The organism is Turicibacter sp. TJ11, assembly GCF_021497505.1.
Classification (GTDB): Bacteria; Bacillota_I; Bacilli_A; order MOL361; family Turicibacteraceae; genus Turicibacter.
Genome location: NZ_CP069349.1, coordinates 1,455,001 through 1,570,343, shown reverse-complemented (window position 1 = coordinate 1,570,343; position 115,343 = coordinate 1,455,001). Strand labels below are relative to the sequence as shown.

Genomic DNA, 115,343 nt, shown 5'->3' with positions numbered 1-115,343 from the left:
AAAAGCCCTTTTTTAGGGTTAGGAGTAGGTGCAACTGAGACATTAGTTAGTAATGACCTCCTTATAAAACAAATATACAAAGTTGGTAATATACATAACTTTTTCATTGAGTTTTTAGCTGATTTTGGATTTATAAATTTTTTACTATTAATTTATATATTTTATAAAATCTTTATCAGTAAATCTATATTTAAATATATTTGTAAGATTGGAATAGTAATATTCTTAATTTGTTCGATTGTTCTAACAACTTTTTTAAATATGCTTTATATATGGTTATTTTTAGGTGTTATTTTAGTCTTATCTATTAACTTTAAAAAAATAGAGCATAGTTAGTTCATTAAGGAGTGAGTGAATTGATAGATAAATTCTTAGTAATAGAGGAAAAATATAATTTTTGGGACAGAAATATAGAGGGATTTCATTATTGGGCGTATATTAGAAGAACAATATATGAGAGTTTATACTTAAAAAGAAGTTCGGCTCATGATCTTAAAAAGCTTAGCCTTAATGATAAATTATTAATCTTAAAAGATGCTGTTATAAACCTACTTAATATTAAATTTTTAAATGAAAATAAGGATATAGTAGTTAGAAATCATCCACGAAAAATTAAAGCTTTTGATACCAGTGATGAAGTTTGTATTTATACTGAATTATTAATACAAAGTCTATCGAAAGATAATTTAATAATCATGGAGAAAAGTTATCAAGGGAAACATGTTCCAAGAATAGATGAGTGTGATGTAATGTATATGGATTTTATTGATATTATTACGTATATTACTTCACCTATTCTTAAATTGATGCATAATAGATCTTTATTGAATTTAGAAATTGAAATGATAGATGTAATAAACATTTTAGAAAATGAATTAAATTTAAAAATTAATCCCAAAAAAATATTACTCGATGTTAAAAATTTATATATTCATTATAAAATTAAATATTTCTTACTAAATAAAATTTTAAACAAAATAAATCCGCGCCTTATTATTGAAGTAGTTCATTATAATTTTGAAAATATGATTATAAACGAAATAGCTAAGAAAAAAAATATTAGAACTATCGAATTACAGCACGGAATTTTAGGTAAAAAACATATAAATTATAATTATAGTAAAAAAAGAATCCATAGTTTTTTTCCTGATGAAATATTCCTATTTTCAGAATATTGGAAGTATAATACCAGACTTCCAATCGATGACTCAAGACAACATATAGTAGGTTTTCCTTATATTGAAAAGTACGTTAAAAACAATAATTTATATAAAAAAAGAGAATGTATATTGTTTATTTCACAAGCTACAATAGGATATGAACTTAGTAAGTTGGCTGTTCAGTTAGGAGAAGAGTTGAGGGAGAGAAATTTAAATTATAAGATTATTTATAAACTTCATCCTGCAGAATATTTATGTTGGAAAGTAAATTATCCGTGGTTGTATGAAAACAGTGATTTTATAGAGGTTATCGATTACAATATAAATATTTATAATTTGTTTGAAAAATCATTTATTCAGATAGGTGTGTATTCTACTGCTCTATACGAAGGATTAGCTTTTGATTTAGAAACTTATATTTTAAATATGTCAGAAGCAGATTTTGTGAGTGATTTATATACTAGTGGATACGCTGTTTTAATAAATAACATTAGTGATATCATCTACTTATTAAAGCAATTAAATGTTAATAAAACTAGTAAAAAGAATCATTTTTGGAGTCAGGATGCTTTAGAAAAAATGATACAATTATGTAAATAAATTAAGATAGAGATGTGAGATAATGAAATTTATTATTAAGTTAATGTTCAAAACTTATAGAAAAATAAAGATATATATTTATACAAGTAAAGTTAAAATGATGTGTAAAAGTTACGGTAAGTATATAAAAGTGAATAATAATTCTATTGTTACTAGTCATACAACTTTAGCAAATAATATTCATTTTAATGGTATAAAGATTACAGGGAAAGGTGAGGTTTTCATTGGAGATAATTTCCACTCTGGAGAAGATTGTCTAATTATAACTAATTATCATAACTATGATAATGGCTGTGCTATTCCTTATGATAATACGTATATTCAAAAAGATGTAGTAATTCAAGATAATGTTTGGTTAGGGTCAAGAGTAATAATTTTAGGTGGAGTTAAGATCGGCGAAGGAGCAATAATTCAAGCAGGAAGCACAGTAGTCAATGATATTCCACCGTATGCAATAGCTGGAGGTCATCCAGCCAGAGTCTTTAAGTATAGAAACATAGATCACTATAAAAATTTAAAAAGTCAAAAAAAAGTTCTATTAAAGATCTATGTTTAAATAAATATCTATAAATAAATTCATTTGTACAATCAATTTTTAATGATGATGTAGATTATCTAGTTCTTTAATTAAATATTGAAAATCAGTGAAATTAGAAAAGAATAAAAAGGGAGGAGATTTAAATGAAAATTACGGTAGCTGGAACAGGATATGTAGGGTTATCAAACGCGATTTTACTTGCTCAATATAATGAGGTAATTGCTTTAGATATTGTTGAAGAAAAGGTTAACATGATTAACGAGAGAAGATCTCCAATTGTGGATGCTGAGATTGAAGAATATTTAGCGACAAAAGAGTTAAACTTGGTGGCAACAACCGATACTCTTACCGCTTATAAAGATGCGGATTATGTCATTATCTCAACACCCACGAATTATGATCCCGAATTGAACTATTTCAATACAAGATCAGTCGAAGCTGTGATTGCTAATGTCTTATCGATTAATCCAGAGGCGACGATGGTGATTAAATCAACCGTACCTGTTGGATACACAGAAAAAGTACGTAAAATGTTTGAGACAGATAATATTATTTTTTCACCAGAGTTTTTGCGTGAAGGCCGTGCCTTATATGATAATTTATATCCATCACGTATCATTGTAGGAGAACAATCGGAACGTGCACGTTGTTTTGCGGATCTTTTAGTCGAAGGTGCGATCAAAGAAGATATTCCTGTTTTATTCACTAATTCAACAGAGGCTGAGGCTGTTAAACTATTTTCAAACACTTATCTAGCGTTACGTGTTGCTTACTTTAATGAACTAGACACGTACGCTGAAATCCGAGGTTTAGATACTGAGCAAATTATTGAGGGAGTTGGGCTTGATCCACGTATTGGAACGCATTACAATAATCCTTCATTTGGATATGGAGGATACTGTTTACCCAAAGATACCAAACAACTTCGTGCGAATTATGCAGATGTTCCTAATAACATTATTGAAGCCATTGTAGATGCCAATCGCACACGTAAAGATCATATCGCTGATATGATTATGAAGCGAAATCCTAAAACCGTAGGGATTTATCGCTTAACAATGAAGACGGATTCGGATAATTTCCGCGCCTCATCGATTCAAGGAATTATGAAGCGTCTAAAAGGGAAAGGAATAGATGTTGTTGTTTATGAACCAGTCTTAACAGAAGAGACATTTTATAATTCAAAAGTAATTAAAGATTTAGATAAATTCAAAGCAATGAGTGATGTAATTGTTTCAAATCGCTTATGCCAAGAATTGATAGAAGTTATTGATAAAGTATATACAAGAGATATATATACAAGAGATTAACCGAAGATCGCTTAGATATATATTGATAAAGATAGAAAGTTGAGAGAAAATGAAAAATCACTTTTTAAAATCTAGTATTATTTATTTTATAGGAAATATTTTATTAAAAGGAATATCGTTTTTTACGTTACCTATTTTTACTCGTCTAATGTTACCTGAAGATTATGGATCGTATTCTATATATACAGCTAGTGTAGGCATAGTTAGTATATTGATGGGATTACAGATAAATGGAACTGTCAGTATTTCATACGGAAACAAAAATATTGAAGAGTTTGAAAGGTACGTTTCAAATATATCTTTATTTCCACTAGTAGGTTTTTTTATTAGCCTTAGTCTTTTAGTAACTTTTCCTTTTTTGATTGATGTTATTCAAGTTCCATCACTAATGTTTGGTATAATGTTATTGTTCCAATCGTTTTTGGGTATAATTGTAAATATTTATATGTCAGAATTAGTAATTAAAAAGCTTCCTCAAAAACATTTAATTTTTTCAGTTGTTACAACGTTTTTAAATGTATTTTTATCTTTAAATTTTGTTTTATTATTTAAAAATAATACTTATTTAGCTCGAGTAATAGCAGGTATTATTTCAACAGGGTTTATAGGTATATATATTTTATTAAAGTATATTTCACGTATTAATCTATTTTTTGTAAAAAAAGATTGGATTGATGGATTGAAACTGTCATTGCCTCTTATTTTTCATAGTTTAAGTAGTCAAGTTTTAAACGTTGCTGACCGTTATATGATTTCATATTGTAAAGATCATGCTGCAACAGCAATTTATAGCTTTTCATATAGTCTAGGTTCAATCATAAGTATGATTTGGCAATCAATAAACAATGCTTGGATACCATGGTATTTTGAACAGCTTAAAGTCAAAAACCACTGTTTAATCAAAGAATATAGTAAACAATATATTATTTTCTTTATTTGGTTAGTTAGTTGTTTCTTGTTAGTTTCACCTGAATTAGTCTATCTAATGGGGGGAAAAGAGTATGTTCAAGGGATTTATATTGTACCACTTATTGCTTTAGGCTATTTCTTTGTTTTTTACTATAGTTTTTACGTTAATTATCAATTTTATAAACAAAAAACAACACTAATTCCAATTGCAACAATGGGAGCGGCTATTATTAATATCATATTAAATATTTGGATAATTCCAAAATTAGGAGTAATAGGAGCAGCTTTAACAACAGCTATTTCTTATTTTTTAATGTTAGTTTTTCATTATATTATAACCTCGTATTTACTAAAGCATAGAGATATTCCTGATAGCTATTTAATTAGATCAAGTATATTTATGACGATATTTACCGTAATTATTTATGTTGTTTTAAATCAGATAATAATCAGATATACAGCTTTAATTATTTTTATTATTATTTATGGGGGATATATATTTTATAAGTTCAAACTATTAAAAAGATAGGTAAATAAGACAGGAGAGATAAGAGATGAATAGAATCTTAGCGATTATTCCTGCCCGAGCAGGGAGTAAAGGGATTAAGGATAAAAATATTATTGATTTAAATGGTAAGCCATTGATTGCTTATTCAATTGAAGCTGCCAAAAAGTCTAAGTGTATTGATCGTATTGTCGTTTCAACGGATGGTGAGGAAATTGCTAAAGTGGCCAGGGAGTGGGGGGCGGATGTTCCTTTCTTAAGACCAGACTATTTAGCATCAGATACTGCCAAAACAATTGATGCAATGGTGCATTGTATTGAGACGTTAAAAGAGATGGGGGAGGAGTATGATTATGTTGTTTTACTCCAACCAACTCAACCTTTACGAAAAGCACAACATATTGACGAGGCTATTGAACAACTAATTAGTTCTGGAGAAGAAAGTTTGGTGAGTATCTCTAAAGTTAAAGATCATCCAATTCTCATTAGAACACTGGATGATACTGGACATGTGATTAACTTATTGAATACATCAAGTACTCAACGACGCCAGGATTTTCCTGATTACTATAAGGTTAATGGAGCCATTTATATTAATAAATTAAATGAGAATTTTAATCTAGAAACTAGTTTGAATGATAACCGATTAGCTTATGTCATGAACGAAAAGTATGATGTTGATATCGATGAATTACTCGATTTGAAAATTGCAGAATTATTATTAACAAAAAATTTAAGTTTTAAAGAATCAGAGAGGAAGGTGAGTAAAGGATGAATGGATTAACAAGTATTGATCTTATCATTGTTATTGTTTATTTATTAGCTGTACTAATGGCAGGGCTATATTTTTCAAAAAGTCCGATGGAAGGAAAGTCTTATTTTAAAGGAGACGGGTCCATTCCTTGGTGGGTAACTTCAGTCTCAATTTTTGCCACGTTATTGAGTCCAATTTCTTTTTTATCGATTGCTGGAAACTCATATAGTGGGACATGGTTGCTATGGTTTGCACAATTAGGAATTTTTATTGCGGTTCCGCTAACAATTAGGTTATTTTTACCGGTTTATAGTAAACTTAATATTGATACTGCGTATCATTATTTGGAACTACGATATGAGAGTAAAGGATTACGAGTTTTAGGAGCGATCTTATTTATTATTTACCAGATTGGGCGTATGTCAATTATTATGTACTTACCGTCAATTGTACTATCTCAGCTAGTTGGAATTGATACTAATTTATTAATTATTATTATGGGGATTATAGCAATCGTTTATTCTTACGGCGGAGGATTAAAGTCTGTTTTATGGACAGATTTTATTCAGGGTGTTGTATTGATAGCAGGTATTTTACTCACATTAGTTTATTTAATTTTCTCTATTGATGGAGGAATCATTGAGATCGTTAATACGCTATCTATGGATAAGTTTTTAGCCGTAGATGAAGTAATCTTTGATCCGAATATTCTGAAATCAAGTGTCTTTATTATTTTAGTTGGTGCAGGAATTAACACATTCTCTTCTTATATTTCAAGTCAAGATATTGTTCAACGTTTTACTACAACGACTGATATTAAAGAATTACGTAAAATGACCTTTGGAAATGGATTCTTATCGATTGGAACAACAACGGTTATTTATCTAATTGGGACAGCCTTATTTGTCTTTTATCATCAAAATCCAGGGTTGTTACAAACAGCACATCAAGATCAAATTTTTGCATCATTTATTGTTTATCAATTACCAGTTGGAATCTCAGGTATTTTATTGGCTGCTATTTATGCCGCTTCTCAATCAACCATTTCGACAGGATTAAATTCTGTTGCAACAAGTTGGGTTTTAGATATTCAAGGTTGCTTTTCAAAACAAATTTCTACTGAAAAACAAACACAAATCGCAAAATGGGTATCGTTAGGTGTTGGAGTTGTCTCTATTATTGTTGCCATGATTTTAGCGAATGGAGAAATCAAATCAGCCTATGAATGGTTTAATAGCTTCATGGGATTAGTACTGGGTGTTTTAGCAGGTATTTTTGTATTAGGAGTCATTAATAAAAAAGCGACAAAGTTAGGGGCTTATGTAGGATTTATCATATCTGCAATTGTAGTGATTAATTTGAAGTACAATCATCCAGAAGTTACATCATGGAGCTATTCTATTGTGACAATTGCTACTTCATGTGTCGTAGGCTTTGTGGTAAGTTATATTGAAGAAAAGGTAAAGGTCGCAAGGTACAGTAAATTAAGTATGATTGAATTTGAATAGACTAGAGGGTGATTAAGAATGAAAAACTATATGCAAATTGGAAATAGAAAAATTGGTGAAGATTATGCACCACTAGTGATTGTTGAGATTGGAATTAATCATGAAGGATCATTAAAAACAGCGTTTGAGATGGTCGATGCAGCTTATGAAGCTGGGGCTGAAGTCATTAAGCATCAGACACATGTGGTTGAGGATGAAATGTCAAAAGCCGCAAAAGAAGTGATTCCAGGAAATACAGATGTTTCAATTTATGACGTCATGGCGCGTTGTGCTTTAAATGAGGAAGATGAGATTAAATTAAAAGAATATGTTGAATCTAAAGGGATGATTTTCATCAGTACGCCATTTTCACGTGCAGCAGCGGAGCGATTAGAGCGTATGGGAGTTCAAGCTTATAAAATTGGTTCAGGAGAGTGTAATAACTATCCATTAATCGATTTAATTGCTTCTTACGGAAAACCAATTATTTTATCAACCGGAATGAATGACATTGAAAGTATCCGTAAATCAGTTGAAATCATGGAGAAGCACGGGGTTAAATATTCATTATTACATTGTACCAATCTTTATCCAACACCTGCTCATTTAGTTCGTTTAGGTGGAATGATTGAATTACAAAATGAATTCCCTAATGCCATCATTGGGTTATCTGATCACACGATAAACAACAACGCTTGTTTAGCAGCAGCAGCCTTAGGGGCATCGGTGTTAGAACGTCACTTCACAGATTCAAAAGACCGTCCAGGGCCAGATATCGTTTGTTCAATGGATCCAAAAGAATTAAAAGAGTTAATTGAAGGCAGTGCTGAGATTCAACAAATGCGTGGTGGAAAAAAAGAAGCAGCAAAAGAAGAACAAGTTACCATTGATTTTGCATTCGCCACAGTTGTTACAACAAAAGAGTTAAAAAAAGGTGATGTATTAACACATGATAACATTTGGGTCAAACGTCCAGGTACAGGGGAAATTAAAGCTGAACATTATGAAACATTGATGGGACGTGTCATCAATAAAGATATCGAATGTGATGAGCATCTTTCATGGGGAGATCTGGAGGATTAATAATGAAAAAAATACTTTTTTTAACAGGAACACGTGCTGATTATGGAAAATTAAAATCATTAATGAAAAAAGTAGAAGATAATTCGAATTTCGAATTACATGTCTTTGTCACTGGAATGCACATGTTAAGTAAATACGGATCGACTTATCATGAAGTAGAAAAAGATGGATTTAAAAATATTTATAAATACATTAATCAAAAATCAAGTTCACATGATCAGATGGATATTTCGCTTAGTAACACGATTACGGGTCTAAGTAATTATTGTGATGAAGTTAAACCTGATTTAATCGTTGTTCATGGAGATCGTTTAGAAGCGTTAGCAGGAGCTATTGTAGGGGCTTTCAATAATATTAAAGTGATGCATATTGAAGGTGGAGAAGTATCAGGAACCATTGATGAATCGATTCGCCATGCCATCACAAAAATGGCTCACTTTCACTTGGTAGCAAATGAGGAAGCGAAAAAACGTATTTTACAATTAGGAGAAAAAGAAGAATCAGTCTTTGTTTTTGGATCACCTGATTTAGATATTATGTATTCAGATACGTTACCAAATATGGATGAAGTAAAAGGTAAGTACGATATTCCATTTGAAACATTTAGTATTTTAATGTATCATCCTGTCACAACAGAAGTGGAACGATTACCATCTAATATTAAAAATGTCGTCGATGCGGTCATTGAATCAGGTAGACAATATGTTGTGATTTATCCAAATAATGATCATGGAAGCGACGTCATTTTAAAAGAATACAGACGGTTTGAAAATAATCCAAACTTCTTAGTTTATCCATCCATGCGTTTTGAATATTTCTTAACGTTACTAAAAAACTGTGACTTCATTATTGGAAATTCAAGCTCTGGAATTCGTGAAGCCTGTGTTTATGGAAAGATGGCCATTGATCTAGGATGCCGTCAAAGTGGACGCTATAGTGACGAGAATGTCAATATTCTTCATTGTAACGAAGATACTTCTCAAATTTTAGCTTCTATTCAAGCCGCTCTTCAAACTCATCCGCAATCAGCCTCATATTTTGGAGATGGAAAAAGTGATGAAAAGTTTATCAACATTCTTAAACATTCAATGATTTGGGAAGCAGAAATTCAAAAACGATTCAATGATATTGATTTTTAAATATCTTTAAAAGTATTCCTTATTATGTTAAAAGTTATTTTGATTAATATTATCTCTTCTTTTATACAATTTAAACAGATCTAAAAAATTTTAAGTTATTTGTTTGAATTGTATGTGTATAGACTATTTAATTGTATAGATAAGATGAAATTAATAAAGGAATTTATTTACAAAAAATACATAAATATACATTTTATACCTTTTATCTCTAAGGGAGTTGTGGTATAATTTGGATTGTCTATTCTGAGGATAGAATAATAGTTTAAATGAGGTGAAAGAGATGAAAAAATTAACGATTTCAGCATTAGCTGCTATGTTGGTAGCTGGATCATTTGGTGCGGTAGCTGAAGCAAGCACAACAGATGTAGCGAAATTACGTGATCAATTAGTTTCTTTAGGAGTGCCTTCAAATAGTGCGAACCAATTAATCACGTATTTACAATCAGTTGAATTATCAACAGCTGATGAAGCTGAACTTGAATCATTAGTAAAACAAGCATACGCTGTAATTGATGGACGTACGGATTTAACAGCGTTATCAGCTACTGAAAAAAGTAACTTAATGGATTTAGCAAAAAAAGCTTCATCAAAAGTTGGATTAGTGTTAAGCTATGACATCGTAAACGGTGTAGATACAATTAAATTAGTATCTGCAAACGGACAATCAATTTTATCATTAACAGCTAATGACATTGCTGATGTTTTAACAAACTTTGATGGAGGTATGATTTCTGTGATTGAAAACATCATGGAAACAACCGTTGAAGTGGTAATCGGAAGCAATACAGCTGGAAATGGTTCAGTAAAACCAATGCCAGATACAAATTTAGAATCAACAGGTGCAGAGTTACCAACAATGGTAATGTCAGGTGCAGGATTAGTTGTATTAGCAGCTGGTTTAATGATTAACTCAAAACGCGAGATGCAAGCATAGAAAGTTGAGGAAGTAGGCGTGAAAACAGTTAAAGAAAAACGCCGATACTTTTTAAAAAGGTTAGGGATTACACTCGTAATCCCTCTTTTTTTAATGGTGATCGGTTCAATTATGATGTTAGTTCCTTTTTGGGGGCTCGTGAGTCAAGCGATGACGTTTAGTTCGGTTATTTTTTATGACCCTAATTTAGAAATTACTCATACATCGTTTCAAATTAATGATCACACGATGTATCTACCTAAAATCGGCGATGAATTTGCGACGTTAAATATTCCTAGTGCCGACTTAGAGGTATCTATTTATCAAGGAGAAGGAAATGAACAACTTCGAAAAGGAGTCGGGCATTATGTAGGAAGTTTATTACCAGGTGAAGGTGGAAACGTCGTTTTATCAGGACATCGTGAAACGGCTTTTTATGCATTAAAAGACTTAGTGGTTGGAGATAAAGTCTACGTTGAAACAGATTATGGAACGTATGAATATGAAGTTTCAGATATTTATATCACAACGCCAGATGATGTATCGGCGACAATGCCAACCGATAAAGAGAAACTGACGATGTATACGTGTTATCCATTTATTAAGTATGGTCCAACGCCTGAGCGTTACATTGTTGTTTCGGATTTTATTCAATTGAAGTAAATGAGGTAAAAAAAGATGACTGTAATTAAAAAAATCATATCAGTGCTTCTTAGTTTTAGTTTAATGCTTTTAACCATCGCCATCTGTCTACTGAGTATACTCCCAACATTCATCACACCATCCACGTATCTTCAGGCAATGGAACAAGCCAAAGTCTATCAGTCCATTCAAGAAAACATTCAAAATGGCTTGGATGATATTATGCTTTTTAATAATATTGATCGTCAGACCTTACGTGAATTTATCAGTGTTGAAGAAGTGAAGGAAGTGGTCATTGGGGATGTGTATGCGTTGCTTGCTTGGTTAGAGGGAAGTAATCAAAAAATAGAAGCCCTTGACTTATCCTCGTATGAGACGCGCTTTGATGAACGAATGGCTGCCTTTTTTAGTGAGAATCAGTACTATTTAGATGAGGCTGCAAAAGCAGACGTTGAGTTAATGAAACAAGATGCCATGCAAATCATGAAAGGAAATTTAAGATTACTTGATTTTGATCAAATCACAAGTATGAGTGAGTTACAACAAGTAATGAAATCACTTGAAGCGTTAAATTTTAAATCATTAGCAGCTGGCTTAGTGGGACTTGTGATGCTGATTGTTGGTTTACAAGTGCTCCTATCACCACGAAGTCGACGACAACAAAAACGTAAAAAATATGAAATCGGATTACTTTATAGTGGATATGGAATCGTTGCGGGTGGATTATTTATCTTTATTGTGTTCTTTAGTGGGATTCAATCTGGTTTTTATCATCATATCGCTATTCAAGTGAGTTATTTACGTGAAAGTATTAGCTACTTAATTTCACATACGTTTAAGACTTTAAGTATCCTTGGACTACTCAGTGCTGGAATTGGTTTCATGTTAATGATTCCTTACTGGCAACGACTTTATAAAAAATGTATGAAACGTTAAGATGGGTGTCAGGATGAAGAAAGGGTTATTGGGATGTTTTGTTTTAGTGATGATCGGATTCATTCTTTATCAGGGGACACGCTCGATCAGTACGTCTTTACAGAGCAGTGACTATCTGGTTTACAAACTGATGAATCTATTTGAAAAAGTGAGAGCTTATCATGAAGAAGAACTTTATCGACTCCTTCATGTATTGGTGCGTAAAGGAGCTCATTTATTTGAATACGCCATGCTTGGAACCCTCCTTTACTTACTCTTTAAATGTTTCAAACAACGTGAGCACAATTGTTGGATCTATGCCTTATTTTTAGTACTACTTTGTGCCACGATGGATGAATTTTTCCAGTCTTTTGTTGGGCGAACGTCATCGGTACGTGATGTACTCATTGATTTTAGTGGAGCGATCATAGGAATGAGTGTGATTAGTCTACTAACTCTTAGTTTTGGAAAGGTAAGATTAAGACGTTAAATCTTTAAAATTCACTTAGATATTAAGTTATTTAAGTGAATTTTTTAATAGATATCAATAATAAAAGAGTTTACTGGTAATGGTTGAAAGACAGTATTTTCAAGATTATAAATTGCTTTATTTTTTAGAAAGTTTGTTCGCTTCATAACCTCATCTACAAGAGGTGTGTTATAATAATTTTTATATAGTAAATATCAAGTTTATAGGAGTTTTGAAATGGGTTATTTAATTAATGATTTACGAGCTACTCTAAAAAATAAATATGATAAAAATCAGTCTACTTCTGTTTCTATAGAAGCATTGCATGAAATACAAAATGTATTTGCTCATACAGGCATAATGTTAAGTCAAGGTAAGCTAGAACGCACTGTAAATTATGCTCATTTTCAGGATCTTTGGATACAAAATGAATATAAGAAGTTAAATAATAATTATTATAACTATAGCCGTGGGGATATTATTTCCTCAGTAGATTTAGGGACTTGTAATATTGGAACCGAAATACGTTATCCTCATCCTTGTGTTGTTTTATATGATAATCATGAAGATTGGGTTATTGTAGCTCCTATTACGGCTGCAACAAAAGATAAGTCAACAGGAGAGACTATTATCCATGAATTCGAAGTGTTTGCTCAAAAATCGAGAGCTACTACTAATCGGAAAAATCTTTATCTATTTAAGAAAGATTCCGTCATACAGGTGGACCAAATTACTCGGGTAAGTAAATATAGAATACTTAATAAAAAACGATTTAAACTGCGAGAAGAACTGTTAAATGAGATTGATAACATTATTTTGAAAAAGTATATTCCTAAAAAGGATGAATTACTTGAAAAATTAAAAGTAGTGATTTCTGATCAGAAATCTATTATAGAGCAAAAAGAGAAAGAAATTGAAGATTTAAAAAATACTATCATTAATCAAAAACAACGAATTGAACAGCTAAATGTAGAAATCGAAAATATAAAAGGAGAAATAAAAAAATAGTGATTGGTGATTGACACTACTTTACGAAAATAATATAATTTAATCAAGATCGATTTCGTATTAGTTTAATACAAATCAGTAATGAAGATAGGTTATGGTTAGACATACACCAGTAAAGTAAGAGCACATACTCACAAGGTATGTGTTTTTTTGTTCTAATTTCAAACTGATTCGAATAAGATAAAATTAATAGGAGAACATAAAAAGGAACCACACTAATATTTGTAATTTGTATATAATACTAATAAGATTGGTCTAGCACCAGTAGGTTCGAAACTACATACTCACAAGGTATGTAGTTTTTTTACTTTGTGCAACGATAGATGAATTTTTCCAATCGTTTGTTGGGCGAACATCATCGGAGTGAGTGTGATTAGTTTAATTTGTCTCTGCTTTTAACTATGTTTTAGACATGATTAGTGATTGATTAATAAATATGAGGAAAAGCGTTTAAAATCTTTTGTGATATAAATGTCAATAAAAAAGTAGTTCTTCTATGAATGCTAATATAAATGTGGTTCATATCTAATAAAATATAGAGTAAAGATATTCAAAAATTAATTTTAATTAATATTTAATCTTTGATTTTGAAGATTTTTCTCAAAAATTGAGTTTAAAATGATGATTAATAGGGTATAATAGACGAAGATAAGTGAAGGAGAGGTGCTAGAATTTATGTTAATTCAATTTAAGTGTGCGAATTATCGCTCGATAAAAGAAGAGATTGTTTTTTCAATGCTAGCAACAAAAGATGAAACATATTCAAATTATTTATTAGGTGAAACTTCAAAATTAAGGATAAATCCAGTCTGTGCGATATATGGAGCAAATGGGGCCGGTAAAACTAATTTAATTAATGCTATTGATTATTTAAGTCATATTGTTAGTACGAGTGTGAATTTACAATATCAAGATGTTTTACCTTATTATCCGCATAAAATGAGTCAAGAGGGATTACCTTCTTCATTTGAAATTCAATTTTTAGAAGATGGAGTACGCTATGTTTATGGTGTAAGTTTAACTAATAAAGAGATTATGGACGAGTATCTATACTATTTTCCAAATGGGCGCCAGGCAAAGATCTTTGATCGTAAACATCAGACATATACATACGGATTAAATTTTAAAAAAGTTCTGTCTGAAATTGCAGAAAGTAAGATGAAGGAGAATCGTCTCTTTTTATCATCAGCTGCTTCATGGTGTAATATTGAAGATGTGTTAAAAGTATTTCATTATATTCGTCAAAAGCTAGTTGTCTATCAAGGCTTTCGTAATGATAATTGGTTTGAATATACGTTACAAAATATCGAAAAAGATGTAGAATTCAAAGAAGAATTTCTTAAATTTCTTCAAACATTAGGGGTTAATATTCATGATATTGAAATTAATAATCACTTGATGATGCTATTGAATGAAGATTTACCAGCTAACCTGCCAGAGGAATTAAAAAGCTTTTTAAATGGAAAAGAATTTAAAAAATCAGATGTAGTGTTTAAATATCCTCATATGGATATTAGTTTGTCAGAAGAGTCATTAGGAATTAATAAATTATTTGAATTAGGAGGACCTCTCTTAGAGATTTTGAGGAATGGTGAAGTTTTAGTTTTTGATGAACTAGAAACGAGCCTTCATCCGAATTTAGTTGTTCACTTAATTCAATTATTTTTAAATCCAGTTATTAATAAAAAGGGGGCACAATTGATTTTTACAACCCACGATACGAATTTATTAAACTTAGATTTATTTAGGCGCGATCAGATATGGTTTGTGGAAAAGACTAATAATCAGTTTAGTGATTTTTATTCGTTAGCACAATTAAAAAATGTTAGAAAAGATGAGAATATAGAAAAAGGTTATATTGCAGGTAAGTATGGAAGTATTCCATTTCTTCATAATAATACATTCTTTTTAAAATAGGGAGAGAATAGATGCGTGATTTATCTTTACATCAAACACAGCCAAATCGTGATAAAAAGTAAGTTGTCATTAGAAATGAGCAAGAAAAACACATTCTTAAACAATTTAATAATAGTATTGAAGTTGTTAGACAAAAAGATGAAATTATTCAATTTCTATCAGCACATGGTCAGTCTACACTAGAGATTCGACAGAGCCAAATTATATTATTAATGAGTGCATTAGATTTATATATTCATGATATTGTAAAGTATTGTATCATACAAAAATTTAATGGGAATCAAACTAAGACAAAACAGTATAAAGAGTTACTAATTCCTATGCAATCAGTTGAGTTAGCCATTCAAAATCCAGAGTCATCAGATTGGTTAGATGAAGTGATTACGAATATAAATCAGTATAAAAGTTTTACAAGTTATGGGCAGATTAAAAATCAGTTAGAAGCAGTAGGGCTTAAGTCAAAAAAAATTAATGAATTAGTGTTAAAGATAGAATCTGATTTTGGAGTATCTAACCTTATCGAGAAACTTCGTTTGCTTCGGAATCGATTAGCCCATCAAGATCAACAATCTATTACCTCTTTGGAATCAGAACTAACAGAGGAAAAAATTAATCAGTATATTGATTTCATTTATCAATTAGTTCAAGATATTCATCAAACTATTATAGAATTAGAATGATAGGATATAGGTCATCGATTTTTCAGATACCTTCTTCACATAAGGATTTTGATTTAAACATTGTCTCTCTTTTTCAGTAAACTTCTTTTGACTCATTCTCTTCACCATTTTTCTCTAAAGTTATCTTTCTTTTATTATAAATTAAAAAGAACCATAAGCTCACACTTTTTTAAGTGTCTAGCTTATAGGTTCTAGTTTACACTTGTGATCTCTCTTTTTTAATGGTGATCGTTTCAATCATGTTATTGGCAGGTGGATTAGTAGGCGTTGCGACGCTTATAGTTGGATTACAAGTCTTGTTATCTCCGCGAAGTCGTAGACAACAAAAACGTAAAAAATATGACATAGGATTACTTTATAGTGGATATGGAATCGTTGCGGTTGGATTATTCATTTTTATTGTGTTCTTTAGTGGCATTCAATCTGGTTTTTATCATCATATCGCCATTCAAGTGAGTTATTTACGCGAAAGTATTAGCTACTTAATTGCATATACGTTTAAGACGTTAAGTATCCTTGGGCTACTCAGTGCAGGAATTGGTTTCATGTTCATGATTCCTTACTGGCACCGACTTTATAAAAGATGTCTAGCTCGTTAGGATGGGAAAGAGGATGAGAAAATTTTTATTAGGGTGTTTAGTTTTGATCATGACGGGCTTCATTTTATATCAGGGGACACGACCGATTCATATTTCACTTCAAAGCAGTGACTATGTGGTTTACAAATTGATGCGTCTGCTTGAAAAAGTGACACCATACCATTATGGCGAATTTTATAAATTAGCAAATGTCATCATGCGTAAAGGGGCGCATTTATTTGAATACGCCATGCTTGGAAGCCTCCTTTACTTACTCTTTAAATGTTTCAAACAACGTGAGCACAATTGTTGGATCTATGCCTTATTTTTAGTACTACTTTGTGCCACGATGGATGAATTTTTTCAATCATTTGTCGGGCGAACGTCATCGGTGCGTGATGTGTTAATTGACTTTATTGGGGGAATTCTTGGAATCAGTGTGATCAGTTTCGTTACGCTTTGTTTTGAAAAGATTAGCATAAAATATTGACGATTATTTATAAAGATGGAATCACTTAAATGGCTCATGATTTAAGTGATTCCATTTTTATATTTAAAAGTTTTGCATAGCTAAAAGCCTTTTACTAGTTAGCCAATTCGCAACTTAGCTTAGAGAATCCGCTATGGTTAATCTATTTACCACAAAACTATAAGCCTATTTCATAATGTGAAATCTATTTCTCTCTTGATATATAAGTGGCGATAAATTTTTAACGCCATTGTAGTCAGTCTTTCTATCATCTGAATTCAACCACTCAGTCTGGTTCATTAGATTTAGAATTTTTTTGCTTTTTAAATAGTAAGTCAGATGATAAGAAAAAATATTTTTTTACTATTGATTTTGGTATATATTGGTGGTATTTTTAGAAGAAGTGGTGTGTTAATTTGTGTAAAATTATGTATTAATGAGTTTTTGGATGCATGGTTTTAAATCCGTAGCTTCATAAAAGTATGGAAGCATTCAGATGAGAAGGAGTGATGAATTTTAAAAGAATGACTATCTTTAACTTAATGAATGGTGCCAAAATCAAAACCAGTCAAGTTAAAGAGCAAGTAAAAACTTAAGGCTCATGAAGAATTTTTCAGTATAAGGAGAACGTATCCATAATCTGTGTCAGATGCTAAGTACGAGATCTTGCTATCCTTATTATATATAAGTCTAGATAAGTTTTTCATATCGGAAAACTTTTAAGTCCTACTAACGGTAGATACATTTTCCTAGAAAATGGTAGGTGACGCATTCCCTACCAAAGGAGGAGACATGCTACGCATGGCAGGTGACCCGTGCCCTACCAAAGGAGGAGACATGCTGCGCATGGTAGGTGACCCCTGGACGATAGTCTGTCTTCTTATCAAAAAGACTAACGTACTGAGATGAATTAGAAAATGTGAAATACATTTCTATTTATATAATAGATAGGTATAAGAAATTTTTATTTTTAATAAGATTTTTATTAGGAGTCAACGATGAAGCTTAAATGAGAGATGGGGCAATATAGGAGGGAGACGATGCGATTAATAGGTAAATTAATGATTGGATTTATCATCAGTATTGGATTAATCCAACCGATAACGTTTAAAGTACAAGCGCAAGATGATAAAGTGAAAATCGGTCTTTATGAGACGAGTCCATATTATGATATTGATGAGTCAGGAAATATAAAGGGTTATTATCATGATTTACTACTATTGATTCAAGAGGTCCTACCTTTTAGTTATGAGTATGTTATCACAGATTTTTCAGATGGATTGCAGCAGCTAAAAGAGGGACAAATCGATTTGATGTTTGGTATTTCTTTAGTTTCTGATCGATTGAACGAAATGAATTATAGTCAACGATCGATTGGAGAGGAAGTATTTGGTTTATACACGAATCCTTTATCCGGCATGACGTCTATCGAGCATTTAAATGGGAAAACGATTGGGTTAATTGAAGGTAGCCATAGTACACAGACCATTTTAAATCTTTTTTCAGTCATGGGAATCAGTGTTGAACCTTATTTGGTTCAAAGTTGGAAAGAACTTGAACAATCATTTGAATCAGGTAAAGTAGATGTTATTCCACATTATAGCGAATTAGATAGACCCGGATATGATAAAATTTATGAAATGACAGGTGATCAAGTCTTTATTGTGACAAGTAATGAACAAAAATCATTAATCTATCAACTCGATGATGCCCTCGCGACACTTTATACGAGGGAAGATCATCCAATCGAACACCTGTATGCTAGTTATTTTAGTGAAACCGAAGAGGTTAACGCTCAGGTGTTGCGATGTTTAGCAGCATGGTTGTTAGTTTTATTACTTTTAGTTAGTCCGTTTTTAATTGTTATATGGAAAAGATTTAAGATTAAACAAAAAATTCGATTGAATATGAAAAAAGAACGTTATCTTTTACAATACCAACCGATTGTTCATCTAAACAGTGAGAAAATTCGGGGATTTGAGGGCTTATTAAGGTTGTATAATGATCAAAAGCAACTGATTCCTCCTTTTCAGTTTATTCCAGAAATCGAAGAAAACGGGATGCTTTTAGAGATATCCCTTTGGATTTTAAAAAAAGCTATTCAAGATTATGATGAAATTCAAGCGTATGATTGTGTAAAAAATCATGAGTTTTATATTTCCATTAATGTTTCCTTAAGTGAAATTGAAAATCGTCGTTTTATTCGTCAAGCTCAAAAAATATTACAGCAATCGAATTTAGGACCAAATAAAATTTGTTTAGAGATCATTGAACGGATCAAAGTGAATCAAATGCCTAGAGTCGCTAAGCATTTGGCACTATTAAAGCAGGCAGGATTTAAAATTGCGATGGATGATTTCGGTGCTGAATATTCAAATCTTGATTTATTATTAAGCTTAGATACTAATATCATCAAAGTAGATAAATTTTTAATCGAGGGAATTGAAGAAGACCCTGTTAAGAATGAGATGATTGAATTTATCTTTAGGGTTTCACAAATAAAAAATAAAATGGTTGTGCTAGAAGGGGTAGAGACTAAAACACAGATTCAAGCGATTCAACAATATCATTATGACTTTATTCATGTTCAGGGATATTATTATTACAAGCCCTTATTTAAACAGGAAATTAAATTAATTGATATCTAAGTAGGGGATAGTTTTTCATCGTTGGAAATCTTTTAGCGCGATTTTGGTTAGTCTTTTTGATAACAGGACTCATCAACTCAGCTTGCCTCTTAGGATGTGAAAACTATTTCGCTCTCTCTATGTCATTGTTGTTTATGATTGAAGGTGCTATCGCTAGTAGGAGGGATTAGTTATTAAAAAGAAAATCATAGGATGTTTAATGGGTAGTTTTTTTATTTTTTTACATTCTGTTAAAGCACAAGAAGTTGATCTTGTTAAAATAGGCGTTTATGAGTATGAGCCATACTGTATGGTGAACGAGGAAGGAGAGATGGAAGGATATTACTATGATTTAATGAAGTTATTTGAAGACGAGTTATCATTCGATTATGAATTCATTGTCTTACCGTTATCGGAAGGCATGAATCAATTAGTTTCTGGCGATCTTGATTTAATGCTAGGGATTTCAATGAATAACCAATTCAAAGACCAATTTATTTTTAATCATAATTGGACGAATAAGGAAATTTTTGGATTATTTAGTCTTGAGGAAGTAAGTCTTAACCAACTAAAAGAACGAAAAGATTTGAAACTTGGATTAGTGAGAGGGGATTCTAATGCAAACAAGGTGTTAGAGATTTTAAAAGCTAATCAAATTGAAGTCACTGTCTATTATGAAAAAGATTACCACACATTAGTTAAGAAATTAGAAGAAAAAGAAATCGATTTATATGTCGATAACCTGATAAAAGCTTCTGATTATCATTTGGTTTATGAATTTAATGGACAAGATGTATATATTGCAGGAAATGAAAATAGTGAGTTGATTATCGAGGAGATTGATCGGGTTATTGAGGAATTTATGAAACAAGGAGAATATCCGATTACATTATTATTAGAAGAATATTTTGGTGATTCAATAGAAGGGGATGATTATTGGAATGAAATCATCGTAGGTTTCGCTTTATTTACACCTTTATTAGTGATTTCCCCGTCGTTAAAACGAAAGTTTATGAGAAATCAAATAAAAAAAGATTTAATGGCACGTCGATATTTTCTTGAGTATCAACCCATTTATCATCCAAAAACTAATCAAATCATAGGATTTGAAAGTTTATTGAGGTTACGCGGTAAAAATCAACAGATGATTTCACCTATGAAAATGATGTCTAACATAGAGAAATACGGAATGTCATCTTATGTTTCTTTTTGGATTATTGATCAGGTAATTAAAGATTATCATATGTTAAAAACCTGCCGTTGTGTAAGAGAGCAACCATTTTATATTTCAGTTAATTGCTTATTTGATGATATTGAAAATCAACAATTTGTAAAAGGCGTTATTAAAAAGTTAAATCAATCTAACTTAGGAATGAATAAAATATGTTTAGAATTAGTCGAACGATTGAAATTGGATGATTTAGAAACGATTATGAATCATATTCAGCTATTAAAGCATGCTGGTTTTATCATATCAATGGATGAATTTGGAAAAGAATATGCTAACTTAGATCTTTTACATCAATTAGACGTGGATATCATTAAGATAGATAAACTTTTTATTGAAGGAATTGGGATTGATTCACTTAAAGAGGAAGTGGTCTTATTGATTTCTAAACTCGCATTGATTAAAAATCAATCGGTCATCCTAGACGGTGTAGAACACTCGGTTCAGCATCAAATCATTTCTCAGATTAAAAATGAAAAGCTTTATGTTCAGGGGAATTATTATAATAAACCATTATCAATTGAGCAAATCTTTGATTTATAAGTCATCTCTAAATAACGTTTTCCTAATCACTAGAAGGTAATCTTTAAAATAACATGAGTGATGAAAGGAAATTTTTATTTCTAATTTAGCAATGGTAAACTATAATTGTAGAAGGTGATTTAAGTAGACGACAGCTTTTACATGATTGAATTTACATTTAAAGATAGTTTAATATAGCTTATTTTATTAATCTAACAAGTAAAAAAAGAATATGATCTATAGAAACGGAAATGTTTTTCATTTATTCGAACTTATCCCAATACGTTTGTCTTCTCGATAAGAAGAACAACGCTAGTGGGTTCCCTACGCTAAGTCGCGAAGCTCTTAGCCTTCTATCCCTGGTAGGGGAAGAGTTAGAAGTTTTTCGACCATGAAAAATTTATCCGGACTGATATATTTAAATCTAGCGGAGGCTTGAAAAATGAAAAAAATAAAGGATATTTTTCGAAGATATATGTTAATTGTGTTATCCGTTAGTGGAGGATTTCTAATTTTAATTTATAGTATGTTTGAATTTTATGTGATGATGAACCAACAACGAGGCCTGTTAGACCATTTGATTTTACAAACGACATCCGTATTAGATGAAAGACACAACGAATTAGAAGAATTTGAAGAACTAATAAAACAAGATTATTTAATTAGAGCGCGGGCCTTTGAAGAAATGGTATTTGAAAATCCGGATATCATTGAAAATCAAGAAAAATTAGTTTCTATTGCTAATACGCTTTCGGTAGATGCGCTTGAAGTCGTTAGTGAAGAGGGGATTATTATAGGCTCTTCCGTCGAGAATCGGTTAGGGTTTGATTTCCATACCTCTTCACAGGCACGTGAATTTCTCTTTTTAATTGATTCAACTGATGAAACTGCAAGTTACGTTCAAGAGATGGAAAAAAATACAGTTGATCAAGAAGAGAGCAGTTATATTGGGGTTAAATGTCGAGCTCATTGTGGTTTTATTCAAATTGCAATTGGTCCAGAGGGGTTAAAAAGCTATTGGAATCAGGCATCCATTAGGACTGTTTTAAGTAGATTACCTATGATAGAAGGTCATTTATTGTTTGCATTAAATAGTCATACGGGTGATTTAATTGGTCATTCAGCTGCTTATGAGGGTAATTCAGTTAGTTTTAAAGATCAACTAGAGTCATTGAAATCTTCCTCTGATGGAAAATGGTTAAAAATTGGGAATGATACTTATTATTTAGTCACTCAAGAATATGATGATTTACTTCTTATTGCCGCTAGTAGTAGTCAAATCATTTATAGTAAGATCGCTTGGTTAATAGGATTTATGACTTTAATTACTTTGTTATTGGTCATTTTAGTTATCAAACTGATCAATTATCTAATTAATAAAAAATTGATTCAAGATATTCAACAAATTTTACAAATTTTAAACGAATTCAAAAAGGGTGAGTTTGATATTGAAATAGGAGAGATGAGTAGTTATGAATTATCACAGATAGCGAATTCTATTAATCAAAGCGTTAAGATGATTAAGACATTTAACTATAAATTAATTCATATTATTGATGTCACTAAATTACCAATCGTTTTATTTGAATACATTGAAAACTTAAACCAAATTTTTATTACAGAAAACACGTGTGATATCTTAAACTTGGATCAGGAATCCTTTAATGAAATCAAAGGTGATTGTCAGAAATTTAGAACATTTTTATCGACTTTAAAACAAAATCCTTTAGAATCGCACCAAGATATTTATGAATTACCCAATTCTAAATACGTTAAAATAACAATGTTTGATGAGGCAAATGAATGGTATGGTGTCATTCAGGATGTAACACCAACGATTTTAGAACGCCAGAATATGATGTGTGAATTAGATGAATCTAGACGATTGGCACGAACCGATTATTTAACGGGATTGTTTAATAAACTAGCAGTTTATGAACTGGTCAGCACTTATTTAGCAACTAATCAAGTAGGGATTTTATTATTATTTGATTTAGATAATTTTAAAGTGATTAACGACACCAAAGGTCATATGGAAGGTGATTATGTCCTGCAATTATTTGCTAAAACGATTAAATCGGAATTTAGGGAAAAAGATATCGTTGGGCGATTAGGAGGGGATGAATTTGTTGTATTTTTACCAAGTAATATGACAAAACAACACCTTGAAACGAAATTAACACAATTAATTGAATGTATTCGAAAAACATTTAAACTGTATTATGAAAGCTGTGGTCTTTCAATTAGTATAGGAAGTGCCAAAGTGACTAGTGAAATTAATACGTTTAATCAATTATATGTAGCTGCCGATCAACGACTTTATATTGCTAAAAAGAACGGAAAAGATAAGTTTTATATTGATTAAGATAGTTGAACAAAAATTTTAATTTTTGTCAGCTTAGATGCTAAGCACTTATTGATTTGAGTCCATTTTATTTTTAGATGATTAAAATAAAAAACTGATCATTTTTTCAATATCATAACAAATGGTGTCATCAAAAGATGTAATCTACAAGAGGTTACATCTTTTTTTGTCTTTCTAAAAGGAGGTTTGTAAAGCGTTGGCGATTGCAGCGAACTTGGCTAAAAGAAGACAGAAGTAGTCCATTTTTTTGGTGCTGATATGGCAAATTTCTAAGTTGGTCTCGTGATATTCTCGTATTATCGAGGGTGGTGGTTTAGTGAGACGATATCTATTACTTTTTTGTTGTTTGCTATTAGCTGGATGTGGAAATAAAATAGCGAATCAGATGATTAAAGAAGCAAAAGATGCATTTGAAGACAAGTCTTATGAACGGGCAGTTGGTTTATTAAAGCTTGCAAGTGATGAAAGTTCAAATAAAAGTTATGAGATTTGGTATGAGCAGGGAGAGGCCTTTTTAAACATGTTAGAATATGATGACTTAACGTTATTTGATGACTTATTACTAGCGTGGACCGATTTAAACTTAATTGACAGTGAGCCAAGCTTTGTAAAAGAAGAGGCCGTTGCCTATATTAAAACTCAACTGGAATCGATTAAAGAATTAGCGAACGAGGCACTTGAAACAAAAGATGATCAAGAAGTCATAGAGCTTATCCAAACCATTGAAAAGCGAATGGGGACTTTAAAATTATTTAAAGCAGAAATAAAAGAATTAACAAAATTAAAACAGAAATTGGAGGGATAAAATGAAACCATTTAGGTATCTTTTCATGCTAGGATTTGCAGTCATGTTAAGTCTTAGTGGTTGTTCAAATGAAACGGATGTAAGTGAGGGGTTATCTAGTCAAGTTTCATCTGTGCTTGAGCAAACGTTGAGTGACACATCCATTGAAGATGAACTCTCTTACATTGAAACACTCGTAGGGGTTGAGGAGTTTTCTGCTGCGAAATTAGCACTAGAGACACTAGAGTCAAACTTGAGTCAGCCAATTGATAATGAAGAATTATCTGCACGACTAATGACTTTAAAACAATCACTGAGTGAAGTGGAGGTAAGTGAGAAAGAGTGTCACGACCATGCCTTTACAGGTGCTGATGCCGTTGCCATTGCGGTTGAACGTTATGGAGCAGACGATGATATTGTTTATATGTATGATGAAAATCATGAACACTATGCTGATAATCAAATTGGTTATTACGTCGCTCTTAAATCAAAAAGTCTTCAAGAACAAGAAGGCGGAGACGGCATCATTTTAATGCTATTTGTTGGAGAAGATGGGAGTATAACCGAATTATAAGTGGGGAGCTCCCCCGCTTTTTTCTTTGGATGAAAGAAGGGGATGATATGTGAAAATTTTTCAAAGTTGATAAGCCAATTAGTCAATCTGTTCCTTACTTCAAAAAGATCAACGAATGAAGATGAAAAAAATTTCTGACCCTATCTAGAATTAAATCTCCGATATCCCTATATAGCATAAGTTTATTTTAAGCGGTCAATAATAGAAAAGATGATAAAATTTATAAAAATTAAAAAAGTTTAGAAACATCATTGACATTAATTAGATTTAAAATTATAATATCAATATCAGTAATTATTACTAAATTTAAAATTTAGAGGAGGAATGTATTATGTCATTAATTGGAACTCAGGTTGCAGATTACAAATTACAGGGATATCAAGGTGGAGATTTTAAAGAATTTACAGCAGAAGGTGCAAAAGGGAAATGGGCGGTTTATGTCTTCTATCCGGCAGATTTTACGTTTGTTTGTCCAACAGAATTAGGAGATTTAGCGGATAAATACGAAGAGTTCAAATCAATTGGATGTGAAATTTATTCGGTTTCAACAGATACACATTTCGTTCATAAAGCATGGGCAGACGCATCAGAAACAATCGCAAAAATCAAGTATCCAATGTTAGCTGATCCAACAGGAAAATTAACACGTGCTTTTGGTGTTATGATTGAAGAAGAAGGAATGGCTTTACGTGGAAGCTTCGTTGTTAACCCAGAAGGAATCATCAAAGCTTATGAAATCCATGATAATGGAATTGGACGTGATGCCGATGAGTTATTACGTAAAGTACAAGCGGCACAATTCGTTGCTGAGCATGGTGACCAAGTCTGTCCAGCAAAATGGAAACCAGGGCAAGAAACGTTAACACCAAGCTTAGACTTAGTTGGAAAATTATAATAAATATTTAATTTAATGATAAGTTTTAAAAATGGTTTGAAAATAAATTAAAATAAAAAGATCAAAGAATCTTTCAGGAGGAATGTATTATGTCATTAATCGGAACTCAGGTTGCAGATTACAAATTACAGGGATATCAAGGTGGAGATTTCAAAGAATTTACAGCAGAAGGTGCAAAAGGGAAATGGGCGGTTTATGTCTTCTATCCGGCAGATTTCACATTTGTTTGTCCAACAGAATTAGGAGATTTAGCGGATAAATACGAAGAGTTCAAATCAATTGGATGTGAAATTTATTCGGTTTCAACAGATACACATTTCGTTCATAAAGCATGGGCAGATGCATCAGAAACCATCGCAAAAATTCAGTATCCAATGTTAGCAGATCCAACAGGAAAATTAACACGTGCCTTTGATGTGATGATTGAAGAGGATGGAATGGCGTTACGTGGAAGCTTCGTTGTTAACCCAGAAGGTATCATTAAAGCTTATGAAATTCATGATAATGGAATTGGTCGTGATGCGGATGAATTATTACGTAAAGTGCAAGCAGCACAATTCGTTGCTGAGCATGGTGATCAAGTGTGCCCTGCAAAATGGAAACCAGGACAAGAAACATTAACACCAAGCTTAGACTTAGTTGGAAAACTTTAAGATTAAATCATCGTTACATGTTTAATCACAATTAAAGACAGTCCTACTAATTGTAAGATTGATTAAGATAATTTCATGTAGGAATGGAGGGCTTCTCCATTCCTATATCAATAAAATGCGTTGTAAATGCGTAATGAAAGGAACTAAGTCTTAGTCCCTTTGATTGCTATTTATAACAGATATTTATGAGAACAGATTAGAGAAGAAGTCATGACTATTCTTCATGACCTAAAGAGCTTTGAACTATAAGGAGGAGATAATATGAGTGAAATGATTTATGATGTGATCGTCATTGGTGGAGGAGCCGCAGGAATGTCTGCTGGAATTTATTCAGGACGCGCTAAAATGAAAACATTAGTTTTAGAGCAAGCGTCAGTTGGTGGACAAGCGAAAACAACAAATGAAATTGTGAACTATCCAGGAATTCGCCATACTACCGGTCCAAAACTAATGGAAGAAATGCATCTTCAAGCGGAAGACTTCGGCGTAAAATTTGCTCAAGCTGAGGTATTAGAAGCTAAGCTTGAAGGGGAAGTAAAAGTTTTAAAAACAACAAATGGAGACTTTAAAACTCGCTCAGTGATCATTGCAACAGGAGCAACACCTCGTACGTTAGGATTCCCTGGTGAAGCAGAGTATCGTGGACGGGGAGTGGCCTACTGTGCAACATGTGATGGAGAATTTTATACAGGATTAGAAGTGTTTGTCATCGGAGCGGGATTTGCAGCAGCAGAAGAGGCGATTTTCTTAACTCGCTTTGCTCGTAAAGTAACTGTGATTGCGCGTGAACCAGAGTTCACATGTGCAAAAACGATCGCAGACAAAGTATTAGCTCATCCAAAAATTGAAGTGAAGTTTAATACTGAAGTGGTTGAGGCAACTGGAGATGAATTATTACGCCGCGTGAAATTCATCAACAATCAAACACAAGAAACTTGGGAACATGTGGCATCAGCTGATGAAACATTCGGAATCTTTATCTTTGCTGGATATGTCCCTCAAACGAAAGTTTTTGATGGATTAGTGGAAATGGATAAGTGGGGATATATTATCACAGATGAAAATATGCATACCAATGTAGCTGGGGTTTATGCAGCGGGAGACTTACGTCCTAAAGTATTACGCCAAGTCGTGACAGCAGTAGCAGATGGAGCGATCGCTTCATTAGAAGCAGAAAAATATGTGGCTCAAGAAAAAGAGCGTTTAGGAATTGTGGATGAAGAAATTGAAGAAACACCACAACCAAAATCAGCTGCTGAATCAGCACCACAAGCTAAACAAGTGACACAAGGTGGACGCTCAGCGTTATTAAATGATGCATTACGAGGACAAATCGCAACAGTACTTGGACGTATGGAAAATAACGTGACATTAGTGACTATTGTGGATCCATCGAATGAAAAATCAATTGAATTACGTGACTTAGTCATCGATATTGCTGATTTAGGTGATAAGTTAGAAGCAATTGTTAAAACAAAAGGTGACGATCAAGCATTAGAAGAAAAAGTGAATGCTGATAAATTCCCAGTCGTTGCATTACTAAATAAAGACGGAAACTACTCAGGAGTTAAATTCCACGGAGTACCTGGTGGACATGAGTTAAACTCATTCTTATTATCTATTTATAACTTAGCTGGACCAGGACAAGCGTTAGATGCATCTGTATTAGAAGCTATTAAAGCCGTTGATAAAAAAGTAAACATTAAAGTCGCTGTATCATTATCTTGTCACTTATGCCCAGACGTTGTGGTTGGAGCACAACGTATTGCGATTGAAAACCCAAATGTCGAAGCGGAAATGCTAGATATCGCAAACTTCCCAGAATTAAAAACAAAACATAAAGTGATGTCAGTTCCGTGTTTAATCGTCAATGATGAAAAAGTAACCTTCGGATCAAAATCAATCCAAGACATGTTAAACTTTATCGGTTAATTTAATATATCAAAAAGAAATCAAGCACCGCTTGATTTCTTTTTTTATGTTTTTTCTATTCTATTTAACATTAGAGTTAGAGTCTATTCTTATAAACTATTAATTTATTTTTAGGTAAAGGAAGGAAGGGGCTAAAATATAAATTTTTATATGGAAAGGAAATAAAAATTGGAAAATGATGAAGTGCATAACGTTTATAAGAATACAAATAATAGAATAAATGACAAAAAAGTGAGTGAGTGACTATGGATTTTTTTAAAGTTTTTAAAGGAATAAAGAATACAAAGGCCCCGATTACTAAACCAAAAGAAGAGCGCCTTTATCCTGACCTAAGCGCTAATCTTATAAGAATTAAAGAAACTTTAGGAAATGCGAATGATTTGTTAGTTCGTCAACTTTCTTTACAGGATGAAGATTATATAGGGGTAGCTATACTAGGAATTGATGGATTAATCGATACGAATCAGGCTGAGCAATTTATTGTACAAGTGTTATCCATTGATTTATCACTTGTTAAGAACAAAGAAAATCGTTCATATGGTATTTTTCAATCTATTTTTGAATCACGAATTGCGATGCTTGATGCAAAGTGTGGTCAAACTTTTCAGGACTTATATACAAATTTATTAAACGGTCATGTCATTGTGCTAGTTGATGGCGTGGACCAGTTAATGATGTTTGATTGTAAGGGATGGCAGATGCGTTCCATTAGTGAACCTCAAACAGAGCCTTCTTTATATGGACCTAAAGATTGTTTTACTGAGACGATTCGAACGAATACAGCGACTATTCGTCGACGAATTAAAGATCCTAATCTTCGATTTGATGCTCATGTGATAGGAACGGTGACACAAAGTGATGTGTTTGTGACGTATATCGAAGGAATTGCTAATCCTGAAGTGATTAAAGATGTGAATAAGCGAATTGCAAGCATTGATATCGATGGATTTGTTGATTCGAGTGAGTTAATGCAATTAATTGAAGATCATCACATCACTATTTTCCCACGGTTAACCCAGACTGAGCGACCTGATAGAGTAACAGCGGCGTTGATGCAAGGGAGTGTGGCTATTTTAGTTGACGGTTCGCCATTTGTGACACTTGGGCCTGCATATTTTTCAACGATGTTTCAAAGTACGGATGATTATTATGCAAGACCTCTTATTGCAACATTAACACGTATTCTTCGCTATGCTGCTTTTTTTATGGTCATTTTAACGCCAGGACTTTATGTGGCCATTTCAACGTATCATCAGGAAATGATACCGACTATTTTATTAGTGAACATTATTGATCAACGGAGTTCAAGTCCATTTCCAACTTATATTGAGACCATCATTATTTTAGTTTTATTTGAAATTATTCGAGAAGCTTCTATTCGAAAACCGAATGTGGTTGGGAACTCAATGACGATTGTGGGATCATTAATTATTGGACAGACGATTGTGCAAGCCGGATTGGTGTCGTACATGGTTATTATTATTGTTTCATTAACTTCAATTGCTGGTTTTATCTTATCAAGTAGTCGCTTAAATAACGCAACACGTATTTTAACGGTTCTCTTCTTATTACTAGGAACGGCATTTGGTCTATATGGGATTACAATAGGATTTATTCTTCTTATCCTACATCTATGCTCGTTAACGACACTGGATCAACCTTATCTAGCATCGATAGCTCCATTTAATCTTCATGATCAGGAAGATCAATTTTTACGATTACCTTTATCATGGATGAAGTATCGTCCACGAATTTTTAAGACAGGTAATAATATTCGTCATAATCTTGATGATACGATGAGGGAGGAGGAATAAATATGAAACGTTTGTTTTTATTATTAAGTTGTTTGCTTTGTTTAGGAGGATGCTCTAATAAAATTGAAATTAGTGCTTTTGGGATTGTTAGCGGACTCGGAATCGATCAAACGGAAACAGGTTATCGTTTGAGTGCTCAAGTTATTAATCCAAGTTCAGTGACTGGAAATCACCAAGGAACATTGCCAGTCTATGTTCTTGAAGCAGAAGGAGTCTCTATTTATGATGCGTATCGTCAGTTAAATACGATGACAGCTAAAACGTTATATTTACCACATTTAAGTGTCATTATTATAGACGAAGCGGTAGCGAAAACTGGAATTCAAGAAATATTAGATTTCACACTAAGAAATGTTAAAATTCGTCCCAATATTTCATTACTTGTTGCCAATGGTTCATCAGCTAGTGACGTACTAAAAGTTCTTGTTCCAAGTGAGACGATTCCAATTAATCAGATTGATGCGGTATCAAGTATTTGCCAAACGTGTATGTCTCGATTAGTCCATTACAACCTATACGATGTTGGTGGAAAGATCAATACGATAGGTGATAATGTGGTGTTAAATAGTGTCGTTATTAAGGGTGCTAGTAGTGAGACAGGAGAAGAAATGGATAATCTATTAAAATCTTTTTCTCCAACTCAGTTGCAAATTAACGGCTTAGCTGCGTTTAATGCTGATCAAATGGTAGGTTATTTAGATAATCAAGAAGCTGAAATCTATAATTTACTTTTGAATAAAAAAGATAAAGTTGTGATTAATAAAGAACAAGATGGGTATCTCATTACATTTGAGGGACGTGGGAAAAAAGTTGAAATTAAGCCAAATATAGATGCTAAAAAAGTGGCAATTAATTGTGAGGTTGAAGGGGAATTAATGGAGATTAGTTATCCCATTGATTTATCAAATCCAGAAAACTTGATTGATCTTGAAAATTATTTAGAAGAAGAGGTAAAAGCTCAAATTGAAGCGTTGTTTGAAAAAACTAAGGATGAACTCCAATCAGATATTTTTGGTATAGGAAATAAAGTTTATCAAAAAGAACCAAAGTACTGGCGTGAAATTGAAGGATATTGGAATGAAATTTATCCAGAATTAACATTCGAAGTACAGGTAAAAGTTAAAATTATATCTGTTGGAGATATTCAAAATTTAGTCGAACAATAGAAAGGGGTGCTTAAGGTGAAAACGTCACGATTAAGTTTAAATCAAATGTTTACGCTAATGATTTTGTTTTTAATTGCGAGTCCAACCTTAACGATGGTTGGCCGAGTGTCAGGACAGGATGTTTGGATTGTGATACTGATTGCGTCAGTCATTGGAACGTTGTTATTTTTAATCTTTCACCGCATTAGTTATTTACATTCATATGTTTCATTATCAAGTATCATTCAAGATAGTTTTGGAAAGTGGTTAGGTGGTTTGATTGTTTTAAGTTATGCCATATACTTTTTATACATGGCAACAGGTTTATTAAAAAGTACTGGAGATATGATTCAATTTACCCTCTTACCAGGGTCTAGTATATATTTAGTGAATGGATTGTTAATGATTACTCTTATTTATGGAATGATTTTAGGAATAAATGCAATCGGTCGATCTTCTGAATTATTATTTTACGTGGTCATCTTATTGCTTATTCCCTTAATTTTTTGTGTGTTAACTACTGATATCGTTAAGTTTAATCAGTTTTTGCCGATACTTGAAAAAGGATTTTATGGTATTCGAAGAGATATTTATACCGTAACTCTTCTTCCCTTTGGTGAACTCATTTGTTTTTTAGCTGTTTTTCCGCTGATTCCTGGAAATAATCAATCAAGTATTTTAAAAACGAGTTTAATTAGTATTATAATAGGAACACTAATTATCGTGATGCTAGATGTGATAAATGTTGGGATTTTAGGACCAAGTTTAGCTAAAGGTTTTATCTATCCATTTTATAATGCGATGAAGATGGTGGGGGTAGGAGTCGTTTTTGAACGTCTAGATCCCATTGCAATTTTAATTTTAATGATGACATGTTTTTTTAAGCTGACCGTTTACTTTTATTCAGGTGTTGTTTGTTTAGATGGGCTAATCTCTCGTTTTAATTATCGTCAATTATCGATTCCTGTTGGAATTATTGTGGTAATTTTAAGTGGCTTTATTAGTAATAATCGTGTTCAAAATTTATATCGAGCCATTTACTTTAATACTCGCTATGTTCATCCAGCTTTTCAAATCGCTATCCCGCTTCTTTTGTGGGGGATTAGTGAAATGAAATATCGTAAGCATCGCAGACAAATAAAAACTGAGACTAACAACTAGTCCCAATTTTTGTTATTTACGATCATAGCTTGTTTCTGAGAGGCGATCGATTTCAGACCAAGCAAGTGTTAAGTAATTTTGTGCTAGACGTTCAATTTCTGCATTTGTATCTAGTAATGTTTGACGATCTTCTAGTGTTGCTGCTTTAAAAATTTCATATTCAGCTGCTTTATACTGAATATTATAGTCGTATGCTTTAACGACATATTCTTGTAAAGTTGAGACATCTTCATTTGGACGTGATAGTTCTTCAATTGTCTTCATTTCATTTGTCGTTTGATTTAATAAATTTTCACGGATCGATAGTTGTGCTGTTTCTGCCTCTGTTCCGACAACAGAGAACACTTGTGTTAAATTTGAATCAAGTAATGAAAGGGTATCTTCTAGTGCGCTCACTTTTTCATACATATAATCGACAAATTCTTGTTGAGTAGAGAATGTCTTTTTACTCGTTTGTAACTCACCTGACTCGCTTGATTCAAGTGTGCTTGATGAATCTACTTTAGTTGACGAATCTGTCGTTTCATCAGATTGAGTGGTTGTTGTCGCAATCGATAAACTTTGTAGTGATTGAGGTGTGGAGATCGTTGTTGATTCTTGATTACCGGAACAACCAGACAAAGTAAAAAGAGCAAATCCTAACAGTAAAGGGACACGTTTCATATTTTTTCACCTCAGTTATCAGTATGTTTCATTATATTCATGAACTAGGTGATTCATACAAAAAATTGAGACTATGACTTGATGTTTTGTTCGTCATCAACGGAGAATGTTGTCCATTTAGAAAGATATTTGAATCTTTGAATAAAGGTTAGTCGAGGTTGGTAATCCACGCCTCCTAAATAATCACGTTTTAAAATATAGTTAACTTGTAAACCGAGTGTGATGGTATAACCGAGTAGATAGAGCCAAAATAAAAGAATAATAATAACGGAAAGACTGCCGTAGAATTTGCTGTAATTTGCAATATAATTGACATAAAAACTAAAGGTGATTGATGTGATACTCCAACCAACTGAGGTAATTAAAGCACCAGGAATGATTTCATGAACTTTAATTTTAATAGTAGGTGCTAAATAAAAGAGAAGTAAGAAAAATGAGAAATAGGCTAAAAAACTAATGAGTGAACGAAAAATGTTAAATAAAATAATCATATATGGATCAAGAGTAATATGAAAGAGATTTAATAATAAAGAGATAAACACTTGTCCAAAAAAGGCAAAAATAATAGCTACGACTAAAAGTAACATCATAAAGCAAAGCATTAAAAATGAGAAAATTCGTTCTAGATAGGCAAATTTCATAAGCGGAACTTGGTACGTTGTATTAGCGGCATTAGCAATTCCATAAAATCCTTTAGAAATAAGCCAAAAAAATGAAAGAGCGGTAAAGATAACAAAGAGTGTTCCTGATTGGATCGTAGATGACGTATTAAATAAGTAAAGAAGGAGTTGTTGAACCTCTTGTGGTGCATAAGCTGTAATTAAGTATTTAACAATATCAGTATTAAGTGATAAGTAAGTTCCAAGTTGAACAATGACGACAAGTAGAGGAACAATGGCCATGATTAAGTTAAAGGCGATTTGTTCAGGTAAAGCTTTTATTTCTCGATGCTTCATTTGTTCTTGTACTTTTTTTATGAAGGCAAAACTAAAAAGATGTTTCATATCATTTCCTCCTAATGTAAATGACCAATTAATGATAAGGTATGAGGATTAGGGATGAATTATTTCAGCTAATTTTGAATACATGGTTTTTTGTCATTAATGTATATTTTACGCAAAATTCGACAGATTATTAGTGTAATCTTTTATATATAATGAGAGGTGATAGCATGAATCGATCGTTTAACTTGGTATTAACTATTTTATCGTTCCTCTTATGTTTTACATCAGTTCATCACGCCGATGCAAAAGATATTGGCTGGGGTATTCCAAAAGGTGAGAATCATGAGCAACCATGGCCAGGACAAGAATTTGATGATATTATTCGTCAGAATGATGCTTACTATATCGGTTCTAAAGATGAAATGATGATTTATTTAACATTTGATTGCGGATATGAGAATGGAAATACACCATTAATATTAGATGTCTTAAAAAAACATGATGTTCCTGCACTCTTCTTTGTGACTGGTCATTTTATGGAAGAACATCCAGAGCTAGTGAAGCGAATGGTAGATGAAGGACATATTATAGGAAATCATACGTGGCATCATCCGGATTTAGCAAAGGTAACGAAAGAAAAATTTAATGAAGAACTAACGTTAATTGAAGATAAATATAAAGAGTTAACAGGAAAAGATATGGTTCGTTATTTAAGACCACCTGAAGGCCATTTTAATCAACAAATGTTAGATTGGGCAAAAGAACGTGGATACTATACCATCTTATGGTCACTTGCTTATATGGATTGGAATGTGGATCAACAAAAAGGGGCAGACTATGCCTATCAACAAATTTTAGATCGCATGCATCCAGGTGCCATTATTTTAATGCATAGTATTTCAAGTGATAATGCAGAGTGCTTAGATAAATTAATTCCTGAGCTTCGTCGCCAAGGATACGAATTTAAATCATTACAATATTTAATGACTCGTGAAAATCCAGTCGTGATCGAATAGATGATAAATTTTTATTTGAATTTGTTGGTTTTTGCCATATAAATATCTTCAGAACACATAAAAAACACGTTTCAAACATTTTTTGTACATAATTTTGTGCCATAATAACTATGGATGAAAATGATAATAAATTTTCTCCCCCTTTGATTTTCTTATTCATTATGTTTTCTCACTCCCTAAACGGATCGTGTTCCCCCACGACCGTTTAACGTGTCCTTGAGAGTTCCCCCTCTCAAGGATTTTTTTTATTCTCACATGAAATATTTAACAGTTGATAAAAAAAGTTGAAATTGTTGTTTAAGATTTAAATAGCGTGCCTATAATGATGTTGTATAGAGATAACCTCCCAAGTTAATAGTCTTTCATGGTGGGACTATGCTTTAGACTTTTACTAAAGTTCTCTATTTATCAATAAGTCTAGTGATAGAGTGGTTCGTTTTAGGGTGAAAATTAATCATTCTATCAGAGACTTTCTTCTCCAATTCTTTCAACCTCTCTTTAATATATAAAAAGGAGCTAACACGCAGTTTCCCCCCTGCTGTTAGTTCCTTTTATTCATTTATCTGATTTTTTCCACCTTTGATTTTTGTGCTTTTGCATAAAAAATTGTTGTAATGATACTGATGAACATTACTAGATAAGCTATCCATAAGCTTTCGGTTAAACCAAATGAAATATATCCAAGTGATGCAATAACAGCCGATAAAAGGGCATAAGGTAATTGTGAGTTAAAGTGTGCAGCTAGATCACACCCTGATCCGGTTGCAGATAGTAAAGTGGTGTCTGAAATAGGAGAGGCATGATCTCCGAAGATGGCACCTGATAAAACGGCAGCCATGACAGGAATCATTAAATTCATCTCAATGGCAGCGGCGACTGATCCAGCAATCGGAAGTAAAATTCCAAATGATCCCCAGGATGTCCCTGTGGCAAATGCCATCAAACTTGCCATGATAAACATGACAACTGGAATAAAGTTAGGATTAATATGAGCTGATGTGATGATCGATGCTAAATAACCACCCGCATCAAGAGCCCCAACTAAATCACAGATAGCCCACGCTAATAATAAAATAACGATAGCACCAGTCATTGATTTAATACCTAAGAAGAAAGAATGAAGATATTGTTTTTTTGTTACTTCACCCTTTGAAACATGTCGATAGGTAAGTCCCATAGAAACAATAAGTCCCGCTGCTCCACCCACGCGAAGTGAGGTTGATAACTTGATATTATCGAGAATGGCAAAGAATAAATTAAATTCTGATTCACCACGTACAGCACCCACATAGCCTGTATAAGCCATGGTTAAGACTGTGACGATAATTAAAGTCAAAATAGGAAGGATTAATTCCCACATCGTTCCTTTTGATGACTCAACCTCACATCCGTGAGTACTGATCACTTCAGCACGACTTAAAGACGAATCGTTACCATTTAAAGCATCTTGTTCATACTTTTTCATAACCCCAAGATTTAAGTTATACTTAATGACAACAAAGACCATGAGGACACAAGTGATCACATAAAAATGGTAAGGAATTGTTTGTAAAAAGGCAAAGAACGTATTATAGGTTGCGCCTGTACTTGTAAAAATAACAGCCATCGAACCCATAATTCCGGTTGCCCAACTTGAAATAGGAGAGATGACACAAATAGGTGCTGAAGTTGAATCGACAATGTAGGCTAAACGAGCACGTGAGATCTTTTGTTGTTTAGCTAACGGCTTAGAAACATTGCCAACGACAAGCGCATTAAAGTAATCATCAACAAAAATTAAAATTCCAAGAAGAGCTGAGGTGTACTGAACCCCTTCACGTGAATTCACATGTTTCACAATCGCCTTAGAAAAGGCAGATGCACCACCTGATAACACAATATAAGCGGTAATAACACCTAAAGCTAATAAGAAAAAGAGAATGGATAAATTCCAATCATTTAAAAAACCGAGTAATCCATTTTCTTCGAAAATAAGATTTAAAAAAGTGCCAACTAATGTTTGTATTGTTTGAACGATGCTGAAGTTGGCTAAAATAAAAGCAGCAGAGATGGCACCCATACTAAGTGATAATACAACGCGACGCGTCAAAACAACGAGTGCAATCGTTAAGAGTGCTGGAATTAAGGAATAAATTGTTCCAACCATAATCATTCTCTCCTCAGTTGTTAGTGCAATTGAATAGGGCATTGTTCTTTTGATAAAGAAAAAAGAGCCACGTTGAGTTAAACTCATACATGGCTCTAACAGGTCTAATTTTTAGACAATAGGTGCAAGTATATCATTTAACTCTCCGATCATTAGTCCTCCACTACAATTGTAGTGACAGTTTTACATTTCTTCAATGTAACCCCAGTACTCGTTTGGTTGACACAAACAAGACTTCGGCGTGGACACCTTTTGGAATTTGTCATCGACGTCACTCTCAAAACTCCTACTCATTGGACACGCACCTCTAACTCATCAAAGAGAACAAGAGACATATTCAATTAACCATTATTCTAGCATCTTTTAGTAAATAGTCAAGCCGTATTTATAAAAATCGTTTAAATTGTAAATAAAATCTGTCGTGAAATGTAGGGATTTCGATGTAAAATAACAGGGAATGTGGTAAGATAAATGATAGCTCAAAAAAGCATTGGAGGTTTTAATACATGAATATGTCGCCTTTAAAGGTTGGTCAAGAATTTTTAGTGACGATTAAACGTATCGGTATCAATGGAGAAGGTATCGGTTATTATAAAAAACAAGCAGTCTTTATTCCAGGGACTTTAGTTGGTGAAGAAGTGGTTGCGACTTGTACACGTGTGGCAGGTGGTTACGCAGAAGCGGAACTCGTACGTGTGAAACGTAAATCTAAACATCGTGTGCAACCTGCTTGTGAAGTGTATGGTCAATGTGGTGGATGTCAATTACAACACATGTCTTATCAGGAGCAACTTCGTATTAAACGTGACGCTGTTTCACAAGCGATTGAACGCTATACGAATTTAGATCCAGATGAGTGTGATATTCGTCCAACGATCGGCATGAAAGATCCATATAATTACCGCAATCGCGCTCAAATGCCAGTCGGTTATGATCAAGATGGAATCATGGTTGGATTTTATAGCATGAATTCACGAGAGTTAGTGAATGTGACAGATTGTGACGTTCAATATGAAGAAATTAATACGGTTATTAATCATGCGGTTGATTTATTAGATGATTATAAAGTGTTTGCTTATGCACCAAAAACACGCAAAGGAACAGCACGTTACATTGTGGTTCGTCGTGGATTTAAAACAGGTGAAGTACAAGTGACGTTTGTTTTTGCTAATAATGATTTCAAGAAAATGGATGCGTTAGCGAAAGATTTAATGAAGTATTGTAAAGACGTGAAGTCTGTTTATTTAAACATTAATAATGAAGATACACATGAAATCTTCGGAAAAGAAATGAAACATATTGCGGGAGAAAAATTCATTTCAGATGAGTTAGGACGCTTTAAGTTTAATTTATCACCACGTGCGTTTTATCAGTTAAATCCAGAACAAACGATTAAATTATATAACCAAGTGAAGTATGCAGCGGCTTTAACAGGAAATGAAAAAGTAGTGGATGCTTACTGTGGTGTTGGAACGATCGGTCAATGGGTGGCAGATAAAGCGAGTGAAGTGCGCGGAGTAGATATTACTCGTCAAGCGATTGCAGATGCAAAAGAAAATGCGAAGTTAAACGGATTAACGAATACGTATTATGCAGTAGGAAAAGCGGAACAAATTGTACCAAAGTGGGTGAATGAAGGATTTAAACCAGATGTCGTGATTGTAGACCCACCTCGTACAGGAATGGGTGATGAATTAATTAACATGTTAAAACGTGTTCAACCAAAAACTATTGTTTATGTGTCATGTAACCCATCAACACTTGCGAAAAACTTAAAAGAATTGACGAAAAAATATCGTGTCGATTATATTCAACCGGTGGATATGTTCCCACAAACGTCACACGTTGAAGCAGTCGTACGCTTAGTTCGTCAAGATCGTAAAAAACAACGCTAATCATATTAGACAGTATCTTTGGATACTGTCTTTTTTTATTTAAGGGCTTGAATATCTGCTGAAGTAACTTTTTAGAAAAAACTAACTTTTTCTCTTGCTATGGAGTTCACTTCATCCGATATAATAGCGGTGTAATGAAAGCTAAAGGGGAAAGCGAAGAGTTAATGTTACGATAATGAGTGAAACAGAAAGGTTTTATGTGGGAAGTCAGTTTGAAAAGACAGCATTGAACCTATATATGATAGGTTAGAAATTGACAAATTAATTCGTTGTATTGGAATTAAGAGGATAAGAAACATTAGGTTTTAAATTGAGCGTAGAAGAGGTTAGGGTATGACAATTAAAGAAGTAAGTAAAAAGTATGATATTTCAGTTGACACATTACGTTATTATGAGAAAATTGGACTTCTTCCACCAATTAAAAGAAATTCAAAAGGATATCGTGAATATACGGAAATGGATTGTAATTGGGTGTTTTATATTAAGAGCATGCGTCAAGCTGGTGTTTCAATTGAAGCATTAATTGAGTATGTTTCATTATATCGAAAAGGACCTTCGACCTTGCATTTACGTAAAGCAATTTTGCTAGAACAGCGTGATCAAATTAGAAAAAAAGCGAGTGAAATTCAACAAACACTATCTTATTTAGAGTATAAAATCGAAGGTTATGAAGACAAAATTTTAAAGTTTGAAGAGGAAAAATTAAAATAAGAAATTATTTTTAAAAGAAAGAAGGAATGAAAATGAAAGAAGTTATGTTAAATAATGGAATCAAGATGCCGATAGCAGGGTTTGGAGTTTTTCAAATTCCAGATTTAGAGGAATGTGAACGTGCAGTTTTAGATGCTATTGAAGTCGGGTATCGATTAATTGATACTGCTCAAGCCTATGGCAATGAAGAAGCGGTTGGTCGAGCAATTCAAAAAACATTTGTTCCTCGTGAGGAGTTATTTATTACGACAAAGGTTTGGATTTCAAATGCAGGCTATGAAAAAGCAAAGGGATCAATTGAAGAGTCGTTAAAGAAAATGCAATTAGATTACCTCGATTTAGTTTTAATTCATCAACCAGTTGGAGATTATTACGGAACTTATCGTGCTATGGAAGAGCTTTATAAAGAAGGTAAAATTAAGGCCATTGGAGTCAGCAATTTCTATCCTGATCGATTAGTGGATATTTGTTTATTTAATGAGGTTATTCCAGCAGTTAATCAAGTGGAAGTAAATGTTTTTCATCAACAAAAAGAAGCAGAAAAAGTGATGACAAAATATCAAGTTCAAATGCAAGCCTGGGCACCGTTTGCTGAAGGGAGAAATGATATGTTTAATCAACCATTATTAAAAGAAATTGGAAATCGTTACAATAAGACGGTGGCCCAAGTGATTTTAAGATGGTTAATACAACGTGGCATTGTTGTCTTAGCTAAATCGACACGTAAATCACGTATGGAAGAAAATATTAATATTTTTGATTTTGAATTAAGTGAACAAGAAATGCAGATAATTGCTAAGTTAGATAGAAAAGAAAGTTCATTTTTCTCACATTATGATCCTAATATAATCGAGTATTTGGCTAGCTTATCACGTTAATACATAAACATTTTGATGACAACATTAAGAAGATAAATATTTTAACTAACGTTTGGATAAAAGATTATAATGATTGATGGTTAACTTAAAAGATAGACTGCTCCTGTGATGAATGGAGCAGTTTTTTATTTAGGAGAGTATTTATAAATGTGGAAGTTCTATTTTCTGTAATTTAGTACATATAATGTATGGAGATTTTTTCAGGAAAAAGGGGAGATTCGAATGGAATTTGTAGAGGCATATCGATCATTTTGGAAAAATTATTTTAATTTTAAGGGGCGTGCAACGCGCAGTGAATTTTGGTTTGTCGTCGTTTGGAATATGATCATTGGGATTGTTTTAGGTTTAGGGTTATCACTTTCTTTTGTAGGAACTGCTTTTTCACTTGTTGCGCTTGGAAATGGATTTTCAGCAAATGTTATTTTTACGATTTTATTTGGTGGATTATTAGTGATTTATGGTTTAGCGTCATTTATTCCTTGTTTAAGCTTGGCGGTTCGCCGATGCCGAGATACAGGGTTATCAGGATGGTGGTATATAGGACTTTATATCACGAATTTACTGATTGTTGCACTAAGTGGTGGAGGAATTTGGCTAGTGATTAGTTTCTTGGTCAATCTTGCAATTTTTATTATTAGTGTTTTACCGACGGATCAATTTAGTAAAACGCCTAAAGCTTAATAAGAAAAGTTGAAATCATGTGATTTCAACTTTTTTTATTAAAGGATTGAGTTGTTACTTATGTTTTTTAAATAATTAAATCCTGTGATAAAATAATTAAAAATAGTGAATAACTTGTGTAACGATTATTCTTTTCGTATAATCCAATTATCAGTTAGCTTTTGCTAACTAAGTCATTTTATCAATAGTTAAGGAGCGAAATCATGAAAAAGATAATTTTAGCAATGACAAGTATTTTCGTTTTAATCGCAGGGCTCGTTGGGTGCTCGAATGAAAATAAAACAACTGAATCAACACCTTCAAATGTCGAAGAACGTGTCATCACCGATGTAAAAGGTGAAGTTAGTATTCCTGTTGAACCACAACGTATGGTTGATATTAGTGGAGCAAGTGATATTTTATCACTATTAGGTTATGATGTGATCGGAACAGCAAATAGTGATGGATATGACTACACGAAGCTTCCGACTTATTTAGAAGATGTTTTAAAAAATGCAAAGATTTTAGGTTACAGTATGTTAGCCGAGATGGATGTTGAAGCCATCATTGCTTTAGAACCAGATGTCATTGTGATTTCAACGGTTCAAGAAAAAATGTATGATCAATTATCAAAAATTGCACCTGTGGTCATGATTGAAATGAAACAAGTTGATTGGAAAGAAGACTTTATGCATGTGGCAAACGTGTTTGGAAAAGAAGAAGAGGCAACAACTTGGATTAATCATTACTTAGATAAAGCTGCAGCAGTTGGTGATCAAATTAAAGCAACTTACGGAGAAAATAGCACTTATTTATCATTTTTAGCGAGTGCCGGAAGCTTATTTATTTTTGATCAAGCAGGTTTAGGTTCAGTATTGTATGACGATATGGGGTTAGCAAAACCAGCGGGAATGCCAGAACAAGAAGATATTAGTTTACCTGTTGTTTCACTAGAAGGATTAGCTGAAATTAATTCAGATTATATTTTCGCGATTGGAACAGATGAAGATTTACAAACATTAACATCAAGTAGCATTTGGAATGGAACAGAAGCTGTTAAAGCAGGAAATGTTGTGACATTACCAGCGAGTCCATACTTTAATCAAGGTTATAGCCCAATTGGACGTTTAGCGTTTGTTGAAGAAATACAACAATTATTAGCGAGTATGCATGAATAAAAAAGTCATTTCTTTAGTTAGTTTTTGTAGTTTATTCGCAATAATCGGGCTAGTTGTTGCGATTTGTGCAGGAGCAAAAAGTATTCCTTTACAAACCGTATGGGAAAGTTTCTTTCACTATGAAGACGTGTTAGAAATGCAATTAGTAAGAGATGTTCGAATACCAAGAGCCATTTGTACCGCCTTTGTAGGCGGTCTTCTTGGTATTACCGGGGCAATGGTGCAAGGAGTGACAAGAAATCCGGTTGCCGAACCTTCTTTAATGGGAATTACACAAGGTGCGATGTTTGCAGTTGCTATGGTAGGAACGAGCTCTACGTTATATGGATTATTTGGAAATATGATCGCTGCTTTAATAGGAGCTTTAGTGAGTGGAGTACTTGTTCTTTTGTTTAGTATGAAAAGTGCAAGAAATATGAATTTATCGCGTTTGTTACTGGCAGGAACGGCGTTAAGTACGTTTTTTATTTCATTAGCAACGATCATCGCACTGTTAACCAATCAATCACAAAATTTAGCGTTTTGGATTTCAGGTGGTTTTCGTGCCACAACATGGGAAAGTGTCAAATTAGTTAGCATAATCGGTGGAATCGGTACCGTTGTTTCATTACTTTTATCTCGTAAAATTAATACGCTTAGTTTAGGTGAAGAAGTGTGTATTGGACTTGGGCAAAATCCAGTAAAAATTCGTCTTTATACGTTGTTATTAATTATTCCGATGTGTGCCGTGAGCGTGGCGGTTGCAGGAAATATTGCATTTATTGGGCTTATCGTTCCGTATATCGTTCGAAAAGTTGTAGGAAGTGATTATCGCTTGATTATGCCTATTTCTTTTTTAGGTGGAGCAACGCTTGTGATTTGGGCAGATGTGTTGGCACGCTTAGTGAATCAACCGTATGAAACACCGATTGGATTGTTTACTTCATTAGTTGGAGTTCCGTTATTTATTTGGATGGTTAGAAAGGAGGGCTAATGTTGAAGAAAAGTGTTATCATCATGATTCTCATGAGTCTTCTTTTAATGGTTGTTTTTTTAATCACATTGAGTTGGGGAACGTATACCATGTCATTTAGTGAAGTCGTCATGACGCTATTGGGTCAAGGATCAAAGCTTCAAAGTACAACAATTTTTGATATTCGTTTGCCACGTCTTTGTGTGGCGATGTTAGTTGCTATTTGTTTATCAACCGCTGGTTGTATTTTACAAAGTGTGACACGAAATGAGCTGGCTGAACCAGGTATGATTGGAATTAACGCAGGGGCAGCGTTAGCGGTGGTTCTGCTTATTTCATCTGGGCAAAAGACCTATTATAGTGAGATTGGTGATGCCTCATTGTTTGTGATGCCATTGATCGCCATGATTGGGAGTTTCATTAGTGGAAGTTTAATTTATCGTTTAAGTTATAAAAAAGGTGTTTCACCGACGCGTCTTATTTTGACGGGAATTGGTGTCAACGTTGGGATTAACGCATTTATTTCACTGTATCAACTAAATATGGCTCAAGGAGACTATAATCAAGTATTGACTTGGATTAACGGAAGTCTTTGGGGCAGTAGCTGGAAGTTTTTCTATTTAATTTTACCATTGACGCTTGTTTTTTTAGGATTGACACTATGGAAATCAAAGATTTTAGATGTCATCGATTTAGGTGATGAACTAGCGACAGGGCTAGGTGTTCATGTAGAAAAAGAAAGAAAAATGTTGTTCTTTTATGCCACTGCTTTAGCTGCTTTGGCAACATCGGTAGCGGGAAATCTAGCGTTTTTAGGATTGCTCGGTCCTCACTTAGCGAAGCGTTTAGTAGGACCCGTTCATCGACGTTTAATTCCAATGGCTAGTCTTTTGAGTATTATGATCATTTTACTTGCTGACTCGATTTCAAGAAATGTGTTCTCACCGATTGAAATTCCAGTAGGAACAACGATTGCGATTGTTGGGGTACCGTACTTTATTTATTTAATGTTAAAAGAATAAGCAGAGTGGAGGATGTCTATGAATGCAATTTCTGTTCAAAATTTAGATGTTGCGTATGAAGATAAATACATCATTAAAAATATGAATTTAGAAATTCCAAAAGGAAAAATCACGATGATTATCGGATCGAATGGATGTGGAAAATCAACGCTTTTAAAAAGTATTGCTCGTATCATTACACCTAAAAAAGGAGAAATTAAATTAGATGGTATGAGTTTAAAATCACAAGCGCCTAAAGAGATTGCAAAAAAGATGGCAGTGTTACCTCAAAGTCCAATTGTTCCGTCGGGGCTTTTAGTTAAAGAGCTGGTATCTTATGGTCGATTTCCACATCAAAAAGCAATGAGTGGACTTAAAGAAAAAGATCTTGAAATGATTAATTGGGCGATGAAAGTCACGGGGATTTTTGAATTAGCGAATCGAACAGTTGATTCATTATCAGGAGGTCAACGTCAACGTGCGTGGATTGCGATGGCTTTGGCACAGGAAACAGAAATTTTGGTTTTAGATGAACCGACGACTTATCTTGATTTAGCTCATCAACTTGAAATTTTAATGTTGTTAAAAAAATTAAATGAAGAAGAAAACCGCACGATTGTGATGGTTTTACATGAATTAAATAATGCAACGAAATTTGCTGATTATTTAGTGGGAGTCAAAGAAGGGGAAGTCATCTTCTTTGGAAAACCTCTAGATGTTATTACAGAGGAAAATTTATTTGCACTATATGGAATTCAAGCCACGTTACAATTAGATGAAACAAAACAATATCCTATTTGTGTTGATTTTCATCTAAAAGAAGAAAGTGCTAGTTAGGAGTCGTTATGTCAACTCGGTTATCTCATAAAAACTTTACATTATTAGTTATAGGACAAATTATTTCGCTGTTTGGAAGTTCGATTCAACGATTTGCTTTGTCGTTATATTTGTTAGATTTAACAGGATCGGCGAGTGTGTTTGCTAGTATTTTAGCTATCTCGATGATTCCTGTCGTATTAGTTTCTCCCGTAGCGGGGATTTTAGCGGATCGAGGAAATAAGAAGCATTTAATGATTGGATTAGATGTGATTAGTGCGATTTTATTAGCTATTTATGCCACTGTTTTATTTCATGGAAATGATCAAGTATGGATCGTCGCTTTGGTGATGATTGTATTATCAACGATTTCAACTATTTATCAACCAGTCGTTAATACGTGTATTCCAGTTATAATAAAAAAGGAGAATCTCGTTCGAGCGAATGCCATTATTCAACAAGTTTCATCTCTTAGTAATTTTTTAGGTCCTATTTTAGCAGGATTATTATATGGATTCTTTGGGATTTCAGGTGTCGTGGTATTTAATTTAGTGAGCTTTATATTTTCAGCTATTTTAGAGTTATTTTTAGAAATTCCTCATGAAAAATCAACGAAAAAAGAAAACTTTATGTCCGTCTTCTTATTAGATATGAAAGAAAGTTATACGTACTTAAAAGATAAAAACCCGATTGTCTTTCGAATGTTATTATTTTCGGGATTTTATAATTTGTTTTTAGTGCCTGTCTTTAGTGTTGCTGCCCCTTATTTAATTAAAGTAACGTTTAATTTGTCATCAGAAGTTTATGGAGTTGCTGAGGGATTAATTGCACTAGGAATGATTATTGGCGGGTTCATTATTACCTTAAAACCAGCGATGTTTCATATTAAACGAATTCATCAAACTTTATATTTAACATCGATTTCAATGGCTTTAATGGGAATGTCTGTTTTTTTATTTCAAAAAGGATACAGTTCGTCGTTTGTTAGTGTGGCGTTATTTACTCTTTTTGGGATGATCATCATGGGTGTTTTAGGAATTGCGAATGTGCTAAGTTCAACTTACTTATATGAAGAAACCGAAAGCTCAGTATTAGGAAAAGTGTTAGCGTTTGGATCGGCATTTGCGGTGTTATGTATTCCGCTTGGGCAAATTTTATTTGGTGGATTAATTGAAGTATTTGTTGATCAAATTTATTGGCTCATTTATTTAGCGGCTAGTTTAGTTTTTGGAGTCACGCTACTGGTTCGTTGGAATGTGTTACAAATTAAAGATTAAAAAAACAGCTTTTTATAAGCTGTTTTTTGGGTTTTTATGATAGTTACGGTATTGTAGCGGAGTGCAATCATACGTTTGTTTAAACATTTTAATAAAGTTACTCGGATAAAGATAGCCTACTTTTTTTGAAATATCTGAAATCCTCATCTCAGTCGTACATAATAAGTTAGCGGCTAATGTCATTTTTAATGAGGTGATAAAGTCTCCGATTGATTGATGATAGTAATATGAAAATCCCGCTTGTAATTTTTGTGGATTGAGTAAAACCATCTCACTCAGTTTATCGATGGTCGGTGGAGCTTCGACATGTTTCGTTAAAATATCATGAGCTTGTTGAATACGCCCGATATCTTGGGCACTTAAATGCAAATAGCGATCAGTTCCAATTTTTATTTTTCCATAATAAAGTTGATGAGTAAATGCATTATTAGGTGACTCTTCAATCGTTTGAATAATAATTGAGATGCATTGTAGTAAAGCCGATTCAAGCTGTAGAGGATCAAGTGCGTTTTTGTTAGAGAGAGCTTGCATCGACTGAATAATGGACATCACTTCAAGTGGAAGATAATTATAGGTATAGTTTTTGATAAAAAAATCAAAATCAACTTCTTTTTTTAATAAGGGTTGAATGACTTCATTAAAGTAAGCTTCATAAATCGTAATTTCTGCGCCATGAAAATGTTGCCCTTGATGCCAAGTTTGCTTTCCTTTAAGATCTTGCTCGACGACAAAAAAAGAAGAAGGTTTGAATGAGGAAACAGGAGCGTTATCTAATTGAAATTCAGTCGTTCCTTTATACACGGTTCCTAAACGGACGAGTCGTTGTGGATTATCAAAGTGGATTGTAAACGAGTGATCGATGGTATAATCAGCGATTCCAAACTCATAATAGTTAGGACGTTCATATAATAAGAAAAATCCGTTTTGTGGATTTTTTTTGTTTTGGTATAAAGTACAGTATTTTTCTTTCGTACCGGTAAAATTTAATTCAGATAAAACTGTTTCACGAAATTCTTTAACGGTTTTAACAGGAGTTTTCATAGTTAGTGCCTCTACTTTTTTAAAATACTAAAATAATGTTAAATCATCTTCATTCAGATCATTTTTAATGGTTAGAATAAATTTATAAACATAAGATATATAAAGAAGTATATCATAATTTAGTATGATTTATTTGATAAAAAGTAATGACAGCGATATAATAGTCTATACTTATTAATTTGAAAAATAAGATCATTCAACATTTTTTTGCTAAAGATAAAGGAGGAGAATTTAAAATGGCATTAGGCATTTTATCTATCTTTATGATGAGTTTATTTGTTTTATCATTCATTTTTGTTTGGTTTATGTGGACGACTAAACGTCAAAAACTTCAACAAACAATGATTTATGCATCTTTTTTATTAAGTTTATCTATCGTTTGGATTTTTGTTGGATCGCTTCCGTCTAACTTTATGATGTTAAAGTTAGTAGGTTGGCTGACAGGTGGATTAAGTATCATTGGAATTTTTGGATATTATCGAAATAAACTAATGTTAGCTAAGGTCCTATTAACTGTTTCCATCCTTTTAGGATTACTTGAGATAGTTTTCTTATAATATTTAGGTTTAAAACTCCACAAAGATGGAGTTTTTTTGATCGTTCATCAAAGACGTTCTATTGAAACAACCTTTAACTTAAAGGTCTTTTGATAAGATGAATCATAAAAAAAGCTAGATCAATGTGATCTAGCTAAAAGATATTAGGAGAGGATTAAGCTATTCTTGAAGTTCAAATGATTGACAATCTGTACATTCTACTTGAATCGGATTTTTTTCATGTGTTCCGATTTTGATTGTCTCTAATTTACAGTAGTGTTTATTTTTATTATTAAACTTACAACTGCTGACGTTACATTTGATACTTGGATTTTTTTCTAACATATCAAAATCCTCCAGACTTAGAAGTTTGTTGTTTGACACAACAAGTATAGTTTGGATTTGAATGTGGTGAATATAAGTGTAAAATGTTTACAATTTTAAAAATTTGATATCCAAACTATTATTTGTTATAATAAGTAAAAATTTATTTGAACTTAAAATGAGTGGGGTGTGGCAATGAAAAAAAAGAAAGTCGTCATTGGATCTGGAATTGTAGCGACAGCAACTGCTGCGGTGGTTGGTGCGGCCACTTGGATTGTAGGTGGTATGGTTTATGATGGAACAGTTGGTAAAAAAGCATCTGTTAAAGCGGATGAGATGGAAGCTTTTTATGCTAATCGAGAGGATAAAGTACTTGATACTCTTGAGAAATATGAACATGAGACGGTTTTTATAAACAGTGAAGTCAATGGATATGAGATTGAAACGCTTTGTATCACATCAAATCAAGAAACGTCAGATGCTATGATTGTTGTTCATGGAATTGGAAGTAATTATCATGAAGTTTTAAATGTAGCTTTTAATTACTTAGAGAACGGTTATAATGTGGTGGTTTATCATCAGAGAAATACAGGATTAACAGGCGGAGATAATTTCACGTTTGGGTTGTATGAACGTTTTGACTTAGAGGCTGTGGCCGATTATACACGAAATCTTTATCCTGAGGGAGTTGTCGGAGTTCATGGATTTTCAATGGGAGCAGCGACTTCAACGATGCATACAGAATTAAATGAAGAAAGTAAGAATGTTAATTTTTATGTATTAGATGCTCCGTATCATACAATGGAGAGTGCCGTAGAACTTGGAATTATTGCGAAAAAAATTCCATTGTTACCGGTTCGATTTGCAAAGTGGGCAGGAAATGTCTTCTTAAAAGTTAAGGAAGATTTAACGTATGATGATATTCAGCCCGTTGATGCGGTGAAAAATATCACCGTACCTGTTCTTTTAATTCATGGAAAAGAAGACAGGGTCACACCACCCGAAAGTAGTCAACATATTTTTGATGCCATTCCACATGAAAGTAAAGAGTTATGGTATATTGATGGATTAGGTCATTGTGAAGCGGATATTAAAATAGAAGATGAATATTTTGATAGAATTTATCAATTTATAAACAAATATGTAAAGTCAGGAGAGTAATCCTGACTTTTTTCTAGATAATTGAATAAATAACCAAATAATAGAAATACTAAAGATAGTAATAAATGATGGAAGATAGAAAAAATTCATCAAATAAAAAGGAGATAACTTAATGAAGCAGTTATTAGAAGTCATTGAAGTGAGTATTTTAGTCATTCTAGCCGGTTATAATGAATACAGCTTTGAGTTAGAGATATAAAAAGAAATCATGAAAGACGTCAGATGAGCGTATTTATCATAAAGTGTATGGTGTTATTGGAGAAATTTACATAAGAGTGTTTAAGATGTTCGCTAATAAAAAATATATACTTAAAGCAATATTCGTTCTTTAAGCTTTTTTATGACTAAGATTAATAACGATGAATTTATTAAGCATAATCGAATCACCCGTTTTAGGATGATTTTTTGCTTGAAATTAAAAAACGATTCGATTGAATCGTTTTTAAGAGAGTGAAATAGCTTGCCTCGTAATCTGATTGATATTTGTAAAAATTAAAAAACAGAGATAGGTTAAAAATTCTGAGACTAGTAAAGCAGACCAAATACCGTATAGTCCGAATAAATTTGTTAACATAAATAAAACAATGGGTAAGAAAATGATTGATCGACAAGCGCAAATTATATTTGAATATTTAGGGGTTTCAATCGCTTGATAGTAAATCGTTGTATTTAGGTTTAAACCGATTATAATGAAAGCAGCATTAACAATGTTTAGCCCAACATAGGCCATCTCAATGATCGTTGGATCTTGAGTAAAGATACTAATGATTGGTCGACCAAAAAAGTAACAAATAGCCATAAAGATAAAATTAATCAAGTAATTCGTCTGATTCGTCATATGATAGTATTTCATCATCGGTTTTTGTTCTTTAGCACCGAAATGATAGCTAATTAGTGGTTGTGCTCCAAAGGCTAACCCTAATAAAAATAAATAAATAGGCGTCGTTAAATAATTGATGATGCTATAAGTGGTCATTCCCATTTCACCAACCGTTTTGACTAAAGCGATATTGGTTAGATAAATAATAATAGAGAAGGCTGCTTCAGCAAAGAACGAAGGAAAGCCAATACTTGAAAACTCTTTAATGATTTGAAAGTCAAGTTTGACATTCCCAAAGCGTAATTGACCTTGTCGACGAATGAAATGAATCAGAATAATGCAGACCGTCACGACTTGCCCAAGACCCGTTGCCATCGCTGCACCAAATAATCCAAGTTGAAGCGGGAAGATGAATAAATAGTCAAGCACAATATTGGTGATTGCTCCTGAAAATGTCGCAATCATGGCTAGCTTAGGATTTCCATCGTTTCGAATAAAGCTGTTTAAGGCAATTCCTATAATATTAGGAATACAAAATAAAGAATAAAATCTTAGATATGTTTTAGCTGGTTCATATAAATCAGGTGTTGCACCAAGTCCTTTAACAATCGGTCCGGCAAAGATCACAAAGGTAATACTAATGAGAACACTAATGATAAGTAAAAATTTAAACACTTGATGAAACATCAAATTTGCATTTTCAATATCTTTGCTTCCGAAGTTTTTTGAAATTAAGGCTCCACCTCCTACAGCAAACATCGTTGCCATTCCAAAGAGCATAATCGTCAGCGGAATAACAACATTTACAGCTGCTAACGCTAAGTCACCAACTCCTTGTCCAACGAAAATTCCATCAATCACTGTATATAAAGATGAAATAAACATCGCTAACGCGGATGGAAGGGCATAACTTAGAAATTTTTTTGTCATTTCTTTCTCACCTTTCTTTTTGGTATACGAATATAATAAACTATCTATTGACCTTATAGTCAATATTTTTAGTGAAAATACGCTAAAAAAGGACGTCAAGCTTTTTAACTATATAAGTCCAGATAAGTTTTTCATATCGGAAAACTTTTAGCTGGACTATAGTCTGCCTCAGTATTAAAGTAATTGCTTAACTAAGACTGATATACAATGATGAAATACATTTCTGTTTCTATATAGACGTCCTTTTTATGTTTGGTTTTGGCCAATCTGTTCTTTTAACCGATCAATTTCTGCTTGTAGTTGATCAATACTGTCGTATAACGTATCAAAGTCATTTTGTTCTGCCTCGTTACGCTGACGGTTAACAATTTCATTTCTACGAGCTGATCGAAAGAGTTCTTGTTCAACCATATTACCAAGTGTGACGCCAATATCAACGAGTGTTCCACCAACAATCTGTCGTTCAAAGACATTGAGTTCAACTCCAATGATAATTGCAACCACCGTAATTACTAAAATATATTCAACTGGATCGAGATTTCCGATGAAGGCAAAGAATTCAGAGTTAGTAAAACCATAACTGTAATTTTGTGAAGAGGCAGAGGCATAATTATACGATGTTCGATGAACAATGGCTGCTCCACTTTGTCCGCTATTTGAAGCACCAGCATTTTGAATAGGAAGGCTACCATTCAGTCGATCGCCTGTTGTTTGAGTGTCGCCAATATTTGCTCCGTCTAACGATTGAAATCTTAAATCTTCTAAACTTATATCATCTGAGAGAATCGTTTGTAGATAAGCGACTAAATCCGCTTCAGAGGGAGGAACTGACTTAGAACTGTCCTCTTTTTTCATTTCACTAGAAGAAGGAGTTAAATCAAGATCGTTAATCATCGATTGCATAACATCTACTTTTTCGTTTAAAAGTTCAATGACATTATGCATATTTTTTTCGAAGTGATGGGAGTGAGTTTTTTTTTGTTTAGGTGATTTAGTGTCTCTGTTTGTTGAAAGTTGTTTTTTTTTCATAGCCCCCTCCTTAACTAGATGATTGCCTTTTTATTGTATTATATGTTCCAAATTTAAATAGAGTCTTGAGAAAATGATGAATAGCATAAAATCCTATTTTAGTCATCAAAAACGAAGACCTAAGTTTCAAAGCAAAGGCAAGATAATGCTGAGAACTTATATCTATATAAAAACAGAAATGTATTTCATCATTGTATGTCAGTCTTAGTTGAACAATTACTTTAATACTGGGGCAGACTATCGTCCAGGGGTCACCTGCCATGCGCAGCATGTCTCCTCCTTTAGTAGGGCACAGGTCACCTACCATTTTCTAAGAAAATGTATCTACCGTTAGTAGGGCATAAAAGTTTTCCGATATGAAAAACTTATCTGGGCTTATATATATAAGGTATTGAATGTTATAGTTAAAACACATATAATAAGAATAACTATAGTAAAATAAGGGAATCCTATATAAGTATATAATTACTTAAATGAGGTAATCATTATATTATTGAATATACTTTGGAAAGTGGGGTATCTGTTTTAAAACAGGGTTAAAAATATGAGAGTGGTAGAAATAGGTAGGTTACAGTTTAGTTCTCAATTAGAAGTGGAAATTGGATCAAAAGATTGGTATTTACAGTTGCTTGATTTAGCGTATGGATTTTTTGAATATCATGTGAGTGAACGGATATGGTATGTCAATTCAGTGATTGAGCAATTATTAGAACTTGATTCAACGACGCAAAAGTCAAATAGTTTATTTAATAATGAGTCCATCAATGAGATTGTTGAAACGTTTTTATTAAGTCCAGATCGTGAATTAACACGAGACGTGTTAATTCGTCATAAGCATCAGCCTTGGGAGACATTAGTTTTAAAATGTGAAAAATTAATTAATGATGTAGGGGAAGTACGTGTTCGAGGTTTACTTTTGGACTTATCGTTTAAAAAGAACCATGATTTAATTGATAGCCAATTACAAAAATTACAAGCTTTAGGTCAATTAACAAGTGGTGTAAGTCATGACTTTAATAATCAATTGAATGGAATTTTAGGTTACGTTGCGCTAATGAAATCAATGACAAATGATGAGACGTTGTTACGTTATATGGATGGAATTGAACGTTCCGTTCGTCATTCGACAGAATTAACTCGTCAGTTATTAGCGTTTTCCCATAAACCTGAAAACAAACGTATGAATATTGACTTAGTTCAAATTGTTAAAGATACAGTTAACATGTTAAAACATACCGTTGATCGTCGAATTAAAATTGAACTAAATATTGAGCCAGATGAATACTTTGTATTAGGTGATGAGTCTCAATTAAATAATGCTATTTTAAATTTATGCATTAATGCTCGTGATGCCATTAAAGGTCAAGGGTGCATAGAATTAACATTAACTCACCATCAATTAGATGAGATACCTGGTAATTTACTAAATACTAATATTACACCGAATAGCTATGCTGTCTTAAAAGTCAAAGACACAGGTTGCGGGATTGATAAAAAATTAATGCCCAAAATCTTTAAACCGTTTTTTACAACGAAAGATGTTGGAAAAGGGACGGGAATGGGATTAGCTAGTGTCGTTGAAACGTTAAGAACGCATAATGGAGCATTAGAGGTAGATTCGGTTGTCGGAAAAGGAACAACCTTTACAATTTATTTACCTATTAATCATGGAATTGAAGAATTTGTTAATGAAGAATCTGTTCCACGCGGAGTAGGGAATATTTTATTAATCGACGATGAATTATCTAATTTAGAAATTACGGAAGCGTTACTTGAAAGCTTTGGATATAGTGTTAGTGCATTTTCTGATCCGAAGCAAGCGATTAAACATTATGCTAAAACATTTAGTCAGTACGATTGTATTTTATTAGATGTTATTATGCCAGGCATGAGCGGAGTAGATGTCTTTAAGGCCATTAAATTGATTAATGCAGAAGCTAAAGTTATTTTATTAACTGGGGTTAGTGAGCGTTTGGAACTAGATTTCGTATTGCGTCATGGAGCTGATGCCTATGTTCCAAAACCAGTTGATCATTACACATTATCAAATGGGGTTTATAGTGTGTTAAATTCTAAGCCTGTAGAGGTTAAACCGATGAAGGCTGAACAACTCATCGAGATGAGCTCGATGCTTAACATTTCTTATGCATTAGAACGTATTGCTGGGAATGTGCGTCTATATTTGAGAATTGCTCATAACTTTAGAAAACATTTTTATATGATTAATGAGCAGTTGCCACAACTTATTGAATCAAATATTTCAGAAGCGATTCGAGTAGTTCATACGATTAAAGGATTAGCTGCTCAACTTGGAGCAGACGAGCTTTATGAATATAGTCGTGAACTTGAAAAAGCTTTAAATGATGAAAATCCATGTGAAGATATTTTAAGTATTTTTATGGAGGAGTTTATGGAAGTTGTTGATGAATTGGCTCGTATTGAAGGAAGATAGATTGAGACTGTACTTTAAAAAGAAGATACCGTGTAAATAGTGAGAGAAACTGATGAGATTTTTGTGGGAGACTTCATTTGGTTGCCTAGATATGGTATAATAGCTTAAAAATTTAACCGTGAGGTGTCACTATGATTTACTTATTAGTCATCATGTTTTGTTTCATAATTGCCGTATTAGTTACGCCTTATGTCATGAAACTTGCTTATTTTACAAAGGCAGTTGATCAACCGAATCAGCGAAAAGTCCATCATCGGATTATGCCGAGAATGGGAGGATTGGCGATTTATGTTTCCTTTCTACTAGGATATATGATATTTAGAGTAAAAGGGTATGCTCTTAATAATGCTGAGATTGCCTTCATTGATGCCTATTTCATTGCTTCCTTTTTAATTGTTGTCACAGGAATGCTTGATGATATGTTTGAATTACCTGCTAAGCCTAAAGCTCTTGTTCAATTAGTAGCCGCTTTGATCATGGTTTTATATGGTGATTTCATGATTGATAAAATTTATTTGCCGTTTTTACCCGTTATCGATTTAGGATGGTTAGGTATATTTGTCACTATTGCTTGGATCGTTGGAATTACTAATTCAATTAATTTAATCGATGGACTAGATGGGTTATCGTCTGGAATATCGGCAATTTCTTTTGGAACGATGGCAATTTTAGCTGCTTATCAAGGAGAGTTATTTGTAGCCATCATGTCTTGTTTATTGCTAGGATCGACACTTGGATTTTTAGTTCATAATTTTCATCCTGCTAAGATTTTTATGGGGGATACGGGTTCATTATTTTTAGGATTTTCGGTTTCTGTCTTATCGTTACTAGGATATAAAAATGCAGCTTTTGTATCATTTATCGTACCGATTGTGATGTTATCTGTCCCAATTTTTGACACAGTTTGGGCGATTATTCGCCGAATTTTAAATGGGCAGTCTCCGTTTGAGCCTGATCGTGGTCATGTCCATCATCAGTTACTTGATCGAAATTTAGGACATGTTAAAAGTGTACTTGTTTTATATGCAATTGCAGGTTTATTTTCATTAACAGCTATTTTATATACGATGACATCTAAGTTTTATGGTTTAGTGATGTTAGTTGTTGCGATGGTAGTGGTGGAACTTGTCTTTAATACAACGGGATTATTTCGATCAAAGCTGAAAACAAAGGATGAGGGGCAAGAACAAAATGAACAGGAAAAATCATCATAAGAGGGAGTATTAAAAAATAAGATGAAATAATGAGGTGTGGGGAATGAGAAAACCGATTATTATAGGGAATTGGAAGATGAATAAAACGCGTAATGAGGCTTTAAAATTTATTTATGCTATAAAAGATCAGGTGGTTTCAAATGATCAAGTCGAATCAGTTATTTGTGCGCCATTTCCATATTTACGTTGTTTAGTTAAACGTCAAGGATCTTCCTTACGTATTGGAGCACAAAACATGCACTTTGAAAAATCAGGAGCTTATACAGGAGAAGTATCAGCGGATATGTTAAGCTTAATTGGTGTTTCTTACGTGATTTTAGGTCATAGTGAGCGTCGTGAGATGTTTAATGAAACTGATGAATCAGTCAATAAAAAAGTTCATGAAGCTTTGACTCATCAATTAACGCCAATTGTTTGTGTTGGAGAATCATTAGAACAACGTGAAAATCATACGACAAATCAAGTCATTGAACAGCAAACAGTAGCTGCTTTATCAGGATTGACTGTCGATCAAGTGAAAAAAGTCGTTATCGCTTATGAGCCGATTTGGGCTATTGGAACAGGACGTACAGCAACAGCAGAGCAGGCGAATGAAACGATTGGCTATATTCGTGAAGTCGTTGAGCGAATTTACGGAAAAGAAGCTGCGAATGCTATTCGTATTCAATATGGAGGATCAGTTAATCCAGCTAATATTAAAGAGCTTATGTCACAAGAGCACATTGACGGTGCTTTAGTTGGAGGAGCCTCTTTAGATCCAAACTCATTCTTATCATTAGTGAATTATGCAGATTAGTTAAAAGAAGTGATTCTAAGCAATTAGAATCACTTCTTTTTTAATCTTTTAAATAAGAAAAGGCTGTATCCAAACGATACAGATTTTTTCTACTTATTTCCACCGATACGAATGACATTGACATCACATTTAGCGTGTTTAACAATATCTAAAGAAACACTTCCTAGTAAAAAGCGGTCAAATCCTGATTTATTACTTGCTCCACAAACAATTAAATCAACTTCATAACCAGGTGCAATAACTTCAGCGATAGCAAGCCCAGGAGAAGAACTATAGGTTTGAACAATTTCAATCTCTTTAATATTAGCTCTTAGGGCATCTTCTTTATATTTTTCTAACGCTTCATCCATATATTGTGCAAAATCTTGTTTAAAAATATGGGTCGTAGATAGCATTCCTGTTGGGTCAATTGGTGTATAGATAATGGTGTTTTTTTTGATATGACAAATGGTTAGTTTTGATCCGAATGCAACTGCAGTTTCAACCGCAGACTGAAAAGCTAATCGAGACTTCGCACTGTCATCAACGGCAACTAAAATGTTTTTATACATAGCAGGATCCTCCTTTGATAGGTCACAACGTTTATCTAAGTCTTGAAAAGAATTTGCAAACTTAGAATGGTACTCATGATTTGAGTTTTTATGACTCACATAGATTATAGTGGATTCCCTAAGCTAAGTGATAAAGCATTTTGACTTTAACCACTAGTTGGGTGATGAGTTAAACATGGAAAAACTTATCGCCACTTAACAATCTAATTTTATTATACATGTAATTTGAATAAAACGCTAACATCATCTACCTTTATTTGGTATATAATTAGTATATGATAAAAAGGAAGCATTATGCTTCCTTTTTATCATTTGTATTCATTTCAAGAACAGCAGTAAATATTAGAATTAAAATTGAAAAGGTTATTTCACCAACGTTTGAAAGTATGATGCCAGGATACCATTCATCAATATAGTGGGTAATAAACAACGTTAAGAAAAAGTCTAAGATGTATCTAAAAATTAAACTTATTCTTGAATTCCAAGAACAAAGATAGGTGAATCCTTCAACAACCATTTTTCCCACACATTCCGCTATTAAATCAATGGCAGCAATGATGAAAATAAATAAAATGACTTGCCAACGGCTGTGGTATTGAATTCCACTTAAATAGAGCATAGCAATGAGGGGAAGAGTGATCATGAGTAACAATAAAGAGCTTACGAGACTAAAAAGAGCAACTTTTAAAAGACGTTGTGACATATAATTTCTCCTATATGAAAGCAGTATTTATTTGAAAGAGATGGATTTAAATAAGTCGCAAGATTATAAGATCAGAGATTGAACAGATATAAACCTTATGTATTCACCACAGGTAACAGTTTTACAGATGAGTAAATGATGCGACAATAAAAAAAGGTAACATGGTGAGATGTTACCTTTCATTATATCATAATTTAATAATTTTAACTTCCCCTGGTTGAAGATGAAGGTGTAAATTTTGATGATAGTCAAATTCGTGAATATCACGTGGCCACTCATGTGTTGAGAATAATAGTTTTCCTGTACACCAGTTATTTTTTGATTGCTCACGTAAATTCTCAAGATGAACCGTGACATCAATTGGTGAGTACATTTCTGTACTTGCAACAATAATGAAGACATTATCGTTATGATGACCGCGTTTTCCTTCTTCAATATAGCCAAATCCAATCGCAGGATCACTTAATTGATCAAATCCTAATCCAACAAAGTTTTCAATGTTTGTAAATGTTTTGATGTGATCTTGACGAATTTTTGAGACAACCTCTAAGATGTCAGGTAATTCCCAACGCATATGGTTCAAATAATGAAGAGCAAATTTATCAAATAGTGCTAACTTTCCAAAATAACGATCATGTTGTGGTAACATATATTGCTCATAGTCGCGGCAATCTAGACCTGTATTCATTGGTTGAGTTTCATAGACTTCTTGTCCTGAGTTGATGAATGGAACACCATTAGGCATGAACATATTCATAATCGTTAACATTTTTGATAACGTGCGTCCACCATCCCTTGCAGCTAAACGAGGCGTATCGTGTGTTTCTCCTCCAGCAAAAACTGGACATGGTAAATGACGAGATTCATACATAAAGTTGTGTGTACGATGTTCGTAAACACGAGGTTCTTGATAGAATCCATAACCGATAATCATATTATAGCCATTATCTCTTGAAACTTTTGCATTTTCTTCTTGTAGTTCTTCAGCAATGAAACAGAAGTCTTTATCATTGATACGTGCATTAGCAATGATACGATTGACAAGTTCTGATGGAAGGGCATGCCCCATATCAATACGAGCCCCATCAATACCGTACTGTTGTTGATAATGAGGAATGATGTTTGATAAAGTGGCCCATAACCCTTCATTAATGACATGACCTTTATATAAATTTGATTTGATGGTATCAAATAAAATATATGGAGGTAACTCTTGTCCCCCTAAATATTTTTGGCTTTCAACCGGATGATCGAGATACATTCTGAAGAATGTTATATCTGTCCATGGAGGTTGAACATCATTAATGTGATCTGAGAAAGCAGGCGCAACCGTTAATCCAAATTCACGACTCACTAAATCTAAAATAGAAGCACCTTCTGTTTCATGATATTCTTTAACGACACGTTCCCATTTTTCAGGGTCAATGATGTTTGGTGCATATGAAAACTTATGAATATGATTCCAAACAGATTCAGAGGCATAAACATAAGGTAAGTATTCTGATTTTGGTGTTAAAGTACTTCCAAGTCCAGGAACATGTGGTGGATAATATTCGTGGAAAGTATCGGTGTAAACCCAGTAGAACCAATCCGGATGTTCTAAAATGAGGTCACTTTCAACTGAATTTGTTCGAGGAATGATATCAATCATGACTTTCATATCTAAGATATGACAAGCTTCTACAAACGCTTGAAATTCTTCTTCCACCGTCATTTCTGACCCTGTCATATTATCTTTTAGACTTGGATCAATTTCGAAGAAATTACTCACACCATAAGGTGATCCGAGTTCTCCTTTTTTATCTTTTAATGAAAATTTTGAAATCGGTAGCATATAGACGGTATCCACGCCCATTTTTTTAAGAAGTGGTAATAAAACTAATGATTTAACAAATGTCCCTGTTTCGTTTAAATCATATAAGTTATGATTTTCTAAATCGCCACTTCGGTCATGGTCCCAAGCCGTTGATGTTCGGACCATCATGGAATAAACAACCGAATCTTTAATCCAGTCTCCCCCTAAATAACCTGGCTTATCTTCATAAGATTGGTTGATGATACTTAATGATTGATTATAATTCACGTCATCTTTTGCTTTTGGTAAGATGTATGATTCAATCACTTCGCTATAGAAATGATATGGATTAACGATGAGTTCCCCCCAACTCGTACGCACCATTTCTTCTCCTTGATAACCCCAGGCATTCCATAAGTCAGGAATGACGTAGTTATAAGTTTCGTTTTTATGATCATGTCTTTTTAAGATATCTAATAGTTTTTTTAATCTGCTGCCCCTCATTACTTATTTTTCCTCCTTTTCCGTATCTATGCCAACATTATAGCATCTAAAATGATGAAAAAGTAGAAATGTCATAGTTTTGAAAATAGGTTGTAATCGGTTACCTGATAGGACGAAGGGTTCTATCGTTCAGGTATTAGTAGAAAAATGCTGATACATGAAGAATCGGTAGATCATAGGTAATATTCGATAAAATTTTTAGATAGGTGAGTGTAAGAAGTCAGATTACGTCTAAATAAACGTATTGTTTTTTCTATTGGAGGAAATAAAAAAACTACCATAAGGTAGTTTTTAATGTAATTTTTCAATGGCGACGATAAAAGGTGCTGTTTTGCGATTGATGAATTGATAGGTTAAAACTTGAGTGGTTTTAGGATCGAGTGTTTCAAAGCATTGCTCTAAGTAGTGACGCTCAAGCTTTCCTTCGTCATGACCATGATAAATGACTAAAATAATAATGCCATTCTTTTTTAATAAGCCTAACATATCAGTGACAGCTTTCCATGTTGTTTCACCATGAGTTGTAATGCTTTGATCACTACCAGGAAGATAACCTAGGTTAAAAATAGCGGCACTAATGGGTTGTTTAACATAGTTTAAGACGTGTTGATGACCATCATGAATTAGGGTGACATGATTAATGTGTTCTTCATTAAGTTTGGCTTTTGTACTAGTCATCGCTTCTTCTTGAACATCGAAGCTATAGACATGACCGGTTTGACCCACTAGTTCAGCTAAAAATAAGGTGTCATAGCCATTACCAGCAGTTGCATCAATGACAACATCACCAGAGTTTACGGCTTTTTCAAGTAATTGTTTTGAAAACGGAAGAACGCGTTCTAATGTTTGTGCCATTTTAGTTCTCCTCCTGTTTTTGATAAAGTCGACCTTGATAAGTGTTTCGCTCTTTTAAACGATCGTCAATGACATTTAAAACTTCCCATTTTTTTAAACTCCACATTGGGCCAACCAGTTCTTCACGAACTGCATCTCCTGTTAAACGGTGGATGACCATTTCAGGTGGTAGAACTTCTAATTGATCAACGATGAGGTCAACATATTCATCTTTTTCCATGAGACGAAGCATTCCTTTTTCATACATTTTGTGCATCGGTGTTCCTTCAATGACGTGAAGTAGATGAATTTTAATTCCTTGAACATCGAGGTTGGCAACCGCTTTAGCTGTTTCAAGCATCATCTCGTGTGTTTCATTTGGAAGACCATTAATAATATGAATGATGACATCAATGTTTTTATCACGTAATTTTTTGACACCATCGACTAATGTTTGATAATCATGACCACGATTAATCAGTTTTCCGGTTTGATCATGCATGGACTGAAGCCCAAGCTCCACCCATAAATCGACTTTTTCATTTAACTCACCTAAATAATCGACGACATCATTAGGTAAGCAGTCAGGACGAGTTCCGATCGAAAGGGCAACAATATTAGGATCACATTCTAAAACCGCTTCATATTTACGCTTTAACACATCAAGCGGTGCATGCGTATTTGAAAAAGCCTGAAAATAAGCGATATAACCTGCTTCTGGCCATTTTTGATGCATCATGTCTTTCACTTGATTGAATTGCGTTTTTAAATTATCTTCTGGATTTCCAGCAAAATCACCACTACCTTTTGTACTACAAAACGTACATCCACCGTATTTCACCGTTCCATCGATATTAGGGCAAGTAAAACCAGCATTAATCATGACTTTAAATATTTTTTGATGATATTTTTCACGTAAGTGATAGTTTAATGTGTGGTATCGCTTATCAGCATAACTATATGGAAAGGGATGATTCATTTCATTTTCCTCCTAAGACTTAAAAGCACATCATTTTTAAAGTTGATGATGTTCTATTTGATTTCTTCATTTTTTGTGAATGTTAGGGATGAAGCACTGCTATGTAAAGAGTTAATTATCTCTATGAAAACGATCTGAGTCAATGAAGATGAAGCAGTGCTTTTTTCTTATTTATTTTATCATAGTTATCTAAGGGTGGCACGAGATATTATTTTATGTCATTTTTTCACCCTCTTTTATTAAAAAATCTTGTATTTTAGCAAAGGTTTGATATAATTTTTTTAGAATAAACTTATATGAACCGTGAAGAGGACTAGTAATAAGGTTAGACTTGTTGTAGAGAGCGAATGGTCGGTGAAAATTCGTATGAGGCACTTATGAACTCACCTCGGAGTTGCAATTGTGAACTAAAGTAATGATTGCCGTATTCTTGCGTTAAAAGATGAAAGAGGTAAGAGACTACTTTTTAGACTCTTGCAACTAAGGTGGTACCGCGTCTATAACGTCCTTAGAATAGTCATATTCTAAGGACTTTTTTTGTTAGTTGAACTATACACACAGTGAAGCAACGCGTTCTCCTTAAATTTTTGAGTGAGGTGGAGCCAAACTAAATGGTGTTATATTGCCACCTTGTTATCTTTATAAGGAAGAATTGCTTATAAGTTTATAGGAGTTAATCCATTATTTTGAATTTATGAATAATTATAGCTAATTAGTCACAAATTAAGAAAAATATGGGTTTGAGTATGTCTTTTAGGCAAGGCATTTTGTTTAGCTTAAAAAATAGATTAATGGAGGTAATAGTTATGGCATTTGATCACAAACAGATTGAAAAGAAGTGGCAAAATTATTGGCTAGAAAATAAGACATTTAAAACGTCTGACGATCAGTCAAAACCTAAATATTATGCACTAGATATGTTCCCTTATCCATCAGGAGCGGGACTTCATGTTGGTCATCCAGAAGGATACACAGCAACAGATATTGTGTCTCGTATGAAGCGCATGCAAGGATACCGTGTGTTACATCCAATGGGATGGGATGCATTCGGATTACCAGCTGAGCAATATGCATTAAACACAGGAAATGATCCTCGTGAATTTACAGATGTTAATATTAATACGTTCCGTAACCAAATTCAATCATTAGGATTCTCTTATGATTGGGATAAAGAATTAAATACAACGGATCCAAAATATTATAAATGGACACAATGGATTTTCACACAATTATACAACATGGGATTAGCTGAGATTAAGGATATTGAAGTAAATTGGTGTGAAGGATTAGGAACGGTTTTAGCGAATGAAGAAGTTTTAAATGTCAATGGAAAAATGGTTTCTGAGCGTGGAGAACATCCGGTTATCAAGAAGCCTATGAAACAATGGGTACTTAAAATTACACATTACGCAGAACGTTTACTTGAAGATTTAGAAGGATTAGACTGGACTGAAAGTATCAAAGATATGCAACGTAACTGGATCGGTAAGAGTGAAGGGGCGTTAATTAACTTTAAAGTAGATGGAACAGATGCATCATTTGATGTCTTTACAACTCGTCCAGATACTGTGTTTGGTGTGACATATGTTGTTTTAGCACCAGAACATCCATTAGTAAATGAGATTACAACGCCTGAATGTCAAGAAGCAGTTGTTGCTTATCAAGAAGCTTCAAAAGCAAAATCTGATTTAGAGCGTACAGAATTAAATAAAGAAAAAACAGGAGTTGCAACAGGAGCCTATGCAATTCATCCAATCACGGGTGAAAAAGTGCCAGTTTGGATTGGAGATTATGTCTTAGCAAGCTATGGAACGGGAGCTGTTATGGCGGTTCCAGCTCATGATGAGCGCGACTTTGAATTTGCTAAAAAATATGACTTACCAATCAAGCAAGTCATTGAGGGAGATATTACTGAAGCTGCCTTTACCGGAGACGGTGCGCACATTGAGTCAGACTTCATTAACGGAATGAATAATGTAGATGCTAAAGCAGCTGTTATTGAATGGTTAGAAGCAAATGGTGCTGGATCTCGTAAAGTTAATTATAAATTACGTGATTGGTTATTCTCTCGTCAACGTTATTGGGGAGAACCATTCCCAGTCATTATGTGGGAAGATGGAACAATGTCAGTGCTTGAAGCAGATCAATTACCACTTGAATTACCAGTGATGGATAACATCAAACCATCTGGAACGGGTGAATCTCCACTTGCTAATGCGAAAGATTGGTTAGAGGTTGTACGCGAAGATGGAGTCAAAGGTCGTCGTGAAACAAATACGATGCCACAATGGGCAGGAAGCTGCTGGTACTACATTGGTTACATCCTAAAACAAGGTGAAGACTATGTTGGGTTAAACACGGAAGAAGCTAAACAATTATTAAAAGAATGGTTACCAGTTGACTTATACATCGGTGGAGCAGAACATGCGGTATTACACTTATTATACGCGCGCTTCTGGCACAAAGTCTTATTCGATTTAGGAGTCGTTGAAACAAAAGAACCATTCCAACGTTTATTCAACCAAGGAATGATCTTAGGTGAAAACAATGAGAAAATGTCAAAATCTAAAGGAAACGTTGTAAATCCAGATGATATTGTTGAATCTCATGGGGCAGATACATTACGTTTATACGAAATGTTCATGGGACCTCTTGATGCAGCGATCGCTTGGTCAACTGAAGGATTAGACGGAAGCCGTCGTTTCTTAGATCGTGTTTGGCGTTTATTTGTGACTCCAGAGCACACATTAGCTGAAAAAGTAGTGACTGAAAATGATGGAAAATTAGATAAAGTTTATCATGAGACAGTGAAAAAAGTGACTGAAGATTATGAAAAATTAAGCTTCAATACGGCCATTGCTCAAATGATGATCTTTATTAACGAATCATATAAAGCAACAAGTATTCCACGTGAATACGTTGAAGGATTTGTTAAATTATTAAATCCAATTGCTCCACATATGACAGAAGAAATTTGGTCAGTTTTAGGTCATGAAGGAACTGTTTCATATGAAGCATGGCCAACATACGATGAGTCAAAATTAGTTTCTGATACGATTACAATCATTGCTCAAGTTAATGGTAAATTACGTGCTCGTATTGATGTGCCTGCTAACATTTCAAAAGATGATATGTTAGAAGTAGCAATGGCTCATGAGAACGTTCAAAACTTCGTTGCAGGAAAAGAAATTGTAAAAACAATTGCCGTTCCAGGAAAATTAGTAAATATCGTTGTTAAATAATAAAATTAAAAAATCTCACTTTTTAAGTGAGATTTTTTTAAGTTAAAAATTAGATTATATATATATGGCGAAAAACTTTTAACATGATTTGAAAAGGACTCTTATCATAGAGAGTGTTTTGATATAAGTTCTTTCCAGAATCTTTTTTACTATAGCTAGTATATAGAAAAAAACATGAATTATATTTCGCCTTATATATATATAAACAGATAAGTATTCTACATCTAAGGTAGGCTATCAAAACCAAGGACTACTTGCCGTATCAAGACATTTTATAGTCCAGGGGTCATCTGCCACAATGTCAACAACTTAGTGAGCATAAACAAGTTTAAATTTGGAATGATTTCAAATCAAGCGACTATCATTCGCTCGAATAGTTGACATTTAACCTATCATTTTGCTAGAAGAATATGTTTTGATTTTCTTAAGTTGTTGACATTGCACCTGCCATTTTCGAAGAAAATGTATCTACCATTAGTAGGGCTCTAAAAATTTTCTCTGAAGAAAATTTATCTGGACTTATATATAAACAGTCACCGCTAGTAGGTAACTATTTTGTTATTTTTTAGGAGTTAAAATATATTCGTGAATGTAGTGAGCGACACCACTTTCTTTGTTCGATTTTGTGGTTGTGTTAGCCACTGCTTTTAGTTTGTCGATGGCATTATCCATTGCAATTCCTGTTCCAGCGTAGGTTAACATTTCAATATCGTTATCTCCGTCTCCAAAAGCTATGATATCTTTTTGTTCAATGTTAAAATATTTAGCTAATTTTTCGATAGCTGTTGCTTTATTTGTATCGGATTTAAAGACTTCAATAATATTTTTATTGTCTCCATCCCAGTTACGACACGTGATAATATCTCCATAATTTTCACGTAAGAAATCCATTACTTTTTGAGCATATCCATCCTTTGCTTCTAGTAAAAAGCCATTTGGATGTTCATCTAATGTTTCTTTAAATGGTCCGTATTTAACGGATGTACATGTTTCAATATGGAACCAATCACGGATGGTATCTCCTTGATGTAAGACATATAAGTGATCCTTATATTCGCAAAAAGCATTGACGATATAATCTTTTAACTCTGAATCAAATAACGTCACAATGACTTCTGTTGGAATTTGAGCGACGATATCTTCGAAATTTTCATCAGATGGATGATGTATATAAGCTCCATTAAAGTTAATAATAGGTGTATCTAATCCTAACTCCTTATAAAAGTGTAACGATGCACGTGCCGGACGTCCTGTTGCGATAACGACGATGTGTCCCGCTTCTTTAGCAGCAATTAACGCTTCTTTTGTTTTAGGATCAAGCATTTCCCAATTTTGTAATGCTGTTCCGTCTAAATCTGTGACAATCAATTTCTTTGTTTTCATTGAAACACCTCCGTTTTACTATGATAGCATAGATAGATAACATGTCAAATGAACTTGTAAGCTTGTCGCAATTTGGTGATTTTGATTAAAAAGTGTTAATTTCAAAATGAGAAACGTTCACATTGCAAAATTATTAGCACTCTTATTGACTGAGTGCTAAAAAGGTGATATGATAATATCATCATCCTAGATGATATAGAAATGGAGTGAGTTTAATGAATATTAATAAAATGACTGAAAAGTTACAACAGGGCTTAGTTAATGCACAGTCTCTTGCAACTTCATTACAACATCAAGAGATTGATACCCCGCATTTATTAAGTGTACTACTACAAGATAATGACGGATTAGCTGCACGTGTTTTTTCAAGAGCAGGTTATCCGATTCAGGATATATTACAAGAATTAAAACAAATTTTAGATAAAAAACCATCTGTAACGGGTGCAACAGGTGATCCTTATGTATCGGCCGATTTAAATCGTGCGTTATTAAAAGCCGATGATTATGCTCGTGCATGGAAAGATGATTATTTATCGATTGAACACGTGTTACTAGCGATGCTTGAGTCAAAAGACTATCAAATGAAGCAACTCATTAAAAAATATGAAATTAATGAAGAACATTTAAAAGAAATTATTTCACAGATAAGGGGGAATTCACGCGTGATGACTCAAAACCCAGAAGCAACATATGAAGTATTAGAAAAATACGGACGTGATTTAGTAGAAGATGTTAAATCAGGTAAAATTGATCCGGTGATTGGGCGTGATGAAGAGATTCGTCGAGCAATTCGTATTTTATCTCGTAAAACAAAAAATAATCCCGTTTTAATTGGCGAACCTGGGGTTGGTAAAACAGCGATTGTTGAAGGATTAGCTTGGCGTATCGTTCGTCAAGATGTTCCAGAAAGTTTAAAAGATAAAGTGATTTTTGAATTAGACTTAGCAGCATTAGTTGCAGGGGCTAAATATCGTGGTGAATTTGAAGAACGTTTAAAAGCCGTTTTAAATGAAGTGAAAAATAGTGAAGGACGTATTATTTTATTCATTGACGAAATTCATACGATTGTTGGAGCAGGCCGTACTGATGGTGCGATGGATGCAGGTAACTTATTAAAACCATTACTTGCTCGTGGAGAATTACACTGTATTGGAGCGACAACATTAAAAGAATATCGTGAATACATTGAAAAAGACCCAGCATTAGAAAGACGTTTTCAAAAAGTTCAAGTCAATGAACCAACAGTTGAAGATACGGTTTCAATCTTACGTGGGTTAAAAGATCGTTTTGAGGTACATCACCGTGTCAGTATTTCTGACCGTGCGATTGTCGCTGCAGCTACTTTATCTGATCGATACATTACGGATCGTTTCTTGCCGGATAAAGCGATTGACTTAATTGATGAAGCATGTGCTACGATTCGTACAGAAATTGACTCTTTACCAGAAGAAGTCGATCGTATTAGTCGTCGTGTGACACAGCTTGAAATTGAAGAGGCAGCATTAAAGAAAGAAAAGGATGAAAACAGTAAGCAACGTTTAGAGGCGTTACAAAAAGAGTTAGCAAATTTAAAAGATGAATTAAATGTTTTAAAATTACAATGGGAAAAAGAAAAACAAGCGATTCATGGTGTGGCTGACCTTAAAAAAGAATTAGAAGGTGCTCGTCGTTCATTGGAGGAGGCGCAAGCGCGCGGTGAATATGAAAAAGCAGCAGAATTACAATATGGAAAAATTCCAAGTTTAGAAAAACAAATTGCTGAAGTTGAAGAAATGCAGCGTGATGAATCAGGAAAAGAAACTCGCTTACTTCGTGAAAATGTAACAGAAGAAGAAATTGCTGAAATTATTTCAAGATGGACAGGGATTCCCATTGCAAAACTTGTTCAAGGTGAGCGTGAAAAATTATTAAACTTAAAAGAAGAATTAAAACGTCGTGTCATGGGACAAGATGATGCGATTGATTTAGTTGGTGATGCCATTATTCGTGCTCGTGCTGGAATTAAAGATCCACATCGACCTATTGGTTCATTCTTATTCTTAGGACCAACGGGTGTTGGTAAAACAGAAATTGCAAAAGCTTTAGCAGAATTTTTATTCGATAGCGAAGAACATATCGTTCGTATCGATATGAGTGAATACATGGAGAAACATGCGGTCTCTCGTTTAGTTGGAGCACCTCCAGGTTATGTTGGATACGAAGAAGGTGGACAATTAACAGAAGCTATTCGTCGTAAACCTTATTCAATTGTTCTATTAGATGAAATTGAAAAAGCTCATCCAGATGTGTTTAATATCTTATTGCAAATTCTTGATGATGGACGTATCACTGATTCACAAGGACGTACGGTTGACTTTAAAAATACAATTATCATTATGACATCAAATATTGGATCAAACATTTTACTTGAAAACTCTGATTTTGAAGAGGCTCAAGAACAAGTATTAGAAGTTTTACGTGATTACTTCAAACCAGAGTTATTAAACCGTATTGATGAAATCATTACATTTAATCCATTATCAGAATCGATTATTTATCAAATTGTTGATAAATTTATTGCTCAATTAAATGCCCGTTTAGCTGAACAACGTATTACCGTTCAACTAACAGATGCTGCTCATGCTTATATGGCTGAAGCGGGATTTGATTCAATTTACGGTGCACGTCCATTAAAACGATTCATCCAACGTACACTGGAAACAAAAATTGCACGTGCCTTAATTGCAGGTGAAATTGAAATGGATACAACCGTTATCGTTGATGCAGTAGATGGTGAAATTGTTTTATCTTATGAAAAATAGTCATAAAAAAGTTCATTGGGCTTTTCGCTCAATGAACTTTTTTTATTTGAATGATTTAAGATAATTTTAAGGTATGGGTGATAGACTACACTTAACACCATTAAAATGAAAGAGATGGGGGTTAGGGTGAAATTTATTCATGAATTAATTAGGAGGATATTATGAAAAAAAGTAATCAGCAAAAAGTTTCAAAACTGGCATTAGGATTGTATATTTTATCATTTTTTATGTTAGTGATGACAGGGTATTCTGTCTATAACTGCTACATCTATGTTGCGTCAATTGTTGAGCAAGGATTTGTTATTTCTGAAAATTTAAATGATACGATTAGTTATTATCTTTCAAGTGTTACTCCATATGCTTTTTATACGATTTGTTTAGGAGCTATGGCTTATATTGTTCAACAAATGAAGAAAATTGTCACGCTTCAATCAAAAGAGGTTGTAGAGATTGAGCCAGTTTTACAAGAAGCTGAAGAAACTGATTTGAATTATGAAGCATTAGTTAATGATTTATCTGTAGAATCCTAAGATAAATGAAAATTTGCTAACTGAAAACTTTATTTTTATACTGAATAGATTGTTTATTATTAAACACTTAGATCAATAAATTAGAAATTAATTTATCGATCTAAGTGTTTTTTCTAATTTAACAAGAAACCGGTTACTGAATTGATTTGATAAAAAAGGACGGGTTTCAACACATTGAAAGCGCTATAAAAATAATGAAGGCTAAATAAGGGGGGATTAGATGCAATATTTTAAAAGATGTAAGAAATATATTGCTAGTTTATTGGCAATAGCAATGCTTATGTCAACGTTCACACCATCTTTGCAAACTATTTTTGCACAAGATCATGATCAAGAGGTAGGAATTAGTGAAGTTGTAAAAGAACAAACATTAGAGAAAAATCAAGAACGAGTAAATGAAGTAACTAGCAAAATAGATGAGACAGGGGAAGTTTACACGTTAACCATTCACTATCATCGTAACAATCAAGACTATGAGGGATGGAATATTCATACGTGGTCAACAGGTGTTAGTGATGGAGACTATGAATTTACTTCAGAAGACGATTTTGGTAAAATTGCAACTTTTGACGTAAAAGAAGGATCAACGGTTGGTTACATTATTAAAAAGGGTGACTGGGAAGATAAAAATCATAGTGAAGATCAGGTCATTCAGGTAAATGAAGATATGGAGATATGGGTAACAGAAGGGCAAAATGGTTATACCGAGTATGAACCTAACTTAGATGCACTAGACGAGACTCCTATCAATCTTGTTGTTCATTATGAGCGAGAGAATCAAGACTATGATAATTTTAGGTTGTACACTTGGGGAACAAGTGATGACACACATCAAGACTTTGATTACGATGATTCGTACGGGAAGACAAAATTATTTTCATTTGAAAGTTTACAAGATGTAAAAAAATTCGGATTTATTATTTATAAGGAAGTTGAAAATCAAGAATGGCATGAAAATAAGGATGGAGGAGATAAAAAGAATATCAATCTCGATCAATTAAAATTAATCACTAATGTTGATCGATATGTAGCCCACATTTATGTTAAAGAAGGTTCTGATCAGATTAATTATGAGAATCCAAATGAAGAAATAGGTGCTTACTCAACTGTTACTCTTCATTTTAATCGTCAAGATGATGATTATACAAACTGGGATGTCTGGACATGGAGTACAGGGGCTGAAGATGGAGCACATGGATTTGAACATGAAGATGATTTTGGACGTGTTGTTGAAATTAAAGTGAAAACAGGAAATACATTAGGATATATTGTAAGGAAATCAGATTGGTCAGAGAAAAACTATAGCGATGATCAAACCCTTAAAGTTTTAGGAAATACTGAGATTTGGGTTAATGAAGGACAAAATGGATTTGATGTTGTTGGACCAAATGGAAATCGACAAGAATTACCTCAAGCTCCAGTGGTCGATGTTGTTCCTGATGAAGAAGCGGAGTTACAAATCTTTGTTCATTACTATCGTTACTTAGAAGATTATAAAAATTGGAATGTTTGGGCTTGGGGAGACGGACAAGAAGGATATGGTTATCCTTTTGTCAATTCCGATGAGTTTGGCCAAGTTGCGAAAATTAATTTAAAAGATTTAAATCAGATTGAAAAAATCGGATTTATCATTCGTAAAGGCGAGTGGTCTGAAAAAGATATTGATAAAGATCGCTTTATTGACTTAACAAAAGCAGTAGAAGTTAATGGAAAGAAACAGCTTCATGTTTATTTATTACAAGGAGAAGAAATGGTTTATTATACCCCAGATATTGATAAAACGACACCGTTAAGTGGAGCTACCTTCACAGATTTAAATGCATTAAAAGTAACGGCTCCTATTCCGTTTGAGAATACAGAAGGAGTAACATTGACGGATAAAGAAGGAAATTCATTAGAAATCGAAGATGTTAAATTAAATAAGGATAAAAAGTGGCTTAATATCACGTTAAAACAAGAGATTGAAGTAGGAGAGGCCTATTATATTAAAAAAGAAGGTTTTAAATCAGCAATTCCTGTTCAATATTATGGAGTATATGATAGTGATGCATTTAATGAGTTATTTTACTATGAAGGAGATGACTTAGGTGCAAACTATAGTGCTTCTTCAACGACGTTTAAAGTTTGGGCACCAACAGCTCAAGAAGTGAGTTTGCAACTTTATCGTACGGGTCATAAGGACGACTTGTATCAAGAATCGGTCATGACAAAAGGAGATAAAGGTGTTTGGGAATTAAAAGTTGATGGAGATTTGAATGGTGTTTATTATACTTATCAAGTAACAGTTGGAGACAATACCGAAGTAGCAGTTGATCCATACGCTCGTACAGTTGGTGTTAACGGATTAAGAGGAATGGTAGTTGATTTAGATACGACTGATCCGACGAATTGGTTAAGTGATGTGAGTCCTGAATTTAGTGGAGAAATAACAGATGCTATTATTTATGAGCTACATATTCGTGATTTATCGAGTGCAGCTAATTCAGGAATTAAAAACGTGGGAAAATATTTAGGATTAACAGAGACAGGAACTAAAAATGAGGAAGGATTAGCAACTGGACTCGATCATCTTAAAGAAATGGGAATTACTCATCTTCATTTATTACCTTCATTTGATCATCGTTCGATTGATGAAACAAAATTAGATGAAGCACAATTTAACTGGGGATATGACCCACAAAACTATAATTCACCTGAAGGTTCTTATTCAACAGATCCTTATAATGGAGAAGTTCGAGTGAATGAATTTAAACAAATGGTTCAATCATTACATGAAAATGATATTCGTGTGGTTATGGATGTCGTCTATAATCATACAGGTGCAACGGCAGATTCAGACTTTAATAAAATTGTGCCAGGTTATTACTATCGTCAAAATGAAAATGGATCTTTTTCGGATGGTTCAGGATGTGGAAATGAAACAGCTTCTGAACGTCTAATGATGCGTAAATTTATGATTGACTCAGTCACTTACTGGGTAAATGAATACCATGTTGACGGATTCCGCTTTGATTTGATGGCATTACATGATGTAGAGACAATGAATGCGTTAGAAGAAGCATTACATGATATCGATCCAAATATTATTATTTACGGAGAAGGATGGACCGGTGGTGGATCACCCTTACCAGATGAAGAGGCAGCTTATAAAGGCAATGCTAAAGAGACACCTAATATTGCTTATTTTAATGATGATATGAGGGATGCGATTAAAGGGAATGTCGGAAATGATTGGGAAGCTGGGTATATTAATGGAAATACGACTGATTATTTTTATGAACGTTTGAAATTTGGAATTGTTGGTTCTATTTATCATAATCAGGTAGGTGGAGAGTGGATAGGCCGTGATTGGGCAGCTAATCCAAGTCAATCGATTTCGTATGTGTCTGCACATGATAATAATACGTTATACGATAAATTGCTCGGTGTTCAAAAGGCAGCGAATGGCGATACATCTGTGGATTATATTAAAGGGCTTCAAAAACAAGCAAATGCCATTGTTTTAACGGGACAAGGAATTCCATTTTTACATGCTGGAGTAGAAATGATGCGCTCAAAAGCTGGAAATCATAACTCTTACAATAGCCCTGATGAGGTTAATCAAATCGATTGGTCATTAAAGTCAGAAAATCAAGATGTAGTAGATTATTATAAAGGATTAATTGAATTACGTAAATCTAATAAGGCTTTCCGTCTAATGACACAAGAAGAAGTTCAAGAAAATTTAACGTTTAATGAAAAAGTAGATGAAGAGGTTGTAGCGTTTATTTTAAATAGTTATGAAAAATCAGCAGATAAAATTGCGGTCATTCATAATGTATCCGATGAAGTTAAAACAGTTTCTTTAGGAGAAGCTGGGAAATGGTCGATTGTTGTAAATGGTGAGGAAGCGGGAGTTAAAGAATTAGAGCTAGTTGAAGGAGATCAAGTGGAAGTAGCACCACATGCTTCATATGTATTAATGTTAAATTATACAGAGCTAACTCAACCAGAAACACCAGGGACAGAAAAACCGGAAACACCAGAGACAGAAAAACCAGAAAGTCCAGACACGAATCATCCAGATTCAAATCATTCAGATGGTGATCAATCAGAGTCAGATCCAGTTAATCCTAATCAACCACAAACAGGACTTCATCAACTAACCATTATTGGGTTAGGAAGTATGCTATTAATGAGTGGAGCGCTTATTTATTATGTTGGACGCAGAAAGAAAGTGAAATAGACAAAAAAACACTGAGACAAGTGATGTTTCAGTGTTTTTCTTTTGAGAGTATACTTCTTTAATAAATCTTATTTTTAAAGAGATATTAAAATTAGTTTGTATAATATCTTCCAAAATACGTAAAAAATGGTATAATGAGTAATTGATAAGTATTTTGAAGGGGGGAGAATGTGATGAAAGGAATTAGTCATCCAAATCAATTAAACTTTAATGAGGTGGGCATTTTTTAAATGAAAGAATTCGCATCACTAGAGCTATAAGAAAGTGAAAACTTGTCAAGATCATCAATAAGTAGTTCTAGTTGATAGACTATGAGGGGAAAGTCAGGTGAATTTAATGAATGAGTTAAAAAGTATTTATAATTGGCTAGAAGGGCAACGGTTGAAAATTTTAGGAGCCTTAACGGCAACTGCTTGTGGGATTGTTTTTTCAACTTTAATTCCATTAGTTAATCAAACAGCCATTGATATGATTATTAAACAGAAAGTCGAAGGAAATCAAACCATTATTTCATCAATTGTGTTGTCCGTATCAACCTTTCAAGGACGATTGTTGATGTGTGGTTTTTTAATTATGATGTTTGCGATTATTAATGCGTTATTTAGTTTTTTAAAAGCAAGATGGTCAGCAGAAGCATCTGAAGATTTAGCTAAAAGCTTAAAGGATAGAATGTATAATCACATTCAACAGTTACCATTTATGTATCATAAACGTGTCGAAACTGGAGATCTCATTCAACGATGTACATCAGATATCGACACAATTCGTCACTTTTTATCGTCACAGTTAGTTGAAATGGGATATTCTATCTTAATTTTCGTGATTATTTTTAGCTTTATGTTAACGTTAAATGTGAAGTTTGCTTTAATCAGCGTGTGTTTGACGCCTCTTCTTTTTCTTTTTTGTTTTATTTTCTTTAAGAAAGTTAGAAAATCGTTTAAAGAGGCAGATGAATCAGAAGCACGAATGTCAACGATGATCCAAGAAAACTTAACGGGAGTTCGTGTCGTACGTGCTTATTGTAATCAAGAGTATGAAATTGAGCAGTTTGAAAAATGTAACACGGATTATCGTAAAAAAAGTTACGTCATGACTAAGTTAAATGCGTTGTTTTGGTCAACGTCAGATTTTTTAAGTCTTTTTCAAATTGCTATTACAGTGATCTATGGGGCATATATTACGATTAATCAAGAAATTTCACTTGGAACATTGCAAGCATTCATTGCTTATGAATCCATGATTATTTGGCCGGTTCGTCAGTTAGGACGAATTTTAACTGATTTAGGAAAAACGACGATTTCAGCTAAACGAATTAATGAAGTATTAGGTGAGGCAATTGAATTTGAAGAAAATTTACAAACACCTGAGATTAAAGGAACCATTGAGTTTAATCATGTTGGATTTGAATATGAAGATCATGATCGTATTTTAAAAGATATTACTTTTACAGTTGAACGTGGTCAAACCATCGCTATTATTGGTCGAACAGGATCAGGAAAAACGACGTTAATGAATTTATTGATGCGTTTATACGATTATACGGAAGGATCGATTAAAATTGATGGAGTTGAGTTAAATCAAATCGATAAAAAATGGATTCGCAGTCATATAGGTGCGGTTTTACAGGAGTTATTTTTATACTCGAAAACAATCAAACAAAATATTGCGATTGCGAAAAAAGATGCCATGGATGATGAAATTCATTCAGTCGCACAGTTGGCTTCTGTTCATCAAGTCATTGAAGAATTTAAAGAAGGTTATGACACCATTGTTGGGGAACGTGGAGTGACGTTATCTGGTGGACAAAAACAACGTGTGGGAATTGCACGAGCACTCATTAATGAATGTCCGATTTTAATTTTTGATGATTCATTAAGTGCAGTGGATACACAAACTGATATTGTCATTCGTAAAGCATTAAAGGAACGATCAAAAGATGTGACAACTTTTATTGTTGCTCATCGTGTAAGTACTGTAAAAGATGCCGATCAAATTATTGTTTTAGATCATGGACGTATTGTTCAAAAAGGGACGCATAACGAGTTAATTCATCAAGAAGGGTTATATCAAACATTTTGGAAAATTCAAAATGAAAAAGAAGAAGAAGTCTTGAGTCTTGTTGAGCACAGAAATGAGGTGTAAGTATGTCAAAGGAATTTGAAGAAACCGAGTACACAAAGGCTGATTTTACGATTTGGAAACAAGTGTTATCGTATATGAAACATGATGAACGGGATGTCATTTTGCTCTGTTTATCGGCAATCACATTAGCTATTTTAGATACTGTTTATCCAAGATTAAATGGAATCGTTATCGATGAGTACGTGACTGTAAAAAACGTAAGTGGATTACCTCAGTTTGCCTGTCTTTATCTTGTCGTCATTCTCTTATTTGGTTTTATTGTGTGGTCATTTATTTTATTATCTGATCGCTTACAGTTAAGTATCAGTTATAAAATTAGAAAAGCTGCTTTTAAAAAACTACAAGAATTATCATTTTCTTTTTACGATACTTCTTCTGTAGGATGGCTATTGTCAAGATTAACCTCAGATACAAACCGAATAGGTGGTATTTTATCATGGGGATTAACAGATGCGATTTGGGGCACTTTAGTCATGATTTTCGTTACGATTTCAATGTTTTTTATGAATTGGAAACTGGCTTTGATTACGATTGCTGTCTTACCTATTCTTGCCGTTGTGAGTTATTTCTTTCAAACGCGTATTTTAAAACAGTATCGTCGAGTTAGAAAGATGAATTCAAAAATTACAGGAGCTTTTAATGAAGGTATTACCGGGGCAATTACGACTAAAACGTTAGTAACCGAGGAAGATAATTTACAAGAGTTTTCTCATTTAACGAAAGAGATGCGTGATGGTTCAGTTCGTGCTTCTATCATCAATGCGATTTATTATCCAATCATTGTCGCACTTGGAAGTATTGGAGTAGCTTTAATTATTAATGTCGGAGGAATGGATGTTTTTAACGAAAAGTTATCTTATGGAGACTTAGTGGTGTTCATTTCTTACGCGACTTTATTTTATGACCCAATTCGTACCATTGCACACTTATTAACTCGTTTTCAAGATGCACAAGCCTCAGCAGAGCGTGTCATTTCATTAATTAATACGGAATCAGATATTGTGGATCGTGAAGATGTCATTGAAAAGTATGGACAAATTGGAAACTTGAAAAAAGAAAATTGGGAATCAATTAAAGGTGAGATTGAATTGATTGATGTTGGCTTTCACTATAAAACAGGTGAGAAGGTCATGGAGCATCTTAATCTCAAAATTAAAGCAGGAAGTAGTATTGCTATTGTGGGTCCAACCGGTTCTGGAAAAAGTACGATTGTCAATCTAATCTGTCGATTTTATGAACCAACGAGTGGACAAATTTTAATTGATGGTGTCGATTACCGAGAACGTACCCAAGAATGGTTACATTCACATTTAGGATATGTACTTCAAACCCCACAATTGTTTAGCGGAACGATTAAGGACAATATTCGATATGGGAAGTTAGATGCGACTGATGCAGAGATCATTGAAGCAGCGAAGCTAGTAAATGCGCATGAGTTTATCACTCATTATCCTGATGGATACGATACATTTATTGGAGAAGGTGGATCTGGATTATCAACAGGACAAAAACAACTTATTTCATTTGCACGTGCCTTAATTGCAAATCCGGCTATTTTAATTTTAGATGAAGCGACAGCATCGATTGATATCGAGACAGAAAAATTAATTCAAGATGCCATTGAAGTGTTACTAAAAGATCGAACAAGTTTCATTATTGCCCATCGCTTATCAACCATTGTTAGTGCGGATCAAATTTTACTACTTAAAAATGGTGAAATTGCTGAACAAGGGACTCATCCTGAGTTGATTGCAAAAAAAGGAGATTACTATGAACTTTATATGGGGCAATTTGAGAAAATAAAATAGTAATCAGAAAACACGAATGAGAAATGACGAGTTTATTCGGATTCAAAAGATATCGAAGTCATTTTTCAATCAAACCGAATTTTTAAAAATAAGAGAAAGTTAAAAACGGATTATATATTGATTGAAATGAAATATCTTTTAGGGGTCTATCACGCTTAGAGAAAAGTAGATTTTTTTGTTCATCGAGTGATGAGATAAAAGTTTTTGAGTGTGAAGTGTTAACTAAATAGACGTAAAAAAAGTTCTGACCGTAGTGGTTCAGAACTTTTTACATATATAAGAAGGTAAGTATAAATGAAATGAGAAGCATCATCAGACTAGAACAAAGTAATTGATCAAGATCCTCCCACTTCTGAGATTGCTTGTATTCATAAAATTCTTGAAAATCATGATAAATTTTTTCTCCCGTTTCTTCATCGTAATCATTTTTCATGTCTGTTGCTTGTTTAAGTGACCAATATTTTGGTAAGAAAAAGAGAACGTAACGCTTCGTTTTTTGCCAAGAATATTGAAACGTGTAGAAAGTTCCTTGATCAATGAGCCACTTAAAACAGTAAACACAAAAGAAAAAGAGTGAGACAAGAAATAAAGTATTAATCGTGGTTAATAGATTGATCCCTTGCCAGATAACAAAGAGAGCTGATAAGCCACTAATCCATAAGATTGACTTAAAAAAAATCTGATATTTTTGTAACATATTCCCACCACCTAAGATTTTTTACTAATTATATCAGATTTATATTTGGAATTAAATGTTGAAAACGAAACATAAAATAAAAAGTAAAAAATGAATATATTATGGAGATTATTCTCTTATTTTATACTTTAAAAGTGTATAAACCAAAAATATAGCGCTTACAAATAAAAGTTTTCATTTACAAATATGAAATACGGATATAAAATATTAACAAGTATTTGAAAAATAATACAAAATATACCAAAAAAGGTAAAATATTAAGGGGGCAAACATATGAATAAGAAATTAGTAAGCATTTTTGCTGCAGCTTTTTGTGCCTTTGGACTTGTTGCTTGTTCGAGTGGGAATGATGCAGGGCATCAGTCAGGTACAGAAAATCAAGACACACCGAGCACGAGTGAGACGGGCTCAAATAAAGTTTTAAAATTATTACAAACTTCAAACATTAAAAGTCTAGTGCCATGGAAGGCAACAGATTCAGTTTCATTCTTAATGATCGGAAATATTTTAGAAGGTTTAGTTGTCTTTGGGGAAAATGGAGACATTAAACCAGGAGTTGCAGAGTCATGGGATGTTTCGGAAGATGGATTAACATATACATTCCACTTAAATAAAGATGCTAAGTGGGTCAAATCAGATGGAACAGAGTATGCACCAGTGACAGCAAACGATTTTGTTTATTCTTGGACGAAATTAATCGATCCACAAAGTGGTGCAGAATATAATTTCATGCTTGAAACAGCAGGAATTGAAGGAGCGGGTGATGCGTTAGGATTAGCATCTAACTTAGTTTCTTATAATACAAACTCAAAAGAGTTAGCTTCTTTAAAAGTTGAAAACTATGAAGATGGTGAAACAGGAACAGCTCAAGAGCAGTATGAGGAAGCTAAAGCTGCTTTAGAAGCAAGCATTAAATCAGCTGAAGAAGCTATTTTAGCATTAGGATTTGCATCAGTAGAAGACGCAAATACAAATATGCAACAATTAATTGAAGGATTAGGATTTAGCGCAATTGATGAGTATACATTAGAAGTTAAGTTACAAACACCAACTCCATATTTCTTATCATTAATGGCGTTTCCTGCTTTTTATCCAGTAAATGAAGCTTTTGTTAATGAAGTAACAGAAGATAAATTTGGAACAAGTGTCGATAAATACTTATACAATGGACCATTCTTATTTACAGAGTGGGAAATCTCAAGTAGTTTTTATTTAACTAAAAATCAATCATATTGGGATGCTGACACCGTTGCTTTAGATGCCATCGATTTCACAGTCATTGAAAATGTTGATAACAATACAGCAATTAGCTTATATACAGATGGTTCAATTATGACGGTTGGATTAAACGGTAATAACGTTTCAACATACGGTTCACGTGCAGATGCAGTAGCTGAAGGTGATGCAGGAGTCTTCTACTTAGAGGTGAATCAAGGTAATGGTGCTATGACGCCAGAGATTAAGTTATTATCAAATGTTAAAGCTCGTAAAGCGATTAACATGGCAATTGATAAATCATTTATCACAGATGATGTATTAGCAAATGGATCAACCGTAGCGGATTATTTAGTACCTAAAGACTTTGCTTACGGACCTGAAGGAACAAAGTTTGAAGGACAAGATTTCCGTTCGACTTATTCAGCATTCAATACTTATAATGTAGAAGAAGCTAAAAAGTTATGGCAAGAAGCCGTTGCTGAAACGGGAGTAACTGGAGCAATTGACTTAGAATTATTAATTCAAACAGGAGATACAGCGATCAAAATGGCATCAGCGATTCAAAATGATTTAAATGCTGCATTTGGAGAGTTTGGATTAAGTATTACAGTACAACCTGTTCCATTCCCAGAAAAATTAGCACGTGTTGAAGAAGGAAACTATGAATTAGCGTTCTCAGGATGGAGTCCAGATTATGCGGATCCAATGACGTTCTTAGATATGTTTGTAACTGGTGGAGGACATAATAATTTAGGATATTCAAATAGTGAGTATGATCAATTAGTTAATGATTCAAAATCAGGATCTTTAGCGACTGATTATGAAGCACGTTGGGAAGCTTTAGTTGAATCAGAAAATATTTTATTAGGGCAAGATCAAGCATTAATTCCTTTATATCAAAAAGGAACAGTAAGTCTACGTAGTTTAAAGTTAGTTAATTATTGGCCACAAGCAGTCGGACCAGACTACTTCTTCAAATGGGTTGATATTAAAGAATAATTGAAAAATACGTGGTATTACAAGCATAAGGCTAACTTTAGTCTTATGCTTGTTTACCCTAATACATAAAATCATGAGTAAAAACGTGATGTTTTTTTTATAATTATCTAATGATCAAGAGAAAAGCATAAGTAGTCAATGGGGATCTTACCCTCTATTTAACATTATCGTAAATAAAGAGGTAGGAAAAAGATGACGAAACAATATAAAAAATAGATTTAAACAATCCCAATAACTTTATTAATTTTTTAAATCTATCTTTTATTAAGGTGAGAAAACAACAGTAAGAAAAAAAGATAATCCGGAAGGGGAGGTTAATCATGTTTAAGTATATTTTAAAGCGTCTAGGTTATTTGATTATTACGTTATTTCTAGTTTTAACAGTTAACTTTTTATTACTTCAATTAATGCCAGGAAGTCCATTTGACGGTGAGAAAATGACCGAGGCACAAAAAACAATCTTAGAGGAAAAGTATGGATTAAACGATCCCGTTCCAACTCAGTACATTCGCTATATGCAAGGTGTATTAAAAGGAGATTTCGGCATTTCATTCAAATTACAGAATCAAGAGGTTACTGACTTAGTTTTAACTCGAATTCCTTATACGATTAAACCAGGAATGTTAGCTTTATTAATTGGAATCCTTGTCGGAACAACTTCTGGTGCGATTGCAGCAATGAAACGTAATTCATGGGCTGATCATACAATTACAGTTATTTCAGTACTAGGTGTTTCAATTCCATCCTTTGTATTAGCCGCTTTTTTACAATATTTTATTTGTAATAAGTTAGGATGGTTACCTGTTCTTTATCAACCAGCTAATGAACTTCGTGGAATTACAGTATGGGATGAGATGAAGTCTTTATTATTACCATCTATTTCATTAGCTGTTCCGGTGATTGCTTCATTAATGCGCTATATGCGTTCTGAATTAATCGAGGTATTAAATACGGACTATATTTTATTAGCTCGTGCCAAAGGATTAACAAAATCACAGGTTATTATTCAGCATGCTTTAAGAAATGCATTAATTCCAGTTATTACAGTTGTAGGGCCAATGGTTGTTTCAATTATGACAGGAAGTTTAGTTATTGAACAATTTTTTGGAGTACCAGGTCTTAGCCAATTATTATTAAATTCAGTCACAATGACTGATCAGTTTTTAACGTTAGGAATTGCATTCTTCTATGCATTCTTATATGTAGTTGTTATTTTAATCATTGACTTACTATATGGTGTCATCGATCCTCGTATTCGTTTAGCTGGAGGTGGAAAATAATGAGTCACAAAAAATATGATCCAAGATTATTTGAATTAGCCCAAAACTATCAAGGTCAAGGCGATAGTATTCAAACAGAAAGTTTAAATTTCTGGCAAGATGCATGGCGTCGCTTAAGACAAAATAAAGCGGCATTAATTTCAATGTATGCCATCGCACTATTAGTGATTTGTTCATTTTTAGCACCGTTAGTTGGTCCAAAACATGCAAACGGTGAAAATGTAAAATACAATCAAACACCAGTTTTAATCGATCCTGAGACAGGAGCGCAAATTGAAAAAACACGTTTAAGTTATTTACCACCACGTGTACCAGGTCTTGAAAATTTAGGGATTTTTGACGGAACAAGCATGAAGCATATGACATCTTTTGATTTATTCGTAGGGAATTCGTTACCACAAGACGTTAGTGCACTCAACACACCTTTAACAAAAAAAGAGTTTGTTGAAGCTTTAGGAATCAAATATCATCCAAATGATTACGACATTATTGATTGGTCTGGTAAAGGTGAAGAGATGGTCATTACGATTCAATTGCGTGGATCATCATCAACTGAAACTGTATCGGTCACTGAATTAATGAGTGATTATTCACCTTATCATAACTTAGAATCATTTATTTTAAGTTCAACAGAATTTGATACACAAGGTATTCAAATGATTAAAGTAAAAGTAAATGCTTATGCATTAAAAAATGTGGAGCACTTATACTTCTACTTTGGAACAGATGAGTTAGGATTTGACGTGTGGACGCGTTTATGGACAGGTGTTCAAGTTTCATTATTAATCGGAATTTTATCATTACTTATTGATTTCACAATTGGTATTTTATATGGTTCAATTGCTGGATTTTATGGAGGAACGGCGATTGATAATATCATGATGCGTATTACTGAAATTTTAGGTTCAGTTCCAACAACCGTTATTTTAATTATCTTTATTGCTGCGAAGGAAACATTCTTAACCGGAATTCAAAATTTATTCCATGTTAAATTATCAGGGGTTACAGGATCATTTATTATCTTAATTACAGCGATGAGTTTAACAGGATGGATTTCAGTTGCTCGTGTCGTTCGTGCACAATATTTAAAATTAAAGGATCAAGAGTTCGTTATGGCTTCAACAACACTTGGAGCAAGTAGCACACGTATTATTTTTAAACACTTATTCCCAAATATTATTGGTCAATTAGTTGTCATGGCGACATTCTCAATTCCTGCAGCTATTGCAACAGAAGCGATGTTATCATTTATTGGATTAGGTTTACCAATTCCAATGTCTTCACTAGGAGTTTTATTAAGTGATGGAACAAGTAAAATGACATTTTATGCGTACTTATTATTTGTACCAGCCTTCTTTATGATTTATTTAATGTTAGCAATTAACTTATTTGCAAATGGACTTCGTGATGCGTTAGATCCACGTTTACGCGGAAAATAAGAAAGAGACGGTGATGAGACATGAAGAAAATCTTAGATGTAAATAATTTAAATATCACATTCGATACATTTGCAGGTCCTGTCTCTGCGGTTCGTGGTGTGAGCTTTACTTTAAATGAAGGGGAGACTCTAGCAATTGTTGGAGAATCAGGATCAGGAAAATCTGTAGCTTCTAAAGCGATTATGGGGATATTAGCTGAAAACGGAAAAGTTACAGATGGAAGTATTTTATATACAAAAGAAAATGGTGAAGAAATCGATTTAGCAAAATTATCTGAACATGATTATCATCAAATTCGTGGAAAAGAAATTGCGATGGTCTTTCAAGATCCAATGACATCATTAAATCCAACGATGACGGTTGGTCGTCAAATTATGGAACCTATTATGAAACATCAAGGTTGCACGAAAGCAGAAGCTAAGGTAAAAGCTGAGGAATTAATTCGCCTAGTTGGAATTACAGATCCAGCTAAACGTATGAAACAGTATCCACATCAATTTTCTGGTGGGATGCGCCAACGTATCGTTATCGCTATTGCTCTAGCTTGTAATCCACGTGTGTTAATTTGTGATGAACCGACAACAGCACTTGATGTAACTATTCAAGCTCAAATTTTAGAATTAATTAAAGATTTACAACAAAAAACAAACGTAGCTGTCATTTTTATTACCCATGACTTAGGAGTCGTTGCCAATGTTGCGGATCGTGTAGCGGTGATGTATGCTGGACGAGTTTGTGAAATTGGAACAAGTAATGAAATTTTTTATAATCCATGTCATCCATATACATGGGGATTACTTGCCTCAATGCCTGATTTAGATACAAATGATGAATTACTTTACGCTATTCCAGGAACTCCACCTAACTTACTGACACCACCTAAAGGAGATGCTTTTGCATTCCGTAGCGAATATGCGTTAAATATTGATTTTGAGGAACAGCCTCCGATGTTTAAAGTAAGTGAGACACATTATGCTGCAACTTGGCTGTTACATGAACAAGCACCAAAAGTTACGCCACCAGATGCGGTTTTACGTCTTCGTCAAAAAGGAGGGTATGCGCATGAGTAATCAAGAACGTGAAGTTTTATTAGAAGTTAAAAATTTAAAACAATATTTTAAAATTAATCATCAGACAACCGTTAAAGCTATTGACGATATTTCATTTCAAATTTATAAAGGTGAAACATTTGGATTAGTTGGAGAGTCTGGATCAGGAAAATCAACAACTGGTCGTAGTATTATTCGTCTATATCAACCAACGGCTGGTGAAGTCATTTTTAAAGGTAAAAATATTGCTAAGAAGTTATCTAAAAAAGAAAAAGCAGATGTGTGCCAAAAGATTCAAATGATTTTTCAAGACCCAATGGCTTGTTTAAATCCACGTATGCGTGTCATTGACATCATTGCAGAAGGTATTGATATTCATAAACTAGCAAAAAATAAAAAAGATCGCGAAGAGAAAGTTTATAAAATTTTAGAAGCAGTTGGGCTAAGTAAAGATCATGCCGGACGTTATCCGCATGAATTTTCTGGGGGACAACGCCAGCGTATTGGAATTGCCCGCGCTTTAATTACAAATCCAGAATTCATTATTGCCGATGAGCCAATTTCTGCGCTTGACGTTTCGATTCAGGCACAAGTCGTTAACTTAATGAATACGTTAAAAAAAGAGTTTGGACTCACATACTTATTTATTGCCCATGACTTATCAATGGTAAAATATATTTCTGATCGAATTGGTGTGATGCATTTAGGGCGTTTAGTTGAGCTTGGAACAGCTGAGGATATTTATGAACGTGCCATTCACCCATATACTCGATCACTATTATCAGCTATTCCGCTTCCTGATCCAGATTACGAACGTAATCGTAAACGTATTGTTTATGATAAGTCAAAAGTTGACTATTATAAAGGAAGTTGGACAGAAGTTGCTCCAGGTCACTTTGTTTTAGGAACAGATGAAGAAATTAAGCAATGGAAAAGCGAATGTTAATTATCGACTACTAAGGGTAAAACCTTAGTAGTTTTTTTAGATATCTACTAAGAAGATAAGGTTATATTTAGATAAAATCAAAATATAATAATATAAGACATTTTCTTTTTTTAGATTAATTTTGATGCAAATGAGTTGAAATTAAACTGAAAGTAAGTATTAAGAGGTTGTATCTCATGGGAGTGTAGTGTAAAATATAAAAGATAGAATATCGCTATCGTCATGGAGGGATATGATGGTTGAAATTTATACATCACCTAGTTGTTCATCTTGCCGTAAAGCAAAAAAATGGTTAGATGAATACGGGATTAAATATATTGAAAAAAATTTATTTGTTACAAAAATTACACGCGAAGACATTAAACATATTTTAGAAAAAACAGAGAATGGATTTGAAGATATTATTTCAACGCGTTCAAAAGCATTTAAAGAAAATAATTTAGATGCCGATGAAATGACAATTAATGAATTACTTGATTTTATTGTTGCAAATCCAAGTGTCTTACGCCGTCCGATTATTGTAGATAAGCATCGTTTACAAGTTGGGTATAATGATGAAGAAATTCGTTGTTTCTTACCACGCGAATTACGTAACGTGATCTATTGCAATAACTGTGATAATTGTAACTGTTCGTATGTTAATGCACTAGAGCGCGCTTTAAGTGATAATTTTATTGAACGTACAAATAAAAGAGGTTAATTAAAATATTAACTGTTTATAGGAAAAGAAGTAACGAAGTCAGCAAGTTACTTCTTTTTTTATGAAAAAAGTAGAAATTTTGATTTTTAAGAATCATATTTATAACAATAGGTGAATACATTTGAATAGTGATCTTTAACATAAAAAAGCAACTAAACAGAAACAGTGATGGATAGTTGTTTTTTATTATGTTTTCAAAACGATGTGGCATCAGGAAGGGGGGAGAGCAGTGATTAATGTGAATGAAGTTTTACATCGTATGATTGCTGAATTTCAAAGAATTGAGCAAGTAACTGCTATCGCCATGGTAGGTTCAAAGTTTTGTAATTATCAAAATGACCTATCAGATATTAGTATAAATGTTTATTATACAGCGCCTATTTCAAAAGAGATGAGAAGTGAAATTCTTACTAAATTTTCAAATGATATTGAATTAAGTGGTACGGATATCGTGGAAACTGATCGTTTTCAACTCAGAGATTTTTGTATTGAGATGACGATTTGTTATTTTTGTTTTGAAGACATTGAAAATAAACTGATTCAATTGATGAAAGATGCGGTCATTAATCAAAAGGATTCGACTAAAGTTGCTTATTTCATTCATTATTCGAACATTATTTTTGATCGACATGAAAAATTAAATCAACTCAAACAAAACTACACAGCCTCTTATCCTGATGAATTACGTCGAAATATTATTCAGCTCAATTATCCTAAATTAAAAAAGGAATCAAAATGTTATTATCATCAATTTGAGCGCGCCTTAAGTCGAAGGAATTTTCCTCATTTAATTTCGTTACTCAATAATTATTTAATTAGCTATATCGATAGTATTTTCGCTCTTAATAAACAGTTTAATCCGGTTGAGAAAAGAGTGTTGCAGGTGATGGATGAAACCTGTCGGATTGTTCCTAAAATGTTGAAAGAAAATATTGAGCTTTTGTTTGTGTATGCCAGTCGTTGTGATAAACAGTTACTACAAGTTCTTAGCATTATGATGAATCAATTAGATCATTTGTTGAAAAAAGAAGAACTAGTCTAAAGGAAAATACCCATTGTTTACGTAAAATCTATTGGGTGATAATATGTTAATCGCAAAACAAAACAATCAATTGATTGATTTAAGAAAAATAAAAAATATTGATTTTTCTCAATTAAAATCAGCTTCTAACTATACATGTCCTTACTGTGGCGCAGCTGTTATTTTTAAACACGGAAGAAAACGAAGAGCCCATTTTTCTCATCGGACATCATGCAATTCTAACCATCATCATCATGAAAGTGAGGCTCATTACACAAGTAAATTCCTATTAAAAAAATGGCTTGATGATCAAGGCGTGACACTGATTAAAATCGAGCATCGATTGCCTTCTATCGATCGGATTGCAGATATTTACTTTGAGTACAAAGGTAAGAAATTTGTATTAGAAATTCAAAAAAGTATGATTGATCAAGTACTATTTGAAGAACGAACAAGAGATTATCAAAAGTTAGGAATTGAAGTTATTTGGATTTTCATAGGAGAAATTCAGGCGCGTGAAAAAACTTACTTATTAAATAAAGTGATGAAACTTCAAAAAGGTAGTCGTATTATTCACTTTAATCCGTTTACTCAAACCTTGACGCTATTTAATCATCTCGTCTGGTTGAGCCAAAAAGAGGTTCAAGGAATGGTTGAAAAAATCCTACTAAATGATTTTTCACTGAACTCCCTCCTTTCAACAGATACTTATCACGTATCAAAAAATTTAGATGATTGGTTAACCATTAAACAGCAGTTTAGATGCAAAAAGTCATTAAGTTATCAGAGAAATGAACGTGGATTATTAAGATTATGTGCTCCGTTTTTAATTAATTTTTCACTTCTTCCATCTGTTGTTGGGTGGCCAATTGAGGGAGAGGCTTATTATAAACCGTTATTTATTTGGCAGGGATATGTGGTATTGTGTATTATGTCAGATTATGAAGAACATGATGTTTTTACGTTGTCAGAATTACGTCATAAATTAAGAGTTAGATATCATTTGAAAGAATCAATCGATACTTTAAAAGCATTAAAAGAATATTTGTTACTTTTAGAGTGGTTTGGTATGATTCGTCAACAAGTCGGTTATTATGAATACATTAAGCGTCCCCGCTTATATTCGCAACTTGAACCCTATATAATAGAAGATCAACAGTTAGGTGAACTTTGGATACAAAAAAACTAGCTTCATTTACTGAAGCTAGTTGATTTATTTTAGAATAGCCATTGTGGCACGTTTAATTTTATTTTCAGCTGGACGTTTTGGAATGTGATGTTGATTTAATAACTCGTTAAAGATTTTTAAACCTTCGTTATAATCTTTTACTTCATATTCTAATTCAAAATCAATCACTTCACCATAAAAACTCTTATCAAGAACTAAAAGTCCGTCTTCATATGAAACTTCTGCACGCTTCGTTGTTAAATCCGTGATAACACGTAGTTTATTAACATCAATTCCTAACTCTAAAAGTTTGTCATAAACTAATCCTTTGACAAGTAAATGATCATGCTTTAAGTTAGCGTAATCAGATTTTGTAATTAGTTGATTCGTTTCAATTACTCCAACATCAGCTTTTGTTTTTAACGTTAGTTCATAGGTGTTATTTTTAATACGTACACGAAGGGCTGCTTGATTCTTGTTTAAATCGAAAGTTTTTGTATCAAAATAAACATTTTTTTGTGTCCAAATTTGATTTTCTTCAATAGCAAAGTGTTCAATTAGCTTTTTGTATTCACTTTCATCTAACATGTTTTTAAATTCGATTTCTAGATTTGTTGACATAAACAATCTCACCTCTATTTAATTATGACGTAAAGACATGATATAATCAATGTGTGAAAACAATTTATTAAAATTATTTGAGTGAGACATAACGAATTAAAACTAAAGAGAAGGAGTTAGAGGTGAAGCTAAAATGGATTGGTTAAGTTTTTTTGAGCCGTATGAATTAGCCTTACAAGAATTAAAAATAAATTTACGGGGAATTAGACAACAATACAAAACAAAGGGGCTTCATTCCCCGATTGAATTTGTAGACGGTCGTATTAAAACGATCTCAAGTATCGTCGATAAGTTGGATCGTATGGGGTTATCTATTAATGAAATTGACCGCGTTTATGATATCGCAGGAATTCGTATTAATTGCCAATTTGTAGAAGATATTTATATGGTGGTTGAATTATTAAAAAAACGTCAAGATTTAGAGATTGTTGAAACACGCGATTATATTTTACATCAGCGAGCAAGCGGTTATCGATCATATCATATTCATGCTTACTATCATTTAGAAACGATAGATGGAATGAAACGTGTGATGGTTGAGTTTCAAATTCGTACGCTTGCCATGAATTTTTGGGCGAGTATTGAGCATTCTTTAAATTATAAATATGAAGGTCAAATTCCAGTCGTCATTAAAGATCGACTTAAACAAGCAGCGGAAGCAGCCGCCTGGCTTGATGGACAGATGTCAGAAATCCGCGATGAAATTGCAGAAGCACAAAAAACATTTGAGAAACGTCAAACTGATGAATTTAGAGTAGTTGAACCCCCAGCGAGTTTAGTGACTTTAAATGAAGATTATTTAATTAAGAAACACAAAGGAGAATAGTATGAAAGTAGCGATTTACGCCAATGAGCGTGAACACTCTCAACAAGTGAAGGAACAATTGGAGTTAAAATTAAAAGAAGCCCATATCGAACTAGATCATGAAAATCCAGAAATTGTACTGACCATTGGTGGTGATGGAACAGTCCTTCATGCGGTTCATCATTATTTAGATCAAATTGAAAAAGTTAAATTTATAGGGATTCATACCGGTCACTTAGGGTACTATACGGATTGGTTACCTGATGAGTTAGATGAATTAGTTCAATTTCTAAAACAAAAGCAATCACGTATTAGTCAGTATCCGCTACTTTCAATTATGCTTTGTGAAGATAAAACGTGTCATCAATTGTATGCCTTTAATGAAATGACGCTATTAAATGCTTTTCGAACACAACATTTAAATGTCACGATTGATGACTTATTTTTTGAATCTTTTCGTGGAACAGGGGTTTGTATTTCTACGCCTACTGGAAGTACAGCCTATAATAAATCATTAGGTGGAGCAATTATTTATCCAAGTTTAAAGGCATTTCAAATGACTGAAATTGCATCGATTAATAATAATGTTTTTAGAACCATTGGGTCGCCGCTCATTATCCCACATGAGCAGGTTGTGACACTTAAATCTGAGAATTTTTCTGATGTAACGATTACTCGAGATCATTTATATGAAACATATCAAAATATTGAAAAAATTAAAGTGACGTTATCTAATCGACACGTCACCTTTGTTAAGCGTCGAGATGTTTCATTCTGGGGACGTGTCAAAGATCATTTCTTATAGGAGTTGCAGCATGAGTTTACAGTTAACCTATCAAATTAGTTCGGATGAACAAGGTATGTCTCTTTTAAATTTTTTGAAAAAACAAGAAATTTCAAAAAAAGCAATTGTTGCGACTAAGCATCGAGGTGGAGATTTAACAGTTAATGGTCAACATCAAACGGTTCGATATATCTTACAAGAAGGGGATGTCTTAACGGTCACTTTTCCACCAGAGAAGCGTAGCGTGGGACTTTCTCCCTATGAATATGAATTAGATATTATCTTTGAAGATGAGTATTTATTAGTGATTAATAAACCCGCTGGCATTCCAACGATTCCATCTATTCGTCACCCGCACGAAACGTTGGCTAATGCACTGATTCACTACTACAATGAACAAGGTATTCATTCGACGATTCATTTTGTCAATCGTTTGGATCGAGATACTTCTGGTTTGTTAGTCGTTGCTAAATATCGTCATATCCATCATTTGATGACAAAAGATGTGAAGCAAATTAAAAGAAAGTATTTCACGCTAGTGAAAGGACATCCTAAGTCTTCATTTGGAACGATAAAAGCCCCGATTGCCAGATTACAAGAGGGGAATGTTAAACGTGGAGTGTGTGAAAGCGGAGACGAAGCGATTACGCATTATCGTGTGATGACTTTTGAAGGTGAAAATACATTGGTAGAATGTGAGCTTGAAACGGGACGTACGCATCAAATTCGCGTTCATCTCGCTTATTTAGGACATCCGTTAGTTGGAGATACATTATACGATGAAACATCCATAACGTTAGATGAAGGGCATTTGTTACATAGTTATTATGTGAGTTTTATTCATCCCATTACAAAAAGAGAATACTGTTTTCAAACCGATCTTCCTAATCGATTTAAATTATAAAAAAGTGAGCCAATCCATGGCTCACTTTTTGATTTAGTAGCGATATCTCATGCTAGAGTAACCACCAACGATGCTGATCACTTGATATCCAGATGGTTCTAGCATCATACATGCTCGATAACTTTCACCACCATGAGCACAAATCAAGTAATAAGTATCTTGACGATTCAAGTAACGTTCGGGATACATGACAAGTGTTTGATAAGGAATGTTAACAGCAGTTGGAAGATGAGATTGAGCAAATTGATAAGGATCGCGAATATCAATAATAATTGGATTTGAATTCATCATCTGACTTAATTGAGTCATCGAAATACTTCTTGGCATAATAGACCTCCTTTTGTTCATCGCGTAAATCGTTTTTTATCTTTCACACGGGCGAAACAGTTATTTTGCCGGAATCTAAAAAATGATATACTTAATATATCTTATGAGGGGGGGAGCGAGGATGTTATATGCTTTTACAAATAAAAGAGCTTTATAAAGATCAATGTGTGATTGATGAAATGCCGGATTATCCAAATGATTATTATTGGTTTAAAGATGAAGGGAATCATTTAGTCGGAATAAAAAAAAACATCTCAACATCAGAGAAAAAACTATTAGCATTAATTTTTAATGAAATTATCTCTATCGATTTCGATCAACAAACGAGATTATTTTGGTTAGAGCTACTTTTATATGGAAAAACGAAGTTGTTAGACAGGATGAAAGCCTCTGATAAACATCTGCGATTTATCTTTTTTCATCATAATTTTGACTCTGAATTAAAAATTCAATTTGAACAGTTAATTAAAAGTTTTAATGAAACGTTTATTGTTTTATTTATCGATCGTGAATATGGTGTGATTTTAGATTTTACTAAGCGGGGCGAATATGACATCCAAGAATTTGAGGAAATTGCTAAAGCGATTAATGAAGATTTTTATTATAATACGAATCTATATAAAACCATCGAATATCAAATTAATGAAACTATTTCTTCATCCTTTTTAAAAGAGTTTGATCTTTATAAAACGTATCGAAATCGACACAAGTTAATTATGGAACAGCAAGAGCTTCTATTACAGTATATGATTCTAACAGTAGATGATTACGACGGATTTACTGAAGTGTCACAAAAAATTGAAGGATTAGCCTATGATCTCATAGAGGTTGTGAAATGTTATTTAGAAAATAATTTTAATTTATCAGTGGGAGCTAAATGTTTATATATGCATCGAAATACATTCATGAATAAGTTAGAGAAATTTATTCAGGTGACGGGATTGAATGTCAAAGAGTTTAAAGATGCAATCGTTGCCTATTTAATCATTAAAAATATCGAATTAAGACGTAATGTGTAATGGTAATATGCAAGATGCACAATGTATTAATTGGAAATTTGTGCATCTTGTTCATTGAAAATAAATCGTTTACATTTTATAATTTAACTATACCAAGAGGGAGGAATTAAAAATGGCTGAGTTAAAATTGAAAAACATTTATAAAATTTATGAAAACAATCCAAATCCATCTGTAACAGATTTCAATCTAGATATTGCAGATAAAGAGTTCATCGTATTCGTTGGACCTTCAGGGTGTGGGAAGTCAACGACATTACGTATGATTGCAGGATTAGAAGAAATTTCTAAAGGGGAATTTTATATTGATGGTGTCTTAATGAATGATGTGGCACCAAAAGACCGTGACATTGCGATGGTATTCCAATCATATGCGTTATACCCACATATGAATGTTTATGATAATATGGCGTTTGGATTAAAACTACGTAAAATTCCAAAAGATGAAATTGATCGTCGTGTAAAAGATGCCGCACGTATTTTAGGATTAGAGCAATATTTAGATCGTAAACCAAAGGCGTTATCAGGGGGGCAACGTCAACGTGTCGCATTAGGACGTGCCATTGTTCGTGATGCAAAAGTATTCTTAATGGATGAACCTTTATCAAACTTAGATGCTAAATTACGTGTGGCCATGCGCTCAGAAATTATTAAATTACATGATCGTTTAGCAACAACGACGATTTACGTTACTCATGACCAAACAGAAGCGATGACAATGGCTTCTCGTATTGTTGTTATGAAAGACGGAGTAATTCAACAAATCGGATCACCAAAAGAAATTTATGATAATCCACGTACTGTTTTCGTTGGTGGATTTATCGGTTCACCTGCGATGAACTTTATCACTGGTAAAGTATCAAATGGATATTTTATTGCTGATAACTTAAAATTCCGTATTCCAGAAGGAAAATTTAATACGTTAAAAGAAAAAGGATATAATGAAAAAGAAGTAATCTTCGGTATTCGCCCAGAAGATATTCATGATGAATTAATTGTAGCGGATACGTATGTAGAAGCAAAATATACAGCTGAAATTGAAGTCGCTGAGTTGTTAGGACATGAGTCTATTTTATATACAACATTAGCGGGACAACAATTAGTCGCTAAAGTTGATGCTCGTTCTGATATTCGCATGGGAGATAAATTAGAATTAGCCTTAGACATGAATAAATGCCACTTCTTCAATGTTGAAACAGAAGAAGTGATTCGATAAATTTTATTAAACACACATCATACTTTTATAACGATAAAAAGCTATCTCAAAAGAGATAGCTTTTTTCATTCACTCAAATAAATTGAGATAAAAATAGGGGCGTTTGCTCTTACTACTTAGTTAAAACTTTTCATAAATCAAATTTTATTAAGATTAGTATATAAAGTAAAAAGACTGATTACTTTTTAGAGTCATCAGCCTTTTAAATTGATTGTAATACTAGAATGGATATAAAGCCCTACTAGCGGAGGAAAGCTACGAGTTCGTTTCACTCTCTCCGTAGCGTAGGGGACCCAGCCCTGGTAAAGGAGGAGAGATGATCTGTGATCATCACCAGGGGACCCATCCACTTTCAGCAATCATCTCCCCTATAAGGTTTAAAAAAGGCTAACGACTCAACAGAGTCACCAGCCTTTGGATTAATCACAATACTAGAACGGATATAATGCCCTACTAGCGGAGGAAAGCTACGAGTTCGTTTCACTCTCTACGTAGCACAGGGGACTCAGCCCTACCAGTGGAGGAGAGCTACGAGTTCGTTTCACTCTCTACGTAGCACAGGGGACTCAGCCCTACTAGCGGAGGAAAGCTACGAGTTCGTTTCACTCTCTCCGTAGCGTAGGGGACCCAGCCCTGGTAAAGGAGGAGAGATGATCTGTGATCATCACCAGGGGACCCATCCACTTTCAGCAATCATCTCCCCTATAAGGTTTAAAAAAGGCTAACGACTCAACAGAGTCACCAGCCTTTGGATTAATCACAATACTAGAATGGATATAAAGCCCTACTAGCGGAGGATAGCTAAGACCATCATCAGAGATGATGCTACTTAGCGCAGGGACCCAATCTACTTTCAGCAATCATCTCTCCTATAAGGTTTAAAAAAGGCTAACGACTCGAAAGAGTCATCAGCCTTTTTTGTTAACCTTTACGGTTAGATAACCGCTTGCTTCAAGCTTTTATTTCGTAGATTCTCGTTCGATGAGTCGAACGGGTAGTGAGATGTGCATTTGTTCGATGGGTTCGTTGTTGATGAGTTTGAATAAGGTTTCGGCTGCGATTTCTCCCATTGAAACGATAGGTTGAGCAATGGTTGAAAGGGTAGGATCCATAAACTCACAAATACTCGTGTTATCATAACCGATAATTTTAATATTTTGAGGAACGTCGCGTCCTAATTTTTTCAAACAACGAATACAGTTTGCAGCGATAATATCACTTGCAGCGAAAATTCCATCGATTTCAGGATGTGCTTGTAAGAAATTATGAATATCAGTGATACTCTCAGGTGTAAATTCTAACTCAACAGTATGAACGTTTAAGTTAGAATGTTGGTGTAAGGTGTGTAAAAAACCATTTGAACGTTCATTAGCAGGAGATAAAGTTTTTGGTCCCCTAAATTGAACAATATTGACACAATTTGCAACCATTAATCGGTTTGCTGCTAAAATTCCCCCCATATAATTATCGGATGTAATAGATGGAATATCTTTACTAATAATTCGATCTAATGCAACGATTGGAATGTCAAGATTAGTATAGGATGCGATATCTGGAGAATTTGAACAAAGAATTAAACCATCAATTTTATGAGTTGAAAAAATTTGTAAATATTCCTTTTCGCGTTCAAGACTTTCTCTTGATGTACAAAGCATCGTTTTATAACCATGTTGCAAGATCACTTCTTCAACTCCAGAAATCATATCGTTAAAAAATTCATTTTTTAAATCAGGAATAATAATTCCGATAATTTTAGATGACTTACGATAAAGTGATCGTGCGATCTCGTTTGGAACATAGTTTAATTCTTTAATTGCTTGCATGACTAACTCTTTTGTATGTTCGTTGACATATCCTTTATTATTGATGACGCGTGATACAGTTGCTACTGATACGTTAGCAAGTTTTGCGACGTCTTTAATATTCGCCAAAATTGTTCACCTCTATGCTCATTAACTGTACCCTAATTATAAAGGACAATCTTTGACAGTGTCAATTAATATCAGACAAGCTAGGTAATGAAAGACTTATCAATCCATTTTCTACCTTTAAAACGAAGCGTGAAAATAAGTCCTCTAAAGCATTCATCCACGGCAAACGCAATCCAAATGCCAACTAGTCCGAATTGAAAAGGAATAGCTAATAAATAGGCAATAGGAATACAGATGAGCCACATCCCGATGATCCCAAAAATGAAGGGATAGTTAACGTCTCCTGTAGCTTTTAAGGCATTAGTCAAGACGAGATTGGAAGCTCGACCAATTTCAAGGAGGATATTGACTAATAATAAAGATTTTCCAAGTGATAAAATACTTTCATCTTGAGTGAAAATTCCAAATAATGAATGACTCATAAGATAAGCTATAATCGAAAGAGTGATTGAAACACTAACGGCCAATGCCTGGGTTTTAAATGTTTGATGATAAACGTCTTCAATTTTTTGTTCACCGATTAAGTACCCAACTAAAACTTGATTAGCTTGGGCAATTGCTAAACTAAACAAATAAATAAACATAGACAAATTTGAGGTATATACTCTCGTTGTAATAGCTAATGTTCCAAGTAAAGAAACAAACGATAAAATAATAACCTGTGAACTAGAATAGGCTACCTGTTCAAGTGCTGAAGGAACTCCGATTTTTAAGATGTTTTGTATTTCTTGAATGGGTAGTCGCTTAAAAAAATCTTTTGAAAAGTTAAAATGAATCTTTTTAAAAATAACAAGAGCAATGAGCACAATAGTGACGAGGCGACTGAAAACGGTAGAGATGGCAACTCCAATTGGACCAATTTTTGCAACCCCGAATAACCCGTAAATAAAAATCGCATTTCCAAATACATTTAGTGCATTAGCGATTAATGTAATAATCATAGACTGCTTCGTATAGCCATAACTTCTTAAAATTCCACTTAACACGGGTTGAATAGCCATTAAAAATAAGAAGCTTCCAATAATTTTAGTGTAAGTGACAGTAACCCCCATAATCTCAGTAGGTGTATTCATAAATCGAAGGATATACTTTGAACAGATCACCATCGTTAAACTTAAAATAAGTCCAATGATTAAGTTGGCTCCGATTGAAACAACTGCGATTTCACAAGCCTTTTCTTGATGATTAGCACCTAGATTTTGTGTCATTAAAATAATGGTTCCCGCTGCTACAAAATTAAACATGACTGCAATTAGATTAATCACCTGATTTGACATTCCAACCGCTGCCACAGCTGAGTCGGAGTAGGCACTTAACATAAAGGTATCGACCGTTCCCATTAGCATAAATAATGTTAGTTCAATGAAAATAGGCCAAGCCAATTGCTTTAGTGATTGACGTTTAATTGTCTCGCTCATCTAATCTCCCCCTTTTTATGTCAGACTTTTTTTAAAATCCAAGCAGTATAAGCAGGAATTAGAACGTTTGTGCCAATGGTTAGATTGGTTTCACTTAGAAGTTCAGTGTAGTGAGCACTCGGTAAACTAGACGTATCTAGCTCTCTAGTTTGATTACTATTATTTAAAAGGATATAGATGACTTCATCATCCATTTGTTTTTTATAAATGAGGTAAGATTCAGTATCATTTGTGCTTAACCATTCAAGATGCGCTGATCTTAAAGCAGGATATGTTTTACGTAGATGAATCAATTGTTTCAAGTAGTTAAACATGTCATGATCTTGAATTTTTTCATCCCAAATCATACATTTTCGACAAAGAGGGTCGGCTCCACCATCTAATCCAATTTCCCCACCATAGTAAATACAAGGCGCTCCGGTTTGAGTCATTAATAACGTATAAGCTAAGAGGGCTTTTTTCTTATTGCCATGACAAGCTGTTAAAAGGCGTTGCGTATCGTGGCTATCTAGTAAATTAAAAGCCACCTCATTGACGTTTTGAGCGTAGTTAGTAAAAAGTTTATTTAATGCAACTGAAAACTGAGAAGTATTCATTTCCTCAAGAGCGATATATTTTAAGATGGCATCTTGAAGTGGATAGTTCATCACGGCATCAAACTGATCGCCTGCTAACCAAGGAATCGCATCGTGCCAAACTTCTCCTAAAATATAAATATCCTCTTTAATTTCACGAACTGCATTTTTAAATTGACGCCAAAAAACGTGATCGATCTCGTTTGAAACATCTAGACGCCAACCATCAATATCAAACTCTTTGATCCAATAACGTCCAACTTCTAACAGATACTCCATAACCTCTTTGTTTTCTGTGTTTAATTTAGGCATCCGTTTAGAAAAGGCGAATGTATCATAATTTAAACCATTAGGTTGTGAGAGCGGGTCAAATGTTTCTTCAATAAGTGGGAATTTACGAATATGGAACCAATCTTTATATCGAGAGTTTTCTTCATTTTTTAAAACATCTTGCCATTGAGGAAACTCCCATCCACAGTGATTAAAAACAGCATCCAACATAATTTTTATCCCGCGTTTATGTGCTGCTTCAACCAGTTTTTTGAATGTCTTTTTATCGCCAAAATGAGGATCTATCTCAAAATAATCTGTTGTATCGTATTTATGATTAGAAGGTGATTTGAAGATGGGGCATAAATAGATACCATTGATTCCAAGTTCTTGTAAGTAATCAAGATGATCTATAATTCCCACTAAATCCCCACCATAGAACGTATCGTGTTTTGGATCCATGCTTCCCCATTTAACTGTTTGTTTTTTGTTAAGTTTAGCATCACCATTTGCAAAACGTTCAGGAAAGATTTGATACCAAATAGTTGATTTGACCCATTCAGGAGCGTCAAAGACATCTGCAGGATTTAGGAACGGAAAGCAAAAAAAGTTTCCAATTTCATTTAAAGGAATGGAGTCTAATTTTTCATCATCTGTTAATGCGACGATTTTTTTCTCCCCAAACAAAATTTTTTCATGTTCATCTTCGATAATGAAAGCATATCGCATTCGTCTAAATTCAGGATTCAGACTGATAAACCAAAAATCGAATAAATCGGTAGATGCCTCTTTTTTCATTACGACTTCATGATTAATCCAACCTTGAGCCCCTTCGGCTGTTAAATTTCCGCCCCCTCCGCCAGTCATCCAATGATAAGGATCACCAAAACGGACGGTCACTTGTTTGGCATTATCTTTGGCGGTACGTAATCGTACATGGATGGTTTGTGAATCGTATGCGTAGGCATAATTTTGATTAGGTCGATGGTAAATGGCATGTAAGTTCATTATTTTTCACTCCTTTTAATTAAAAATGGTCAAGCTTTCTTTTTGTAAGAATATACATTTAGTACTGATTAATCTAATCCCCCGTAGTAGCCCTCCTCTATAATTGACGTTATGAACTTAATGTGTTTTGTCCATGCTTTTATAATATGTATCTCATATTAAAACAGAACTTATTGTGTTTAAGGCGAAAACAGGGGGAATCTCTTAGGAAATAATGCTTGAATTATGGAGAAGAAATTCTCTTAAATCATCGCCAGGGAGTGTCTCACCCTAGTAAAGGAGGAAAGATGATTTTAAATCATCGCCAGGGAACCCCCTAGCAGAGGAGGAAAGATGATCCGTGATCATTATCAGGGAACCCTTACATTATGACATCAGGTATTGGTAATCACAATGGAGTTTTAGTTTGTAACCGGTTTCGTATTCAGGGGAGTTTGTAGAAGGAGATGTAGTAGAAGATGAAAAGAAGAAATAGAAGACGAATGAAACGAAAAAAGACAGGAACTGCTTCTTTTAAAAGATGGAAACGACGGCTCATCGGTTTGTCTATTCTATGTGGGCTTATTTATTTTGCAAATTTCATGTATAGCAATCTTTATGCGATGGTGATAAACTATGCGTCAAAACAAACAATTAATATTGCAACTCTCATTATAAAAGAAGCAATTGGACAAAGTGAGCTCGTCTCTTTTAATGTTGAAGACGTGATTCACTTTGAAGAAAATGATGAAGGATATGTTAGCAGTGTTTATATTAATACGCCGGAGCTCAATCGATTACTGGTTTCAGCGACACATCAAGTCGAAGAAAAGTTGTTACTGGTTGAGAGTGGCGATTTAAGTGAACTTGGATTAGATGCGATTTATGGAGGACCGTATGAAGATGGGATATTATTATCAGTACCCTTGATGGCTGCTCTTAATCTTTCACTATTTCATGAATATGGACCCCGTCTTCCCGTATCATCAAAAGTGATTGGAAATGCAGTAACGGATATCGTAACAGATGTGAAGCCATATGGGATCAATAATGCACTACTTGAAATTTCACTAAAGGTCACGGTTCGAATGAAGGTGAGTTTACCTTTTAAGTCGGATGAAACGATGATTTCTGTTAAAAGTCCTATCGTCATTAAAATGATTACAGGTCAAACGCCACAATACTACTATATGGGTAGTAGTTCTTCCATTTCTCCACTAAGTCCATTTACCAATGAGTCAGGCAAAACTAATGATAGTCCGATTAAAGAACCGAATCCAACGCCTGATCTAGGAATTGGAAATGGAGTAGAAGATAGTTTGTTACCATAATGAGTTTTTGGTGTTACATTAAAAAAGAAAATATTATATGACTCAAATAAAAGCTTATACTGTGAGTTCGTGAAAATATAGTTTATTAAATTTACGGTTTTAAAGGAGATGTGCTACAATAAAACTAGTTTATAAATAGTTAAGAGGTGATGCTAGTGAGTCGTTATCGATATCAAATTGTAAAAACACATCTCGTCGAATTTGATGAAGAATTATTTTATCAGAAAATAACGGAGATTTTAGAAAAATATGATGTTATTGTGGGGGATTTTTCAGGTGGACAACTTCGATTAAAAGGATTTTATTATAATGAACGTAAAAACGTCCCTCTTGATTCAAAATGTCTAACTATTCCAGAGTATATTTCAGAATACTGTGCTTATGGTTGTCCTTATTATGTAGTAGAAAAAATCGTTCCAAATCAGCCTTCAGAAGAGTGGACAACATCAAAGAAATAGAAAGAGGAGACTTATGTATAAAGGATATTTAATTGATTTAGATGGAACTGCCTATCATGGAACAAAGGTTGTTGAAGAAACGTTACAGTTCGTTCAAGCGCTTCATGAAAAAAACATTCCATATTTATTTTTAACGAACAATAGTACAAAGACACCACAGATGGTAGCTGATACGTTATCAGACCTTGGATATCCAGTAACCAAAGAGCAAGTTTATACGCCATCTATGGCAACGGCACAATATATTTATGATCAAAATCCTCAGGCAAAAGTTTATATGATTGGTGAGGTGGGTCTTGAGACTGCTTTAGTTGAAAAAGGATTAACGATTACAAGTGAAGCACCTGATTATGTGGTGATTGGTCTTGATCGTGAGATTACTTATGAAAAGTTATCATTAGCTTGTTTAGCGATTCGTAATGGTGCTAAATTTATCTCAACTAATGGAGATGTTGCGATTCCAACAGAACGAGGATTATTACCAGGAAACGGAGCATTAACGTCTGTTATTACTGTTTCAACGGGTGTTGAGCCAACGTTCATTGGAAAACCAGAACGCATTATTATGGAAGAGGCTTTAAAACTGATTCAATTACCTGCTCAAGACGTTGCAATGATTGGGGATAACTATTTTACAGATATTTTAGCGGGAATTCATGCGAATATGCCAACCATTTATATTGAAGGAGGCGTGTCTAAACGAGAAGACGTCATGAACTACGATACCCCTCCCACTCATGTTTTGAAAGATTTAACTGAATTTAGTATTTAATGACGCTTAAATTTTGTTTTTTCATTAGGCTGTGTTTTAAATAAATGTTGATGGCTAAAACCATTGATAGGATCAACTTTAATTGATGAATCGTTCAACGTCATCAACATGAAATTCGTGTGTTTAGTTAAATATAAACACTCTTCTAAAACAGAGCCTTTCATTAAAAAGAGTGGAAATTTGATTAAAGAATATAGGGTAATAGAAAAAGAGGACTCAATTAGTCCTCTTTTTCATTTTGAAAGAAATAAGTTCCGCAACATACTTTTGTACAATGCCCACTCACTAAAAGATGCGCCTCTTCATTCCAAATAAGTGTTAAGTCACCACCTGGTGTGTATACGGTGAGTGGAGTGTATGGCTTCAATAGGCCTCTAGTAACGGCACTAGCAACAGCAGCGGCTGCATTGGTTCCACAAGATCCGGTTAGACCAACGCCGCGTTCATACGTCGTAAGTTTTAGCTGAGTCGAGTTAATGATGGTCACGATTCCAACGTTCACATCATGTTGTTTAGAAATTCGTTTGGATTCGTTGATGAATGTATCGTGATCGTCTTCAGTATAAATAATAAAATGTGAATTTCCCATTGAAATCATATCAACATGCCAATTTCCAGATGAGGTTTCAATTTCACTACAGTAATCTTTTGGGTGACTAGTTAATGAGAGCGTTTGATAAGGATCGATGAGAGAATGAGCAAATCCTAAATCAACGGTTATTGTATGATCTTGACGTGTTAACGTACAAACGTTAACGTCGGTTTCAATGGTGAGTGTTGGATTTAAAAATCGGTCAATTTCTAATAGATAATGACCAATCAAGCGTAAGCCATTTCCACACGTTTTAGCACGCGATCCATCACGATTGTAAATCGTCATTTTCATATCAGCTAATTCAGAGGGAAGTAATAGAATGACTCCATCTGAGGCCATTCCCTTAACTGGATCACTCATATCTTTTGCTAAAGTCGCATAATCTAATGAAGGTATAGATTGCTCTAGAGCATTTATAATTATGAGGTTATTTTCGGACGTAGACAATTTAGTAAAGAAAATAGGTAACAAAAGTATTCCTCCTTATGTATATCTGTTTACTTTTTCAAGGCTGCGTTTTATAATTTAACTAGTATGTCATGAGGTGATCGAAGTGAACGAAACAGAAAAACAGATCGTTGAAATTTTAGAAAAATTAAGACCCTATTTACAACGCGATGGTGGAGACGTGGAATACGTTAAGTTTGAAGATGGAATTGTCTATGTTCAAATGTTAGGTGCATGTGTTGGATGTGCATCAATGGACTCTACGTTAAAAGATGGAATCGAACAGATTTTATTAGAAGAGGTTCCAGGTGTTATCGGCGTTGAAAATGTTGATGAATTTTCATTATAATTATTAAAAAAAGAGGTCCTCTACTAGTTATATTCGAGTAGAGCCTCTTTTTTTACTGTTTTATTTAATTTTTAGAAAATGCTTCTTTTTTGACCCATTCAGGAACACGAAGTTCGATAGATTTACTATGATAGACTTCATACGGTAATTGATAAAGAAGTTTGGCGTAATCAAGTGCCTGTTCGTACATACGCGCAATATTAACCGTTTCATTTTCTTGCCTTAAGCCAAATAAGGCATCATAAAATTGAGTAGGAAAGAATAGTCTAGCGTACAGTAAGGACCACTCTTCTTTACTTAATGGATTAACTTGATTAATAATTTTCACAAAGGATTGAACTTGCACTAAATCATGATTCATTAAGTAAAGATGGCGGATATACTCGCAATAGCAGCGGGATTTATTATCTAAAGTTAATAGTTTAGGACAGAAACATTCAAATTTATAAGTGGTCGGTGTTAGACGCATATGACAAAGAGAAACTGGGTATTTTACATCGATTAGTTCATTAATAAACGTATAGGCTTGTTCGTTTAGATGAATATAATAAGTAGCTAAATCAAAAAATAAAAGACGGTCATGGTTAGATGATAGATGATTAATTAAAACGTTTAATTGTTCTTCGTGTAATCGATTTTTAGCAATCCATCTTTCTTTTAATTCAGTAGCTAGTGCATAAGGTTCAGGATAAATCGTTGGAATTTGAAGGGTACGAATATCAACAAACTCATGCAAAATAACAGTTGATTGTAAGACATAATAATGTTGCTCTTCAAATAACACAGTCGTTGTATTTTCTTTAGATAATAAGATTTGCTGTTCTGTTGAGTACTGTAAATATTGTAGAAGGTGGAAAAAAATTGTATTTTTCTCTTTTCCAACCGATATAATATAAATATAGCGGTCACTCAATTTCGTATAGTAGACATCGTTCAACTGTTCTAAATGGTCAATTTGGAGTTCATAATACCAGTTAATTAGCTCCTTCATTCAGATCATCCTCAAATTTTGAAGTAAGTGTCTAATCTATATCTATGCGCGTGTGACAGATAAATATGATAATTGAAGGGATGAAATTAAAATGGAAAAAATATTGTTAGAAGAATTAGTCATAAAAAAAATTAATGATAGAGGAGTAACGCTCGAACAAATTGCAGAATTAACTTATTTTTTACAATCAAATTACTATGATGGCTTAACATTAGAGATTTGTCTTCATAATGTGGAGGCGGTACTTAAAAAAAGAGAGGTCCAAAATGCTGTTTTAACCGGTATTCGATTAGATGAATTAGCAGAAATGAATTTGTTAGAAGGCCCATTACAGGAAATGGTTAATAATGACTATTCATTGTATGGAATAGATGAAATTCTCGCCTTTTCGATTTTAAACGTTTATGGTTCCATTGGGTTTACAAATTACGGTTATATTGATAAGCTTAAACCAGGAATTTTAGGTGAAATTGATCAAAGAGGGAAAGCTGAAGGATGTTGTCAAACGTTTATGGATGATTTAGTAGGTGCGATTGCTGCAGCGGCTGCTAGTCGAATTGCACATCGAAAAGAAGCGTAGTCTCTTAAATAAAGGGGAGAGTAGTTATGTGGTTTAATTATGTACTAGAATCTGCAATTTTAGCTAATGTATTAGCTCAACTGATAAAAGTTCCAATTTGTTTAATAACTAAAAGAAAGTGGAATCCAGCACTAGTTTTCTCTACCGGAGGAATGCCGAGTTCACATTCTGCTTTTGTTGCTGCATTAACAACTGCTATTGCGTTAGTGGATGGTATTGGTTCAACGACATTCGCCATTTCTTTTTGTTTAGCTTCAGTTGTTATTTATGATGCAATGGGTGTGCGACGTCATGCAGGTCAACATGCTAAAATGTTGAATCAGTTATTAGATGACTTAGTTAAAACAGGTAATTTTTCAATCTTTCAAGATGAATCTTATCAAAAAAGATTCAAGGAGTTGTTAGGTCATGAACCACTAGAAACCTTTTGTGGAACATTATTTGGAATTTTTATCGCTATCACTTATGGAATCTTAGTAGGTATTGTCTAAATTTCTCATGTGTAAAAGTTGTCTTCACCTCTATTTTTAGATATACTATATAAAAATAGAAGTAACGGTTACGTAAAAAAGTCAAGGGTAAAAAAATACCATTAGGACAAAGAGATAGTAAAAAGAGATAGTAATCGGATCAAAGAGGTGAGAAGGATGACAAAAACCATTTATGACTTAACGATTATAGGAGCCGGTCCGGTTGGGATTTATGGAGCCTTTTATGCGGGAATGCACGGAATGACAACAAAGATTATCGAGGCTTTACCAGAGCTTGGGGGACAGTTAGCAGCTTTATATCCTGAAAAATATATTTATGACTTACCAGGACATCCCAAAATTAAAGCAGGTGAAATGGTAGAGCAATTAAAAATACAATTAGAGCAGTTTAATGATCGAATTGATGTGGTTACAAATACAAAGGTTGAAACCGTTGAAAAACTAGAGGATGGAACATTTAAAATTTGTACTAATCAAGAGTGTCATTACTCTCGTTCAATTATTATTACTGCTGGTAATGGAGCCTTTACTCCTAGAAAATTAGACGTTGAGAGTGCAGAGCAGTTTAAAAATATTCATTATTTTGTTCCAACAATGGATCAGTTTAAAGGAAAAGATGTTGTCATTTTTGGCGGAGGAGATTCAGCGGTTGATTGGTCTTTAATGCTTGATGGTGTTGCTAAAAATGTAACGGTGGTTCATCGACGCGATGAGTTTAGAGCTCATGCAGCGAGTGTTGAAAAATTAAAGGCGTCTAATGTCAATATTTTAACACCATACGTAGCAGCGGGGTTAACAGGTGATCATGACCTTGTGACCGCTGTTGAATTAAAGAACGTGACAACGAATGAAACGATGACAGTTCATGCAGATGAAGTGATTGTTTTATACGGATTTATCTCTTCATTAGGACCTATTAAAGAGTGGGATTTAGCATTAGATAAAAATTCACTTTGTGTTGATCATCGTCAACAAACAAGTATTAATGGAATTTTTGCGGCAGGAGATGCTTGTACATTTGATGGAAAAATCAAAATGATCACGACTGGATTTGGTGAAGTGGTTGTAGCCATTAATGCGGCTATTGCTTACGCATATCCTGAAAGAGTTCATCATCATAAACATAGTTCGGCTATGATGAAATAAAATATTGTTGTTTAAATAAACTGATTAAACCTTAGAGAGGCTCAACCCTTTCTAAGGTTTTTTTAATAGTTAAAGCATCTAAGCGTCTTTTAAATGATTATTTTCATATAATAATTTAAAGTGATTAAATGAAGGAGCTTAGAAAATGAAAATTAATTATATTTTAGAAGCGGTTATTTTTTCGCTCATAGTTGAACAAATTATAAATGCAGTCATTCATTATAGAGAGATCAAACACATTAAGCTATCTTTGTTCTTTTCTAGAAGTGAGTGGATTAATTTAAAATTAAATCTAGTTTCTTCATTAGTAACAGCTGTCTGGCTCAAAGCAGGAATAGAAAGTATTGATTTTGCGATTAGTTTTGCTTTAGCTTCAGTTGTCATTGTCGATTGTCTAATCCTTCATCGTGAGCTAGCAAGACAGGCATTATGTTTAAATGAACTTCAAAATCGGTTAAATATTAAAGAGAAAAAAATGTTTAAATCTATTGGAAATGAATCGGCTGAAGTGTTTAAGGAAGTGTTTTTAGGATTTTTTTGTTCACTGATCTATTATCTTATCGTTTCTTTCTTGTAAAATGATGGCTGAAAGTAAAAAAAATTCACAATAGCGATTATATGGAAATAACTTTATGATATAATGAAAGGGTATTTATGAACTGAGGTGTAAACGATGAAAATCAAAGAAGGGAGTATCGTACGAGGGAAAGTTACTGGTATCCAATCTTATGGTGCGTTCGTCCAATTGAGTGAAGATTGTAATGGATTAATTCATATCTCAGAATTGTCGGACGGATATGTAAAAGATATCCGTGATTTTGTAAATATCGGTCAATATATTGAAGTCAAAGTTCTTAATTTTAACTCTGAACGTCGTCAGGCGAGATTAAGTTTAAAAGGCATCGGAAATAATAGTTACCGATATCATCGTATGAAAGCGTCTGACTTTGAGACTTCAAGTGGTTTTGCACCACTCGCACAATATTTACCCATTTGGATTCGAGACTCACTCGAGAAAATAGTAAGGGTTAACAAGGAGGATTAATACAATGGGAAAATTCCTATCATTTAATTACGAAAATGCAGCATCTTTTGTTGCAGCTCATGAATTAGAGTACGCTAATGAATTAGTTCAAGTACTTCATAACCGTATTCATGAACAAACAGGAGCAGGAAACGATTTCTTAGGATGGGTTGATTTACCTCAAAACTACGATAAAGATGAGTTCGCTCGTATTCAAAAAGCAGCAGCAAAAATCCAATCAGACTCTGATGTATTATTAGTTATCGGAATTGGTGGATCTTATCTTGGAGCTCGTGCAGCAATCGAAGCATTAAATAATCACTTCTATAACTTACAAGATAAGTCAACACGCAAAACACCACAAATTATCTTCGTAGGTCACCACATTTCATCAACTTACGTTCAAGAGTTAGTTGAATACTTACAAGATAAAACATTCTCAATCAATGTTATTTCAAAATCGGGAACAACAACAGAACCAGCTATCGCGTTCCGTGTATTCAAAAAATTATTAATTGAAAAAGTTGGACGTGAAGAAGCAAACAAACGCATTTATGCAACAACAGATGCTTCAAAAGGAGCTTTAAAAACATTAGCAACTAGCGAAGGATATGAATCATTTATTGTTCCAGATAACGTAGGTGGACGTTTCTCAGTTTTAACAGCAGTAGGATTATTACCGATTGCAGTTAGCGGAATTAACATTGAAGAAATGATGCGTGGAGCAAATGATGCTCGCGTTGAATATGCTAATCCTAACTTAGCAGAAAACGAAGCTTATCAATATGCAGTGATTCGTAATGCATTATACTCAAAAGGTAAAACAATTGAGATGTTAATCAACTACGAACCAGCGTTATTATACTTCAACGAGTGGTGGAAACAATTATTTGGAGAGTCTGAAGGTAAAGATCAAAAAGGAATCTTCCCAGCATCTGCATCATTCTCAACAGATTTACACTCTATGGGACAATACATCCAAGAAGGTCGTCGTGACATTTTTGAAACAGTTGTTAACGTTGTTAAACCAACTCGTGAAGTTGTTTTAGAAGCTGAAGAAACTGATTTAGATGGATTAAATTATTTAGCTGGACAAACAATCGACTTTGTTAATAAAAAAGCGTTCCAAGGAACATTATTAGCACACGTTGATGGTGGGGTTCCAAACTTAATCATCGACTTACCAGAATTATCAGCGTACAGTTTTGGATACTTAGTATACTTCTTCGAAAAAGCATGTGCTATGAGTGGATATATCTTAGGAGTTAACCCATTCGATCAACCAGGTGTAGAAGCATATAAAAAGAATATGTTTGCTTTACTTGGAAAACCAGGTAACGAAGAGTTAAAAGCTCAATTAGAAGCACGTTTAAAATAACATCTATTAATCTTCATAGGACTTTCTCATTTTTTGAGAAAGTCTTTTTTATTGTCAGGCAAACTTAGGAATTTCCTTTTAAACAATGAAAAAAGAGAACAAATAAAATTTGTTCTCTTTTTTCAAAAATTGGGGTTCTATAATATTTGGTGTTGCTGATGAAGCAACGCCTCTTTTTATGGCATAAAAAAAGAGACATCCCGTCTCCGTCCTGTTACAATGTTATCGGCTAAAAAACAATAGAAAGGATCGATTGGATGTCTCACTCCTATTTTACTAGAAAACTCTTAAATATTAAAGACAAACAGATCACATTTGAGGAAGATTATTTGGAAGAAGTTAAAATTGAGGGTGTCACTAGTTTTGTCTTTAAAGGCATTTTATCTTATCAACCGACTCATTGTGAGCGGTGCGGAACTCTCTTTGATTCTAAATTTAAAAAGCATGGGTTCAAAACGTCTCGAATTGTCATTCCTAAAGTTTCACTCCATGATACTTATTTAGATTTAAAGAAACAACGTTACTACTGTGGGCATTGTCAGTCAACGTTCACTCTAAAAACATCGATTGTTGAAAAGAACTGCTTCATCTCTTACAACACCAAACACGCCATTGCTTTAGAGGCTCAAAATAAGATTTCAGAGTCTGATATCGCTCGTCGTCATCAAGTGTCCCATTCCACTGTCAATCGTATCATTCATAGCTTCTATGAATCTCAATCATTAAATTTTAATTCCCTTCCTGAAAATCTTTGTTTTGATGAATTTAAATCGGTTAAATCTGCCCAGGGGCATATGTCCTTCATTTTTTGTGACGCTGATACGAAACAAATCATCGATATCATTGAAGATCGTCGGCTAAGCTCCCTTCAAACGTATTTTAAACGCTATACCCAAGAAGCACGTTCTCGCGTTAAACATATTGTCATTGATATGTATGCCCCTTATATCAGTTTAATTAAGGAGCTGTTTCCTCAGGCCAAAATTGTGATTGATAAATTCCATCTTGTTCAACATCTCTCTCGTGCACTGAATAAAACTCGAATTCGATTCATGAAAAAGTTTAAAAAACACAGTCGTAAATTCAAACGTTACTGGCGCTTATTCTTAAAGTCCCACACGTTAATTAAAACCACCACTTATCGCTCCGTTTACTGTTTCAAACAACCGATGCGAGAAATTGATATCCTAAACTTTTTACTTGATTTATCTCCTGAGTTAAAAGCCACCTACGATCTCTATCAAGACTTACTTTTCGCTCTTCAAACCAAAAACTTAGAGCGATTCCATCACTTACTTCAAGCCAAACACCCTCTGATTTCTCCTGAATTCCAAACTGCTTTTCAAACGTTTAAAACGTATCAATCTTATATTGGAAACACACTAACCACTTCATACACCAATGGTCCCATTGAAGGAATTAACAATAAAATTAAAGTCATTAAACGAATCGCTTTTGGCTATCGAAGCTTTTACCATTTTAAATCAAGAATTCTTATTACTCAAAATCTAACCAAACCTAAAGTAAAAATCCTAGCAGCATAGCCACTAGGATTTCAATTCAAGTCACTCATTGTAATAGGTTAAAAATTAATCAGCAACACTATTTGACAAAGAGCCAAAATTGGTTAAGCTATACGCATGGTAGAATCATCAATTTGTTGTTTAATCCATTCATAAGCTAATCTAAAATCTGAGTTAGATTTAGTTTCTATTTTAAGTTCGTTTAGTACCCCAGCAATCCAAGTTTGATTCCTGAACTCGAGGGTTGCTACCTGAGTACCACAGTCATATATTTTATATCCAGTAATTCGCTCACTTGTTTTTTCATATGCCTCTAGAACCATCCCTCTTCCCCTTTCTATTAGCTTAAATAAATTGTACTATATTTATATCATAATTTTAAGAGAAATTTCGGGATATTTGTCATAATTATGTATTTTTTTGATTTAAATTGTTTCAAAAAAGCATTATTTTAAGAAGAATGTCTTATAAGATAAAAATAAGCGTAAATTTAAGAGAAAGTAAGCAAGATTTATCATGAGTTTTGTCATAAAATTTCAATCGTTTATTTACAATATCATTTAGATCAGTTATAACAGAAAATCATGATAAGAGTGAATAGGAATTTAGCATTTTTGCATAAAGTCTGGCATAACAATTAAAAGATGACGAGTCATTAAGTATGAACATCAATAGGTAAGGACGATTGAATTTTAAATTAAACATTGTTATAATTTCGAATATGAAACAGTCTTTATATGGTAAAACACTCATTGTTTTAAAATCAAAGGAGAGATAATCATGAATGCTTTTAATGACTTATCAAAAGATGAATTAATTAAAAATCTTTGGTTAACAGATGAAATCATTAATGAAATTGAAATTACCAAACGCGAAATTGATAAAAAGAAGACAACACTCGAAGAGACGATTAGCTCAACGAAACAAGAGTACATCGAGATGGTGAAGAAAAATTACTATGAGAGTGAAGCATATAAAGCCCATCAATCTTATCAGTCTTTAATTGAAAAATTAGATGCCTTTAGAGGTGTAGCCATTTTATTAGATTTAATTGTTTGTGTTTTATTAGGATATGGATTGATTATTTTTAACGTGTCATTTTTAAAGGTGATCTTATTTTGGATTATTACGCCAATTATTGTTTATTTATTATATCAACAAGGAATTAAATATTATTTAGTTAAACAAAAGCCAGCACATATGCCTTCATTAGAAACAGTGATTGAAGAAGCAAAGAAGAGTTTAGAGTATGAAAACATTTCTAATTCACTAATTGCAAATCATATCCGTGATGAAGTGATGAAACTTAGCCAACAACAATCACAATTAGAAGTTCTCTTAGCCGAAAAAACTGTTCTACCTGAACTGTATCGAATGCGAGCACGTGAAGTCGTTTGGTATTTAGAAAACTTAATGGCTGATAATTTAAAAGAGGCATTGAAAGCATTAGTTGAATCCGATCATCGTGAGCAGATTAAAGAAATGATGAATGAACAAAATCAAGAAATAGATCGATTAAAAAAAGCGACCGAAACATTGATGGATCAAAATCAAAAACTGATTCGTCAAGTTGAACAACAACGTCAGCAAATCGAAGAATTAGAAAGCAAAAAGAAATAAGTCACCTGATATTAGGTGACTTATTTCTTTTTATTTTTAGCTGTGTTAGATAAAATTGTTGTTATATTCATTTATAAAAGAGACTTATCATACAAGTCTCTTTTATTTAGTGTAATATTTGTTATACTTTTCCTGGAACATACTTTTAAACTGAGGTAGTTTTATTGTCATAATAATCGAAATTACTAACCACATAACTAAAGCAGCTAATTTAGCATTTTTAAATCCGATAAAATTAAACCAAAAACAAGATAAAGGAAACATTACTAACATAGATATTAAATAAGAATATAGTAATATTAAATATAATTTACGCCCCTTGTTATCCATCAAACTTTGGTTCCACTCTTCGTTATTTTTTTGTTGTAAATAAGCTTTTTTTTGACTTATAAAAATGCCTGTTAATACAAATAAGGTAAAAATAACCCCTAACACTAAAATTAATAAAATATAGGAACCCCCGAAAATTAAGATGTTCAAACCTAATCCCCTCCTTTACTCAATTTATATCTTTATTATAGAGTTTTAGGAAAAAATTAACAACTTTTTTAGCGAAATAAAGCTTGGCGAGTTCTATAATCATTGATATTTAGCTCTAATTGACTGGATACCATTTGGAGAATCATATTTTTTCCTTTCAAAACTTCTTTATCATCTTTGAAATATTCTAACCATTTCATCCAATATAAATAGTTAACTAAATACTTAGTCGAAACTCCTTTGAATCGAGACATCCAAAGTTTTAGACGACTATGAAAAGAATTAAGACGTTGAATGTTGTAGAAGTCATCAGTTCTACGTTTTCCACTCTCAATGCGCTTATGCTCCAATTCAAAATCTTCAACAAATTGAATATAGCTTTGATGACTATCCGTACACAAAATAGAGCCAACTTCAATGTGACCTTCTAATGCACGACTTAAATCAGAGCTTTTCATACGTCCCTTACAGACGAGCTCCGTATAGATATTTCCTTGGCGGTCTAAACCTGTTAAGACACAAACCTGTTCAGAACTAATCCCACGTTTCTTTACTTCTCCACCACGTTTACGAGACGGACGAGGCATCGTAAATCCACTCTTGATATGGTTTCCTTTAAAGGATTCAGCAAAATATGTTTCGTCCATTTCAATAACTCCCTCTAAATGTCCCATTCCAATATACGGACGAATAGCGTCTAAAATACGATGACGCATATAAAAAGAGGTCTTTACGCACACCCCAATTTGAATAGCTGCACGACGAATACTAAAACCTAAAATCATGCATTTGGCATATTCTAACCAGTCCTCTAATGGCAACTTTGAGCTTGATAAAACCGATTTTGAAAGGTCAGTAAATGTTCGACGGCAAGATTTACATTTATAACGTTGTTTGCCACATGTGATTCCATACTTACAAACCTCATGACTTTCACAATGAGGGCAAGCCTTTCCTTTTGAAAAACGGGCTTCTCGACAATCAGTTATAGAAACTGGGCTAAGTGATAGAATCTCTGAAAGATAACTTAATAAATTAGCTTGTTGTTCATCATTTAAAGTTAAAATATCGGCTTTGATGGAACTTAACGTTGTCATAAACTCACCTCGAACATTTGTTTATTATTAGTTTACCATATTCGGGGAGTTCTATTCTACCTATCAACAATATTGTCTAACACAGCGTTATTTTTTCGTTAGTTCACCATACATTGGGCTCGCAATTCCAAAGCCACCCGCTACTTCTAAAAGTTGACCGGTTATAAATGAAGAATCATCACTTACTAAAAACAAAACGGCATTTGCAATATCTTCTGGTTGTCCGAAGCGATGGAGTGGAACGTGTTTAAGAAACGAATCAATGAAATCATCAGACATATTTTTTATGGCAGCATCCGTTGCAATGAGCCCTGGTAAAACGGCATTACAGCGAATGTTTTGTTTAGCATATTGAACAGCGATGTTTTGGGTTAGAGAATTAATAGCAGCTTTAGATACTCCATAACCTAGTCGTGCGATGTCAGGTAATAAAGATCCAATAGACGACACATTAACAATGACTCCGCTGTTTTGCTTTAACATTTGTTGGATAGCGAACTTACAAGGTAGATAGACGCTACTTAAATTAGAATGAATGGTATTGAAAAATGTTTCAGTTTGTCCATGAATTAAATCTAAGTCTGTTTCTGAATCCGTACCACCATAGTTATTGACTAAGATATCAAGACGACCAACTTCTTTAATGACTGTCTTAATCATTGACTCATATGTTTCAATTTTTGTTGCATCAAAATAGACACTTCTAGCTTCATATCCTTCATTGATTAATTCGGTGCAAATTTCATTAGCGGCATCTAAGCGTCGAGCACCGATATAAACAATTGCACCATGACGAGCTAACGTTTTGACACATTGTAGTCCAATTCCTCTTGTACCAGACGTAATTAAAGCAACTTTATTCGTTAACTTTTTCATAAGTTATCATCTCCTTTTAGATAAGAAAAGATTAAATCAATTCATTCAGTTACTGTTTTAACATAAGTTTTTTAGGTCAAAAGTATAACTAAACTAGCATT

Annotated in this window: 100 protein-coding genes, 1 riboswitch and 1 other annotated feature (1 of these 102 running past the window's edge); of the genes, 75 read left to right on the top strand and 25 right to left on the bottom strand. The window is 33.5% G+C overall.

Annotated elements, in window-relative coordinates; genetic code table 11:
- From JRC48_RS07620 to JRC48_RS07480, 29 genes are all read left to right on the top strand, one after another.
- Positions 1-336: the 3' portion of an O-antigen ligase gene (locus tag JRC48_RS07620; RefSeq protein WP_235068974.1), read on the top strand. 801 nt of this gene lie to the left of the window's left edge; the window shows 336 of its 1,137 coding nt (coding positions 802-1,137); the start codon falls outside the window, past its left edge; its stop codon occupies positions 334-336.
- A 20-nt stretch (positions 337-356) separates the two neighbouring features.
- Positions 357-1,760, top strand: coding sequence for a hypothetical protein (locus JRC48_RS07615; protein ID WP_235068973.1), 1,404 nt, complete (start codon positions 357-359; stop codon positions 1,758-1,760).
- A 22-nt stretch (positions 1,761-1,782) separates the two neighbouring features.
- Positions 1,783-2,316 carry an acyltransferase gene (locus JRC48_RS07610; protein ID WP_235068972.1) on the top strand — a complete coding sequence of 178 codons (534 nt, stop codon included), beginning with the start codon at positions 1,783-1,785 and terminating at the stop codon, positions 2,314-2,316.
- 125 nt (positions 2,317-2,441) lie between these two features.
- Positions 2,442-3,608, top strand: coding sequence for a nucleotide sugar dehydrogenase (locus JRC48_RS07605; RefSeq protein WP_235068971.1), 1,167 nt, complete (start codon positions 2,442-2,444; stop codon positions 3,606-3,608).
- Positions 3,609-3,657: 49 nt separating this feature from the next.
- Positions 3,658-5,046, top strand: a complete 1,389-nt coding sequence (locus JRC48_RS07600; protein WP_235068970.1) for a lipopolysaccharide biosynthesis protein — start codon at positions 3,658-3,660, stop codon at positions 5,044-5,046.
- A 25-nt stretch (positions 5,047-5,071) separates the two neighbouring features.
- Positions 5,072-5,797 (top strand): cytidylyltransferase domain-containing protein, encoded by a 726-nt coding sequence (locus JRC48_RS07595; RefSeq protein WP_235068969.1) that lies wholly within the window; start codon positions 5,072-5,074, stop codon positions 5,795-5,797.
- Complete coding sequence (locus tag JRC48_RS07590) at positions 5,794-7,284, top strand: sodium:solute symporter (protein ID WP_235068968.1); 1,491 nt, start codon at positions 5,794-5,796, stop codon at positions 7,282-7,284. Before JRC48_RS07595 ends, JRC48_RS07590 begins: the two co-directional genes overlap by 4 nt.
- Positions 7,285-7,302: 18 nt before the next feature.
- Positions 7,303-8,346: an N-acetylneuraminate synthase gene (gene neuB / locus JRC48_RS07585; RefSeq protein ID WP_235068967.1), complete on the top strand. Its 1,044-nt coding sequence runs from the start codon at positions 7,303-7,305 to the stop codon at positions 8,344-8,346.
- 2 nt (positions 8,347-8,348) lie between these two features.
- Positions 8,349-9,485 (top strand): UDP-N-acetylglucosamine 2-epimerase, encoded by a 1,137-nt coding sequence (neuC, locus tag JRC48_RS07580; RefSeq protein WP_235068966.1) that lies wholly within the window; start codon positions 8,349-8,351, stop codon positions 9,483-9,485.
- 280 nt (positions 9,486-9,765) lie between these two features.
- Positions 9,766-10,419 carry a hypothetical protein gene (locus JRC48_RS07575; RefSeq protein WP_235068965.1) on the top strand — a complete coding sequence of 218 codons (654 nt, stop codon included), beginning with the start codon at positions 9,766-9,768 and terminating at the stop codon, positions 10,417-10,419.
- 18 nt (positions 10,420-10,437) lie between these two features.
- The gene (locus tag JRC48_RS07570; RefSeq protein ID WP_235068964.1) at positions 10,438-11,061 is read left to right on the top strand and encodes a class D sortase; all 624 of its coding nucleotides are present in this window, start codon (positions 10,438-10,440) and stop codon (positions 11,059-11,061) included.
- Positions 11,062-11,076: 15 nt separating this feature from the next.
- On the top strand, positions 11,077-11,976 hold the full coding sequence (locus JRC48_RS07565) for a hypothetical protein (protein ID WP_235068963.1): 900 nt from the start codon (positions 11,077-11,079) through the stop codon (positions 11,974-11,976).
- A gap of 13 nt (positions 11,977-11,989) precedes the next feature.
- A complete protein-coding gene (locus tag JRC48_RS07560) occupies positions 11,990-12,445 on the top strand; it encodes a VanZ family protein (RefSeq protein WP_235068962.1) in 456 nt (151 codons plus the stop codon).
- A gap of 216 nt (positions 12,446-12,661) precedes the next feature.
- Entirely contained in the window at positions 12,662-13,432 is a 771-nt protein-coding gene (locus tag JRC48_RS07555; protein WP_235068961.1) for a type II toxin-antitoxin system PemK/MazF family toxin, read from the top strand.
- Positions 13,433-14,107: 675 nt separating this feature from the next.
- Positions 14,108-15,349, top strand: a complete 1,242-nt coding sequence (locus JRC48_RS07550; protein ID WP_235068960.1) for an ATP/GTP-binding protein — start codon at positions 14,108-14,110, stop codon at positions 15,347-15,349.
- A 68-nt stretch (positions 15,350-15,417) separates the two neighbouring features.
- The gene (locus JRC48_RS07545) at positions 15,418-16,029 is read left to right on the top strand and encodes a HEPN domain-containing protein (protein ID WP_370630399.1); all 612 of its coding nucleotides are present in this window, start codon (positions 15,418-15,420) and stop codon (positions 16,027-16,029) included.
- A gap of 239 nt (positions 16,030-16,268) precedes the next feature.
- Positions 16,269-16,628, top strand: a complete 360-nt coding sequence (locus JRC48_RS07540) for a hypothetical protein (RefSeq protein ID WP_235068959.1) — start codon at positions 16,269-16,271, stop codon at positions 16,626-16,628.
- Positions 16,629-16,641: 13 nt separating this feature from the next.
- Positions 16,642-17,097, top strand: a complete 456-nt coding sequence (locus tag JRC48_RS07535) for a VanZ family protein (protein ID WP_235068958.1) — start codon at positions 16,642-16,644, stop codon at positions 17,095-17,097.
- 1,019 nt (positions 17,098-18,116) lie between these two features.
- Entirely contained in the window at positions 18,117-19,724 is a 1,608-nt protein-coding gene (locus JRC48_RS07530) for an EAL domain-containing protein (protein WP_235068957.1), read from the top strand.
- A gap of 199 nt (positions 19,725-19,923) precedes the next feature.
- On the top strand, positions 19,924-21,474 hold the full coding sequence (locus JRC48_RS07525; RefSeq protein WP_235068956.1) for an EAL domain-containing protein: 1,551 nt from the start codon (positions 19,924-19,926) through the stop codon (positions 21,472-21,474).
- 421 nt (positions 21,475-21,895) lie between these two features.
- A complete protein-coding gene (locus tag JRC48_RS07520; RefSeq protein ID WP_235068955.1) occupies positions 21,896-23,818 on the top strand; it encodes a GGDEF domain-containing protein in 1,923 nt (640 codons plus the stop codon).
- Positions 23,819-24,134: 316 nt separating this feature from the next.
- Positions 24,135-24,623, top strand: a complete 489-nt coding sequence (locus tag JRC48_RS07515; RefSeq protein ID WP_235068954.1) for a hypothetical protein — start codon at positions 24,135-24,137, stop codon at positions 24,621-24,623.
- Between the two features lies 1 nt (position 24,624).
- Positions 24,625-25,176 (top strand): hypothetical protein, encoded by a 552-nt coding sequence (locus JRC48_RS07510; RefSeq protein ID WP_235068953.1) that lies wholly within the window; start codon positions 24,625-24,627, stop codon positions 25,174-25,176.
- A 331-nt stretch (positions 25,177-25,507) separates the two neighbouring features.
- The gene (gene ahpC, locus JRC48_RS07505) at positions 25,508-26,071 is read left to right on the top strand and encodes an alkyl hydroperoxide reductase subunit C (RefSeq protein ID WP_235068952.1); all 564 of its coding nucleotides are present in this window, start codon (positions 25,508-25,510) and stop codon (positions 26,069-26,071) included.
- An 89-nt stretch (positions 26,072-26,160) separates the two neighbouring features.
- On the top strand, positions 26,161-26,724 hold the full coding sequence (ahpC, locus tag JRC48_RS07500; protein ID WP_235068951.1) for an alkyl hydroperoxide reductase subunit C: 564 nt from the start codon (positions 26,161-26,163) through the stop codon (positions 26,722-26,724).
- A 261-nt stretch (positions 26,725-26,985) separates the two neighbouring features.
- Complete coding sequence (locus JRC48_RS07495; RefSeq protein ID WP_235068950.1) at positions 26,986-28,656, top strand: FAD-dependent oxidoreductase; 1,671 nt, start codon at positions 26,986-26,988, stop codon at positions 28,654-28,656.
- Positions 28,657-28,901: 245 nt separating this feature from the next.
- A complete protein-coding gene (locus tag JRC48_RS07490) occupies positions 28,902-30,470 on the top strand; it encodes a spore germination protein (RefSeq protein ID WP_235068949.1) in 1,569 nt (522 codons plus the stop codon).
- Positions 30,471-30,472: 2 nt separating this feature from the next.
- The gene (locus JRC48_RS07485) at positions 30,473-31,636 is read left to right on the top strand and encodes a Ger(x)C family spore germination protein (protein WP_235068948.1); all 1,164 of its coding nucleotides are present in this window, start codon (positions 30,473-30,475) and stop codon (positions 31,634-31,636) included.
- A gap of 15 nt (positions 31,637-31,651) precedes the next feature.
- Positions 31,652-32,776: an endospore germination permease gene (locus tag JRC48_RS07480; protein ID WP_235068947.1), complete on the top strand. Its 1,125-nt coding sequence runs from the start codon at positions 31,652-31,654 to the stop codon at positions 32,774-32,776.
- Positions 32,777-32,788: 12 nt separating this feature from the next.
- Here JRC48_RS07480 and JRC48_RS07475 read toward each other — a convergent pair whose 3' ends face one another.
- Both JRC48_RS07475 and JRC48_RS07470 read right to left on the bottom strand, forming a co-directional pair.
- Positions 32,789-33,439 (bottom strand): hypothetical protein, encoded by a 651-nt coding sequence (locus JRC48_RS07475; protein WP_235068946.1) that lies wholly within the window; start codon positions 33,437-33,439, stop codon positions 32,789-32,791.
- Positions 33,440-33,510: 71 nt separating this feature from the next.
- A complete protein-coding gene (locus JRC48_RS07470) occupies positions 33,511-34,443 on the bottom strand; it encodes a YihY/virulence factor BrkB family protein (protein WP_235068945.1) in 933 nt (310 codons plus the stop codon).
- 167 nt (positions 34,444-34,610) lie between these two features.
- Between JRC48_RS07470 and pdaA the strand changes: the two genes are divergently transcribed.
- On the top strand, positions 34,611-35,399 hold the full coding sequence (gene pdaA / locus JRC48_RS07465; protein WP_235068944.1) for a delta-lactam-biosynthetic de-N-acetylase: 789 nt from the start codon (positions 34,611-34,613) through the stop codon (positions 35,397-35,399).
- Positions 35,400-35,958: 559 nt separating this feature from the next.
- Here the strand turns inward: pdaA and JRC48_RS07460 are convergent.
- Positions 35,959-37,545: a Na+/H+ antiporter NhaC family protein gene (locus JRC48_RS07460; RefSeq protein ID WP_235068943.1), complete on the bottom strand. Its 1,587-nt coding sequence runs from the start codon at positions 37,543-37,545 to the stop codon at positions 35,959-35,961.
- Between the two features lie 145 nt (positions 37,546-37,690).
- Positions 37,691-37,863, bottom strand: a riboswitch (Lysine riboswitch).
- Between the two features lie 188 nt (positions 37,864-38,051).
- Between JRC48_RS07460 and rlmD the strand changes: the two genes are divergently transcribed.
- The 9 genes from rlmD (at position 38,052) to JRC48_RS07415 (ending at position 46,913) form a co-directional block, all read left to right on the top strand.
- Complete coding sequence (gene rlmD, locus JRC48_RS07455) at positions 38,052-39,440, top strand: 23S rRNA (uracil(1939)-C(5))-methyltransferase RlmD (protein ID WP_235068942.1); 1,389 nt, start codon at positions 38,052-38,054, stop codon at positions 39,438-39,440.
- 333 nt (positions 39,441-39,773) lie between these two features.
- The gene (locus tag JRC48_RS07450) at positions 39,774-40,151 is read left to right on the top strand and encodes a MerR family transcriptional regulator (RefSeq protein ID WP_235068941.1); all 378 of its coding nucleotides are present in this window, start codon (positions 39,774-39,776) and stop codon (positions 40,149-40,151) included.
- A gap of 32 nt (positions 40,152-40,183) precedes the next feature.
- Positions 40,184-41,029: an aldo/keto reductase gene (locus JRC48_RS07445; protein ID WP_235068940.1), complete on the top strand. Its 846-nt coding sequence runs from the start codon at positions 40,184-40,186 to the stop codon at positions 41,027-41,029.
- A 222-nt stretch (positions 41,030-41,251) separates the two neighbouring features.
- On the top strand, positions 41,252-41,710 hold the full coding sequence (locus tag JRC48_RS07440; RefSeq protein ID WP_235068939.1) for a DUF805 domain-containing protein: 459 nt from the start codon (positions 41,252-41,254) through the stop codon (positions 41,708-41,710).
- A gap of 203 nt (positions 41,711-41,913) precedes the next feature.
- The gene (locus JRC48_RS07435) at positions 41,914-42,867 is read left to right on the top strand and encodes an ABC transporter substrate-binding protein (RefSeq protein WP_235068938.1); all 954 of its coding nucleotides are present in this window, start codon (positions 41,914-41,916) and stop codon (positions 42,865-42,867) included.
- Positions 42,860-43,840, top strand: coding sequence for an iron ABC transporter permease (locus tag JRC48_RS07430; protein ID WP_235068937.1), 981 nt, complete (start codon positions 42,860-42,862; stop codon positions 43,838-43,840). Before JRC48_RS07435 ends, JRC48_RS07430 begins: the two co-directional genes overlap by 8 nt.
- Before the next feature lie 2 nt (positions 43,841-43,842).
- Positions 43,843-44,841, top strand: a complete 999-nt coding sequence (locus JRC48_RS07425; protein WP_370630357.1) for a FecCD family ABC transporter permease — start codon at positions 43,843-43,845, stop codon at positions 44,839-44,841.
- Positions 44,842-44,859: 18 nt separating this feature from the next.
- On the top strand, positions 44,860-45,657 hold the full coding sequence (locus tag JRC48_RS07420; protein WP_235068935.1) for an ABC transporter ATP-binding protein: 798 nt from the start codon (positions 44,860-44,862) through the stop codon (positions 45,655-45,657).
- 8 nt (positions 45,658-45,665) lie between these two features.
- Positions 45,666-46,913 carry an MFS transporter gene (locus JRC48_RS07415; protein WP_235068934.1) on the top strand — a complete coding sequence of 416 codons (1,248 nt, stop codon included), beginning with the start codon at positions 45,666-45,668 and terminating at the stop codon, positions 46,911-46,913.
- A gap of 12 nt (positions 46,914-46,925) precedes the next feature.
- Here the strand turns inward: JRC48_RS07415 and JRC48_RS07410 are convergent, their stop codons facing one another.
- Entirely contained in the window at positions 46,926-47,954 is a 1,029-nt protein-coding gene (locus JRC48_RS07410; RefSeq protein ID WP_235068933.1) for a helix-turn-helix transcriptional regulator, read from the bottom strand.
- A gap of 236 nt (positions 47,955-48,190) precedes the next feature.
- On the opposite strand from JRC48_RS07410, the gene JRC48_RS07405 reads away from it, so the two are divergent.
- Positions 48,191-48,511: a hypothetical protein gene (locus JRC48_RS07405; protein ID WP_235068932.1), complete on the top strand. Its 321-nt coding sequence runs from the start codon at positions 48,191-48,193 to the stop codon at positions 48,509-48,511.
- 159 nt (positions 48,512-48,670) lie between these two features.
- On the opposite strand, the gene JRC48_RS07400 is transcribed toward JRC48_RS07405, so the two are convergent.
- On the bottom strand, positions 48,671-48,835 hold the full coding sequence (locus JRC48_RS07400; RefSeq protein WP_235068931.1) for a DUF1540 domain-containing protein: 165 nt from the start codon (positions 48,833-48,835) through the stop codon (positions 48,671-48,673).
- Between the two features lie 174 nt (positions 48,836-49,009).
- Between JRC48_RS07400 and JRC48_RS07395 the strand changes: the two genes are divergently transcribed.
- Positions 49,010-49,975 (top strand): alpha/beta hydrolase, encoded by a 966-nt coding sequence (locus JRC48_RS07395; RefSeq protein WP_235068930.1) that lies wholly within the window; start codon positions 49,010-49,012, stop codon positions 49,973-49,975.
- A 442-nt stretch (positions 49,976-50,417) separates the two neighbouring features.
- Here JRC48_RS07395 and JRC48_RS07390 read toward each other — a convergent pair whose 3' ends face one another.
- Together JRC48_RS07390 and JRC48_RS07385 are read right to left on the bottom strand one after the other, a co-directional pair.
- Complete coding sequence (locus tag JRC48_RS07390; protein WP_235068929.1) at positions 50,418-51,725, bottom strand: MATE family efflux transporter; 1,308 nt, start codon at positions 51,723-51,725, stop codon at positions 50,418-50,420.
- Between the two features lie 246 nt (positions 51,726-51,971).
- Positions 51,972-52,754 carry a hypothetical protein gene (locus JRC48_RS07385; RefSeq protein WP_235068928.1) on the bottom strand — a complete coding sequence of 261 codons (783 nt, stop codon included), beginning with the start codon at positions 52,752-52,754 and terminating at the stop codon, positions 51,972-51,974.
- A gap of 544 nt (positions 52,755-53,298) precedes the next feature.
- Between JRC48_RS07385 and JRC48_RS07380 the strand changes: the two genes are divergently transcribed.
- From JRC48_RS07380 to tpiA, 3 genes are all read left to right on the top strand, one after another.
- Positions 53,299-55,206, top strand: a complete 1,908-nt coding sequence (locus tag JRC48_RS07380; protein WP_235068927.1) for a response regulator — start codon at positions 53,299-53,301, stop codon at positions 55,204-55,206.
- A gap of 131 nt (positions 55,207-55,337) precedes the next feature.
- Positions 55,338-56,420 (top strand): glycosyltransferase family 4 protein, encoded by a 1,083-nt coding sequence (locus tag JRC48_RS07375; RefSeq protein WP_235068926.1) that lies wholly within the window; start codon positions 55,338-55,340, stop codon positions 56,418-56,420.
- Positions 56,421-56,463: 43 nt separating this feature from the next.
- A complete protein-coding gene (gene tpiA, locus JRC48_RS07370) occupies positions 56,464-57,216 on the top strand; it encodes a triose-phosphate isomerase (RefSeq protein ID WP_235068925.1) in 753 nt (250 codons plus the stop codon).
- Between the two features lie 89 nt (positions 57,217-57,305).
- On the opposite strand, the gene JRC48_RS07365 is transcribed toward tpiA, so the two are convergent.
- From JRC48_RS07365 to JRC48_RS07345, 5 genes are all read right to left on the bottom strand, one after another.
- Entirely contained in the window at positions 57,306-57,767 is a 462-nt protein-coding gene (locus tag JRC48_RS07365) for a universal stress protein (RefSeq protein WP_235068924.1), read from the bottom strand.
- Between the two features lie 292 nt (positions 57,768-58,059).
- Positions 58,060-58,470, bottom strand: a complete 411-nt coding sequence (locus JRC48_RS07360; protein ID WP_235068923.1) for a YrvL family regulatory protein — start codon at positions 58,468-58,470, stop codon at positions 58,060-58,062.
- A 187-nt stretch (positions 58,471-58,657) separates the two neighbouring features.
- Positions 58,658-60,769 carry an alpha-amylase family glycosyl hydrolase gene (locus JRC48_RS07355; RefSeq protein ID WP_235068922.1) on the bottom strand — a complete coding sequence of 704 codons (2,112 nt, stop codon included), beginning with the start codon at positions 60,767-60,769 and terminating at the stop codon, positions 58,658-58,660.
- A gap of 291 nt (positions 60,770-61,060) precedes the next feature.
- Positions 61,061-61,624 (bottom strand): class I SAM-dependent methyltransferase, encoded by a 564-nt coding sequence (locus JRC48_RS07350; RefSeq protein ID WP_235068921.1) that lies wholly within the window; start codon positions 61,622-61,624, stop codon positions 61,061-61,063.
- A gap of 1 nt (position 61,625) precedes the next feature.
- Entirely contained in the window at positions 61,626-62,582 is a 957-nt protein-coding gene (locus JRC48_RS07345) for a TIGR01212 family radical SAM protein (RefSeq protein WP_235068920.1), read from the bottom strand.
- Positions 62,583-62,876: 294 nt separating this feature from the next.
- Positions 62,877-63,095 (top strand) — a binding site (T-box leader).
- 293 nt (positions 63,096-63,388) lie between these two features.
- On the opposite strand from JRC48_RS07345, the gene leuS reads away from it, so the two are divergent.
- A complete protein-coding gene (gene leuS, locus JRC48_RS07340; RefSeq protein ID WP_235068919.1) occupies positions 63,389-65,824 on the top strand; it encodes a leucine--tRNA ligase in 2,436 nt (811 codons plus the stop codon).
- 558 nt (positions 65,825-66,382) lie between these two features.
- On the opposite strand, the gene JRC48_RS07335 is transcribed toward leuS, so the two are convergent.
- On the bottom strand, positions 66,383-67,207 hold the full coding sequence (locus tag JRC48_RS07335; protein ID WP_235068918.1) for a Cof-type HAD-IIB family hydrolase: 825 nt from the start codon (positions 67,205-67,207) through the stop codon (positions 66,383-66,385).
- A gap of 215 nt (positions 67,208-67,422) precedes the next feature.
- Here JRC48_RS07335 and clpB point away from each other — a divergent pair, with 215 nt between their 5' ends.
- From clpB to JRC48_RS07310, 5 genes are all read left to right on the top strand, one after another.
- The gene (clpB, locus tag JRC48_RS07330; protein ID WP_235068917.1) at positions 67,423-70,008 is read left to right on the top strand and encodes an ATP-dependent chaperone ClpB; all 2,586 of its coding nucleotides are present in this window, start codon (positions 67,423-67,425) and stop codon (positions 70,006-70,008) included.
- Between the two features lie 161 nt (positions 70,009-70,169).
- The gene (locus tag JRC48_RS07325) at positions 70,170-70,538 is read left to right on the top strand and encodes a hypothetical protein (protein ID WP_235068916.1); all 369 of its coding nucleotides are present in this window, start codon (positions 70,170-70,172) and stop codon (positions 70,536-70,538) included.
- Between the two features lie 220 nt (positions 70,539-70,758).
- Complete coding sequence (pulA, locus tag JRC48_RS07320; protein WP_235068915.1) at positions 70,759-74,763, top strand: type I pullulanase; 4,005 nt, start codon at positions 70,759-70,761, stop codon at positions 74,761-74,763.
- A 336-nt stretch (positions 74,764-75,099) separates the two neighbouring features.
- Positions 75,100-76,905: an ABC transporter ATP-binding protein gene (locus JRC48_RS07315; RefSeq protein WP_235071011.1), complete on the top strand. Its 1,806-nt coding sequence runs from the start codon at positions 75,100-75,102 to the stop codon at positions 76,903-76,905.
- A 2-nt stretch (positions 76,906-76,907) separates the two neighbouring features.
- Complete coding sequence (locus JRC48_RS07310; protein WP_235068914.1) at positions 76,908-78,713, top strand: ABC transporter ATP-binding protein; 1,806 nt, start codon at positions 76,908-76,910, stop codon at positions 78,711-78,713.
- Positions 78,714-78,981: 268 nt separating this feature from the next.
- On the opposite strand, the gene JRC48_RS07305 is transcribed toward JRC48_RS07310, so the two are convergent.
- Positions 78,982-79,410: a DUF3899 domain-containing protein gene (locus tag JRC48_RS07305; protein ID WP_235068913.1), complete on the bottom strand. Its 429-nt coding sequence runs from the start codon at positions 79,408-79,410 to the stop codon at positions 78,982-78,984.
- Between the two features lie 273 nt (positions 79,411-79,683).
- Here JRC48_RS07305 and JRC48_RS07300 point away from each other — a divergent pair, with 273 nt between their 5' ends.
- The 8 genes from JRC48_RS07300 (at position 79,684) to JRC48_RS07265 (ending at position 89,251) form a co-directional block, all read left to right on the top strand.
- Positions 79,684-81,627 (top strand): peptide ABC transporter substrate-binding protein, encoded by a 1,944-nt coding sequence (locus JRC48_RS07300; protein ID WP_304941310.1) that lies wholly within the window; start codon positions 79,684-79,686, stop codon positions 81,625-81,627.
- A 320-nt stretch (positions 81,628-81,947) separates the two neighbouring features.
- The gene (locus JRC48_RS07295) at positions 81,948-82,907 is read left to right on the top strand and encodes an ABC transporter permease (RefSeq protein ID WP_235068912.1); all 960 of its coding nucleotides are present in this window, start codon (positions 81,948-81,950) and stop codon (positions 82,905-82,907) included.
- A complete protein-coding gene (locus JRC48_RS07290) occupies positions 82,907-84,346 on the top strand; it encodes an ABC transporter permease (protein WP_235068911.1) in 1,440 nt (479 codons plus the stop codon). Before JRC48_RS07295 ends, JRC48_RS07290 begins: the two co-directional genes overlap by 1 nt.
- Positions 84,347-84,366: 20 nt before the next feature.
- On the top strand, positions 84,367-85,416 hold the full coding sequence (locus tag JRC48_RS07285) for an ABC transporter ATP-binding protein (protein WP_235068910.1): 1,050 nt from the start codon (positions 84,367-84,369) through the stop codon (positions 85,414-85,416).
- A complete protein-coding gene (locus JRC48_RS07280; RefSeq protein ID WP_235068909.1) occupies positions 85,409-86,341 on the top strand; it encodes an ABC transporter ATP-binding protein in 933 nt (310 codons plus the stop codon). The genes JRC48_RS07285 and JRC48_RS07280 overlap by 8 nt, the downstream gene beginning before the upstream one ends.
- Positions 86,342-86,576: 235 nt before the next feature.
- The gene (locus JRC48_RS07275; RefSeq protein ID WP_235068908.1) at positions 86,577-87,041 is read left to right on the top strand and encodes a Spx/MgsR family RNA polymerase-binding regulatory protein; all 465 of its coding nucleotides are present in this window, start codon (positions 86,577-86,579) and stop codon (positions 87,039-87,041) included.
- A 229-nt stretch (positions 87,042-87,270) separates the two neighbouring features.
- On the top strand, positions 87,271-88,083 hold the full coding sequence (locus tag JRC48_RS07270; protein ID WP_235068907.1) for a DUF4037 domain-containing protein: 813 nt from the start codon (positions 87,271-87,273) through the stop codon (positions 88,081-88,083).
- Between the two features lie 43 nt (positions 88,084-88,126).
- Entirely contained in the window at positions 88,127-89,251 is a 1,125-nt protein-coding gene (locus tag JRC48_RS07265; RefSeq protein ID WP_235068906.1) for a competence protein CoiA, read from the top strand.
- Positions 89,252-89,275: 24 nt separating this feature from the next.
- Here JRC48_RS07265 and JRC48_RS07260 read toward each other — a convergent pair whose 3' ends face one another.
- The gene (locus JRC48_RS07260; protein WP_235068905.1) at positions 89,276-89,851 is read right to left on the bottom strand and encodes a CYTH domain-containing protein; all 576 of its coding nucleotides are present in this window, start codon (positions 89,849-89,851) and stop codon (positions 89,276-89,278) included.
- Between the two features lie 133 nt (positions 89,852-89,984).
- Between JRC48_RS07260 and JRC48_RS07255 the strand changes: the two genes are divergently transcribed.
- The 3 genes from JRC48_RS07255 to JRC48_RS07245 are packed head-to-tail and all read left to right on the top strand — an operon-like array spanning position 89,985 to position 92,344.
- The gene (locus JRC48_RS07255; RefSeq protein WP_235068904.1) at positions 89,985-90,677 is read left to right on the top strand and encodes a GTP pyrophosphokinase family protein; all 693 of its coding nucleotides are present in this window, start codon (positions 89,985-89,987) and stop codon (positions 90,675-90,677) included.
- 1 nt (position 90,678) lies between these two features.
- The gene (locus JRC48_RS07250) at positions 90,679-91,461 is read left to right on the top strand and encodes an NAD kinase (protein WP_235068903.1); all 783 of its coding nucleotides are present in this window, start codon (positions 90,679-90,681) and stop codon (positions 91,459-91,461) included.
- A 10-nt stretch (positions 91,462-91,471) separates the two neighbouring features.
- A complete protein-coding gene (locus JRC48_RS07245) occupies positions 91,472-92,344 on the top strand; it encodes an RluA family pseudouridine synthase (protein ID WP_235068902.1) in 873 nt (290 codons plus the stop codon).
- A 33-nt stretch (positions 92,345-92,377) separates the two neighbouring features.
- Here JRC48_RS07245 and JRC48_RS07240 read toward each other — a convergent pair whose 3' ends face one another.
- Positions 92,378-92,671 carry a rhodanese-like domain-containing protein gene (locus tag JRC48_RS07240; RefSeq protein ID WP_235068901.1) on the bottom strand — a complete coding sequence of 98 codons (294 nt, stop codon included), beginning with the start codon at positions 92,669-92,671 and terminating at the stop codon, positions 92,378-92,380.
- A gap of 128 nt (positions 92,672-92,799) precedes the next feature.
- On the opposite strand from JRC48_RS07240, the gene JRC48_RS07235 reads away from it, so the two are divergent.
- On the top strand, positions 92,800-93,690 hold the full coding sequence (locus JRC48_RS07235; protein WP_235068900.1) for a helix-turn-helix domain-containing protein: 891 nt from the start codon (positions 92,800-92,802) through the stop codon (positions 93,688-93,690).
- A 112-nt stretch (positions 93,691-93,802) separates the two neighbouring features.
- On the top strand, positions 93,803-94,903 hold the full coding sequence (locus JRC48_RS07230; RefSeq protein ID WP_235068899.1) for an ABC transporter ATP-binding protein: 1,101 nt from the start codon (positions 93,803-93,805) through the stop codon (positions 94,901-94,903).
- Between the two features lie 959 nt (positions 94,904-95,862).
- Here the strand turns inward: JRC48_RS07230 and JRC48_RS07225 are convergent.
- From JRC48_RS07225 to JRC48_RS07215, 3 genes are all read right to left on the bottom strand, one after another.
- Positions 95,863-96,834 (bottom strand): LacI family DNA-binding transcriptional regulator, encoded by a 972-nt coding sequence (locus tag JRC48_RS07225; RefSeq protein ID WP_235068898.1) that lies wholly within the window; start codon positions 96,832-96,834, stop codon positions 95,863-95,865.
- A gap of 80 nt (positions 96,835-96,914) precedes the next feature.
- Positions 96,915-98,252, bottom strand: a complete 1,338-nt coding sequence (locus tag JRC48_RS07220) for an MATE family efflux transporter (RefSeq protein ID WP_235068897.1) — start codon at positions 98,250-98,252, stop codon at positions 96,915-96,917.
- A gap of 20 nt (positions 98,253-98,272) precedes the next feature.
- Positions 98,273-100,105 carry a glycoside hydrolase family 13 protein gene (locus tag JRC48_RS07215; RefSeq protein ID WP_235068896.1) on the bottom strand — a complete coding sequence of 611 codons (1,833 nt, stop codon included), beginning with the start codon at positions 100,103-100,105 and terminating at the stop codon, positions 98,273-98,275.
- Between the two features lie 458 nt (positions 100,106-100,563).
- On the opposite strand from JRC48_RS07215, the gene yunB reads away from it, so the two are divergent.
- The 3 genes from yunB to JRC48_RS07200 all read left to right on the top strand — a co-directional run bounded on the left by yunB (position 100,564) and on the right by JRC48_RS07200 (position 102,645).
- On the top strand, positions 100,564-101,415 hold the full coding sequence (gene yunB, locus JRC48_RS07210) for a sporulation protein YunB (RefSeq protein ID WP_235068895.1): 852 nt from the start codon (positions 100,564-100,566) through the stop codon (positions 101,413-101,415).
- 155 nt (positions 101,416-101,570) lie between these two features.
- Complete coding sequence (locus JRC48_RS07205) at positions 101,571-101,873, top strand: YutD family protein (RefSeq protein WP_370630356.1); 303 nt, start codon at positions 101,571-101,573, stop codon at positions 101,871-101,873.
- A 13-nt stretch (positions 101,874-101,886) separates the two neighbouring features.
- The gene (locus JRC48_RS07200) at positions 101,887-102,645 is read left to right on the top strand and encodes a TIGR01457 family HAD-type hydrolase (protein WP_235068893.1); all 759 of its coding nucleotides are present in this window, start codon (positions 101,887-101,889) and stop codon (positions 102,643-102,645) included.
- A 220-nt stretch (positions 102,646-102,865) separates the two neighbouring features.
- On the opposite strand, the gene dapF is transcribed toward JRC48_RS07200, so the two are convergent.
- Entirely contained in the window at positions 102,866-103,711 is an 846-nt protein-coding gene (gene dapF / locus JRC48_RS07195; protein WP_235068892.1) for a diaminopimelate epimerase, read from the bottom strand.
- Between the two features lie 82 nt (positions 103,712-103,793).
- Between dapF and JRC48_RS07190 the strand changes: the two genes are divergently transcribed.
- On the top strand, positions 103,794-104,036 hold the full coding sequence (locus JRC48_RS07190; RefSeq protein WP_235068891.1) for a NifU family protein: 243 nt from the start codon (positions 103,794-103,796) through the stop codon (positions 104,034-104,036).
- 64 nt (positions 104,037-104,100) lie between these two features.
- Here the strand turns inward: JRC48_RS07190 and JRC48_RS07185 are convergent, their stop codons facing one another.
- Positions 104,101-105,027 (bottom strand): hypothetical protein, encoded by a 927-nt coding sequence (locus tag JRC48_RS07185; RefSeq protein WP_235068890.1) that lies wholly within the window; start codon positions 105,025-105,027, stop codon positions 104,101-104,103.
- Between the two features lie 91 nt (positions 105,028-105,118).
- On the opposite strand from JRC48_RS07185, the gene JRC48_RS07180 reads away from it, so the two are divergent.
- The 7 genes from JRC48_RS07180 (at position 105,119) to JRC48_RS07150 (ending at position 111,190) form a co-directional block, all read left to right on the top strand.
- Positions 105,119-105,607, top strand: a complete 489-nt coding sequence (locus JRC48_RS07180) for a phosphatidylglycerophosphatase A (protein WP_235068889.1) — start codon at positions 105,119-105,121, stop codon at positions 105,605-105,607.
- 26 nt (positions 105,608-105,633) lie between these two features.
- Positions 105,634-106,098, top strand: a complete 465-nt coding sequence (locus tag JRC48_RS07175; RefSeq protein ID WP_235068888.1) for a divergent PAP2 family protein — start codon at positions 105,634-105,636, stop codon at positions 106,096-106,098.
- A 156-nt stretch (positions 106,099-106,254) separates the two neighbouring features.
- Entirely contained in the window at positions 106,255-107,244 is a 990-nt protein-coding gene (locus JRC48_RS07170) for an NAD(P)/FAD-dependent oxidoreductase (RefSeq protein WP_235068887.1), read from the top strand.
- 145 nt (positions 107,245-107,389) lie between these two features.
- Complete coding sequence (locus JRC48_RS07165) at positions 107,390-107,821, top strand: divergent PAP2 family protein (RefSeq protein WP_235068886.1); 432 nt, start codon at positions 107,390-107,392, stop codon at positions 107,819-107,821.
- A gap of 96 nt (positions 107,822-107,917) precedes the next feature.
- Positions 107,918-108,289 (top strand): S1 RNA-binding domain-containing protein, encoded by a 372-nt coding sequence (locus JRC48_RS07160; protein ID WP_235068885.1) that lies wholly within the window; start codon positions 107,918-107,920, stop codon positions 108,287-108,289.
- Positions 108,290-108,293: 4 nt separating this feature from the next.
- The gene (locus tag JRC48_RS07155; protein ID WP_235068884.1) at positions 108,294-109,646 is read left to right on the top strand and encodes a glucose-6-phosphate isomerase; all 1,353 of its coding nucleotides are present in this window, start codon (positions 108,294-108,296) and stop codon (positions 109,644-109,646) included.
- 257 nt (positions 109,647-109,903) lie between these two features.
- Positions 109,904-111,190, top strand: coding sequence for an ISL3 family transposase (locus tag JRC48_RS07150; RefSeq protein WP_235068883.1), 1,287 nt, complete (start codon positions 109,904-109,906; stop codon positions 111,188-111,190).
- An 83-nt stretch (positions 111,191-111,273) separates the two neighbouring features.
- Here JRC48_RS07150 and JRC48_RS07145 read toward each other — a convergent pair whose 3' ends face one another.
- Entirely contained in the window at positions 111,274-111,492 is a 219-nt protein-coding gene (locus JRC48_RS07145) for a hypothetical protein (protein WP_235068882.1), read from the bottom strand.
- 457 nt (positions 111,493-111,949) lie between these two features.
- On the opposite strand from JRC48_RS07145, the gene JRC48_RS07140 reads away from it, so the two are divergent.
- Positions 111,950-112,789, top strand: coding sequence for a hypothetical protein (locus tag JRC48_RS07140; protein ID WP_235068881.1), 840 nt, complete (start codon positions 111,950-111,952; stop codon positions 112,787-112,789).
- A gap of 102 nt (positions 112,790-112,891) precedes the next feature.
- Here the strand turns inward: JRC48_RS07140 and JRC48_RS07135 are convergent, their stop codons facing one another.
- The 3 genes from JRC48_RS07135 to JRC48_RS07125 all read right to left on the bottom strand — a co-directional run bounded on the left by JRC48_RS07135 (position 112,892) and on the right by JRC48_RS07125 (position 115,242).
- Positions 112,892-113,269: a hypothetical protein gene (locus JRC48_RS07135; RefSeq protein ID WP_235068880.1), complete on the bottom strand. Its 378-nt coding sequence runs from the start codon at positions 113,267-113,269 to the stop codon at positions 112,892-112,894.
- A 68-nt stretch (positions 113,270-113,337) separates the two neighbouring features.
- The gene (locus tag JRC48_RS07130) at positions 113,338-114,366 is read right to left on the bottom strand and encodes an IS1595 family transposase (protein ID WP_235068879.1); all 1,029 of its coding nucleotides are present in this window, start codon (positions 114,364-114,366) and stop codon (positions 113,338-113,340) included.
- Positions 114,367-114,453: 87 nt separating this feature from the next.
- On the bottom strand, positions 114,454-115,242 hold the full coding sequence (locus tag JRC48_RS07125) for an SDR family NAD(P)-dependent oxidoreductase (RefSeq protein ID WP_235068878.1): 789 nt from the start codon (positions 115,240-115,242) through the stop codon (positions 114,454-114,456).
- Between the last annotated feature and the right edge of the window lie 101 nt (positions 115,243-115,343).

What these genes read in the sequence shown, in the direction of transcription:
- JRC48_RS07610 (WP_235068972.1), top strand. Translation starts at nt 1,783, where the DNA reads ATGAAATTTATTATTAAGTTAATGTTCAAAACTTATAGAAAAATAAAG.
- JRC48_RS07605 (WP_235068971.1), top strand. Translation starts at nt 2,442, where the DNA reads ATGAAAATTACGGTAGCTGGAACAGGATATGTAGGGTTATCAAACGCG.
- JRC48_RS07600 (WP_235068970.1), top strand. Translation starts at nt 3,658, where the DNA reads ATGAAAAATCACTTTTTAAAATCTAGTATTATTTATTTTATAGGAAAT.
- JRC48_RS07595 (WP_235068969.1), top strand. Translation starts at nt 5,072, where the DNA reads ATGAATAGAATCTTAGCGATTATTCCTGCCCGAGCAGGGAGTAAAGGG.
- JRC48_RS07590 (WP_235068968.1), top strand. Translation starts at nt 5,794, where the DNA reads ATGAATGGATTAACAAGTATTGATCTTATCATTGTTATTGTTTATTTA.
- neuB (WP_235068967.1), top strand. Translation starts at nt 7,303, where the DNA reads ATGAAAAACTATATGCAAATTGGAAATAGAAAAATTGGTGAAGATTAT.
- neuC (WP_235068966.1), top strand. Translation starts at nt 8,349, where the DNA reads ATGAAAAAAATACTTTTTTTAACAGGAACACGTGCTGATTATGGAAAA.
- JRC48_RS07575 (WP_235068965.1), top strand. Translation starts at nt 9,766, where the DNA reads ATGAAAAAATTAACGATTTCAGCATTAGCTGCTATGTTGGTAGCTGGA.
- JRC48_RS07565 (WP_235068963.1), top strand. Translation starts at nt 11,077, where the DNA reads ATGACTGTAATTAAAAAAATCATATCAGTGCTTCTTAGTTTTAGTTTA.
- JRC48_RS07560 (WP_235068962.1), top strand. Translation starts at nt 11,990, where the DNA reads ATGAAGAAAGGGTTATTGGGATGTTTTGTTTTAGTGATGATCGGATTC.
- JRC48_RS07555 (WP_235068961.1), top strand. Translation starts at nt 12,662, where the DNA reads ATGGGTTATTTAATTAATGATTTACGAGCTACTCTAAAAAATAAATAT.
- JRC48_RS07550 (WP_235068960.1), top strand. Translation starts at nt 14,108, where the DNA reads ATGTTAATTCAATTTAAGTGTGCGAATTATCGCTCGATAAAAGAAGAG.
- JRC48_RS07540 (WP_235068959.1), top strand. Translation starts at nt 16,269, where the DNA reads ATGTTATTGGCAGGTGGATTAGTAGGCGTTGCGACGCTTATAGTTGGA.
- JRC48_RS07535 (WP_235068958.1), top strand. Translation starts at nt 16,642, where the DNA reads ATGAGAAAATTTTTATTAGGGTGTTTAGTTTTGATCATGACGGGCTTC.
- JRC48_RS07530 (WP_235068957.1), top strand. Translation starts at nt 18,117, where the DNA reads ATGCGATTAATAGGTAAATTAATGATTGGATTTATCATCAGTATTGGA.
- JRC48_RS07525 (WP_235068956.1), top strand. Translation starts at nt 19,924, where the DNA reads ATGGGTAGTTTTTTTATTTTTTTACATTCTGTTAAAGCACAAGAAGTT.
- JRC48_RS07520 (WP_235068955.1), top strand. Translation starts at nt 21,896, where the DNA reads ATGAAAAAAATAAAGGATATTTTTCGAAGATATATGTTAATTGTGTTA.
- JRC48_RS07510 (WP_235068953.1), top strand. Translation starts at nt 24,625, where the DNA reads ATGAAACCATTTAGGTATCTTTTCATGCTAGGATTTGCAGTCATGTTA.
- ahpC (WP_235068952.1), top strand. Translation starts at nt 25,508, where the DNA reads ATGTCATTAATTGGAACTCAGGTTGCAGATTACAAATTACAGGGATAT.
- ahpC (WP_235068951.1), top strand. Translation starts at nt 26,161, where the DNA reads ATGTCATTAATCGGAACTCAGGTTGCAGATTACAAATTACAGGGATAT.
- JRC48_RS07495 (WP_235068950.1), top strand. Translation starts at nt 26,986, where the DNA reads ATGAGTGAAATGATTTATGATGTGATCGTCATTGGTGGAGGAGCCGCA.
- JRC48_RS07490 (WP_235068949.1), top strand. Translation starts at nt 28,902, where the DNA reads ATGGATTTTTTTAAAGTTTTTAAAGGAATAAAGAATACAAAGGCCCCG.
- JRC48_RS07485 (WP_235068948.1), top strand. Translation starts at nt 30,473, where the DNA reads ATGAAACGTTTGTTTTTATTATTAAGTTGTTTGCTTTGTTTAGGAGGA.
- JRC48_RS07475 (WP_235068946.1), bottom strand. Translation starts at nt 33,439, where the DNA reads ATGAAACGTGTCCCTTTACTGTTAGGATTTGCTCTTTTTACTTTGTCT.
- JRC48_RS07470 (WP_235068945.1), bottom strand. Translation starts at nt 34,443, where the DNA reads ATGAAACATCTTTTTAGTTTTGCCTTCATAAAAAAAGTACAAGAACAA.
- pdaA (WP_235068944.1), top strand. Translation starts at nt 34,611, where the DNA reads ATGAATCGATCGTTTAACTTGGTATTAACTATTTTATCGTTCCTCTTA.
- JRC48_RS07460 (WP_235068943.1), bottom strand. Translation starts at nt 37,545, where the DNA reads ATGGTTGGAACAATTTATTCCTTAATTCCAGCACTCTTAACGATTGCA.
- rlmD (WP_235068942.1), top strand. Translation starts at nt 38,052, where the DNA reads ATGAATATGTCGCCTTTAAAGGTTGGTCAAGAATTTTTAGTGACGATT.
- JRC48_RS07450 (WP_235068941.1), top strand. Translation starts at nt 39,774, where the DNA reads ATGACAATTAAAGAAGTAAGTAAAAAGTATGATATTTCAGTTGACACA.
- JRC48_RS07445 (WP_235068940.1), top strand. Translation starts at nt 40,184, where the DNA reads ATGAAAGAAGTTATGTTAAATAATGGAATCAAGATGCCGATAGCAGGG.
- JRC48_RS07440 (WP_235068939.1), top strand. Translation starts at nt 41,252, where the DNA reads ATGGAATTTGTAGAGGCATATCGATCATTTTGGAAAAATTATTTTAAT.
- JRC48_RS07435 (WP_235068938.1), top strand. Translation starts at nt 41,914, where the DNA reads ATGAAAAAGATAATTTTAGCAATGACAAGTATTTTCGTTTTAATCGCA.
- JRC48_RS07430 (WP_235068937.1), top strand. Translation starts at nt 42,860, where the DNA reads ATGAATAAAAAAGTCATTTCTTTAGTTAGTTTTTGTAGTTTATTCGCA.
- JRC48_RS07420 (WP_235068935.1), top strand. Translation starts at nt 44,860, where the DNA reads ATGAATGCAATTTCTGTTCAAAATTTAGATGTTGCGTATGAAGATAAA.
- JRC48_RS07415 (WP_235068934.1), top strand. Translation starts at nt 45,666, where the DNA reads ATGTCAACTCGGTTATCTCATAAAAACTTTACATTATTAGTTATAGGA.
- JRC48_RS07410 (WP_235068933.1), bottom strand. Translation starts at nt 47,954, where the DNA reads ATGAAAACTCCTGTTAAAACCGTTAAAGAATTTCGTGAAACAGTTTTA.
- JRC48_RS07405 (WP_235068932.1), top strand. Translation starts at nt 48,191, where the DNA reads ATGGCATTAGGCATTTTATCTATCTTTATGATGAGTTTATTTGTTTTA.
- JRC48_RS07400 (WP_235068931.1), bottom strand. Translation starts at nt 48,835, where the DNA reads ATGTTAGAAAAAAATCCAAGTATCAAATGTAACGTCAGCAGTTGTAAG.
- JRC48_RS07395 (WP_235068930.1), top strand. Translation starts at nt 49,010, where the DNA reads ATGAAAAAAAAGAAAGTCGTCATTGGATCTGGAATTGTAGCGACAGCA.
- JRC48_RS07390 (WP_235068929.1), bottom strand. Translation starts at nt 51,725, where the DNA reads ATGACAAAAAAATTTCTAAGTTATGCCCTTCCATCCGCGTTAGCGATG.
- JRC48_RS07385 (WP_235068928.1), bottom strand. Translation starts at nt 52,754, where the DNA reads ATGAAAAAAAAACAACTTTCAACAAACAGAGACACTAAATCACCTAAA.
- JRC48_RS07380 (WP_235068927.1), top strand. Translation starts at nt 53,299, where the DNA reads ATGAGAGTGGTAGAAATAGGTAGGTTACAGTTTAGTTCTCAATTAGAA.
- JRC48_RS07375 (WP_235068926.1), top strand. Translation starts at nt 55,338, where the DNA reads ATGATTTACTTATTAGTCATCATGTTTTGTTTCATAATTGCCGTATTA.
- tpiA (WP_235068925.1), top strand. Translation starts at nt 56,464, where the DNA reads ATGAGAAAACCGATTATTATAGGGAATTGGAAGATGAATAAAACGCGT.
- JRC48_RS07365 (WP_235068924.1), bottom strand. Translation starts at nt 57,767, where the DNA reads ATGTATAAAAACATTTTAGTTGCCGTTGATGACAGTGCGAAGTCTCGA.
- JRC48_RS07360 (WP_235068923.1), bottom strand. Translation starts at nt 58,470, where the DNA reads ATGTCACAACGTCTTTTAAAAGTTGCTCTTTTTAGTCTCGTAAGCTCT.
- JRC48_RS07355 (WP_235068922.1), bottom strand. Translation starts at nt 60,769, where the DNA reads ATGAGGGGCAGCAGATTAAAAAAACTATTAGATATCTTAAAAAGACAT.
- JRC48_RS07350 (WP_235068921.1), bottom strand. Translation starts at nt 61,624, where the DNA reads ATGGCACAAACATTAGAACGCGTTCTTCCGTTTTCAAAACAATTACTT.
- JRC48_RS07345 (WP_235068920.1), bottom strand. Translation starts at nt 62,582, where the DNA reads ATGAATCATCCCTTTCCATATAGTTATGCTGATAAGCGATACCACACA.
- leuS (WP_235068919.1), top strand. Translation starts at nt 63,389, where the DNA reads ATGGCATTTGATCACAAACAGATTGAAAAGAAGTGGCAAAATTATTGG.
- JRC48_RS07335 (WP_235068918.1), bottom strand. Translation starts at nt 67,207, where the DNA reads ATGAAAACAAAGAAATTGATTGTCACAGATTTAGACGGAACAGCATTA.
- clpB (WP_235068917.1), top strand. Translation starts at nt 67,423, where the DNA reads ATGAATATTAATAAAATGACTGAAAAGTTACAACAGGGCTTAGTTAAT.
- JRC48_RS07325 (WP_235068916.1), top strand. Translation starts at nt 70,170, where the DNA reads ATGAAAAAAAGTAATCAGCAAAAAGTTTCAAAACTGGCATTAGGATTG.
- pulA (WP_235068915.1), top strand. Translation starts at nt 70,759, where the DNA reads ATGCAATATTTTAAAAGATGTAAGAAATATATTGCTAGTTTATTGGCA.
- JRC48_RS07315 (WP_235071011.1), top strand. Translation starts at nt 75,100, where the DNA reads ATGAATGAGTTAAAAAGTATTTATAATTGGCTAGAAGGGCAACGGTTG.
- JRC48_RS07310 (WP_235068914.1), top strand. Translation starts at nt 76,908, where the DNA reads ATGTCAAAGGAATTTGAAGAAACCGAGTACACAAAGGCTGATTTTACG.
- JRC48_RS07305 (WP_235068913.1), bottom strand. Translation starts at nt 79,410, where the DNA reads ATGTTACAAAAATATCAGATTTTTTTTAAGTCAATCTTATGGATTAGT.
- JRC48_RS07300 (WP_304941310.1), top strand. Translation starts at nt 79,684, where the DNA reads ATGAATAAGAAATTAGTAAGCATTTTTGCTGCAGCTTTTTGTGCCTTT.
- JRC48_RS07295 (WP_235068912.1), top strand. Translation starts at nt 81,948, where the DNA reads ATGTTTAAGTATATTTTAAAGCGTCTAGGTTATTTGATTATTACGTTA.
- JRC48_RS07290 (WP_235068911.1), top strand. Translation starts at nt 82,907, where the DNA reads ATGAGTCACAAAAAATATGATCCAAGATTATTTGAATTAGCCCAAAAC.
- JRC48_RS07285 (WP_235068910.1), top strand. Translation starts at nt 84,367, where the DNA reads ATGAAGAAAATCTTAGATGTAAATAATTTAAATATCACATTCGATACA.
- JRC48_RS07280 (WP_235068909.1), top strand. Translation starts at nt 85,409, where the DNA reads ATGAGTAATCAAGAACGTGAAGTTTTATTAGAAGTTAAAAATTTAAAA.
- JRC48_RS07275 (WP_235068908.1), top strand. Translation starts at nt 86,577, where the DNA reads ATGGTTGAAATTTATACATCACCTAGTTGTTCATCTTGCCGTAAAGCA.
- JRC48_RS07265 (WP_235068906.1), top strand. Translation starts at nt 88,127, where the DNA reads ATGTTAATCGCAAAACAAAACAATCAATTGATTGATTTAAGAAAAATA.
- JRC48_RS07260 (WP_235068905.1), bottom strand. Translation starts at nt 89,851, where the DNA reads ATGTCAACAAATCTAGAAATCGAATTTAAAAACATGTTAGATGAAAGT.
- JRC48_RS07255 (WP_235068904.1), top strand. Translation starts at nt 89,985, where the DNA reads ATGGATTGGTTAAGTTTTTTTGAGCCGTATGAATTAGCCTTACAAGAA.
- JRC48_RS07250 (WP_235068903.1), top strand. Translation starts at nt 90,679, where the DNA reads ATGAAAGTAGCGATTTACGCCAATGAGCGTGAACACTCTCAACAAGTG.
- JRC48_RS07245 (WP_235068902.1), top strand. Translation starts at nt 91,472, where the DNA reads ATGAGTTTACAGTTAACCTATCAAATTAGTTCGGATGAACAAGGTATG.
- JRC48_RS07240 (WP_235068901.1), bottom strand. Translation starts at nt 92,671, where the DNA reads ATGCCAAGAAGTATTTCGATGACTCAATTAAGTCAGATGATGAATTCA.
- JRC48_RS07235 (WP_235068900.1), top strand. Translation starts at nt 92,800, where the DNA reads ATGCTTTTACAAATAAAAGAGCTTTATAAAGATCAATGTGTGATTGAT.
- JRC48_RS07230 (WP_235068899.1), top strand. Translation starts at nt 93,803, where the DNA reads ATGGCTGAGTTAAAATTGAAAAACATTTATAAAATTTATGAAAACAAT.
- JRC48_RS07220 (WP_235068897.1), bottom strand. Translation starts at nt 98,252, where the DNA reads ATGAGCGAGACAATTAAACGTCAATCACTAAAGCAATTGGCTTGGCCT.
- JRC48_RS07215 (WP_235068896.1), bottom strand. Translation starts at nt 100,105, where the DNA reads ATGAACTTACATGCCATTTACCATCGACCTAATCAAAATTATGCCTAC.
- yunB (WP_235068895.1), top strand. Translation starts at nt 100,564, where the DNA reads ATGAAAAGAAGAAATAGAAGACGAATGAAACGAAAAAAGACAGGAACT.
- JRC48_RS07200 (WP_235068893.1), top strand. Translation starts at nt 101,887, where the DNA reads ATGTATAAAGGATATTTAATTGATTTAGATGGAACTGCCTATCATGGA.
- JRC48_RS07185 (WP_235068890.1), bottom strand. Translation starts at nt 105,027, where the DNA reads ATGAAGGAGCTAATTAACTGGTATTATGAACTCCAAATTGACCATTTA.
- JRC48_RS07180 (WP_235068889.1), top strand. Translation starts at nt 105,119, where the DNA reads ATGGAAAAAATATTGTTAGAAGAATTAGTCATAAAAAAAATTAATGAT.
- JRC48_RS07175 (WP_235068888.1), top strand. Translation starts at nt 105,634, where the DNA reads ATGTGGTTTAATTATGTACTAGAATCTGCAATTTTAGCTAATGTATTA.
- JRC48_RS07170 (WP_235068887.1), top strand. Translation starts at nt 106,255, where the DNA reads ATGACAAAAACCATTTATGACTTAACGATTATAGGAGCCGGTCCGGTT.
- JRC48_RS07165 (WP_235068886.1), top strand. Translation starts at nt 107,390, where the DNA reads ATGAAAATTAATTATATTTTAGAAGCGGTTATTTTTTCGCTCATAGTT.
- JRC48_RS07160 (WP_235068885.1), top strand. Translation starts at nt 107,918, where the DNA reads ATGAAAATCAAAGAAGGGAGTATCGTACGAGGGAAAGTTACTGGTATC.
- JRC48_RS07155 (WP_235068884.1), top strand. Translation starts at nt 108,294, where the DNA reads ATGGGAAAATTCCTATCATTTAATTACGAAAATGCAGCATCTTTTGTT.
- JRC48_RS07150 (WP_235068883.1), top strand. Translation starts at nt 109,904, where the DNA reads ATGTCTCACTCCTATTTTACTAGAAAACTCTTAAATATTAAAGACAAA.
- JRC48_RS07145 (WP_235068882.1), bottom strand. Translation starts at nt 111,492, where the DNA reads ATGGTTCTAGAGGCATATGAAAAAACAAGTGAGCGAATTACTGGATAT.
- JRC48_RS07140 (WP_235068881.1), top strand. Translation starts at nt 111,950, where the DNA reads ATGAATGCTTTTAATGACTTATCAAAAGATGAATTAATTAAAAATCTT.
- JRC48_RS07130 (WP_235068879.1), bottom strand. Translation starts at nt 114,366, where the DNA reads ATGACAACGTTAAGTTCCATCAAAGCCGATATTTTAACTTTAAATGAT.
- JRC48_RS07125 (WP_235068878.1), bottom strand. Translation starts at nt 115,242, where the DNA reads ATGAAAAAGTTAACGAATAAAGTTGCTTTAATTACGTCTGGTACAAGA.